Origin of the sequence: Thermoanaerobacter brockii subsp. finnii Ako-1, assembly GCF_000175295.2 — a bacterium.
Lineage (GTDB): Bacteria > Bacillota > Thermoanaerobacteria > Thermoanaerobacterales > Thermoanaerobacteraceae > Thermoanaerobacter > Thermoanaerobacter pseudethanolicus.
Window position 1 is genome coordinate 2,001,886 of sequence record NC_014964.1, and the last position, 115,343, is coordinate 2,117,228.

97 protein-coding genes, 10 pseudogenes, 2 riboswitches and 1 other annotated feature (2 of these 110 only partly in view) are annotated in these 115,343 nt (G+C 34.3%); of the genes and pseudogenes, 23 read left to right on the forward strand and 84 right to left on the reverse strand.

The window, feature by feature from the left end; genetic code table 11:
* The 3 genes from leuS to THEBR_RS09955 form a co-directional block, all read right to left on the reverse strand.
* Positions 1-2,269: the 5' portion of a leucine--tRNA ligase gene (leuS, locus tag THEBR_RS09940; RefSeq protein WP_012269682.1), read on the reverse strand. 182 nt of this gene lie to the left of the window's left edge; only the first 2,269 of its 2,451 coding nucleotides appear in the window; it begins with the start codon at positions 2,267-2,269; its stop codon lies off the left edge, out of view.
* Positions 2,270-2,328: 59 nt separating this feature from the next.
* Positions 2,329-2,534: a binding site (T-box leader), on the reverse strand.
* 66 nt (positions 2,535-2,600) lie between these two features.
* Positions 2,601-3,353: an ABC transporter permease gene (locus THEBR_RS09950; RefSeq protein ID WP_012269683.1), complete on the reverse strand. Its 753-nt coding sequence runs from the start codon at positions 3,351-3,353 to the stop codon at positions 2,601-2,603.
* Positions 3,350-4,075, reverse strand: coding sequence for an ABC transporter ATP-binding protein (locus THEBR_RS09955; RefSeq protein ID WP_012269684.1), 726 nt, complete (start codon positions 4,073-4,075; stop codon positions 3,350-3,352). The genes THEBR_RS09950 and THEBR_RS09955 overlap by 4 nt, the downstream gene beginning before the upstream one ends.
* A 234-nt stretch (positions 4,076-4,309) precedes the next feature.
* On the opposite strand from THEBR_RS09955, the gene THEBR_RS09960 reads away from it, so the two are divergent.
* Entirely contained in the window at positions 4,310-4,798 is a 489-nt protein-coding gene (locus tag THEBR_RS09960) for an ECF transporter S component (protein WP_012269685.1), read from the forward strand.
* Between the two features lie 41 nt (positions 4,799-4,839).
* Here THEBR_RS09960 and THEBR_RS09965 read toward each other — a convergent pair whose 3' ends face one another.
* From THEBR_RS09965 to THEBR_RS10040, 18 genes and pseudogenes are all read right to left on the reverse strand, one after another.
* Positions 4,840-5,802 carry an acyl-CoA dehydratase activase gene (locus THEBR_RS09965; RefSeq protein ID WP_012269686.1) on the reverse strand — a complete coding sequence of 321 codons (963 nt, stop codon included), beginning with the start codon at positions 5,800-5,802 and terminating at the stop codon, positions 4,840-4,842.
* Positions 5,803-5,808: 6 nt separating this feature from the next.
* Entirely contained in the window at positions 5,809-6,906 is a 1,098-nt protein-coding gene (locus tag THEBR_RS09970) for an acyl-CoA dehydratase activase-related protein (RefSeq protein WP_013570848.1), read from the reverse strand.
* Complete coding sequence (locus THEBR_RS09975) at positions 6,907-7,890, reverse strand: acyl-CoA dehydratase activase-related protein (RefSeq protein ID WP_012269687.1); 984 nt, start codon at positions 7,888-7,890, stop codon at positions 6,907-6,909.
* Between the two features lie 86 nt (positions 7,891-7,976).
* The gene (locus THEBR_RS09980; RefSeq protein ID WP_012269688.1) at positions 7,977-8,525 is read right to left on the reverse strand and encodes a TetR/AcrR family transcriptional regulator; all 549 of its coding nucleotides are present in this window, start codon (positions 8,523-8,525) and stop codon (positions 7,977-7,979) included.
* 56 nt (positions 8,526-8,581) lie between these two features.
* Positions 8,582-8,791 (reverse strand): cation transporter dimerization domain-containing protein, encoded by a 210-nt coding sequence (locus THEBR_RS12855; RefSeq protein ID WP_483027416.1) that lies wholly within the window; start codon positions 8,789-8,791, stop codon positions 8,582-8,584.
* Positions 8,792-9,093: 302 nt separating this feature from the next.
* Positions 9,094-9,465, reverse strand: coding sequence for a hypothetical protein (locus THEBR_RS09990; RefSeq protein ID WP_012269689.1), 372 nt, complete (start codon positions 9,463-9,465; stop codon positions 9,094-9,096).
* 5 nt (positions 9,466-9,470) lie between these two features.
* Positions 9,471-9,677 (reverse strand): 4Fe-4S dicluster domain-containing protein, encoded by a 207-nt coding sequence (locus tag THEBR_RS09995; protein WP_003869916.1) that lies wholly within the window; start codon positions 9,675-9,677, stop codon positions 9,471-9,473.
* Positions 9,678-9,858: 181 nt separating this feature from the next.
* Entirely contained in the window at positions 9,859-10,146 is a 288-nt protein-coding gene (locus tag THEBR_RS10000; RefSeq protein ID WP_012269691.1) for an ArsR/SmtB family transcription factor, read from the reverse strand.
* Positions 10,147-10,458: 312 nt separating this feature from the next.
* Positions 10,459-10,878 (reverse strand): annotated as a pseudogene (locus THEBR_RS12815) (HAD family hydrolase).
* Between the two features lie 3 nt (positions 10,879-10,881).
* On the reverse strand, positions 10,882-11,880 hold the full coding sequence (locus tag THEBR_RS10005; RefSeq protein ID WP_012269692.1) for a C-terminal binding protein: 999 nt from the start codon (positions 11,878-11,880) through the stop codon (positions 10,882-10,884).
* A gap of 37 nt (positions 11,881-11,917) precedes the next feature.
* A complete protein-coding gene (locus THEBR_RS10010; RefSeq protein ID WP_012269693.1) occupies positions 11,918-12,562 on the reverse strand; it encodes a bifunctional 4-hydroxy-2-oxoglutarate aldolase/2-dehydro-3-deoxy-phosphogluconate aldolase in 645 nt (214 codons plus the stop codon).
* On the reverse strand, positions 12,559-13,509 hold the full coding sequence (locus tag THEBR_RS10015; RefSeq protein ID WP_012269694.1) for a sugar kinase: 951 nt from the start codon (positions 13,507-13,509) through the stop codon (positions 12,559-12,561). The genes THEBR_RS10010 and THEBR_RS10015 overlap by 4 nt, the downstream gene beginning before the upstream one ends.
* Positions 13,510-13,514: 5 nt before the next feature.
* Positions 13,515-14,276, reverse strand: a complete 762-nt coding sequence (locus THEBR_RS10020; RefSeq protein ID WP_012269695.1) for a fumarylacetoacetate hydrolase family protein — start codon at positions 14,274-14,276, stop codon at positions 13,515-13,517.
* A complete protein-coding gene (locus THEBR_RS10025; RefSeq protein ID WP_012269696.1) occupies positions 14,276-14,920 on the reverse strand; it encodes a bifunctional 4-hydroxy-2-oxoglutarate aldolase/2-dehydro-3-deoxy-phosphogluconate aldolase in 645 nt (214 codons plus the stop codon). Before THEBR_RS10025 ends, THEBR_RS10020 begins: the two co-directional genes overlap by 1 nt.
* A 121-nt stretch (positions 14,921-15,041) precedes the next feature.
* Positions 15,042-15,815 (reverse strand): IclR family transcriptional regulator, encoded by a 774-nt coding sequence (locus THEBR_RS10030; RefSeq protein ID WP_012269697.1) that lies wholly within the window; start codon positions 15,813-15,815, stop codon positions 15,042-15,044.
* 24 nt (positions 15,816-15,839) lie between these two features.
* Complete coding sequence (locus THEBR_RS12305) at positions 15,840-16,139, reverse strand: TRAP transporter large permease subunit (RefSeq protein WP_483027420.1); 300 nt, start codon at positions 16,137-16,139, stop codon at positions 15,840-15,842.
* 2 nt (positions 16,140-16,141) lie between these two features.
* Complete coding sequence (locus THEBR_RS12820; RefSeq protein ID WP_208853770.1) at positions 16,142-16,459, reverse strand: TRAP transporter large permease subunit; 318 nt, start codon at positions 16,457-16,459, stop codon at positions 16,142-16,144.
* A 4-nt stretch (positions 16,460-16,463) separates the two neighbouring features.
* Entirely contained in the window at positions 16,464-17,747 is a 1,284-nt protein-coding gene (locus THEBR_RS10040) for a nickel pincer cofactor-dependent isomerase, group 22 (protein ID WP_012269698.1), read from the reverse strand.
* Positions 17,748-17,952: 205 nt separating this feature from the next.
* Here THEBR_RS10040 and THEBR_RS12170 point away from each other — a divergent pair.
* Positions 17,953-18,120: pseudogene (locus THEBR_RS12170) on the forward strand (transposase); the annotation flags it as partial.
* Positions 18,121-18,243: 123 nt separating this feature from the next.
* On the opposite strand, the gene THEBR_RS10045 reads toward THEBR_RS12170, so the two are convergent.
* From THEBR_RS10045 to lplA, 10 genes are all read right to left on the reverse strand, one after another.
* Positions 18,244-20,733, reverse strand: coding sequence for a transglycosylase domain-containing protein (locus THEBR_RS10045; protein WP_003867048.1), 2,490 nt, complete (start codon positions 20,731-20,733; stop codon positions 18,244-18,246).
* A 154-nt stretch (positions 20,734-20,887) separates the two neighbouring features.
* Positions 20,888-22,057: an iron-containing alcohol dehydrogenase gene (locus THEBR_RS10050; protein ID WP_009051896.1), complete on the reverse strand. Its 1,170-nt coding sequence runs from the start codon at positions 22,055-22,057 to the stop codon at positions 20,888-20,890.
* A gap of 243 nt (positions 22,058-22,300) precedes the next feature.
* A complete protein-coding gene (locus THEBR_RS10055; protein ID WP_012269700.1) occupies positions 22,301-23,044 on the reverse strand; it encodes an SIS domain-containing protein in 744 nt (247 codons plus the stop codon).
* A gap of 14 nt (positions 23,045-23,058) precedes the next feature.
* Positions 23,059-23,358: a PTS sugar transporter subunit IIB gene (locus THEBR_RS10060; RefSeq protein ID WP_012269701.1), complete on the reverse strand. Its 300-nt coding sequence runs from the start codon at positions 23,356-23,358 to the stop codon at positions 23,059-23,061.
* A gap of 17 nt (positions 23,359-23,375) precedes the next feature.
* A complete protein-coding gene (locus tag THEBR_RS10065) occupies positions 23,376-24,650 on the reverse strand; it encodes a PTS ascorbate transporter subunit IIC (protein ID WP_009051900.1) in 1,275 nt (424 codons plus the stop codon).
* A 92-nt stretch (positions 24,651-24,742) separates the two neighbouring features.
* Positions 24,743-26,860, reverse strand: a complete 2,118-nt coding sequence (locus THEBR_RS10070) for a BglG family transcription antiterminator (protein WP_012269702.1) — start codon at positions 26,858-26,860, stop codon at positions 24,743-24,745.
* Positions 26,861-26,992: 132 nt separating this feature from the next.
* Complete coding sequence (locus THEBR_RS10075; protein ID WP_012269703.1) at positions 26,993-28,159, reverse strand: pyridoxal phosphate-dependent aminotransferase; 1,167 nt, start codon at positions 28,157-28,159, stop codon at positions 26,993-26,995.
* Between the two features lie 109 nt (positions 28,160-28,268).
* The gene (locus tag THEBR_RS10080; RefSeq protein ID WP_003867059.1) at positions 28,269-28,712 is read right to left on the reverse strand and encodes an OsmC family protein; all 444 of its coding nucleotides are present in this window, start codon (positions 28,710-28,712) and stop codon (positions 28,269-28,271) included.
* An 89-nt stretch (positions 28,713-28,801) separates the two neighbouring features.
* Complete coding sequence (gene lpdA, locus THEBR_RS10085; protein ID WP_012269704.1) at positions 28,802-30,457, reverse strand: dihydrolipoyl dehydrogenase; 1,656 nt, start codon at positions 30,455-30,457, stop codon at positions 28,802-28,804.
* 184 nt (positions 30,458-30,641) lie between these two features.
* Complete coding sequence (lplA, locus tag THEBR_RS10090) at positions 30,642-31,622, reverse strand: lipoate--protein ligase (protein ID WP_003867061.1); 981 nt, start codon at positions 31,620-31,622, stop codon at positions 30,642-30,644.
* 94 nt (positions 31,623-31,716) lie between these two features.
* Positions 31,717-31,822: riboswitch (glycine riboswitch) on the forward strand.
* Between the two features lie 2 nt (positions 31,823-31,824).
* A riboswitch (glycine riboswitch) is annotated at positions 31,825-31,896 on the forward strand.
* A gap of 74 nt (positions 31,897-31,970) precedes the next feature.
* Here lplA and gcvT point away from each other — a divergent pair.
* From gcvT to gcvPB, 4 genes are read left to right on the forward strand one after another with little or no spacing between them, the layout of a single operon-like run.
* Positions 31,971-33,077 carry a glycine cleavage system aminomethyltransferase GcvT gene (gcvT, locus tag THEBR_RS10095; RefSeq protein WP_012269705.1) on the forward strand — a complete coding sequence of 369 codons (1,107 nt, stop codon included), beginning with the start codon at positions 31,971-31,973 and terminating at the stop codon, positions 33,075-33,077.
* Positions 33,078-33,089: 12 nt separating this feature from the next.
* Complete coding sequence (gene gcvH, locus THEBR_RS10100; protein WP_003867063.1) at positions 33,090-33,470, forward strand: glycine cleavage system protein GcvH; 381 nt, start codon at positions 33,090-33,092, stop codon at positions 33,468-33,470.
* Positions 33,471-33,474: 4 nt separating this feature from the next.
* Positions 33,475-34,818, forward strand: coding sequence for an aminomethyl-transferring glycine dehydrogenase subunit GcvPA (gene gcvPA / locus THEBR_RS10105; RefSeq protein WP_012269706.1), 1,344 nt, complete (start codon positions 33,475-33,477; stop codon positions 34,816-34,818).
* Positions 34,815-36,269: an aminomethyl-transferring glycine dehydrogenase subunit GcvPB gene (gcvPB, locus tag THEBR_RS10110; RefSeq protein WP_012269707.1), complete on the forward strand. Its 1,455-nt coding sequence runs from the start codon at positions 34,815-34,817 to the stop codon at positions 36,267-36,269. The genes gcvPA and gcvPB overlap by 4 nt, the downstream gene beginning before the upstream one ends.
* Before the next feature lie 61 nt (positions 36,270-36,330).
* Here the strand turns inward: gcvPB and fbp are convergent, their stop codons facing one another.
* The gene (gene fbp / locus THEBR_RS10115) at positions 36,331-37,419 is read right to left on the reverse strand and encodes a fructose-1,6-bisphosphate aldolase/phosphatase (RefSeq protein ID WP_003867067.1); all 1,089 of its coding nucleotides are present in this window, start codon (positions 37,417-37,419) and stop codon (positions 36,331-36,333) included.
* 356 nt (positions 37,420-37,775) lie between these two features.
* Here fbp and THEBR_RS10120 point away from each other — a divergent pair, with 356 nt between their 5' ends.
* Positions 37,776-38,204 (forward strand): PPC domain-containing DNA-binding protein, encoded by a 429-nt coding sequence (locus THEBR_RS10120; protein ID WP_012269708.1) that lies wholly within the window; start codon positions 37,776-37,778, stop codon positions 38,202-38,204.
* 12 nt (positions 38,205-38,216) lie between these two features.
* On the opposite strand, the gene THEBR_RS10125 is transcribed toward THEBR_RS10120, so the two are convergent.
* From THEBR_RS10125 to THEBR_RS10140, 4 genes are all read right to left on the reverse strand, one after another.
* Positions 38,217-39,284 (reverse strand): NAD(P)/FAD-dependent oxidoreductase, encoded by a 1,068-nt coding sequence (locus THEBR_RS10125; RefSeq protein WP_012269709.1) that lies wholly within the window; start codon positions 39,282-39,284, stop codon positions 38,217-38,219.
* Between the two features lie 2 nt (positions 39,285-39,286).
* Positions 39,287-40,387 (reverse strand): NAD(P)/FAD-dependent oxidoreductase, encoded by a 1,101-nt coding sequence (locus THEBR_RS10130; RefSeq protein ID WP_003870796.1) that lies wholly within the window; start codon positions 40,385-40,387, stop codon positions 39,287-39,289.
* 1 nt (position 40,388) lies between these two features.
* Entirely contained in the window at positions 40,389-40,847 is a 459-nt protein-coding gene (locus tag THEBR_RS10135) for a ferritin family protein (RefSeq protein WP_003867071.1), read from the reverse strand.
* 87 nt (positions 40,848-40,934) lie between these two features.
* Complete coding sequence (locus THEBR_RS10140) at positions 40,935-41,870, reverse strand: L-lactate dehydrogenase (protein ID WP_003867072.1); 936 nt, start codon at positions 41,868-41,870, stop codon at positions 40,935-40,937.
* A gap of 150 nt (positions 41,871-42,020) precedes the next feature.
* On the opposite strand from THEBR_RS10140, the gene THEBR_RS10145 reads away from it, so the two are divergent.
* Both THEBR_RS10145 and THEBR_RS10150 read left to right on the forward strand, forming a co-directional pair.
* Positions 42,021-42,545 (forward strand): hypothetical protein, encoded by a 525-nt coding sequence (locus THEBR_RS10145; RefSeq protein ID WP_003867073.1) that lies wholly within the window; start codon positions 42,021-42,023, stop codon positions 42,543-42,545.
* A 176-nt stretch (positions 42,546-42,721) separates the two neighbouring features.
* The gene (locus tag THEBR_RS10150; protein WP_009051914.1) at positions 42,722-43,468 is read left to right on the forward strand and encodes a DUF881 domain-containing protein; all 747 of its coding nucleotides are present in this window, start codon (positions 42,722-42,724) and stop codon (positions 43,466-43,468) included.
* Positions 43,469-43,577: 109 nt separating this feature from the next.
* Here THEBR_RS10150 and THEBR_RS10155 read toward each other — a convergent pair whose 3' ends face one another.
* The 4 genes from THEBR_RS10155 to galT form a co-directional block, all read right to left on the reverse strand.
* Positions 43,578-44,198 (reverse strand): DedA family protein, encoded by a 621-nt coding sequence (locus tag THEBR_RS10155; protein ID WP_003867076.1) that lies wholly within the window; start codon positions 44,196-44,198, stop codon positions 43,578-43,580.
* Between the two features lie 82 nt (positions 44,199-44,280).
* Entirely contained in the window at positions 44,281-45,447 is a 1,167-nt protein-coding gene (gene glgA / locus THEBR_RS10160; RefSeq protein ID WP_003867077.1) for a glycogen synthase, read from the reverse strand.
* Positions 45,440-47,017 (reverse strand): hypothetical protein, encoded by a 1,578-nt coding sequence (locus tag THEBR_RS10165; protein WP_003867078.1) that lies wholly within the window; start codon positions 47,015-47,017, stop codon positions 45,440-45,442. The genes glgA and THEBR_RS10165 overlap by 8 nt, the downstream gene beginning before the upstream one ends.
* Before the next feature lie 24 nt (positions 47,018-47,041).
* Positions 47,042-48,013, reverse strand: a complete 972-nt coding sequence (galT, locus tag THEBR_RS10170) for a galactose-1-phosphate uridylyltransferase (RefSeq protein WP_012269710.1) — start codon at positions 48,011-48,013, stop codon at positions 47,042-47,044.
* A 322-nt stretch (positions 48,014-48,335) separates the two neighbouring features.
* Between galT and THEBR_RS10175 the strand changes: the two genes are divergently transcribed.
* The 4 genes from THEBR_RS10175 to ltaE all read left to right on the forward strand — a co-directional run bounded on the left by THEBR_RS10175 (position 48,336) and on the right by ltaE (position 50,807).
* Positions 48,336-48,512 (forward strand): MarR family transcriptional regulator, encoded by a 177-nt coding sequence (locus THEBR_RS10175; RefSeq protein ID WP_003867080.1) that lies wholly within the window; start codon positions 48,336-48,338, stop codon positions 48,510-48,512.
* Between the two features lie 16 nt (positions 48,513-48,528).
* Positions 48,529-48,963: a Fur family transcriptional regulator gene (locus THEBR_RS10180; RefSeq protein WP_003867081.1), complete on the forward strand. Its 435-nt coding sequence runs from the start codon at positions 48,529-48,531 to the stop codon at positions 48,961-48,963.
* Between the two features lie 3 nt (positions 48,964-48,966).
* Positions 48,967-49,629: a peroxiredoxin gene (locus THEBR_RS10185; RefSeq protein ID WP_003867082.1), complete on the forward strand. Its 663-nt coding sequence runs from the start codon at positions 48,967-48,969 to the stop codon at positions 49,627-49,629.
* A 140-nt stretch (positions 49,630-49,769) separates the two neighbouring features.
* Entirely contained in the window at positions 49,770-50,807 is a 1,038-nt protein-coding gene (gene ltaE / locus THEBR_RS10190; RefSeq protein WP_012269711.1) for a low-specificity L-threonine aldolase, read from the forward strand.
* Positions 50,808-50,828: 21 nt separating this feature from the next.
* On the opposite strand, the gene THEBR_RS10195 is transcribed toward ltaE, so the two are convergent.
* From THEBR_RS10195 to trmL, 12 genes are all read right to left on the reverse strand, one after another.
* The gene (locus THEBR_RS10195; protein ID WP_013570851.1) at positions 50,829-54,362 is read right to left on the reverse strand and encodes an AAA family ATPase; all 3,534 of its coding nucleotides are present in this window, start codon (positions 54,360-54,362) and stop codon (positions 50,829-50,831) included.
* Positions 54,343-55,560 (reverse strand): exonuclease SbcCD subunit D, encoded by a 1,218-nt coding sequence (locus THEBR_RS10200; RefSeq protein ID WP_012269713.1) that lies wholly within the window; start codon positions 55,558-55,560, stop codon positions 54,343-54,345. The genes THEBR_RS10195 and THEBR_RS10200 overlap by 20 nt, the downstream gene beginning before the upstream one ends.
* A 152-nt stretch (positions 55,561-55,712) precedes the next feature.
* Positions 55,713-59,414 (reverse strand): helicase-exonuclease AddAB subunit AddA, encoded by a 3,702-nt coding sequence (addA, locus tag THEBR_RS10205; RefSeq protein ID WP_012269714.1) that lies wholly within the window; start codon positions 59,412-59,414, stop codon positions 55,713-55,715.
* Positions 59,395-62,844, reverse strand: coding sequence for a helicase-exonuclease AddAB subunit AddB (gene addB, locus THEBR_RS10210; RefSeq protein ID WP_009051917.1), 3,450 nt, complete (start codon positions 62,842-62,844; stop codon positions 59,395-59,397). The genes addA and addB overlap by 20 nt, the downstream gene beginning before the upstream one ends.
* A gap of 157 nt (positions 62,845-63,001) precedes the next feature.
* Entirely contained in the window at positions 63,002-63,187 is a 186-nt protein-coding gene (locus tag THEBR_RS10215) for a hypothetical protein (protein ID WP_003867092.1), read from the reverse strand.
* A gap of 6 nt (positions 63,188-63,193) precedes the next feature.
* Positions 63,194-63,922, reverse strand: coding sequence for a fumarylacetoacetate hydrolase family protein (locus THEBR_RS10220; RefSeq protein ID WP_003867093.1), 729 nt, complete (start codon positions 63,920-63,922; stop codon positions 63,194-63,196).
* 219 nt (positions 63,923-64,141) lie between these two features.
* The gene (locus THEBR_RS10225) at positions 64,142-65,317 is read right to left on the reverse strand and encodes an ABC transporter permease (RefSeq protein WP_003867094.1); all 1,176 of its coding nucleotides are present in this window, start codon (positions 65,315-65,317) and stop codon (positions 64,142-64,144) included.
* Positions 65,314-66,006 (reverse strand): ABC transporter ATP-binding protein, encoded by a 693-nt coding sequence (locus THEBR_RS10230; protein ID WP_003867095.1) that lies wholly within the window; start codon positions 66,004-66,006, stop codon positions 65,314-65,316. The genes THEBR_RS10225 and THEBR_RS10230 overlap by 4 nt, the downstream gene beginning before the upstream one ends.
* A 3-nt stretch (positions 66,007-66,009) precedes the next feature.
* Entirely contained in the window at positions 66,010-67,599 is a 1,590-nt protein-coding gene (locus tag THEBR_RS10235) for an RND family efflux transporter (RefSeq protein WP_012269715.1), read from the reverse strand.
* A 91-nt stretch (positions 67,600-67,690) separates the two neighbouring features.
* On the reverse strand, positions 67,691-69,061 hold the full coding sequence (locus THEBR_RS10240) for an MATE family efflux transporter (RefSeq protein WP_012269716.1): 1,371 nt from the start codon (positions 69,059-69,061) through the stop codon (positions 67,691-67,693).
* A 1-nt stretch (position 69,062) separates the two neighbouring features.
* Positions 69,063-70,232 (reverse strand): DNA polymerase IV, encoded by a 1,170-nt coding sequence (locus tag THEBR_RS10245; protein ID WP_003867099.1) that lies wholly within the window; start codon positions 70,230-70,232, stop codon positions 69,063-69,065.
* 18 nt (positions 70,233-70,250) lie between these two features.
* A complete protein-coding gene (gene trmL / locus THEBR_RS10250) occupies positions 70,251-70,721 on the reverse strand; it encodes a tRNA (uridine(34)/cytosine(34)/5-carboxymethylaminomethyluridine(34)-2'-O)-methyltransferase TrmL (RefSeq protein ID WP_003867100.1) in 471 nt (156 codons plus the stop codon).
* Positions 70,722-71,102: 381 nt separating this feature from the next.
* Here trmL and nikR point away from each other — a divergent pair, with 381 nt between their 5' ends.
* From nikR to THEBR_RS10275, 5 genes are read left to right on the forward strand one after another with little or no spacing between them, the layout of a single operon-like run.
* Positions 71,103-71,534, forward strand: a complete 432-nt coding sequence (gene nikR, locus THEBR_RS10255; protein WP_009051921.1) for a nickel-responsive transcriptional regulator NikR — start codon at positions 71,103-71,105, stop codon at positions 71,532-71,534.
* Positions 71,535-71,547: 13 nt separating this feature from the next.
* The gene (cbiM, locus tag THEBR_RS10260) at positions 71,548-72,240 is read left to right on the forward strand and encodes a cobalt transporter CbiM (RefSeq protein ID WP_012269717.1); all 693 of its coding nucleotides are present in this window, start codon (positions 71,548-71,550) and stop codon (positions 72,238-72,240) included.
* Positions 72,237-72,554: a PDGLE domain-containing protein gene (locus THEBR_RS10265; protein WP_003867103.1), complete on the forward strand. Its 318-nt coding sequence runs from the start codon at positions 72,237-72,239 to the stop codon at positions 72,552-72,554. Before cbiM ends, THEBR_RS10265 begins: the two co-directional genes overlap by 4 nt.
* Positions 72,547-73,362, forward strand: coding sequence for a cobalt ECF transporter T component CbiQ (gene cbiQ / locus THEBR_RS10270; protein ID WP_012269718.1), 816 nt, complete (start codon positions 72,547-72,549; stop codon positions 73,360-73,362). Before THEBR_RS10265 ends, cbiQ begins: the two co-directional genes overlap by 8 nt.
* An 11-nt stretch (positions 73,363-73,373) precedes the next feature.
* The gene (locus THEBR_RS10275; RefSeq protein ID WP_012269719.1) at positions 73,374-74,102 is read left to right on the forward strand and encodes an energy-coupling factor ABC transporter ATP-binding protein; all 729 of its coding nucleotides are present in this window, start codon (positions 73,374-73,376) and stop codon (positions 74,100-74,102) included.
* 94 nt (positions 74,103-74,196) lie between these two features.
* On the opposite strand, the gene feoB is transcribed toward THEBR_RS10275, so the two are convergent.
* Together feoB and THEBR_RS10285 are read right to left on the reverse strand one after the other, a co-directional pair.
* Positions 74,197-76,167 (reverse strand): ferrous iron transport protein B, encoded by a 1,971-nt coding sequence (gene feoB, locus THEBR_RS10280; protein WP_012269720.1) that lies wholly within the window; start codon positions 76,165-76,167, stop codon positions 74,197-74,199.
* On the reverse strand, positions 76,164-76,427 hold the full coding sequence (locus THEBR_RS10285; protein WP_012269721.1) for a FeoA family protein: 264 nt from the start codon (positions 76,425-76,427) through the stop codon (positions 76,164-76,166). The genes feoB and THEBR_RS10285 overlap by 4 nt, the downstream gene beginning before the upstream one ends.
* Positions 76,428-76,636: 209 nt before the next feature.
* Between THEBR_RS10285 and THEBR_RS10290 the strand changes: the two genes are divergently transcribed.
* Together THEBR_RS10290 and THEBR_RS10295 are read left to right on the forward strand one after the other, a co-directional pair.
* A complete protein-coding gene (locus tag THEBR_RS10290) occupies positions 76,637-77,125 on the forward strand; it encodes an Lrp/AsnC family transcriptional regulator (protein ID WP_003867108.1) in 489 nt (162 codons plus the stop codon).
* Entirely contained in the window at positions 77,122-78,288 is a 1,167-nt protein-coding gene (locus THEBR_RS10295) for an aminotransferase class I/II-fold pyridoxal phosphate-dependent enzyme (protein WP_012269722.1), read from the forward strand. The genes THEBR_RS10290 and THEBR_RS10295 overlap by 4 nt, the downstream gene beginning before the upstream one ends.
* Positions 78,289-78,705: 417 nt before the next feature.
* Here THEBR_RS10295 and nagA read toward each other — a convergent pair whose 3' ends face one another.
* The 3 genes and pseudogenes from nagA to THEBR_RS12710 all read right to left on the reverse strand — a co-directional run.
* On the reverse strand, positions 78,706-79,854 hold the full coding sequence (gene nagA / locus THEBR_RS10300; RefSeq protein ID WP_012269723.1) for an N-acetylglucosamine-6-phosphate deacetylase: 1,149 nt from the start codon (positions 79,852-79,854) through the stop codon (positions 78,706-78,708).
* Positions 79,855-79,892: 38 nt separating this feature from the next.
* Positions 79,893-80,057: pseudogene (locus THEBR_RS12705) on the reverse strand (GNAT family N-acetyltransferase); the annotation flags it as partial.
* A gap of 49 nt (positions 80,058-80,106) precedes the next feature.
* Positions 80,107-80,467 (reverse strand): annotated as a pseudogene (locus THEBR_RS12710) (glycoside hydrolase family 3 N-terminal domain-containing protein); the annotation flags it as partial.
* Between the two features lie 245 nt (positions 80,468-80,712).
* On the opposite strand from THEBR_RS12710, the gene THEBR_RS10310 reads away from it, so the two are divergent.
* Together THEBR_RS10310 and THEBR_RS10315 are read left to right on the forward strand one after the other, a co-directional pair.
* Entirely contained in the window at positions 80,713-81,288 is a 576-nt protein-coding gene (locus THEBR_RS10310; RefSeq protein ID WP_012269725.1) for a Uma2 family endonuclease, read from the forward strand.
* 135 nt (positions 81,289-81,423) lie between these two features.
* Positions 81,424-82,641 carry an IS256 family transposase gene (locus THEBR_RS10315; RefSeq protein ID WP_013570852.1) on the forward strand — a complete coding sequence of 406 codons (1,218 nt, stop codon included), beginning with the start codon at positions 81,424-81,426 and terminating at the stop codon, positions 82,639-82,641.
* Between the two features lie 314 nt (positions 82,642-82,955).
* Here the strand turns inward: THEBR_RS10315 and ltrA are convergent.
* From ltrA to THEBR_RS10350, 7 genes and pseudogenes are all read right to left on the reverse strand, one after another.
* A pseudogene (gene ltrA, locus THEBR_RS10320) lies at positions 82,956-84,370 on the reverse strand (group II intron reverse transcriptase/maturase).
* A gap of 502 nt (positions 84,371-84,872) precedes the next feature.
* A complete protein-coding gene (rbsB, locus tag THEBR_RS10325) occupies positions 84,873-85,796 on the reverse strand; it encodes a ribose ABC transporter substrate-binding protein RbsB (protein ID WP_009051944.1) in 924 nt (307 codons plus the stop codon).
* 82 nt (positions 85,797-85,878) lie between these two features.
* Positions 85,879-86,835, reverse strand: a complete 957-nt coding sequence (locus THEBR_RS10330; RefSeq protein ID WP_004399903.1) for an ABC transporter permease — start codon at positions 86,833-86,835, stop codon at positions 85,879-85,881.
* Position 86,836: 1 nt separating this feature from the next.
* Complete coding sequence (locus tag THEBR_RS10335; protein WP_012269728.1) at positions 86,837-88,327, reverse strand: sugar ABC transporter ATP-binding protein; 1,491 nt, start codon at positions 88,325-88,327, stop codon at positions 86,837-86,839.
* 23 nt (positions 88,328-88,350) lie between these two features.
* Complete coding sequence (gene rbsD, locus THEBR_RS10340; protein ID WP_009051946.1) at positions 88,351-88,743, reverse strand: D-ribose pyranase; 393 nt, start codon at positions 88,741-88,743, stop codon at positions 88,351-88,353.
* Positions 88,740-89,669 (reverse strand): ribokinase, encoded by a 930-nt coding sequence (gene rbsK / locus THEBR_RS10345; protein WP_009051947.1) that lies wholly within the window; start codon positions 89,667-89,669, stop codon positions 88,740-88,742. The genes rbsD and rbsK overlap by 4 nt, the downstream gene beginning before the upstream one ends.
* A 15-nt stretch (positions 89,670-89,684) precedes the next feature.
* Positions 89,685-90,689 carry a LacI family DNA-binding transcriptional regulator gene (locus THEBR_RS10350; RefSeq protein ID WP_012269729.1) on the reverse strand — a complete coding sequence of 335 codons (1,005 nt, stop codon included), beginning with the start codon at positions 90,687-90,689 and terminating at the stop codon, positions 89,685-89,687.
* 214 nt (positions 90,690-90,903) lie between these two features.
* Between THEBR_RS10350 and THEBR_RS10355 the strand changes: the two genes are divergently transcribed.
* The gene (locus THEBR_RS10355; protein WP_011025138.1) at positions 90,904-91,947 is read left to right on the forward strand and encodes an IS30 family transposase; all 1,044 of its coding nucleotides are present in this window, start codon (positions 90,904-90,906) and stop codon (positions 91,945-91,947) included.
* A gap of 832 nt (positions 91,948-92,779) precedes the next feature.
* On the opposite strand, the gene THEBR_RS10360 is transcribed toward THEBR_RS10355, so the two are convergent.
* The 20 genes and pseudogenes from THEBR_RS10360 to gndA all read right to left on the reverse strand — a co-directional run.
* Entirely contained in the window at positions 92,780-94,063 is a 1,284-nt protein-coding gene (locus THEBR_RS10360) for an IS110 family RNA-guided transposase (protein WP_012269267.1), read from the reverse strand.
* Between the two features lie 716 nt (positions 94,064-94,779).
* Positions 94,780-94,968, reverse strand: coding sequence for a hypothetical protein (locus THEBR_RS10365; RefSeq protein WP_041589965.1), 189 nt, complete (start codon positions 94,966-94,968; stop codon positions 94,780-94,782).
* 221 nt (positions 94,969-95,189) lie between these two features.
* Positions 95,190-95,988, reverse strand: a pseudogene (locus THEBR_RS10370) (ExeA family protein).
* 16 nt (positions 95,989-96,004) lie between these two features.
* A pseudogene (locus THEBR_RS12715) lies at positions 96,005-97,326 on the reverse strand (DDE-type integrase/transposase/recombinase).
* Between the two features lie 136 nt (positions 97,327-97,462).
* Positions 97,463-98,042 (reverse strand): annotated as a pseudogene (locus THEBR_RS12720) (DUF6431 domain-containing protein).
* Positions 98,043-98,175: 133 nt separating this feature from the next.
* Positions 98,176-98,907 (reverse strand): annotated as a pseudogene (locus THEBR_RS10385) (Gfo/Idh/MocA family protein); the annotation flags it as partial.
* Positions 98,908-98,981: 74 nt separating this feature from the next.
* The gene (locus THEBR_RS10390) at positions 98,982-100,178 is read right to left on the reverse strand and encodes an RNA-guided endonuclease InsQ/TnpB family protein (RefSeq protein WP_013570853.1); all 1,197 of its coding nucleotides are present in this window, start codon (positions 100,176-100,178) and stop codon (positions 98,982-98,984) included.
* A 47-nt stretch (positions 100,179-100,225) separates the two neighbouring features.
* Positions 100,226-100,768 (reverse strand): annotated as a pseudogene (locus THEBR_RS10395) (IS607 family transposase).
* Positions 100,769-100,889: 121 nt separating this feature from the next.
* On the reverse strand, positions 100,890-102,092 hold the full coding sequence (locus THEBR_RS10400) for an ROK family transcriptional regulator (RefSeq protein ID WP_012269733.1): 1,203 nt from the start codon (positions 102,090-102,092) through the stop codon (positions 100,890-100,892).
* A gap of 192 nt (positions 102,093-102,284) precedes the next feature.
* Positions 102,285-103,628: a GH1 family beta-glucosidase gene (locus THEBR_RS10405; protein WP_012269734.1), complete on the reverse strand. Its 1,344-nt coding sequence runs from the start codon at positions 103,626-103,628 to the stop codon at positions 102,285-102,287.
* 32 nt (positions 103,629-103,660) lie between these two features.
* Entirely contained in the window at positions 103,661-106,015 is a 2,355-nt protein-coding gene (locus THEBR_RS10410) for a glycoside hydrolase family 3 N-terminal domain-containing protein (protein WP_012269735.1), read from the reverse strand.
* 29 nt (positions 106,016-106,044) lie between these two features.
* A complete protein-coding gene (locus THEBR_RS10415; protein WP_003869017.1) occupies positions 106,045-106,887 on the reverse strand; it encodes a carbohydrate ABC transporter permease in 843 nt (280 codons plus the stop codon).
* A 32-nt stretch (positions 106,888-106,919) separates the two neighbouring features.
* Entirely contained in the window at positions 106,920-107,831 is a 912-nt protein-coding gene (locus THEBR_RS10420; protein ID WP_012269737.1) for a carbohydrate ABC transporter permease, read from the reverse strand.
* 85 nt (positions 107,832-107,916) lie between these two features.
* On the reverse strand, positions 107,917-109,350 hold the full coding sequence (locus THEBR_RS10425; protein WP_012269738.1) for an ABC transporter substrate-binding protein: 1,434 nt from the start codon (positions 109,348-109,350) through the stop codon (positions 107,917-107,919).
* 144 nt (positions 109,351-109,494) lie between these two features.
* Complete coding sequence (xylB, locus tag THEBR_RS10430) at positions 109,495-110,997, reverse strand: xylulokinase (RefSeq protein ID WP_012269739.1); 1,503 nt, start codon at positions 110,995-110,997, stop codon at positions 109,495-109,497.
* A 14-nt stretch (positions 110,998-111,011) separates the two neighbouring features.
* On the reverse strand, positions 111,012-112,328 hold the full coding sequence (gene xylA, locus THEBR_RS10435; RefSeq protein WP_013570854.1) for a xylose isomerase: 1,317 nt from the start codon (positions 112,326-112,328) through the stop codon (positions 111,012-111,014).
* A 28-nt stretch (positions 112,329-112,356) separates the two neighbouring features.
* Positions 112,357-112,503, reverse strand: a complete 147-nt coding sequence (locus THEBR_RS12260) for a hypothetical protein (protein WP_013149658.1) — start codon at positions 112,501-112,503, stop codon at positions 112,357-112,359.
* Positions 112,504-112,667: 164 nt separating this feature from the next.
* On the reverse strand, positions 112,668-113,321 hold the full coding sequence (locus THEBR_RS10440) for a potassium channel family protein (RefSeq protein WP_013149657.1): 654 nt from the start codon (positions 113,319-113,321) through the stop codon (positions 112,668-112,670).
* Between the two features lie 14 nt (positions 113,322-113,335).
* Positions 113,336-114,679 carry a TrkH family potassium uptake protein gene (locus THEBR_RS10445; protein ID WP_012269742.1) on the reverse strand — a complete coding sequence of 448 codons (1,344 nt, stop codon included), beginning with the start codon at positions 114,677-114,679 and terminating at the stop codon, positions 113,336-113,338.
* 154 nt (positions 114,680-114,833) lie between these two features.
* On the reverse strand, positions 114,834-115,343 hold the final stretch of the coding sequence (gene gndA, locus THEBR_RS10450) for an NADP-dependent phosphogluconate dehydrogenase (RefSeq protein WP_012269743.1). The gene runs 900 nt beyond the window's last position; 510 of the gene's 1,410 nt are visible here — the last part of the coding sequence; its start codon lies off the right edge, out of view — the gene reads right to left on this strand; the stop codon is at positions 114,834-114,836.

Sequence of the window (115,343 nt, forward strand, 5' to 3'; positions counted from 1 at the left end):
CTACAACATCTCTTTGTAGAGCTTTTTCATCCCACTCAGGCCATTTCTGATTGAAGACAGAATATTCATATCCAAGCTTTTCCCACATTTCTTCAGAAAAGTGAGGAGCAAATGGCGCCAAAAGTTTTATTAAATCTGCCACCACTTCTTCATAAAATTTGATATTTTTAACTTCCACATCTGCCTCGTATTTATAAAGGGCATTTACCAGTTCCATTATCCTCGCTATTGCAGTATTAAACTGAAATCTCTCTGCATCTTCTGTCACACCTTTTATAGCATAATGTCTCACATAGTTTAACTCTTTTTCATCTTTCCCCATATCATCTTTTATTTTTCCAGGATTGTTTCTTGTCTCTATGAATTTATCTATAAATCTCTCCACTCTGTTGACAAACCTTGCAATGGCTTTTATTCCATCATCATTCCATGGCCCACCTTCAGAATAAGCAAATCCAAACATCAGATAGAGTCTAAATACATCAGAACCGTATTCTTTAATGTATTCGTCAGGCGAAATTACATTCCCTTTAGATTTGCTCATTCTGCTGCCATCAGGTCCCAATATTGTGCCTTGATGCACCAAAGATTTAAACGGCTCATCAAAGTCAAGATATCCTAAGTCTCTCAAAGCCTTTGTAACAAACCTTGCGTACAAAAGATGCATTGTCGCGTGCTCTGCTCCACCTACGTACTTGTCAACAGGCAACATTTTATTTATCCATTCTTTATTGAAAGGCTCTTTGTCGTTTTTGTTATCGGGATATCTCAAAAAGTACCACGAAGAATCCACAAAAGTGTCCAACGTATCAGGGTCTCTTAAAGCCTTGCCACCACATTTGGGACAAGTAACGTTCATAAAGCCTTCATGCTTTTTAAGTGGAGATTCACCTGTTGGAGCAAATTCCACATCATAAGGGAGTAACACTGGTAAATCTTCTTCTGGGACAGGGACTATGCCACAGCGTTCACAGTGAATAACAGGTATTGGAGCGCCCCAGTATCTCTGCCTTGAAACAAGCCAATCCCTCAATCTGTAATTTACTTTAAACTCTGCTCTACCTTCTTGTTTTAATTTTTCTACAATTTTTATCCTCGCTTCTTCTGATTTCAAACCTGCAAATTCTCCACTGTCTACAAGCACTCCATACTCATCAAAGGGTAGACTGTCCTCCACATCTCCAATTCCTTTTATCACTCTTTTTATAGGAAGGTTGTATTTTGTTGCAAACTCATAATCTCTTTTATCATGGGCAGGAACAGCCATGACACATCCTGTTCCATATGTTGCAAGGACATAGTCTGCTATCCAAATAGGGAGTTTCTCTCCCGTCAGAGGATGAATTGCGTATGCTCCTGTAAATACCCCTGTCTTTTCTTTTTCAGTAGACAACCTTTCAATCTCACTCTGTTTTCTCGCGTATTCTTTATACTCTTCAACAGCTTGTTTATATTCTTCTGTAGTAATTAAATCTACAATTTCGTGTTCTGGCGCAATAACTACATACGTCGCTCCATACAACGTGTCAGCTCTTGTAGTAAATACCTTAAATGTCAGGTCTTTTCCGGCTACTTTAAATTCTATCTCTGCTCCATCCGACTTTCCAATCCAATTTCTCTGCATTATTTTTGTCTTCTCAGGCCAATCAAGTTCATCCAGTTTTTCAAGGAGTTCTTCTGCATAAGCAGTTATCTTAAAAAACCACTGAGTCAAATCTTTCTTTGTAACTTCAGTGCCGCACCTTTCACATTTCCCATCTATAACTTGTTCGTTTGCAAGAACAGTTTGACAACTGGGACACCAATTCACTGGCGCTTTTTTTCTATAGGCAAGGCCTGCCTCAAAAAGCTTCAAGAAAATCCACTGCGTCCATTTGTAGTATTCCGGTAAGCAAGTTATTACTTCATAGTCCCAATCAAAAGTCGCCCCCATTTCTTTAAGCTGCTTTTCCATCGTCCTTATATTTTCCATGGTGGAATCATAAGGATGTATTCCCGTCTTTATGGCATAGTTTTCTGCAGGAAGTCCAAAAGCGTCAAATCCCATTGGATGAAAAACTTCCCATCCTTGCATTCTTTTCATTCTCGCCCAAGAATCAGTAGGTCCATAATTGTACCAATGTCCTACGTGAAGCTTGGCACCTGAAGGATAAGAAAACATCTCAAGGCAATAAAGCTTTTTATCTACATTTTTAGGATTAAACTTATAAAGTTTTGTCTCTTCCCATCTTTTTTGCCATTTTCTATCAATTTCAACCGAATACGCCATACCCTCCACCTCTGCATTAAATTTTATTATTTTTCTCTATTAAAAAAAGTCTTTCATCTTAAAGAGACGAAAGACTTCACTTCCGCGGTACCACTCTTGTTGGCATACGCCCACTCGAACCTGTAACGGCGGTAACCGTGTATACCTACTAAACTTCGGTATACCTACTCCGTGGCGAGTTTCAGCAGGAGAAGCTACCGTTTTGCACCAACCAACGGCTCTCTGAAAGCTTATCATGCTTACTACTCCACTTCATCGCATTTACAAATAGATTTGTACATTATTTTATTACAAAAGAAAAATAAATGCAATATCCTTTTAAACAATATTATTATAAATCAGACACAAGTTGATGGTACTTAGTAAAAAAGTTTCTATAGGTGAGAAAAGTAACACTAAAGCAAGAAATCGAAACTGTTGATGCCAGCATAAAAGTAACCATTATCTGGTACTTAACTGCATTAATAGGGTCTACCCCTCCTAATATTAAACCAGTCATCATTCCTGGAAGTTGCACGATGCCAAGAGTTTTCATGCTGTCAACTGTAGGAATCATTCCCGTCTTTATCGCTGTCTTTATCACTTTTTGAGCTGCTTGCCTTGAAGTTGCACCAAGTGACAAATACGCCTCTATTTCCTCTGACTTATTTTTTATTTCGTCTTTTAGCCTTGAAACAGCAAGTCCTGAGGCTACCATTGAATTTCCTACTATCATTCCTGATACAGGTATAACTTCCTGGGGTCTAAAATGTATATTTCCAAACAAAATGAGCAGAGAAATTGTAATCGCGGCACTTAAGGCAATTGAAAAAGTGATAAAATAAAAAACATTCGGTATGCCCTTCCCTCTCTTTGAAGCATTATTTCCAGCAACTACTATCATTAAAGCCACCATTGCCAAGGTAAATAAAGCATTATTTGCAGCAAATATGTAGTGTAAAATGTATCCCACTATTGTAAGCTGCACAACTGCTCTTATAGTACCTATAACTATTTCCTTTTCAATCCCCAGCTTTTGGTAATAAGAAACAAAAATTGATATTAGCACAAGACTTGACGCCAATGTCAAAGACAATACACTCATTTAACTTCCTCCTTTAACTTACCTTGTATAAACAATTTTGTAATTTCATTTTGGGGATTTGTAAAAAAATCATAAGTTTTAGCATATTCTATTAATTGCCCTTTGTTAAGCAGTGCTGTGTAATCTCCAATGCGCTTAGCCTGTTCCATGTTGTGAGTTATCCAAATAATCGTCAAATTCATTTTTTCTTTTAGGTTAAATATCAATTTCTCTACTATTTCTGTAAAAGTAGGGTCAAGGGCTGAAGTAGGTTCATCAAGTAAAAGAGCTTCAGGATTATTTGCAAGAGTTCTCGCTATAGAAACTCTTTGCTGTTCCCCTCCTGATAAATTTTTCACATTCCTTGTAGCATACTCACTATTCAATCCTACAATGCTCAAATAATACTCCACATTGACATTTTTTTCGCCTTTAAGCATTGGACCATACTCAATATTCTCTTTTACTGTCCCTTCAAAAAGATGAGGCTGCTGAAAAACCATTCCAACTCTCCTTCTTAAGTCTATCACATCTATTGTTTTAATATCCACATCGTCTATTAAAATACTGCCATGGGTTGGATCTATCAATCGGTTTATCAGTTTAATCAGCGTCGATTTTCCAGCTCCAGAAGGGCCGACAATAGTATGTATTGCTCCACCTTCAAACTTTACAGAAATGTTTTTTAATATCTCTTTTCCAAAACTATTGTAGCTTACCTCTTTAAATTCTATTTTATTCACATAAATCACCTCTATTGTAACAACTGTTACATTTATATTTAAATTGTATCTCTATCTCTCATTAAAGTCAACAAAGCTAAAAATTTCTTTTCAACTTTGATATTTATTTGACATTCTTTTGTTAAAGTAATAAAATATAATTGACAATATGAGGTAATTATTTCCCTATGCTATCCTGAACCGAACATTGCGAGGCGAAGATTCCCAGACAATAAAGGAAAGGAGGCGATTTGAGTGAATGTAAAATTCTTAACAAGAACTGCTATTTTACTCGCCATCACTTTAATATTTCAGTTCTTAAAAATGCCCCAACTTATAACAGGTTCTATCGTTAATGCAATGCTTTTAATCGCAGCTGGAACTGTAGGAATGTGGTCAGGAATTATAATAGGACTTTTAACACCAGTAATTGCATTTTTAGTAGGCATAATGGGATTTCCTTTAATGATTCCTTTCATAATGGTGGGTAATGGGTTATATGTAATGCTTTTTTCAACGCAAAAAAACAAAGTAATAGGAATGATAGTAGGTGCTGTAGTTAAGTTTATATGGTTGGCTTTATCAGTAAAATATATAATACAACTATTCAATGTAAAAGTTCCCTTAAAAATTGTCCAGGCTTTTACCTTCCCACAGCTTATAACAGCACTCATGGGAGGTATTGTTGCACTCATAATAACAGCATTTCTCCAAAACTACTTTAAAACAGCAAAAGAAGGATAACAAAAAATAAGGGGAGAAAATGCTCCCCTTGTTTGCTTCAATTATATAACAGAGTTTGACCATCTGCCACATCTATCTCCTGTCATCGCTATTACTTTGCCGTTTGCTTTAATTTGTATTATTTCACATTCGTTAGGACAAGCTTTGCAAATAAAGCTCGTCGTTTCAAACTTCTCCTCTGAAACCTCAAACCCTTTAAATTTAGTAGAATTGCCTGTCCGTTTCATTTCATCTTTTGCCAACATCGCTATTCCTATTGCTCCCATGATGTCATAATACTTTGGCACAATTACCTCATGTCCTACTTCTTCTTCAAATGCCTTTTTTATCGCAATATTTGCCGCCACACCGCCTTGGAATACAAAAACTGGCTTCAATTTTCTTCCTCTTACAAGATTGTTCATATAATTTCTCACTAAGGCCTTAGAAAGACCTTTTAATATTTCAGCTTTACTAAAGCCGTATTGTTGTTTTGATATCATGTCAGATTCAGCAAAAACTGTACATCTACCTGCAATTCTCACATCACGCTTTGCAGTCAGTGCAATTTCACCAAATTCTTCAATCTTTATACCCAGTCTTTGTGCCTGATGGTCAAGAAATGACCCTGTACCAGCAGCACAAACCGTATTCATAGCAAAGTCAGCTATCGTACCATCATTTATAATAATAAGTTTTGAGTCCTGTCCGCCAATTTCAAAAATAGTACTAACATCTGGATGAAAGTGTAATGTAGCAGTAGCGTGGGCTGTAATCTCATTTTTTATTACATCTGCACCAAGAACGTATCCAAGAAGCTGTCTGCCACTTCCCGTTACTCCAACACCACCTATTTCTTTAGTTGCTAACTCATTGTGTAATTTGGCTAGTTCATCCTTTACAGTATCAATTGGTTGCCCAACATTTCTTACGTACGAATTGAATAATACCTCATTATTTTCATCAATTGCTACAACCTTTATACTTACTGACCCTACATCAACACCAATATATATTTTCTCCACTTTTGTCTACCTCGCTATCCTTTTTCTGTGTTTTTTTAGTTTTATTACATCTAAAAAAGCTTCTATTCTCGTTAATACATTGGCAATAGCCATTTGTTCATCTACAGAAAGTGACAAAATTGGATAGTCATATTCTCTCATTATTTTATCTATCACACTTTGAGAAACAAGTTCTGGTAAACATCCAAAAGGTTTCAAGTGAATGACTCCATCAAATCCTCTTTCCATAAAATCAATTATTGCACCTACAGACTGTTTTGCATGCCCACCAATTATTATCTCTATGTATTTCTCACCTTTTTTCAATATTTGATGTTCTTTCTCTTTGTAAGAAGGCAAAGGTATTAAATTAAAATCAATCCATTCGGAAATGTAATGAGACCTTTCCACTTCTGCGCCATAAGCATTTAAAACTTCTTCTATATTACCATTTATTGAAGGCTCCATCACAACATATATTTCTCCTACTATTCCAATCTTTATTTTTTCTTCTTCCGGTACTTCACAAATCTTTATACTATTTAACCTCTCGATCGCCTTTTTTTCTACCCTTTTTACATCTTCAGAAGATTCTATTTTCCTGTACTCTTCTGTAATCTCATGCCATGCCTTAGTAAACTCTCCCTTATTACACTCATAAGCTCTCTTGGTCTCTATGATTTTCTCTACTTTATCCATCGATTTTGCCATGTCATATACAGTTTTTACAGTTTTAATAACCCGTCGCCATGAATTATTTCCTTTTATCTTTTTTACATTGTCCATAAAAGTCTTTAAATCTCTCTTGGGCTCATCAAATATTATAAATTCGACATCATATCCCATATTTTTAAGTATTTTTTTCTGAGCCTCTCCATAATACCCAGCCCTGCAGGGGCCATTCCCACCAGAAGTCACTATAGTATCCGCTCCTAATTCTAAAGCCTCAAGATAAGTTCCTAAAATAACCTTTAAAGGAAAACAAGCAAATTCAGGACTATATTTTACCCCATAATCTACAGTTTTTTGTGAAGGCTTCGGGGGAGTTATCACTTCATGCCCTAATAATGTAAAAAGTTTTTCATACATATAAGGAGAACCCATATAAGGAAATGTTATCTTCACTTAAATCACGCCTTCCACAGATTTTTCAGCTTTATATTTTTTAATCCTTATGAGGTCCGTAAATGCCTCAACTCGTGTAATTACGTGACTTTCACCAGTTTGTTCGTCAATTCTTAAAGTCATAAAAGGTTTTTTATGTTTTTCAGAATCTATAGTTAAAAAAGGCTCAAGAATTGAATCAGGACCGCATCCAAAGGCAGTAATATGAATAATGCCGTCAATGTCATCTCTTTCCATAAACTCATAAGCCGTACCTAAGAGCATATTGCTAAACTCCCAAAACATATTTTTTTTAAATTTTTTCAATTGACGTTGTATTATCTTTTCTTCCATCATATCAAAAGTCACAACTTTTATGTTGAGCTTGCGAAAAACATTAAGCAAGTCCATATTGACAAATCTATCATAAACATTATATACATAACCAATTAGACCTATTGTAATATCGCCATCATATTTTTTTGGTTCATCACTCGTCAAAAGCTCATTTATATCATATCCTTGCCTATTCAAAGTTCTAAACTCAAGCCATTTGTCTCGTGCTTTCTTTAAAGCATTTTTTAAATCTTTTCTACTCACACCCAATTTATCGATAAAAACTGTGTAATTGTGAAACTCTGATATGTCAGTACTTTTTGACACTATGTTATGAGTCAAAATTTTATTCTCAATGCCATCAAAAAGACCTTTTATCATGTCAGGCAACCCCATAAATTTAGGGCACATAAATATACCTTTCCTTAAGCTTACAAACCTAGGAATATATATGTAATCAACACTCTTATCCAGCAAATTTAAAACATGTCCTGTATATACCTTCATAGGTACACATATTTCCGCAACTGCTTCTTTTACCCCTATGTCTAAAATACTTTTTGAAGTATCGTCAGAGGTGACCACTTCAAAACCAAGGCTTTCGAAAAGAGTTTTCCAGAATGGATAATAAAAATAATACATTAAAGCTTTTGGAATACCTATTTTCATTATTTGCTCTCCTCTCCTCCAAGTACATCATATATCATATTTTACACTACTTCAATCACTTTTTTCTATTGCTTTTACAAAAATTTCTATGCTTTTTTAACAAATTCTCTATCGCTAAAGCCAATTAGCTTGTTACCATAGGAGGCATTCATTAAAACAAAACCGAAATTCAATGATATAAAAGCAAAGGCTAAAAGTTCAAAATCATCAGTATTTAATAATCCCTTCTCATACATTTTTTCAAAATACTTTATCAAAACTTCTTTAAAGCCTTTTGGAATCCTGATCAGATATTCTTTTACCTCTTCAAAAATCTCTGGACTTCTCAATCCTATCATGATTTTCGCTTTTTCTTCTGTAAAATTTTTATGATATTCATGAGCCAACATGAATAGGTCTTCTTTTAAATCCCATGTACATTTGTCTAATATTCTTTCATTTACAGGCTTTAATAATTCCAGCTCTTTTAATGCATAAAGCACTATATCTTTTTTGCTTCCAAAACATCTAAAAATTGTAACTTCATTTACTCCTGCCTCTTCTGCAATATTTCTTGTAGTTGTAGACTTATATCCTTTTTCAGAAATTAGTTTTAAAGTAGACATAACTATCTTTTCCTTCACCGAATCGCCCATTAAAACACCTCACAATATGTATGCAAGTAATTGCTTGCATACATATTATAACATATTTAAAAGCAAAACAAAAATGAGATCAGTCCAACATTCTCACAACATTCATATTCCATCTGCAAGGTAACATGATGTATATTAAAAGTTCCCTCAAGGATAGTTCTAATCTGCTCCATTATTGTCTCTGCCTGGCTCAATTTGATATCATCTCTTGTGTTAACATGACATTCAAAATGTATATCTTTATCATTAGTCTGCCAGACATGCACATGGTGTATAATTTTTTACCCCTGGAAGTTTTTCAATTTCCTTTTTTATGGCATCAAGATTTATATCATTAGGAGTTTTTAGCATTAATATTCCTATTGTTTCATTTATTATTTCAAAGCTTTCTTTTAGTTTTAATTTGCTATAGCATTACAATATGCATGCAAGTATAATCATTTCGTGCAAAATAGCAATAATAAAATAATCTAATTATTCAGTAATACCATAAAAGTATAACTTCGATTACCGCTAAATATTTATTAGTTTTAGCAGTAATCGAAGTTTCACCTTTTGTTAAAGTAATTTATTTTTTAGATTCTTCTCTTTGAGAAACAGCCTTTTTGATTTCATTTATAACCTGCTCTGTATTCATGTTTCTTATTTCGATTCCAATATGCTTATCTCTTGGAAAACCTACATCGTCAAAAGCATCTCTGTACATTTTTCTTTGCATTGTAGGGTCACAAGCAGCAACATAAAGTTCGTCTATTTGTGCTCCCCTTAATAGTTCCCTTAAATACCTGTCCCCATCATCAGCACAAAGTTGAGGATGTAATCCTACCCACTCAAAAATGCCCTCTCTTCTTAAAGTATTTAAAACTTCAAATTTGCCCATTTGTTGAAATGATGGACACGTGCCTTGGCATACGCATAAAAGTAATCCTTTTTTACTCATAAAAATTACCTCCTATCTCCAAAATATGTTATAGCTTCATTATCACAAACTTTTGAGCATCCACGGCAAAATTCCACACAATTGTCTGGATTTACAACATCCGGATACCCATCGTCACCGATGGTATAAACGTCGTGTGGACAAAAGTTCACACATTGATAGCACTGAATGCATTTATCTTTATCTATTATAGGATACCAATTCTTTGCCACATATTTCACCTCCTCTCCAGCGTTTAAAGCTCTTTCAATATATCAGCTATCCTTCCATTTACAAATAAAAGCTCATTAATTTAAACCAAGATGATTCTTTGATGCAAAAGCAATTATCATTTATATTAATCTCCTATTATATTACTATATTCGAATATTCAAATATAGTAAGTAAAAAAATTTATTTTGTAACAAGAAAGATATTTTTCACTTCCTCAATAATGTTTATGATATTTTCATCTGTTAAAGAATAAAAAATTATAGTACCTTCTCTTCTCGTTTTTACCATTTCATTTGCTCTTAATACCATTAAATGCCTTGATACATGGGATTGGTCTAAATTTAGTGCTGCCATCATCTGACATACGCACATTTCTTTTTTGCTTAAAAGCTCTATTATTTTTATCCTCGTAGGATGTGATAATGCTTTAAAGTACTCGGCAGCTTTATTATATACGTCAGCTTCCACTTTTTTTTCACCCTTTCATATAAATTATATTCGATTTTTCAAATATAGTCAAGTTAATTTTTTGTCAAGATAGTATCAAGATACTGTAGGATAATTTTTAGCGACAACCCTCTTTTATCCATCTCGCTCCATCTCCTGCTATGTATATCCTCTTTTATTATCTTGTCTAATATTTTCTGATATTACTTCTAAGTCCTCTTTGTATATTCTTGAAAATTTTTCTTCTCCTAACGAGCTTTTAGAATGCATGCTTCCTTTAGTAAGCTAATTGAAGGTTTATCTAAACCGTAAATACGTGGCAATCCGAACTACCTAACACAAATATCCCATGGACTCCGCCTTTGATAAGAAAATCAACAAGAGTTCTAAGCCAAAGTAATTTAAAGCTTTGACAGTATTAGCCTTGTTTTTGGATGTAACAATGGCTAATCTATAACCCAAGCTTTTTAACTGAAACAAAACGTCTTTAACTCCCGGATATTCCTTAATTAGCTTATTGTGAAGACGATTATAAATGTCGTAATAAATTTGACAGGCTTCGTCTACTTGATCCGGAACTAATTTTTGTCAAATATCTTTTAAGGGCCGTCCCAATTCCCTCATTATTTCAGGAATTGAAACGGCTACTCCAAGTTTTTCAATAAAAGTATAGCGGTAGCATTCTTCAATTAGCGGAAGCGTATTGACTAAAGTTCCATCAAGATCAAATAGTATTAGTTTCCAACTTTTAATTTTCTACTCCTTGCGCTCTTTTAACTGTAATTTTTCTTTTACTTCTTTATTTACTAAATACTTTGGCCAGTAGCCCAGCAACACATCAGCAACACCCTGCGCAGCTTTAGTCCTTAATTCAGCCTCGGATTCTTCAGAATACCAGGCAACGTGGGGAGTAATAATCACATTATCCATTTTTAAAAGAGGATTATCACTTGGGGTCGGTTCTTGTTCAAGCACATCCAAACCTGCTCCGGCAATGCGTTTTTCTTGTAACGCCTTTATTAATGCTTTCTCATCAATCACTGGTCCTCTTGCTGTGTTGATTATAAAAGCACTCGGCTTCATCAAACCAATTTCCGTTTCTCCAATCAAATGATACGTCTTCTCGGTTAAAGGTGCATGCACAGAAACAAAATCGGACTTAGACATTAATTCTTCTAAACCCACTAAAGTTGCACCATATGGTTCTACATCTTCTTGGGTAATGTAAGGATCATACACTAAAATATCAAAACCAAATGGCCTTGCTTTTTCGGCTAAGGTTCTGGGAATACGTCCAAAACCTACTAGTCCTAAAACTTTGCCCCTCAGACGGTAAATAGGTTTGCTTATCTTAAAATCCCATGTACCCGCTTTCACTGCATTATTCATTAAAACTACTTTACGCGCACAGCCCAACAATAAGGCCAAGGCATGGTCAGAAACTTCATCCATACAATAATCCGGAACATTAACAACACAAATACCTCTCGCCGTAGCAGCTTTTATATCAATAGTATCAACTCCAATACCATAACGAGCAATTACTTTGCATTTATCTAAAGCCTCAATAACACGTCGGGTAATTTTTGCATATTGATTAATTAATCCATCCGCATCCTTACAAGCCAAAATTAATTCCTCTTCAGTTTTGCACTGGGCAGGCACTAAGGTAATGCCAGCCTTGCTTAAAACTTCCTCTTCATACTTGAGGTTTGCATATTCAAAATCGGTAACTACAACTTTTAATTGACTCATATTACATCACCTCTTTAAGATTTTTATGACTTCTATTTTAATTTGTTTTGCGTGCCCGCTTCACTTCTTCAACCAATTGACGAGCTTTTTCAGTTATTAATTCCCATTTACCCTCTTGAATCATCTGGCGGGAAACTAAAGAGCCTCCTACCCCAACTACGTCAACGCCAGCTTTAATAAAATCGGCAATATTATGCAAATCTATTCCTCCAGTAGTCATTAAAGGAATATGTCCTAATGGTCCGCGTATATCCTTGATATACCCGGGGCCCAAGATACTAGCTGGGAAAACCTTAATCATATCAGCGCCTAATTCATATCCTTTAACAATCTCTGTAGGAGTCATACCACCGGGAATAACAATTTTTCCATATCGTTTGCTAACGGTTATAACATCTGGATGTAGGCTTGGAGATACTATAAATTGTGCACCCGCTAAAATTGCCATACGGGCCGTTTCTCCATCCATTACTGTACCTGCACCCAGCAAAATCTCATCCCCGAATCTTGTCGCCAAGTCCTTTATTACATCAATTGCCCGGGGAGCATCAACAGTGATCTCAATAATGCTAATCCCACCTAACATTAAAGCTTCAACCAATCTATGGGCAGTCTCAAATTGAACTCCTCGAACAACTGCCACCAATCCCTGTTCCTTTAGTCTTACTAAATCATTCTTCATCGATCAATCCCCTCCCTCTCTCCCATGAATACTAAAACCTCATCCATTGTTGGTAAACCTTCAACATCGCCTATAACTGTAGTCACAATTGCACCTACTGCATTAGCAAGCCTTACAGCTTTTTCTAAACTGTAACCTTTGAGCAATCCTGTTACAAAACCAGCCGCAAAGCCATCTCCTGCACCAATGGGATCTACTACTTTCTCAATGGGAAACCCAGGAATAAATTTACTCTCAGACTTCGTTGCATAGTAAGCTCCTTGTTTCCCCATCTTCACTACAACAGTACCTACCCCTAATCCTAAAAATTTGGCAGCTATCTTCTCCGGTTCCCTCTCCCCTACTAATATCTCTCCTTCGCTCACTCCCGGTAATACAATATCCGCTTGAGCCGCTAACTCCATTATTACTTCTCTTGCTCGTTCCTTGCTCCATAGTTTTAAACGAATGTTTGGATCAAATGTAATTTTTACACTCCTACTCTTCGCTATTTTTATCGCTTCTTTTACCGTCTGGTAGCACGACTCACTTAATGCCGGAGTAATTCCAGTAAGATGTAAGTATTTTGCTGAACCAATATAATCAGGATCAAGGTCTTCCGGTCTGAGCCGGCTCGCAGCTGAACCACGCCTATAATAGTAAACTCTACTCTCGCCGTATTCTCTTCGCTCCTTAAAATATACAGCCGTCGGCGCATCTGGATCAAATTTTACCCTGGATGTATCCACCCCTTCTCCCCGTATAAATGACAAAATATATTTCCCAAACTCATCATTTCCTAGTTTGCTAATCCAACCTGCCCTATGCCCTAACCTCACTATACCAATGGCAAAATTAGATTCAGCACCACCAATCTGTTTAATAAACTTGTTAACATATCTAAGGGGGCCAGAAATTTCTGGAGTCATGAGAACCATTGTTTCTCCAAGAGTAACTACATCTAGCATCTTCTTCATCTCCCTTCAACTACATAATTTTGAAGGTTTCCTATACCTTCGATTTTTGCTTTAATGTGGTCCCCTGGTTTTAGAAATCCAGCCCCAGGAGGAGTACCTGTAATAATAACGTCACCAGGATTTAAGGTCATAATGCCCGAAATATAGGACACTAATGTTGGTACATCAAATATCATGTCAGATGTTTTCCCTCTTTGAGTTTTAGTGCCATTCAAATACATTTCAAGTTCCAAGTTGCTTGGGTCTAAATCGGTCACAATCCATGGACCAAGAGGTAAAAAAGTATCATACGATTTAGCTTTGGTCCAGGGACCTCCCGTCATTTTATCCTTAGCTGTCAGGTCATTGGCAATTGTATAACCAAAAACATGTCTTAATGCTTCATCTCTACTTACATTTTTTACAGTATCTTTTATTACCACAGCCAATTCTACTTCATAACCAAGTTCCTTTACATCAGGAGGATAAACAATATTTTCCTCCGGGCCAATCACTGCCGAGGGTGGTTTTAAAAATATTACCGGTTCTTGAGGAACTTGAGCATTGAGCGCTGCAACATTTGAGTAGTAATTTAATCCCACCCCGATAATCTTGCTTGGAACCACTGGAGACAATAACTTAACTTCCTCAAGAGGGTATTTTGTTTCGGTTGCTTTCCAATCATCAAAAATATTGCCTTCTATTACATGTACAATTTGATTATCTAGAACTCCGTAAAAAACCTCGTTGTTTGTTTTAAAACGAACAAAGGTAGTCATCATCCGTCACCTCCTTTCCGCACCTCGCGAATTATTTTTAAATACTGCTCTGTTTTTCTCTTTATCTCATTATATCTCCCATCTTGAACAATCTTGTTATTTACCAAATCACTCCCTATCCCTAAAGCTATTGCCCCAGCTCTTAAAAAATCAGCTGCATTTTTAAGGTTAATCCCGCCTACCGCCATCATCTGCAAATTAGAATACGGTCCTAATATATTTGAAAAATATTCTGCTCCAAGTGTACTTGCTGGAAAAACCTTTACCATCTTTACTCCCAATTGCAAGGCTTGCGTGATTTCAGTAGGGCTCATTACCCCTGGAATCACATCTTTTCCATAGAGATTTCCTATCTCCACAACTTCCTTAGAAAAGTGAGGCATGAGAATATATTGGGCTCCCGCTAATATTGCTAACCGGGCCGTTTCCCTATCTAGTACTGTGCCTGCACCTATCAACAATTCCTTACCAAAGCTGTCTCTTAACTTGCTGATCATTTCTATCGCACCGGGAGTATTGCAAGTTACCTCAACCGCTTTGCAGCCTCCCTCTGCTAAAGCCTCAACCACCGGAATTAAGTATTCTTCTTCTGTGCCTCTAATAATAGCAACAAGCCCAGTTTCAGCAATTAATGATAAACTCATTTCGTTCACCTCATTAATTATTTTAACAATACAAATAAATGTTTCACATTACAAAATATTGTTTTGCAATGGTCGCAAAAAAACAAGTCAAATTCTACCCAAATTAAACTTAAATTTTTAATTACCCTGAATAACCAAGGCGTTGCGATATTTTTTTGGTAATCTCTTTAACTTTAACCGCTAGCCCAGGAACTTTTTCCCAAGTTACACGATACTCTGGACCAGAAATACTCACAGAAGCTACAACCTGTCCAGTATAATCAAAAATAGGAGCAGCAACACAACGAATGCCTTCTTCATGTTCTACATTATCGATAGCATATCCTAATCTTCTAATTTCTTCTAAGTGCTTAAGCATTTCTTCTAAGCTGGTTATTGTATTCGGCGTTTTTCGAGGTAGGCCTTTAGTCTTTAAAATACTAATAGCTTCCTCTTGCGGCAAAAACGCTAATATTGCTTTTCCTACCGCAGTACAATGAACCGGAGCACGTTTGCCTATTTGCGAGTACATTTGAATAGTATTGTGAGACTCGACTTTGTCAATATAAACTATTTCCCCATCTCTTAATACACAAAGATGCACTACTTCATTTGCAAATTCCATTAATTCTTCTAAATACTGGCGAGCTACTTCTCTAAGCTCCAAATTATTTAAAATATTACTACTAAGCTCAATTATTTTTAAACCTAACTTGTATTTTTCATTTTCTTTTTCTTGCTCCACGTAACCCCATTTTGCAAGGGTACTTAAAAGGCGGTAAACAGTACTTTTAGGAAGATCAACCTCGCGAGCCAGTTCAGTAACTCCTAAACCGTTTGGGTTTTTCCCTAAAACCTCAAGAATTTTTAAGGCTCTCTCCAAAGATTGAACCGCTGTTATGTTGCTTTTTTCCATTTTTTCACCCCTTTAAAAGGTGGTTTAATCTACAAACCAGTTAAGAGGAACCATAACTAATTTAGGGAATAAAATCATTAACAGAAGCACAGCCATTTCTACTATTAAAAATGGAATAAGTTTTTTAACAAGGTCGGTCATTGAAATTTTACCTATGCCGCAACCTACATATAGAACAGTTTCAACCGGTGGAGTTATTAGACCTATAACAAGGTTCAATACCATAATGAGCCCAAAATAAATAGGGTCGATACCTGCACTTTTTACTAGTGGTAATAATATCGGTGCAAAAATTAATACTGCCGGCGTTAGATCCATTACCATTCCTAAGAACAGGAGAGAAAGATATTAATTACTATCAAAAGCATTAATTTTGAGCTAATAAGGCCCGAGAAAACATTAACAATAGCTTGAGGCAACTGTGCAGTAGATATTACCCACGCAACACTCATAGCAGTTGCTGCAACTAATAAAACCTGCCCAGTGGTTTTTGAGGCATTTATTAAAACCTTGGGGAAATCTTTTATTTTTAACTCTTTGTAAACAAAGAGGGAGATAATAAAAGCATATACTACTGCAATTGCACCCGCTTCTGTTGGCGTTACAATACCTAGTCGAATACCGCCAACTATAATAATCGATATTTAATTAAAACAGGTTACCATTTTCATCAAATTTTAATGGTTCTGGATTACTTAAAATTTCAATTTGCGGATTATTCATTGCTTCTGGTAAAAGAGCTTCCGAAATATAAATCTCATTTAGATACAAAGTATTTTTAATCCGCACAATACGAAGTTGTTCACTATTCAAACAATAAGAAGTTTTTATTGCACATTTTATCGCATATTCATCATTAGGCATAACCATTGGTATACGTACAGTTGGGGGAAAAGCAGCAGTTATAGCATTGATATACGTTTTTGCCATGTTAATATTCTCATAAACGCGCATTGTTGTAATATCAGCAGCGCCTATACCATTCCCATTCCCTTCAGTTTCCTTAGTTAGACCTAAAACAACAATTCTCTCTACTTCAACTTCACCATAGGCAAACTTTGTTGAAAAACGCCCCGTCACATTCGGGTCCATTCCATCACCACTGATGTCTTTTCCAATTTCATCAACAATTAAAATATCTAAAGGGTTAAACAAAATTTTGGGCATCAAACTTTTTGCAGTTTCTAACAACTTAGGTTCCCTTTCCAATATTTCAGAACCAGGAATTGCTTGAATCTGAGCAGTTTGATGATAAGCATTCTCTAAAATAGCCACTCCAAAAAGTATATTTGCCTTTTCAAATATAATCTTACTAAATTGAATAAGGCGTTGATCAAAGTTTTTCATACTTAACTGGTGACAAGCTTCAGCTCCCTTTTGTTTCCCTAATCCAATTACACTCATCTTAATTAGTCCACTTTCAATTATACCCCTAAAAGCAGTATGAGGCTTAATTCTATTTACAAGAACTACACCATCAGCCGCAAGTGCATATTTATCAATATAAACTGGTGTTCCTTCTACCACACCTATCTGTTCAACATCCATAGAAGATAATATTGGCACTCCCATTGTCTGCTCAGTTATGCCGAATTCTGCTAACACTTGTTTTTGTCCTTCGGCAGTGGCCCCTCCATGGCTACCCATAGCCGGTATAATAAATGGCTCAACCCCTTGACTCTTCAGAAAGTCAATCGTAGCCTTAACAATTTTAGCAAGATTAGTAATACCACGACTCCCTACCGCAACTGCTACTTTCATACCAGGTTTAAGTAATTGCTTAATTTTTTCGTTACTGAGCTCTCTAACAACAGTATCATTAATATTTTCTACAACTGGGGCACTAAAGACTTGTCTCACCTTTAAAAACTTTGGTATCTTTACTTCAGATAAGATTTTCTCAATTTCTTTGAAATCACCTAAAACAGACATTTTACATGTACCTCCTTAGGAGAACCATTTCAATGGTACCATAACTAAATCCGGGAATAAGATCAATAATAACAACGCAATCATTTCAACAATCAAGAAAGATGTTCTACATTACGAAACAATATTTCATTTCTCTCTGTTCGTAATTTTACTCTAAAGCAATGTTGTTGTCAATACCAAATATTTGTTTTTTTGGTTCTAGATTGAATATGTTTCCTACAAGCATCTCAAAGAATTTAGTAGAGATTTTAAACCTGTATACCAAGCCGCTAATGAAGAGATTGCAAGAGATGAATTTGAAAAACTTAAAAGCAAATGGCAGAATACTTATCCATATGCAATAAAAAGTTGGGAAAATAACTGGGATGCCGTTAAAACCATCATTAATAAAACAATCTTTTTCAATTTAACTCCTCCAACTATATCTTAATTTAATAATAGCACATTTTATAAAAAAAGCATACTTGAAAGCTATGCTTTCAAGTATGCTTTTTTCTCATGGTATTGGATTTGTTGTGGAAGGAGGGTTATTACTAGGCGGACTAGTTTGAGAATTACCATTGTTAGGAGGCGGATTGGTCGTTTCTCCTCCAGGAGGTTGCTCTGTACCACCGTTATTAGCGGGCGGTGGTTGAGTATTATCCCCTGGAGCATCACCATTATCAGAATTCTGTGGTGGCGGAACAGTATCATCGTATTCTTTTGGAACCACATATTTTCCATCTAGTGCAACTGCATTCTGCGCTGGTGTTCTACCTGGTGGATCTATAAACACAGCATCTTTTACCAAATCAGGAGGAGTTAAATCCGTTGCTAGTTTACCATTTTGAGAATTTATTTTTGCTGTAACATGAACAGTGCAATAAGTTGTGGGTTGAGTACCCTGTGCAAAAATTTCAGTATAGGTTCTGTCACCTCTAGGATCCAAATGACACAAATCTGTAGGAAGTTCTCCTGAATCGCGACATACTGTTACAGAAATAATTCCTGGTGGCCTTACAAAATCTTTATATGGTAAATTTTTGTGTATCTGCATCATCACTGTTTTCCAAAATATTGCTGGATAAGAACCTCCTGTAACTCCTTTACCACCATATATCATTGCTATATTCTCCCCGGTTCCCATCCACACTGAAGCCGAATAATAAGGGGTAAACCCTGCAAACCAGGCATCATAATAGTTTTCATTTGTACCAGTTTTCCCTGCAACAGGCATATTAGGAAGTCTTGCATTCGTACCCGTCCCTCCAGGTTTTACAACCTCCTGCATCATATTTGTTAATATATAAGCATTTTGCGGACTTAAAACTATATGCTGGGAAGGTTTATTTTCTAAAATTACATTCCCTTCTGAGTCAGTAACCTTTGTAAATGTAATAGGAGATGTGTAAACTCCTCCATTTGCAATCGCTCCATAAGCAGCGGCCATTTGAAGTGGGGTAACTTCTCCACCTGCTCCAAGGGAAAGGGCAGCTGGTGATTTTTCAATTCTTTCCGTTATGTCAAGCCCAAATTTTTTGCCATATTCTGCAGCAGTATTAAGCCCTATCATCTCGACAACTATCCTTACAGCAGGTATATTTTGGGATACTTTTAAAGCTTCTCTGAAGGTCATAAGACCTTTATAAGTATTTCTACTATAATTGTGAGGCTCCCAATTCCACTGTTTGTAATAAACAGGAACATCATCAACAACTGTAGCAGCTGTATAGCCTTTCTCCAATGCTGGTCCATAAACTGTAATAGGCTTTATTGAAGAACCAGGTGGTCTGCCACCTGTAGTTGCATAATTGAAAACTCTTACTTTGCCCTGAGTTTCGTCAGTTTCTCTTCTCCCAACTATACCCTTAACTTCTCCTGTTCTCCAATCCATTACTACCATGGCACCTTGAACTATTCGAATGTTGCCTTCTTTATCTTTTAAATCAGCCGGAAAAAGTTTTGAGTTTTTGAAAGCTTCCTCCATAATATTTTGGATATTTACATCCATTGTCGTGTAAATTCTAAGACCACCATTGAATATTTTGTTCATAGCCTCTTCATACGATATGTTTAATTTTTGTGAAAGAGCATTAGCCACATCCTCTTTTACTTGATCTATGAAATATTTATGTTTATCGCTGACAACAGAATAATGTATATCAAACTCCAACTTTTCATTAATAGCCTCATCGTATTGTTCTTGTGTAATGTACCCTTGTTTAAGCATTTCTTTTAAAACAAGACGCTGCCTCTCTATTGCAGCTTCTTTGTTAGCTGCAGGCGAATACAAGGAAGGGTTCTTAGTTATACCAGCAATTAAAGCACTTTCTGCTAAATCTAACTCATTAACATGTTTGTTGAAATAAGCTCTTGCAGCTGCTTCCACTCCATATGCATTTACATTAGGTCCTCCAAGGTATATTGTGTTGAGATAAGCCTCTAGTATTTGTTCTTTTGAATATTTCTGTTCCAGTCTCCAAGCAAGAATCGCTTCTTTAATTTTTCTTGAAAGGGTTTTTTCACTGGAAAGCATGGTATTTTTTACAAGCTGTTGAGTTATAGTACTTGCACCTTCAACAGGTTTACCTCCCGCTTTAATATTTGCAATAAGAGCTCCAATGATTCTTTTTGGATCAATTCCTAAGTTATTTTGATAAAATCTTTGGTCCTCAATAGCAACGAAAGCATTTTGTAAATCTTTAGGTATTTGGTCTAATGGAACCCATATCCTATTACTTGCCCCAAACAAAGTTGCTACTTCTTCTCCGTTATCTGCATAAACAATAGAAGATTGGGCTTGCTTTGTTAAAGCTTCCTCAGATATCTCGGGAGTATCTTTAATTATTGTCCATACTTTAGCTCCAATAACCCCAGCAGCTGCAAATATTAGAATTATAAAAGTATATATGACAAATTTTATTATGTTTTTTGCCACGCTTTTCTTTTTAGTTTTATCCTTCTGTTTTCTCCTTTCACTTCGCTTTAAATTTGCGTTATTATCCATATTAAATCCCCCATATTAAAGTACTCTTCTGAAAGCATATAATGATTAATATAAATTATATCATAAATTCAGGCCATTTTTATGTCCAATTTGTAACAAATCATTAAAAATCCCATCAAAAAAGTCAGCCACTAATGACTGACTTTTTAAAAGCTTATTTTGCTAATTTATATATATTGATGACATCTTCCTTTCCTAACTTTATAAAATTACCAATTTTTTTGTTGCCGTTGTCTGTGCACTTATTTGCCATCTCTTCAAATCTGTCATCAGAAATGCCTGCTTCTTTGAGCGTAACAGGAAGACCAATCGCTTTAAAAAATTCTGTCATTCGTCTTATACCTTCTAATGCTATGTCTTCGAGGTTTTCATAAGCTAAATTCACATCCCATACTCTTACAGCAAATTGTACAAAGCGATTTATATCATGCTTGTATACGTACTTCATCCAGGCTGGAAAGATAATTGCAAGTCCTGCTCCATGGGCAATATCGTAAATAGCACTTAATTCATGTTCAATTTTATGGGAAGCCCAATCTCCTATCCTTCCTGTGCTTAGTAAATCATTGTGTGCAATGGTACCTGCCCACATAATTTCTGCCCTTGCATTATAATTTGTTGGGTCTTTTAGCACAATACGCACATTATTTATAACAGTTTTTAAAGTAGCCTCACAAAACCTATCAGTCAAATCAACACCTTTGACATTTGTAAAATATCTTTCCATGACGTGTGCCATAATATCTGCAACACCACAGGCCGTTTGATAATTTGGCAATGTATATGTAAGCTCTGGATTCATAATCGCAAACTTAGGTCTTATCAAGTCATGATGAAAACCTATTTTAAACCATCCGTTTTCATTTGTAATAACTGTAGCATCACTCGCTTCACTTCCTGTTGCAGGAATAGTTAAAATTACACCTACAGGTAAGGCCCTCTCAAGCTTCGCTCTTCCTACAAAAAAGTCCCACACGTTGCCATCATAAGGCACACCCATTGCAATAGCCTTTGCAGTGTCAATAACACTTCCTCCACCAACAGCTAAGATAAAATCGATATTGTTTTCTCGACATAGTTTTATTCCTTCCTGCACAAGACTAAGCCTTGGATTAGGCTTTACCCCTGATAGCTCTATAAACTCAATCTCAGCCTCTTTTAAAGAATTTACAACTTTATCATATAAGCCAGATTTTTTTATGCTTCCTCCACCATAACAAAACAACACTTTACTGCTATAATTTTTTACTTCACTTCCAACCTGATGTTCTGTTCCCTTACCAAAAATAATTTTTGTAGGGCTTGAAAAAACAAAGTTTTCCATAAAATCACTCCTCAATGTTTTTATTATTCTAATTTAATTATAATCTATTGAAGATCAATTTCAAAAAATTTATATCTTTTATTATCCATATTGTATAAAAATTCCTTCCCTTATCATTTACAAATTTACAAAATTAAAAGTCCTTGAACGTAAAGAAAAACGTCCAAGAACTTCATCATCTGTGAAACCTTCTGTTTCTAAAAAATTAACCAACATGGCTTACTCATTTTAAAGCATTAAATCTCACAAATGTTTTACTCTTTTCTTATACTTTTCAATTAATTTTAAATTATGTTCCTCTGCTCCTTCTATATTACCGCTCAAAAATACGGGAGGAACTAAATTCTTTTTTATCATAATAAAAACTATTTCAGCCTCTATCATATTTAATATAACAGTATTAAGTACAGTAGAAAGAGGAGAAAATGAAATTTCCAGAGTATCTTTTTTAATTTTCAACGCTGCATCACCATACTGCCCACAATTATCTATAACAATATCTGCAATATCTTCGAGAAACTTACCAGAAGAATGTCTAGAAAATGTTTTTTGCTTATATTCTTTTGAGGTTATTGCCACAACTTTTAACCCTCTACGCTTAGCTTCAACTGCTGCTTCAATTGGTGCTCCATTTCTGCCAGAATGAGAAACAATAATAATACATTCTTCTTGTCGTAAATCATATCTATCAAAAATCAATTTTATTATGTCTTCATTCCTCTCATAATAAGAACTTTTTAGTGCTCCTTCATGAAGCATTAATTCTGAAGGCAAAATAGGATTTACACAAGCAAGACCTCCTGCACGATAAAACAATTCTTCTGCGGCCATATGAGAATGGCCGCAGCCAAATACATGAAAAACACTGTCTTCTTCTTTTAGAAGAGAATTAGCTATTAATGTTGCTGCCTCTTGTATATTTTTAATCTGAGTTGCTTTTATCTTTTCTACGCTTTTATAAACTTCGTCAATATACTCTAATAACAATTTTTATAGCCCCCTTAATTTTGTACTTCTTTCACTTTATCTAACCCTTCGATAAGTTTTTCTCTTAATTTTTCTTTATCAAAAAAATTATCAATAGTTATTACCACTTTTGCTATATTTTCCATCTTGTCTTTGTGAAACGTTTGAACTACAACTATATCAGCGTTAGTACTTTTTATACTTCCTATATCAGTATTTTCTACTTGCGCATTTATATCTAATTCTTTTAAAAGGTCTTCTATCATCATCTTAAGTATAAGACTGCTTCCCATACCTACACCGCATGCTGTTACAATTCTTATTCTGTCTTTCATCAACAAAACCTCCTAGGCTAAAATACCAACTTTATAAGTTTACCAATTCCTATTATTAGCCACATTATGATATACCAGTCAGGATCTGCAAGAACAGCAAGTTCAGGAGCAGTATTACTTAACATAGGCCAAGTCAGTGCTTGACCAAAAGCCAAAAATAAACCATTTATTGCTCCTCCAAATACAGCACCTTTCCATCCCCCAACTGCATTTCCAAATACTGCAGCACCAGCAGCAGGAAAGAAAAGCATTATCATTGAAGGAACTATTGTCGCAAATCCAGTTAACCCGAATATTATCATAAAGAGCAAAAATACTAGTGTTGAGCTAATAAAACCAATAAGAACTGCAGTAGGTGCATATGGAAATACTACTGGTACATCTAAAGCGGGTTTTGCACCAGGAATAAGTTTCTGCGATATTCCTCTAAAAGCAGGAACAATCTCGGCAAGAAAGAGTCTTACTCCATATAATAGAATAGTTATACCTGCGGCAAACTTAAATCCTTGAATTATTGCCCAAATAACAAAATTTAGATCTCCTGCTTGTTTTAATACAACTTCTCTTTCTGCAAAGAAACTAGCAACAAGCATTATTATCGTTATAATAAAAGCAGTTCCAACAGTAATATCTTTCATAAATTCAATTTTCTTTGGAATGTTCACTTTCTCAGTACTTTCTTCTGGTCTTCCAAATAAATGTCCAAAACATCCTGCTAAATAAGCAGCAATGGAAGAAGTATGGCCATAACCAATTTCATCACTATTTGTAACTTTCCTCATATATTTATGGAGATAAACAGGCTGAAAAGTCCAATAAAGTGCTATTAAAATCGCTCCTGTTAGTATTAAAGTACCTTGATTAATATTGGGAAATACTTCTAATAAACTTGCTGTAATAACAAGAGAAATCCACCACATTAAGTGTCCTGTTAAATATACAAATTTTGTATTAAATAGTTTTACAATAATGAGATGAATTAAAAAGCCAAGAGCCATTATTGAAACTGCAATACTTCCGAAGTTATTCGTAAAGTTTTGTAAAGTATTCTTAGCAACTGGGGCAGAAATATGAAATGCTGATGAAACTATCGTTTGAAAAGAAACAAGACCTGCTATAAAAACATCTGTCCCCGCTAGCATAATTAGTATACCTACCATTGCTTTTATAGTACCTGAAATTGTGTCTTGAAAAGATTTTTTCTGTAAAAGTAAACCAATCAATGTAACAAGACCTATTAAAACAGATACCTGATTAAACAAATTTTTAACCAAAAAATCAATTAATGCCATCAAATTCCCTCCTCTAAAAATAAACTATCTTTTATTTGTTTTCACATAGTAAATACCATTATCAAACACACAAACTCCATTTGACAAAATATCTACTTAATCAAATTTACCACTTCTTCAACGTCATTTGCCTCACATATTGTTTTTACCGTATTTTCATCTCCCAAAAGTTCTACCAGTTCAGACAATGCTTTAAGATGTGAAGAATGGTCGATTGCACAAAGGGAAACTACAATTTTTACTGGATCGTTTTCTTTATTGCCAAAGTTGACAGGATTTTTTAGTGTAATTAAGCTCATGCCTATTTTTTTAGCACCTGCTTCTGGCCTTGCGTGGGGCATCGCTATTCCTGGCGCAATAACAATGTAAGGGCCTATCTCTTTTACAGTGTTTATCATTGCATCAATATACCTCGGTTCAATTGCCCCGCTTTTCTCTAATAACTCACCTCCTATCCTCACTGCTTCCTCCCAATCTTTTGCCTCAACATTTAGTTTTATAGTATCCTTAGTCAAAAGGTCTTTTAACACTGGTTGTACAACTCCTCTCGTATTTTCATATGATGCTACATTTAAAAATTTTGATAAATCTTCTATTAACTTTTCACGATTGCCTATCACACAATGCTTTTCTATTATTTTTATTAAATCATTAATAACTGTCCCTTGCAGCTTAGGTTTAATAACAAGGTCTTTTAATAATTCTATGTCTTTCTCTGTAAGAAGCGGATTTACTTCAATGGTTTTAATACCTTCATAAGGAATTGGAACAGTAGATACTATTAGATCTATATCTTTTTCTTTCAATCTTTCTTTTACCTGATGGTATGCGACAGCATCTACTATATTCACATCAAAAACTGATTGTAATCTCGAAGAAAGAAGTTTCGCCGTACCTATTCCTGTACCACATACAACGAGGATATTAGGCTTAGGTGCTTTAGTAACTTTTAATCTTTCAATTGCAGCACCAAAATGTATTGTAAAATAACCTATTTCTTCGTCGTTTAATGCTTTGCCTGTATAATCTTCTAAAGGTTTTAAACTTTCTTTGACTATTTCAAACAATTCTTTATAATTTGCTTTAATCTCATCTAAAATGGGATTTTTTAATTTAAGTCCGTGTTTTAACCGGTATACTGTAGGCCTTAAATGGTCTAAAAGCCCTTCAAAAAGCTGTCTATCTCCTGATAAATCTTGGTGTATTTTGTTGGTGACATTTGTAATAATTTTTTCCGTCAATAACTGGTATTCAACCCAGTTTTCATTAGGATAAGGACGTGTTTTTGAGACATTACTTCCAAGAAGATGAACAGTAATATATCCGATTTCATCAAGAGGAATAGAAACTTTAAAATGGTCCTCCAACATTTTTGCAATATTTGATGCAACAGCAAATTCCTTTGTAATTTCCAAAGCTTTTAATTCTTCTTTTGGCATAATTATGTCTTTCCCTAGTTGAATCCTTTTAATCGCTATTGCTATGTGTATTACAAGGCCAGAAAATGCCGCATCCGAAAAAACAGTTTCCAGTTCTCTTTCTGCTATTTGTATGCATTCTTCGATATAAGGTATGTCTATATCTTCAAATAGCTTGGTAATTTGTTTATCAATTCCTACACTAGAACGAGTATAAATCGGAGATTTTACAATATCCAGCGCCTTATCAACGTCAATTGCCTCTGTTAGAAGTTCTATAGCAGCTCTTCGTAATCGTTTTTCATCCCCCACAACTTTGATTCCATATTTCGGTGCAGACTTTAACTGAAGTCCATGACGTGTAAGCCACTCTCTTACATCTTTTAAATCTTTTATAATGGTACTTCTTGACACCATCAATTTATCTGCAATGCTATTGATAGTGATGTAGTCTTTTTGCTGTATAAGTTCACTTAATATGATATTTACTCTTTCTTTTTGAGATAAGTTGTAATAATAAATATTGAGATTATCAAGAAGAGATAAAACTTTATTTCTGTATTCCAATAGTTCAGAAAATTCCACACCCACATTCGGTTTGCGTATCAATTGTGGCAAATTGTTGTACTTTAAAAACTCATCGATTGTATCAAGGTCGTATCTTATAGTTCTACTGCTTACATTGAATATTTTTGCAAGGTCAGAAATTTTAATAGGCGCATTAGAATTAATAAGTCTGATAAGGATTTGAGTACATCTTTCATTGAGTGTGATAATTATCACCTCTTTCATTTTAAATTATATTCTATTTATATTATTATGAAAAGCTTAACATTTTGCAATATAAATGTGGCAAAAATAAACTAAATAAATGGCATAAAATAAACTGCGGAAGGTAAGCTATTCACCTTCCGCAGTTTATTTTTAAAACTTTGACATAAATTCTTTCATTCTTTTTACTGCTTCTTCTAAGTTTTCCATAGAGGTTGCATAAGCCATGCGAACATATCCTTCACCATTTTCTCCAAAGGCATTTCCCGGCACAACTGCAACTTTTGCTTCGTAAAGGAGTCTCTTAGCAAATTCCATTGAGGTAAGGCCTGTCTTTTTTATTGAAGGGAATATGTAAAAAGCACCCTTTGGCTCAAAACAATCGAGTCCCATTTCTCTCACACTTTGAAGCAAATACTTTCTTCTTTTGTCGTACTCTTCTCTCATCATTAAAATATCTCCGTCCCCATTTTTTATAGCCTCTATACCCGCATACTGACACATCGTTGCTGCTGCTGTTACGCCGTATTGGTGTATTTTTGTCATATGTTTTATAAAATATTCTGGTGCCGCTATATATCCGAGACGCCAACCTGTCATCGCATAGGATTTAGAAAAACCGTTTATAGTAACCGTCCTTTCCCACATGTCTTTTAAAGAAGCAAAGCTTACGTGTTCAAAACCACTATATATTAGCTCAGCATAAATTTCATCAGTAACCACAATAAGGTCATATTTTTTAACCACTTCAGCTATCTTTTCCATCGCTTCTTTTGGCATTACCGCACCAGTTGGATTATTAGGATAGGGTAAAATTAAGACTTTTGATCTGTCCGTAATGTACTTCTCTAAAACATCTGCCCTTAATACAAAATCATCCTCTTCATATGTTGGGACAAAAACGGATTTAGCACCTGCAAGAATTGTACAAGGATGGTATGCCACAAATGAAGGTTCTGGAATTAATACTTCGTCTCCTTCTTCTACCAAAGTATTTAAAGCAACGTATATAGCTTCAGTAGCCCCAATTGTAACTAAAATTTCTGTTTCCGGATTGTAAGAAAGGTTATACCTTCTATTAAGATAATTCGAAATTTCTTGCCTCAATTCAATAAGCCCTGGATTTACAGTATATCCTGTTTTACCTTCATCGAGGGCTTTTTTCGCTGCTTCTCTTATATGCGCTGGCGTTACAAAATCCGGCTCTCCAATAGCAAGGGATATTGCTCCCGGCACCTCTCGCGCCATGTTAAAGAAATATCTTATGGTAGATATTTCTATAGATTTTGCTCTTTTTGCCACCTTGTCTTCAAAGTTCATCTCTAATCCTCCTAAAACAATAGTTTTATTATTATAGTTCTACAAAAATCTTAAAAATCCTCTATAATCAAAAGCACTCCACCGCAAAAAGGTGGAGTGCTTTTGACTATTATTCAACAATCACATCTGACAAAACTAATTTTACTGGATTTGCTAAAGAATCTCCTACTGGGCAGGTATTTTCTATAAACTTTGCAAATTCTTCTACTTTTTCTTTTGGGGCATCTGTCTTTATGTGCATTTTAAATCTTATTTCTTGAAAACCTGGTCTTACACCAGCTTTTCCCATAAATCCGTCTGTATCAAGGTCTCCTTCTAATTCTACCCAAAAACCTTGTAGATTTATGCCTTTCGCCTGTGCAAAAGCTGCCGCTACAATCGTCTGGCATGACCCTAAAGCGCAAAGTAAAGCCTCAACAGGATTCATCCCTTTATTCGTGCCGCCTAGCTCTTTAGGTTCATCTAAGATTATTTTAAAGCCTCTTACCTCGCTTTCAACTGCTAATCCCTCTGGCAATTTCCTTGAAACTGCTTTAAATGTTTCAATTGCCATTTTAAACTCCTCCTTTTATTTTTCAAAGTTTATGTATTTCGAAAGCCCTTTAAGAGCTTCGAAAGCACTATAGATAAATAACGTTAAAATTATACTTTGTGTACAGACTCCCCGAAAATATCCTTAACAGCTTCCATAATAGTTTCGCTTCGGGTAGGATGGGCATAAACCGCTTTCTTCAAAGCTTCTGCATCCACACCTTCTTGGCAGGCTGTTGAAAGTATGTGGATAAGTTCAGAAGCTCCACTACCTACCACCCACACACCGACTACTTCTCCTTTTTCGTTTGAAATTACTTTTGCAAAACCTTCCGTTTCTCCATATGTCTTTGCTCTCCCATTGTGTTCAAAATTAAATCTTCCCACTTTTATATCTTTAAATTTCTTTCTCGCCTCTTCTTCGGTATAGCCAAAATACCCAATCTCTGGTTCTGTAAATACTGCTGCAGGTATTTTCATATAGTCTAATGTATTTGATTCACCAAAAATGTTGTCAACTGCTACCTCCCCTTGTGCAGAAGCCACATGGGCTAACATCATTTTGCCTGTAACATCACCTACTGCATAAACCCCTTCTACATTTGTCCTCATGTACTCATCAACTTTAATAGCTTTCCCTTCAAAATCTAATAGTTCTACAATTGGACCAATATCTGTATTTAACTTCCTCCCTATAGACACAAACACTTTATCTGCGTATATGCGTTTTATATTTTCACCATTTTTAACTGTTACTATACTTCCGCCATTTTCTTCTTCATCTATTCTCTCAACTGTTGAAGAAGTATATATTTTAATCCCTCTTCTTTGAGCCACGGCCCTAATAAAAGAACTTACTTCTTTATCAAGGATGGGCAGAATGTCAGGCATCATCTCAACAACAGACACTTTCACTCCAAATTGGTTCATTATAAAGGCGAATTCCATGCCTATTACTCCGCCACCTATAATACATAAGCTTTGAGGCAAAGAGGTAATTTCAAGAATAACATCGCTATTCATGACATTTTTGGAGTTAATGCCTTCGATAGGAAGTTCAGCAGGTGATGACCCCGTTGCAATGATAATATTTTTCGCTTTAATTTTGTTTTCTCCAAAGAGCACATTCTTTTCCTTGTCAACTTTTGCTTCAGCGTAAAACAAATCCACTCCATTGGCTTTAAGTAAAGCATTTATACCTTCTGTCAGCTCTCCTACAATGTCATTTTTTCTTTTTACAATTTTAGCGTAATCAAAAGAATTTACTTTCACATCAAATCCAAATTCTCCTGACCGTTTTAAAATGTCATACACTTCAGCAATTCTCGCATAAGCTTTTGTTGGTATGCATCCTCTGTTTAAACAGGTGCCACCTAATTTATCCTTCTCAAACAAAGCCACTTTTGCACCTTTTTTAGCAGCTTTAATAGCAGCCACATATCCCCCTGGTCCAGCCCCTATGACAGCTAAATCATATTCTTTGTATTCATATTTAATTTCTTTTTGGGTGGCAGAAGGCTTTACTTCTTCAGACTGTGTAACAATTGCAATAACATCTCCCGGTTCAACTGTACTTCCAGCAGGACAAACAATTTTTGAAATAATGCCTTCATAGTCACTGTATACTTCAAAATTTACTTTATTTACTGCTATATCACATAGACAAGAGTCTTTTTCTACGTATTGTCCTTCTTCTACGTACCATTTTGTAATTCGCCCACTTTTCATCGTATCTGACAAAGCAGGTATTTTTATTTCTATTTCCATCTATATATACCTCCAATACTTTCTGTTTCATCAATCACTTACAAATCGTATCTCTTGTAATAGCTCCCCATTAGGGAGGGGATTAAATTTGATAAAATAAAAACGCCAATTATTTAACAATTTCCTTCATATATATCTTATCACTTTTTAGTTAAAAATTCAACAATTTAAAAATATTTTTTTATCAAAACATCACTTCGATTAAATTGTCAACAGTTATGTTGGCAAAATAATCATTCATGCCAATATTTGAAAGCACTTTTCTTATTTCCTCTTCCGAATGCTTTACGCCTTTTAAAAGGTTTTCTACCTCTGAAACATCGTATTTTCCAAAAAAGTCGCCGTAAATTTTTATATCTTTTATTATTCCCTTTTCTACATTTAAATTTACTTCTACAGTGCCACCGGCAAATTTTTTCTCATTTTTAAACTTGTAATCTGGCGATGTTCCAAAATTCCATTCCCATGTGCTATACTTTTCCCTGACCAATTTCTCTATCTTTTCTATATCTTCTTGAGTAAATTCATACATTTCACTTCCACGAGTTTGTTCTCTAATGTGATTCATAATGAGGTCTATAAATTGTTCTATCGTAATGGGTTCTTTTAAATGTTCACTTATGTTTGTAACTCTTTTAGACACAGATTTTACACCTTTATCTTCAAATTTTACAGGTCGCACTTTCAGTGCCGCTGACAAATCTGTAATGCTAGAAGAAAACAAAAGTGTTCCATGGTGTAATATTCTATTTTTGTAATAATATTGTGCATTTCCTGAAATTTTTTTACCGTCAATTGTTATGTCATTTCTCCCTGAAAACTCAGCATTGATAGAAAGTTTTCTAAGCACATCTATGATTGGCTGCGTAAATCTTCTAAAATCGCTGAAACTACTGACATCCTCATTTACTATAAAAGTAAAATTTAGATTGCCGAGGTCGTGAAAAACCGCTCCTCCTCCTGATAATCTTCTGACAACCGGAATTTTATGTTGTCTCACATAATCTAAATTTATTTCCGCTAATGTGTTTTGATTTTTTCCTACTATAATGCTAGGTTCATTCCTCCACAGCATGAAACATTCTTCTTGGAATTCTTTTAAAACGTATTCTTCAGCTGCTAAATTAAAATAGGGATTTGTGTTTTTATTGTAAATATATAACATAGCCACCTCTCCTCGTTTTGATTATTGACTATTACAGGGAATATAATATAATAAAAGTATAGCATATTTTAAAAAAATTTAATACTGTTTCTAGATGAAGATAGCGAGAGATATCTTTGTAAAAAGATAGCCGAAGGGGAAATATAAAGGCCCGCCAAGCCTTTATAGAAGCTCTCAGGCAAAAGTATCGCTATCGGATAGACCTCTGGAAAGCTCGGAAGAGCACCGAAGGAGCAATACTTTAAGTAGAAGCTCTCAGGTTAAAAAACAGAGGAGTTGTGATGGCATATTCTCTTGTTGTGCTCATCATAACTCCTCTGTTAAATTTTATGAAAGGGTGTGGTATGTTTGGATAACCTCAAAAAAACACCTCTTTTTGACCTTTACAAAAAATATAATGGAAAAATCATTGACTTTGCAGGATGGGCTCTCCCTGTTCAGTTTGAAAGTATAATCTCTGAACACGAAGCAGTGAGAAATGCTGCAGGACTCTTTGATGTTTCTCACATGGGAGAAATAACTGTAAAAGGAAGAGAAGCTTTTAACTTTTTACAAAATCTCATAACAAATGATTTGTCAAAACTAAAAGACAACCAAGTCTTTTATACTTTCATGTGCAATTACAATGGCGGCGTTGTAGATGACTTATTAGTCTACAAATATTCTGATGAACACTTCTTACTTGTTGTAAATGCGGCTAATATAGAAAAAGATTATAAATGGATGAAGGATAACAAAGGAGTATATGAGGTAGAGATAAATAACATTTCAGATGAAATTTCAGAGCTTGCAGTACAAGGTCCAAAAGCAGAAGAAATACTTCAAAAACTTACATATACTGATCTTTCAGAAATTAAATTTTTCTACTTTAAAGACAATGTAAAAATAGCTGGAATTGAATGCCTGGTATCAAGAACAGGATATACGGGTGAAGATGGCTTTGAAATTTACATGCCTAATAAATACGCAGTAGAATTGTGGGAAAAAATAATTGAAGTTGGAAAAGAATATGGACTTAAACCGGCAGGATTAGGTGCAAGAGATACTTTGAGATTTGAAGCAGGTTTACCTCTATACGGAAATGAACTTTCAGAAGAAATAACTCCTTTAGAAGCAGGTTTTGAGTTTTTCGTCAAATTTGACAAGGGCAATTTTATCGGAAAAGATGCTCTACTAAAACAAAAAGAAGAAGGGCTTAAACGTAAAATTGTAGGGTTTGAAATGATAGACAATGGAATTCCAAGACACGGTTATGAAGTTCGTGCTGATAATCAAAAAATTGGTTATGTAACAACAGGGTATTTCTCTCCTACACTAAAGAAAAATATAGGCCTTGCATTGATTGATTCAAAATATGCCCAATTAGGAAATCAAATTGAAATTGTGATAAGAAATAAGCCACTTAAGGCTTTAATCATAAGCAAAAACTTTTATAAGAAAAATTATAAAAAATAGGAGGTTTTTGGTATGGAAGTTATAGAAGGCTTGTATTATTCAAAAGACCATGAATGGGTCAAAGTAGAAGGAGATAAAGCATACATAGGAATAACTGACTATGCACAGCATTCTTTAGGAAATATAGTGTACATTGAGCTTCCAGAAGTAGGCGCAGAACTCTCTGCTGGCGATGTACTTGGAGTTGTAGAATCTGTAAAAGCTGCATCTGATGTTTACACACCTGTAGATGGAAAAGTACTTGAAGTAAACAATGCTATCGTTGACGACCCCTCTTTAGTAAACAATGACCCCTATGGCAGTTGGATGGCATTAGTAGAACTCAAAGACAAGTCACAGCTTGATAATTTGATGACAGCCGAAGAATATAAAAAATTTTTAGATGAGGAGTGAGAGCATGTTTCCTTACCTTCCTGCCTCCTCCAATGACGAAAAAGAAATGCTAAAAACAATAGGAAAAAATTCTATAGAAGAACTGTTTGAAAACATACCTCAAGAAGTTCGCTTAAAAAGGCCTTTAAATCTTGGAAGTCCAATGTCAGAAGTAGAACTTACAGCCCACATAAAGAAATACGCCAAAGAAAATAAAAGCCTTGAAGAGCTGACAAGTTTTTTAGGCGCTGGAGTATATGACCATTACATTCCTTCTGTTGTAAAGCATATAATATCCCGTTCTGAATTCTACACGGCCTATACCCCTTACCAGCCAGAAATAAGCCAAGGAACACTACAAGCTATCTTTGAGTACCAGACAATGATTACAAACCTTACAGGAATGGAAGTCACAAACGCTTCAATGTACGACGGAGCAACAGCCTGCGCAGAAGCTGCAATTATGGCTTGTGAAAATACAAAAAGAAAAACCATATTAGTTTCAAAAACTGTAAATCCAGAAACGCGAAAAGTTTTAAAGACTTATATGCATTTTAGAGATATCCAAGTAATTGAAATAGACGATAATGAAGGAGTAACAGATTTAGAAAAATTAAAAGCGGAAATTGGGACTAATACCGCGGCAGTAATTGTACAGTATCCTAATTTTTTTGGAATCATTGAAGATTTGCAAGAAATTGAGAAAATAACACATGAAAACAAAGCAATGTTAATAACTTACGTACATCCAATACCTCTCGGCGTACTTAAATCACCAGGAGAAATTGGCGCAGATATAACTGTAGGAGATGGTCAGTCTCTTGGCAATGGATTAAATTTTGGTGGTCCTTATCTTGGTTTTTTAGCTACAATGCAAAAGCTTGTGCGAAAAATGCCAGGAAGAATAGTAGGCCAGACAAAAGATGTAGACGGCAAAAGAGCCTTTGTGCTTACTTTGCAAGCAAGAGAGCAACACATAAGAAGAGAAAAGGCAACTTCAAATATTTGCTCCAACCACTCATTAAATGCCTTAACAGCTGCAGTGTATCTAGCAACTATGGGTAAAAAAGGTATAAAAGAAGTGGCTTATCAGTGCACTCAAAAGGCTCATTACGCTTTTTCTGTGCTTACCGCATCAGGAAAATATAAACCTGCTTTTAACAAGCCCTTCTTTATGGAATTTGCATTAAAGACTGATGTAAATGTAGACTTAATTAATAAAAAACTTTTAGAAAAGGGCATATTAGGCGGATACAACCTCCACAGAGATTACGACAAATACGAAAATACAATGTTACTGGCCTTTACAGAAAAAAGGACAAAAGAAGAAATTGATGAGTTAAAAGCTCTGTTGGAGGTGATAGTGTGAAAGAGTACAATAAATTGATATTTGAATTGTCAAATGAAGGAAGAAAAGCCTACACTCTCCCTAAGTTGGATGTAGAAGAAAAACCTTTAGAAGACATACTTCCGCAACAAATGATGAGAAAAGAAGAAATAGAGCTTCCCGAAGTAAGTGAAGTAGACATAGTAAGACATTACACCCTTTTATCAAATAAAAACTACGGCGTCGATACGGGTTTTTATCCATTAGGTTCTTGTACTATGAAGTACAATCCTAAAATAAATGAAGACATGGCATCCCTTGTCGATTTTACAGCTCTGCATCCTTACCAGCCTGTGGAATCTGTGCAAGGCGCTTTGAAACTCATGTATGAATTAGAAAATATGCTCTCTGAAATAACTGGAATGGACAAATTTTCATTACAGCCTGCTGCAGGTGCCCACGGAGAATTGACGGGACTCATGATAATTAAGGCCTATCACGAACACAGAAATGACAAAAAACGTAAAAAAATAATCGTGCCAGACTCTGCTCATGGTACTAACCCCGCTAGTGCAGCAGTTGCAGGTTTTGACGTAATTGAAATTAAATCCAACAAAGAAGGGGCTATAGATTTAGAAGCCTTAAAGGCTGTTTTAAATGATGAAGTAGCAGGACTTATGCTGACAAACCCAAGTACTTTGGGGCTTTTTGAAGAGAACATAGTAGAAATCGCAAGATTAATACACGAAGCAGGAGGTCTTCTATACTACGATGGTGCAAATCTAAATGCTATAATGGGAATTACGCGTCCTGGAGACATGGGATTTGACGTTGTACATCTAAATCTTCACAAGACCTTCTCTACACCTCATGGCGGTGGTGGCCCGGGTTCTGGACCTGTAGGTGTCAAAAAAGAGCTTGCCGACTTTTTGCCAGTGCCTGTAATAGAATTTAAAGACGGCATATATAGCTTAAACTATGATAGGCCGCTTTCTATTGGAAAAGTGAGAAGCTTTTATGGCAACTTCAATGTGCTTATAAAGGCTTATTCCTACATTTTAACTATGGGAGCTGAAGGACTTAAGAGAGCCAGCGAAATGGCAGTTTTAAATGCTAATTATCTTAAAGAAAAACTCAAAAATCACTACAAAGTCGCTATTGACAAAGTATGCATGCATGAATTTGTTTTAGCTGGTCTTTTAGAAAAAGTCAATGATATCACAACATTAGATGTAGCTAAAAGACTTATAGATTACGGTTTCCATCCACCCACAATATATTTCCCATTAATTGTTGACAGCGCCATAATGGTAGAGCCTACTGAAACAGAAAGTAAAGAAACATTAGACGCTTTCATTGAAGCAATGATTAAAATAGCAGAGGAAGCAAAAGAAAATCCGCAACTTTTAAAAGAAGCTCCACACAACACGCCTGTAAGAAGGGTTGATGAGGTACTGGCTGCAAGAAATCCTGTTTTAAAGTGGAGCAAATAAAGGAGGACCATTGAAAAAGCGGGGGATAAAAAAGACGGGTTTTACCCGTCTTTTTTATCCTTTATTCTTCCTTCCATCTCCCTTGAAGTTTTTTAACAACATGAGGTAGGGTAGTGTATTCCAATTCCTCTAAAGGCAACCTGTGAGGCTCAAAGGGTCCCATCTTTCTTATGTAATCGGCTATTTCTAACGCTTTTTCCCTTGCATTGTCAAAAGCAACATCTTTAAAGAAGTCCTGCGGGCCAATAAGCTTACCCTCTGCTAATTGAAAACCAAGTGCGCATACTCTTGGAGGCCCATCAAATCTGGTAGGCACAGCATCTTCCAATGAAACAGGTATCATAGGTCCATTATGAGACCCCCTCATCCAACCAGCAACAAGATAGGGATTAGCAAAAGGTTCCAACGCTTCACCTACTGCTGGAAGACCATTTTGGCATCTCACAATAAGTACAGGGTCATCCTTTCCTATATACTTCCCCGCCATAAAATTCATTCTTTGAGTAGAAGACACTGCTGCAATTTCATTGTTTTTTGTATACACTCTTCGTATGCAATATCGTCCTGTCGCTCCAATAAAGACCAGCATATCATAAATATCTTCTGGAGTTTCAAATATTATTTTTTTATGCCCAATCATATCATAAACTTCAAATTTAAATCCTTGGTGCATATTAGGGTCAATTGCAAGTCCTACTGTATTAAAAGGATCTGCAAACATCTTGTAAAGTGGTAAATTCCATGCTCCTGGCTCTGTTTTATCAGCCATAAAAATTATGACAGGCTCACTTTTTCTTTCTTCAATTTCCATCTCTGCAACTCCCGGTCCTAACCCCTTTATATTGCCTGAAAATGAATCTTTCAACAAATCTTGTCCTGCACCGTACAATTTAAGTTCTTTAGCTTTCTCACCACAAGACCAAAGTGCATCCCATGCAAGTTTATGAACTTCTTCGTTATCTATTCCTTCTCTATGAGTCATTATAAGTTCAATGTCATCTCCTACTCTAGTCACATGAAAGTCAATGAGCATTTTCCCTTTTTCTTTTAAATGTTTCTTAGCGATTTCAAGAAGTTCAGGATGTACGTCTGTATGCCCTACAAAGCCACCAACATCTGCTTTAATCACAGTTAAAGTTATTTTGGACATAGAATTTTCCTCCTTTTTACATTAGTATGTTATATTTTATTAATAATGTTATGCTATTTATACTTATATTATAAATTATTATATCTATTTTTCAACAATATGTCCTATTTATTTCGGATGCTCTTACGTTCATTTTTATCGTTTGAAATCAAAAACAACAATGAAACGTTTGATATTAGGTAAATCCATTGATTCTTGGTTTACCGTAGATATAGGAAAACCTGAAGTTTTCATATTAAACTCACTCCTTTCGCACATGAACCAAAAAGGTATATATCCTCTGTAAATTCCACACTCAAGCAAGTTTATGATATAATTAATAATGTAAAAAATAAAAGTTAAAAGGATGTGGTTTTATGGGGTATAAAAGTGTATTAATTGAGAGAAAGTTCATGGGTAGATTTCCATACGGGAAAGACTTACTTGAAGAAATCAATAAACTGATTACAGAAGAAAACATACTCTCAGGAGAAATACGCATAATAGGTGCTGTATCAAAAGCAGTATTTGGCTACTATGATGCACAAAGCAAAAACTACATCTACATATCAAAAGACGAACACATGGAAATACTAAATGCCATAGGAAATATCTCCGTAAAAGATGGCAAGCCCTTTGCTCATGTCCACATAACATTAGCAGATAAAAACGGAAACGCTTTTGGCGGCCATTTGATGGAAGGGACAATAATATTTGCTGCAGAATTCGTAATAACAGATTACGGTGACAATAATTTGGAAAGAGTTTACGATAAAACAACAGGCCTTCAATTGTGGAATATTTAAGGCCCAGTTTAATCACTGGGTCTTGTTTGTTATTTTTGCAAGAAAATGTAAATATTTTATCACATCTAAATTAGTTTTGTACATCACTCTTTTAACTATAGGATTTCCAATCATTTTTACTATTCTATCATAGTCTTCATTTTTTATACTATCCATCATCTTCCTAAAATCTACAAGTTTATCAACTTTATCTGTTATTTTCTTTACTTTTTTTTCATAATCTTCGCCATGTTTAATTGATTCAGCTGAATAAACCGCACTTTCTACAGCGTTTAAAAGTCCAAATCCTAAAAAAGGACCTAAAAAACCTCCTGCATTTCCTATTAGATATATATTGTCTATTTGGTGTCTATCTGTTATACTTATGTCTAATTCCGTCTCAAAAGTTTCTATCATCTCATAATTTAGTTTTTCTTGATACAAAAAGGTTTGCCACATATTTTCAATCTCTTCTTTTTGCGTATAAGTAGCCACAAGAATTATTGACGCTTTATTTTGACTAAGAGGTACAAGATATGCAAATCCTGACCTCGCGTACATTGTGTTAAGCCATAAGTACACAGTATGAGGCTCAAAATCTCCTAAAGCAATTCCTCCTTTGATCCTTGAAGAAACTATATTTTCAACTTCTGTAAGTTGTTTTGCTATCATACTATTTCCTGTAGCAACTACCACATAATCATAAGATTTTGCTAATTCCTTGTAATCCGCATTAATATTAAAATTTATCTTTGCATTTATTCTTTTTGCCAATTGGTTTTCTACACTTTCTTGCTCTTGACCTCTTTGCACAATATATCCAAGATTTTCTCCCTTAATAACTGTTATGTTTTTTGGAGATTTGATAATTATTTTTTTCACTTTGGTCAAAGGTATAATAGAAATTCTAAACTGACTCTCCATAAACTTAAGAGGATCTTTGTGAGGCCTATGAACAATTTGCAACAGCAATTCTCCAAAAGAATAGAGGCTTCCAATTGTATGCTTCCTTTCATAAATATCACACTGTACACCTAATTTTTCAAGAATGTAAGCGCAGCATAAGCCTGATACTCCTGCGCCGATTATTGCCACTTTCATTTTTATACCCTCTTTCTATGTTCATAAGGCTTATTGTGTAGCTTGTTTACTGTATATTCCATAAAAAGTGAACCGTATTTTATCGCATTGAAATTAGTATTGTAAACAAGTTTTTTCACAGGAGGAAAAGTAAGAATTTTTATAAACTTGTCCAATTTATCATTGTCCATAAGGTCTAAAGCTTTTCTAAACTCCAACATTTTTATATTAGCATTTGACAAAAAACTAATTTCTTTTTCAAAGTCAATTCCCTCTGCTATGCTTTTAGCAGCTATTGCCCCACTCATAATAGAGTTAAAAGTTCCAAATCCTAAAAAAGGCTCTATCGCCCCTCCTGCATTCCCAACAAAAAGCAAGTTTTCATATTGATGTGGAAAACAATTACCCGAAGTATGCTGCAAATCCACCATATTGACAATATCTACATTCATTTTCTCTACTTTTAGAAAGGTATCCCAATAATACTGCAGCTCTTCTTTTGAAATGTAAGGTATAACCATAGCTAAAACAGCTCTTTTTTCATTGTAAGGAATCAAATACACATAGCCGCTCTTAGTGTATAAAGTATTTATCAACATTATAAGAGTTTTTGTATCAAAATTTCCTAATACATTTGCAACTCTCACCCAGGTCGTCACCAGCTCTTGCCAACACCCCAATTCTTTTGGAATTTGCGAACTTCCCGTAGCAATAATGACATAATCGTAATTATTTTTTAACTTCTTATAATCAGCTTCTATATTGAAATTAACTGGTATTTCTAACTTATTATACAATTGATTTTCAAGAGAGTTTGCGTCCTGTCCTCTTAAAATCATATACCCAAGATTACTCCCAGTAACAGAAGCTGTTACAGTTGGCCCCTTCATTACTATTTTGTCAATGGTGTTAATTGGTTTAACTTCTATTCCATAAACATTTTTAAGATGATGAAGCGGATCCTTTATAGGCCTATTTATCACTTTTAATAACCCCGCAACATGGTTAAATAATTCACCTATTTTGCACTTTTTTTCAAAAATATCTGGTGTAATGCCATACCTTTGAAAAGTAATTGCCGCAGCCAGCCCTGAAACACCAGCACCAATAATAGCCACTTTCATATTAACTCATCTCCGGTGTATTTAAAACTGTGTTATTTGGAATAGAAGGTTTCGATTCCAGACTTTCAATCTCCATTTGAAGAATAGAAATAAATCTCATAACATCATCCCTCATTTGAGTAAACAACTGTCTAACGTAAGGATTAGTAATATTCACAACAGTTTCATTATAAAAGGCTTGAATATTAACTAAATTTTTTAATAAATCTTGAAGCATGTCTAAAGGCTCTTGAGACATATTTTTTTTGACAAGGGAATTAATATGCATAGTCTTTTGTGCCTTTTTTATGTCTTCTTTATGATTTTTTATCATTATTTCAATTTGCTTTAACAATGCTTTTATTTGATTATCTACTGATTCTTTCCCATATTCTCTTACTTTATCCAACAGTATCTTTTCTAAATTTTGTGCTTCAACAAAGGCACTTAAAATAATCTCCTGCTGAGTTATTTTCTGCACGACTATCACACCCTAAAAAATCATTATTTTAATTATTATATTTTCACGCTGTGACTTTTTATATACAAAAAAAGAGGGTTTCCCCTCTTATATATCAAGCTCTTGTATTACACTTTTGATAACTTCGGCTGATCTTCTAAAAGCAGCAATTTCTTCCTGTGAAAGTGGTAATTCAAGTATATTTACGATTCCATTTCGTCCAACAACGGAGGGAAGGCTCAAAGCCACATTTGTAACACCATATTGGCCGGTTAGCGGAGATGACACAGTCAAAATGGAATTTTCATCTCTGAAAATAGCTTCTACGATTCTTCTTACTGCGAGAGCAACCGCATAATATGTCGCACCCTTTTTTTCTATTATCGTATAGGCAGCTCTTACAACATTATTAAAAATCTCCTCTCTAAAATCTTTTTCACATGCTTTTCCACATAAATTGCAGTAATTATCAATTGGTATGCCTGCTATGTTCGTAATGCTCCAAGCTGCAAGCTCAGAATCGCCATGCTCCCCAATTATATATCCGTGTATATTCCTCGGATCTATGTTACAATGTTTGCTTAAAAGATATCTGAATCTCGCACTGTCGAGAACTGTGCCAGACCCCAATACTCTTCCGTATGGCAAGCCAGATATTTTATAGGTAACGTATGTAAGAATATCTACTGGATTTGTAACTATAAGGTATATTGCTGTGTCATTTACTTTAATAAGTTTTGCCACTATGTCTTTAAAAATCATCGTATTTCTCTTCACTAAGTCAAGTCTGGTTTCTCCCGGTTTTTGTGCTGCTCCCGCTGTAATGATTATTATGTCAGAACCTGAAACATCACTATAATCTCCCGCGTACAATTCAACTGGACTAATAAACGGTACGCCGTGGCTTATATCAAGAGCATCGCCTTCTGCTTTGTCTTTATTAATATCTATTAATACAATAGTTTTGGCAATCCCACTCAAAGCCAGTGTGTATGCAGTAGTAGCACCGACAAATCCAGAACCTATTATAGATATTTTGTTCATAATATCTTCTCCTTTTCAATATTAATTTTCTATTAATAATAGTCTATCAAATTTCAAAAAATAGTCAAGTCTATTTTTTCTCTAATAATTTAAAATATTCAACGTTTAAAATGATTCCTCTGTGGAATATTAAGAAAGAGGTGATATTTTATGGGAGATATACATGAAATAAAGTCTTTGATGGAAGAACTCATAAAAAGTGAAAAAGATAAAGAGATGGCAAATAAAAAAATGCAAGAAGTGCTTGTAAAATCCATTTCAGAAATAAAAAACATACTTTTGGCAATAAAAAAATACATAGGAGTCGAAAATATAAAACTTAGAAGTTATAGCGGAAAAACTTTTGAAATAGGAGAAGGTATAATAATTTACGATAAAAGCATAGATGAAAAAATAGTTTTAAAACCCGACAACATTTTTTATCACTATAAAATAGAAGGGGAGGAATTAATCGCAGTTCCAATCTCCGACCTTGAAATGCATAATTACATTACTTATGATACGCTTTTTGAAACTGTAAAAAACTCCCTTAAAAAATGTATACAAAAAAACGAAGAAGATATACGCCTATATAGAAGTACCATGTTGAAAATAGATAAATACAATAAAGAATTAGAAGAAATATTGTCACTAAAAAATTCTATAGAAAATAAAATAAAAAATGACAACCTCTGATATGAAAAATGTCAGAGGTTTTGTAACTTTTTTGTAATAAAAACTTAATAATTTCTTAATAAATTTTAACATTTTCCATGTTATAGTATTTATAGAGTATCATAGTTATTTATAAAAGTGCATATAAGCTGAAACCAAAAGCAAGACGAAGATGTCTTTTTATATAGAGAAAGGATGTGGAGAAATTGAAAGGAAAGGCATTGCAAACTTTATCTTTGATACTTGTATTTATTGCAATGGGTCTCATGATTTCTATGCAATTTAAAACTGTACAAGGCGGCGATAAACCTCCTACCTCTATTTCAGTTACAAACTCTGCAAGATTAGAAGAACTTACTCAACAGCTCAAAAAAGCTCAAGAAGAAAAGGCAAATTTAGAACAGCAATTAGAAGAACTCACTAAAAGATTTAAAGAGTACGAAGATGTTGCATCAAAAGATGATGCCGCTTTAAAAAATCTACAGCAGGATGTTGAAAAATACAAAATTTTAGCAGGACTTACAGATATGGTAGGCCCAGGAGTTATAGTAACGGTAAATGACAGCGACTTACAGCCTCGAGACGGGGAAGACCCTAATTTGTACTTAGTCCATGATGAAGATTTATTAAGTATTGTAAATGAATTGAAAGCGGGTGGAGCTGAAGCAATAGCTATAAACAACCAAAGAATAATTGCAACATCTGAAATACGATGCGTAGGTCCAACGATAATCATAAACTCTACCAGGTATGCTCCTCCTTACGTAATAAAAGCAATAGGAGACCCTGACACATTGCAAGCAGCTCTTAATTTAAAAGGCGGAATAGTAGATACTTTAAGATTTTATGGTATTAAAGTAGACATACAAACTTCTGATAAAATAGTGGTACCTAAATACAGTGACCCTATTAAATTCTTTTACGCTAAACCTGTGACTCCCTAAACTCTCTTACCTTTTTAATAAAGGATAAACTTCCGACACATTCTCTAAACTCATAGCATATATCCTCTATATCTAAAAGATCAGATACATTTGCTATCTTCTTAATAGTTTACGTTAGATACTTTTCTTTCATCCAAAGGAGTACCTTCCAAACTACATATAAAAATATCATAAAGCCTATTGTAGAAGCAAAATACACCCAAGGCGGTTGGCTCTTTCCGAAAAAGTTTATGTTAATCAATTGTTTTGCAGCAAGATAAGACACTACTGCCCAAAAAGTAGACCATATAAAATCAGCAATAGCAGAAAACACCACATACACAGTAAAATTCATACGCGTTATTCCCGAGGCCCAAATAGCCGGGGTCCGCGGAAGTCCTATTAGCCTACCTAATAAAACCGTAAATCCTCCATATTTAGCAAACCATTTATCCATAGCTTCAAGGTCTTTTACTGTTATTTTTAGATATTTACCGTACTTTTCAACAACAGGCCTACCTTTATAATAGCCTACCAAATAAGCTATCACATTTCCTGTCACATTTCCTAATGCAGCGATGACTATAACATAAAAAAGGTTCATTTCCCCCTTTGAAACCAAGTACGCTGCAGCGAAAAATAATATTTGCACTGGTCCCGGCATTCCAGTTCCTTCAATCATAAGCCCTATAAAAAGCGCTATGTAGCCATAAATTATTACCGAATTATAAAGAAAAGATTCTCCTTCCATGGCCACACCATCCATTATTTTTTAAGTTTATTATAACACAAAAAAACAAAGCAGGGAAATTGTCACCCCTGCCTTAGCGCATTTATTTTTTATATTTCTCTATTACATCCTTGTACATCTCATAAGTCTTTTTGGCGATGCTTTCCCAACTAAACATCTCTTCAACACGTTTTCTCCCATTTTCTCCAAACTTTACAGCTAAATCTTTGTTATTTAAAAGTATGTTTATATATTTTGCCAATTCTTCAGAATTGCCTGGTTCTACAAGGAATCCTGTCTCTTCATGAACTACAACCTCTTTAATTCCTCCTGTAGCACTTGCCACAACAGGAGTTTTACAAGCCATTGCTTCTAAGTTTATTATACCAAAAGGCTCATAAATAGAAGGACAAACAAAAACTTCAGCATTGCTGTACAACTCTATAATTTCTTCTTTTTCTACCATTTTATTTATCCAAATAATATTGTCGTAAAGTTTAACCTTTTGCTCTACTTCTTCTAAAACCTCTTGTGTATCTGGAGAACTAGCACATAGTACAACCTTTATATCCTTAGGTAGATACTTTACTGCATCTATTAAATAAGTAATGCCCTTTTGCCTTGATATTCTTCCTACAAAGAGAATGTATTTACCCTCAATTCCATATTTTTTGCGAGCAATATTTCTATCTGTTTTCTGGTATTGGTTCAAATCTATGCCGTTATATATAACTTCAGCTTTTTCTTCTGGAATATTGTAATACTTCAATATATCTTCTTTCGATCCTTGTGATACTGCTATAACCCTATCAGCGGCTTCAATTCCTGTTTTTTCCATCCAAGAACTTAGCTTATATCCATTTCCTAACTGTTCCTCTTTCCATGGCCTTAAAGGCTCAAGGCTGTGAATTGTAACTACAAGGGGTTTATCATACAATTTTTTAGCTAAAAAGCCCGCCATGAAAGTATACCAGGTATGGCAGTGTAAAATATCTGAGTCTATCTCATCTTTCACCATTGCCAAATCTATGGAAAAAGGCCCCAAAACTTTCTGATATCTTGGATCTGAATTTTCCTTTAACTTATCCCACTCTTTATATCCACGGACTTTTACATTATCAGCCGTATAATCTTGGTCACCAAAGCATCTCACATCTACTTTCATCAGTTTAGACAGTTCCCTGACAAGATAATCTACATGAACGCCAGCTCCACCGTAAATATTAGGTGGGTATTCATTTGTAAACATTGTAACTTTTAACTTATCCATAATTTACCTCCGATCTGTGCTTTTCTAATTTCAAATCCTCAATACACTCTAAAATACCTTTTAAAGGTATTCTAAACCAAGAAGGTCTATTATTTACCTCATAAATTCCTTCAAAAAGAGCTTTATCTAATTTAAAAATAGCTAAAGCCTTATCAAAGTTTTTACCTTCTGGTACAATGTCTGGTGCTTCCCTTGTCACCAATTCCAAATAGTTTTCCACAAAGGTCTCTGTGACAGCTTTTTCCCACCATAATAGCGCTTTTTCTATTTTTTCATCCCGAAACTTACCTTTTGCATTAAGATAATTAAAATAAGCAGCATAAGCAGCATAACTAAAAGAGCGTATCATGCCTGCCACATCTTTTAATGGAGATATTTTTTTTCTCCTCACCTCAATAGGTTTTGTCGGTTCCCCTTCAAAATCTATTATCACATATCCCTCTTCAGTCTTTAAAATTTGCTCTAAGTGTAGGTCTCCATGACATCTTATATATTTGCCAAAAACAGCAGTATCTTTAAATTCTTCTAATTTGCTCATTAAAAAATCTTGTTGCTTTACAATCTCTTCTATCATTGAAGTTATTTGTTCATCGAAAGTTGACAATTTTACAAAATTTAAAAGTTTAGTAAAATTATTTTTTATACTTTTTACTATTTCTTCAACATCTGATATTTCCACATTTCTTTTAGCAAAATCTTCTTTATCAATATAAGACAATTTAATATGCATATCGGCAATTATCCTTGCTATCCCTCTTACCTCTTCAAGGTAATTGCTCAAGTATCCTTCTACGTAACTTTCCTTAATTTCATCATAATCGGATAAAGTAGAAATTACAGAAGACAAATACTCTTCGGTATATTGCCACATGTCTCCCATGTTTTTAATGTGTTCCACTATTATAGCAACAGTGTACCTTTCTCTGTTCCTGTCTTTATATAAAAAATATCCTCTTATATCTTGAACATTTCCAAAACCTGCATTTTTAAGTTCAAAAGTCATTTCAAGGTCAGGATTAACTCCTTTTACAAATTTTCTATAAGTCTTTATTATTTCATCTTTTTGCAAAAATGTTAAACTATTACTAGACTTATTGCTCAGCCTTCTTGAACTGTATATATCGTCTTTTTTAAGATTATAAGGAATTAATTGGGCACCAGACTCAAATTTTATAACTGTTTCTTCACTTAACACTTTATTTAAAAACTTAACATAATTTATATCGTCAATTCCATCGTATATAAAAGCTTTTAAATTTGGATTCTCAATAATATCTATTAAATCATTATTCCTAAAATAAGGAGTTATAATTAAAGGCACATAATAAAGCAAAGTAATCTCTTTCTTACTCGTTGGAGCTTTCACCACAAAAGCTATAATAGCTGCAATTATAATCTCAGTTTCCTTTTTAGACAATATTGCATAATCAAATAAAAATATATCTAAAATATTATAAGCCTTCTCCTGAAACCACCTAAACTTTTTAAAATTGTCTTTATCTATATTTTTAATTATATCTTTCAGTTTTGTAGGTATATCTTCAAAGTTGAAGGTTTTATCAATATACATTTGACCACTTCTTTCAATAGAATTTCATTCTATTCTTAAAACTGATGCTGCCAATTCTGGTGGCACAGGATTTATATAAACTCCTGTCCCTAACTCGAAACCAGCTGCCACAGTAAGCCTTGGAATAATTTCAATATGCCAATGATAATTTCTTATATCAGAAATTGGTAATGTGTGAATCACAATATTATATGGAGGCAAGTTAAATTCTTTCTCGTACTTTTCTATAAGAGGCTTCAAAATTTCAGTCAGACTTGCAATATTTCCTTCTCTTAACTCTTCAAATCGCTCCTGATGCTCTTTGGGTATTACCCATGACTCATAAGGATATTGAGATGCATAAGGGGCTATAATAATGAAACTCTCATTTTCAGCTATTATCCTTTTACCTTCTTCTTTTTCATATTTGACAATTTCACAATAAGGACATTTGCCCTTCTTCTTAATATATTCTTGTGTACCTGTTACCTCTTTTTCTACTACATCTGGAATAAAAGAAATAGCTATAATCTGCCAGTGCCCGTGTTCTAAGGAAGCTCCTCCTCTTGCTCCAAAATTTTTGAACACCTGAATGTATTTTATTTTATCGTCTTGAGCAATTTTTTTATAACGCTCAATTATTGCCATAAAAACTTTTTGCATTTGCCCTAAAGATAAACTTCCAAAAGTTACATCGTGTTCTGGTGACTCTACTATCACTTCTGCTACACCATAACCATATTCTGCTTTATAAAGGGATGGTACCTCAAAGCTCTTTAAATCCCTATTCACGGCTGCAAATTTATTTTCAAATCCTCTCACTAACCAGTTCCCTTTTTTATCCTTAATTTCAACTAAAGTAGGAGGAGTCATCTCTTCATTCATGGGGCAAAAAGGGCAAGTATTATTATTTTTCTTTCCCTCATAGTTTACATTGAAATCATGAGGTCTTTTACCTCGCTCTGTAGCTATAATTACCCTTTTACCAGTTATAAGGTCATATCTTATTTCGGACATTTGTAAGACCTCTCCTATTCTTTTTAGTAAATGCAATCGAATGCATCCCACATTAAAAAAAGAATTTGATTAATTTTGAAAATTAATCAAATCGGGGAGAAATGTCAAGAACTTTTATGCAACCGAATGCATTCTACTATTATAATATACTTTTCCTTTAAAATTGTCAATGTTTTTTTGAAGATTACTGCTTCATTTTTTAATAATTTCTTCTCATGAAGGAAAAAATAAAACAAAAAACTGTTGACAAAACTAAAAATTAATATTATAATAAAATTGAAATCAATACAAAATTAAATTTAATACAAATGAGGTGAGATAAATGGAAGTAAAAGAGTTGGTACTAAAAACTTTAAAAGAATCCTCTGAACCTTTAAGACCAGGAGATATTGCTCAAAAAGCTAATTTAGACAAAAAAGAAGTAGACAAAGCTATAAAAGAGCTAAAAAAAGAGGACTTGATAATGTCTCCCAAAAGATGCTACTACGCAGCAAAATAATCGTGAGAAAGAAGTAATGAAAATGACTTATACAATAGAGCAATTAAAAGATTATTTAAAGAGACATGATATAAAGCCTTCTACCATAAGGATAAAAGTATTAGAATACCTTTTAAACAATAGAATACACCCAACAGCTGATGACATTTATCAATACTTGATAAGCGAAATACCAACCCTTTCAAAAACCAGTATTTACAACACATTGGAATTGTTTATGGAAAAAGGAGTTGTAAATGCTTTATCTTTGAAAGAAAAAGAATTGCGATATGATATAAACACTTACTTTCACGGACACTTTAAATGTGAAATATGTGGCAACGTATATGATTTTCCCGTATCAGAGGAAATTATAAATGTAGAAGAATTAAAAGGCTTTGTAATTAGAAATGTTGACATAAATGTTTATGGCATATGCAAAAAATGTAATGAGAAAAATAAGGAGGTTTAAAAAATGGAGGAAATTAGAATGAAATTGTTAGGAGAAAAATTCCCATCTATGGAGGTAGTAACAACTCAAGGAGTAAAGAGACTGCCTGAGGATTACGCGGGAAAGTGGTTTGTGCTTTTTAGCCACCCAGCAGACTTTACACCAGTTTGCACAACAGAATTTGTAGAATTTGCAAGGAAAGCTAATGACTTTAAAGAATTAAACACTGAATTAATAGGTCTATCAGTTGACCAAGTTTTCTCCCACATAAAATGGGTAGAGTGGATAAAGGACAACACAAACATAGCTATTCCTTTCCCAGTAATAGCTGATGACTTAGGAAAAGTCTCTAACCAATTAGGAATGATTCATCCAGGCAAAGGTACCAATACTGTAAGAGCAGTATTTATAGTAGACGACAAAGGAACAATAAGACTTATAATGTATTATCCACAAGAAGTTGGAAGAAATGTAGATGAAATATTAAGAGCATTAAAAGCATTGCAAACAGCAGACCAATACGGCGTGGCACTCCCTGAAAAATGGCCAAATAACTACTTAATTAAAGACCATGTAATAGTCCCACCATCCACTGATGAAGCTTCTGCAAATGAAAGAAAAGAAAAAATTAAATCAAAAGAAATTGAAGCTTTTGACTGGTGGTTTGTACACAAGCCTTTGAAATAAGGTCACTCATAAAATATCCCTTCTTTTCGACAGCGACGACCTCTTTAACAAAGTAGGTCGTCGCTTTAGTTTGCTGATAAATGAAATCTTTATGAGATGTGATATAATGGAAGTAAGCTTAAGTTGATAGGGGGATAAAAATGAAATATATAGATTTGAGAAGCGATACAGTAACTCTTCCAACACAAGAAATGCGAGAAGCTATGTATAAAGCTGAGGTAGGTGATGACGTCTACGGCGAAGAACCTACAGTGAGAAAACTTGAAGAAATGGCAGCAGAAATGTTGGGAAAAGAAGCAGCAATGCTAGTAACAAGCGGTACACAAGGTAACCAAGTCTCAATAATGACTCACACTCATCCAGGAGAAGAAATTATTGTAGAAGAAAACTGCCATATCATAACTTATGAAGTTGGAGGAGTGGGATACCTTGCAGGCGTACAGACAAAAGCTTTGAAAAGCAACAAAGGTGTCTTAAATCCTGCCGATGTAGAAAAGGCCATAAGGCCAAAGGACATACATTACCCCGTCACAAGTCTTATCTGCCTTGAAAATACTCATAACAGAGCTGGTGGCACTGTAACTCCAATTGAAATTATGAAGGAAATATACGAAATAGCTCAAAAACATAATATACCTGTTCATTTAGATGGTGCGAGAATATTCAATGCCGCTACTTATCTTAAAGTAGATGTAAGAGAAATAGCCAAATATGCAGATAGTGTAATGTTTTGCCTCTCCAAAGGCTTATGCGCCCCTATTGGGTCGGTAGTCGTCGGCACAAAAGATTTCATTGAAAAAGCAAGAAAATACCGCAAAATGTTAGGTGGTGGAATGAGACAAGCAGGTTTTATTGCAGCTGCTGGCATTGTAGCACTTGAAAAAATGACAAAAAGGCTACAGGAAGACCATGACAATGCAAGATTTTTAGCAGAAGGATTAAAAAATATACCGGGAATAAACCTCGACCTGGAAACAGTGCAGACTAATATTGTAATGACAGACATTTCAGGCACAGGAATGACAGGTAAGGAACTATCCTTAAGACTAAAAGAGCATGGAATTTTAATAAACGACGGGAATGATTTTGCAGTAAGATTTGTAACTCATTATTACATAAGTAAAAAAGAGATTGAAAAAACTCTCGATGCAATTGAGAAAATTGTAAGACAGTTTTAGAGAGAAGGTATCCCCTTCTCTCTATGTATATTCTATTCTCACCTTACTCCCTTCGCCAGAGACGGCAGGTGGTGTAACAATTAGTTTTACAGGTACTCTGCCTTTTAATTCATCTACATGGCTTATTATGCCCACTACCATTTTGTCTTTTTTAAGCCTTTCTAAAGAGGTCATCACTATATCCAAAAGTTCCGCATCAAGACTTCCAAAACCTTCATCTAAGAAAAAGAATTCTAAAGGTGCTCTTCCCTTTAATTGTATATGAGAAGAAAGAGCCAAAGCCAAAGAAAGGGATGTCAAAAAAGTTTCACCGCCAGATAAAGTATCTACAGACCTTCTTACTCCGCCATTGAAGTCATCTCTCATTACAAAATTGTTGTCTGAATCAATCTCAAGGGCATACCTTCCCCTGCTTATTTCCTTAAGCCTTTTTGATGCAAAAAAGGTTATATATTTAAGCTGTCTTGCGGCAATAAAATCTACAAATTTATTTCCCTGAAAAAGATTGTCCAATTCATTTAATATATCCACTACACGCTCTAATTCCTTTTTCTGCTTTGTAAATTCTTCTACTTTTTGCAAATTCTCTTGCATATCTGAAATAGCCTTTTCTGTAGCGCCTATTTCCTTCCTTTTTTCGTTTAAGACCTGTTCCAACCCTTTAATGCTTTCTTCTAATTGATTCCATTCTTCTTCATTAATTTTCTGCCCCTTTAATATCTCCATCAGTCTGTCTATACTTTTGTTTACAGATACATATTCATTTTCAAAATTCTTAATTTCTTCCTCAATTTTTTTAATATTTTCACTGTCTAATAAATACTCCAAAGCCTCTTTTTTATCCTTAAATCCCTTTTCTAATAGAGCATTTTCTAATTTTTCACTTTGTTCCCTAAACATATTATTTAAAAGGTCCCGACTCTTACAGGCAGATATCTTTTTACTCTCTATATTTTGTTTATCCTTTCTTGCCTTTTCTAAAGTTTCTTTTAAAACACTCTCCATTTTTGTAATTTTTTCTTTATTATACTGAATCTCTTTTAAATATTCTTCTATGTCTCTACCTTCTGATAAAGAATCAAACTCCTGCTGCCTCTCCCGAAGGTTTTTACTTTTTTCCTTACCTATTTCCTCTATCTGTCCTTTCCTTATTGAAAGAGCATTGAGATTGTTTGAAAGGGTTTCCTTTTTATTTGTCAATTCTTCAATCGTATTTTTAAAATTCTCTATTTCATTCCTCAGGCCTTCTATTTCCCTCTCTTTTTGATTTATTTCTTCCACTTTTTCTTTAAAATCTGAAATCCCCAATTCTTCCCTTGATATTCTTAACTGACCTTCTAATTCACTGTAAGTTATACTAATAGCCTCAAGAGAAGACTCAAACTCTTTCAAAAGGCTAATATCTTTATTTATACCTTCTTTTAATCTTGTATGTTCTAAATCTAAACTTGCTTTTTCCTCCTTTAATTTTTTAATTAAGGTCTCTAATCCTTCCTTACTCTTATTCCATTTTTCTAATTTTTCTTTCCACTGTATAAAATCAGACTCCATCTTATTTAATTCTTCTTCTAACTTTAAAAGGTTAATGTCTTTTAATATATCCCACAGTTTATCATATTCTTTTTTATACATCTCTTCTTTGACTTCTATTCCTGATAATTCACCTTTTAATTTAAAAAGCTTACTTTGATAGTCCATTATATCCTTTTCTAAGTTTGCCTTTATTTCCTGCTTTTCTTTTATTAAGTCTTCCTCTACCTTTTGTGCCAATCTTACATGATGAATCGAACCACAGACAGGACAGGGAACACCTTCTTTTAATCCCTCTGCCAGTTCACCTGCCATGTTGTTTTTTACAAGTTCCTCTATATCTTTTTTTACTTCTTCCAAACTATTATTTTTATTTTTTAATTTCTCTTCAATCTCTTTTATCTCATTATTTATTTCTTCTTTTATTTTTAAAATTTCTTTTAAATTATTTTCCGCCTCATTTTTTAACTTTTCTTTTTCTTTCAATTCTAAAATTTCTACTCTTTTTCTTTCTAAACTTTTTTGCAGGTCCAAAAGGTCTTCATTTGTGGGAGGCTTTTGCATTTCAAGTTTTTTTATATTATTGTCAACCTCTTGTATTTCTTTTTCTTTTCGTTTCAATAAATTATCTATTTTTTCAATATCTTTCTGCTGCTTACCTATTAGCTCTTTTAATTCTAAAATTCTTTTCTCCTTTTCTTTTTTCTCTTTGTCTGCCCTTTCAAACTCTTTCTGAATCTCAAAAGCAGCAAAAATTTTTTCCCTTTTATTCGAATCAACTTTAATTTCATTAATTCTTTTTTCCTTCTCACCCAACTGTCTTTTTGCTATATCTATAGAATCGGACAGGGCTTTTATTTCTCTTTCTATCCCATCTATCTGCTTTTTTAAATCTTTATACTCCTTTACAAGTTTCTCCCTTTCACTATTAATCTTTTTTATCTCATCTCTCAGTTTAAAAGCCCTTTTAAGCCTTTCTTCCTTTTCAATTATGAGAGGAATTTTTTCTTCCTTTTCTTTTAATGAAGCCTCATATTCTTTTTCTACCTTCTCAAGTAATTTTTCAGCCTCCTCCAACTCTTTAGAATACTTTTCCACATCCTTTTGATTTAAAATGAGTTTTTTCTCTGTCTCCACTAAAGAGTCTATATACGGTTTTACTGATAATGCCTTTTCCGCTTTTTTTAACTTTTCCTTTTTATCTTCTATTTCTTTTAATTGCTGGTCTAAGACTTCCTTCTTATGCAAAAATTGATTTAACTCCTGCTGTTTTTCCCATATCCCTTTAAGTTTTTCCCTTTCTTTATCTAATTTATCCTTTTGTTCTTTTAAAGTTTTCTCTTCTTCTTTTAAAATCTCAAACTTTTTCTTTAAATCTTCCAATGCTTCTTTAGTAACACCTTCGTGCTGACTTAACTTCGCATTTACCTCATTCAATAAATTACTTTTTTCTCTCTTTACATCTCTTATTCTAACAAGTAATTTGCTTCCATACTTTTCTAAGCCAAAAATCCTCTCTAACATGTCCCTTCTTTCTTTGCCTGTTAGCTTTAAAAATTCACTAAATTTCCCTTGTGGAAGCACTACAGAACGAGTAAAATCCTCTGCTGTAAGTCCAATTAAATCCACTATTTTTTGCTGAACTTCCCTATCTTTTTCTGCCAAAACTCTTTCTCCACTTTCCCCTATTTCCCGCAGTCTTGCTAATGTAGTTTTATAACCGCCGCTTTTTGCGTCCCTTTTTACATTTCTCTCAACTATATACCTTTTTCTTGCCCCATCAACACCTATTTCAAACTGGTATGTCAAAGACATAGATGTAGATTGAGTATTTATAAAATCCTTGCTATTTCTGGGAATTTTCCCGTACATTGAAAGAGTAATTGCATCTATAATAGTGGATTTTCCACTTCCTGTGGGACCAAATATGCCAAAAAGTCCTTTTTCTGTTAGGACTTCAAAATCAATAATTTGTTCTTCTACAAAACTATTAAGCCCAGCAATTTTAAGCTTCAGAGGTCTCATCTTCCTCATCCTCTTCCTTTATTATACTCATAAAAAGTTCTAAAACCTCCTCTGTTGGAGGAACTTTGTTTTCCTTTAAATAAAATTCTTCAAAAAGTTCCTTTACACTTTTATCATCTATCTCATAGTCTTCAATTTCCATCTCATCCTCTGGCAAAATTGGCTTTATTTCAACTATATCCGGTAATATGCTCTTCATTTCTTTTATCTTTGAAGAAGGCAGTGGAAACTCAGTTTTAATCTCGAAATATGCCCATATATCTTTATCCCTGTATTCATTGCAAATCTCTAAAGCTTCCTCTATACCATTACACCTAAACACTTCAATAGGCTTGTAATTTTTAAAATATATTTCCTTCACAAGTGCAGGTTCTCCTGCCTTTAAATCTACTAAATAAGCACATTTAGAATGGTTCATCTCACTTTTGCTGTACTGAAGAGGGGAACCAGAATAATAAGCAGGAAGAGTAGAAGAAATTCTCTGTGGTTTGTGAAGGTGTCCAAGAGCTATGTACTGTGCCTTTTGCGGCAGGTGCCTTATTTCTACTGTAAAACTTCCTCCCAATTGAATTGGCCTTTCTGAACCTGACTCCTCTCCTCCTGCAACAAAAATATGAGATACCGCAATGTTTATAGTATCTTCTCTGTATTTTTTCGAAAGGTCATTAAAAATTTCACCAACTCTTTCAGAGTAACTTTTCTGCCTTTTTTCTTCCTCCAATTCTGATGTAAAAATTTCATTTAGCCTTTTTTCACTGGGATAAGGAAGAGCTATAATTACAGCTTTTTCGCCTTTTATCTCAATTTCTAAAAAACCTTCTCCCGAATCTAAAATTTTAAACTTTCTAAAATCTCCTTTAGGAGCAATACTTTTAGGAGTACCTAAAAGTATCACTCCATGTTCATATGCAAGAGGGCTTGCAGCTGAAAGCCTCTCTGGATTATCATGATTTCCTGCTATGACCAAAATCACTCTTTCCCCGTTGGAAAGTTTTTTTAAAGTTGTGTAAAAAAGCATTTCCGCCCTTGCAGGAGGGTTTGAAGAATCGTATATATCCCCGGCAATTATGACCAGGTCTACATTATTTTCCTCCACCATCTGCACAAAATCCTCTAAAAATTTCTCCTGCTCTTCAATCCTTGAAAAATTTTCAAGGCTTTTTCCCAAATGCCAGTCTGAAGTATGTAAAATCCTCATTTTATCACCCTTAATATTTTATCTTTCACTTAGAAACGATAAACAATTGTTACAAGCTTATTATATCATAAAACTTATACCAAACAGAGGGGACGGTTCCTTTTGTTTGAGCCAAACAAAAAGAACCGTCCCCTCTGTTTGACGCATGTCTATCAATACTCCAAAATGTTCCCATTGAAAAATAGATAAATGTATTTTTCTTTTACCTTTTTGCCTGTAATATTCTCTAATGCCTTTGAATATAGTTCTATCTGAACTTTATATCTTTCTTTAATTTCTTCTACTTTGCCTTCCTGTACATAGTCTGTTTTATAATCTATTAAAACTAAACCATCCTCTTCTTCAAAGAAACAATCAATAATTCCCTGCACCTGTATAAACTCATTTTCGTATTCTTCAGGCAAATCTTTGTAAATCTCCCTGCTGCTCAATTTAATGTGAAATGGCACTTCTCTTTTTACATTTTTTGAACTTAGCATCCTTTCTCCAAGAGAGGTTTTGAAAAATCCTTCGATTTTATGTATATTCACTTCTTTTGCTTGCTCCTCTGTTAATATCTCTCTATCTACCATATCTTTTATCTGTTCTTTAATACCCTCCAAAGACAAATCCTTATCTAAATCAAGTTTTTGCATGACAAGGTGCATAGCTATACCTTTTTCAGCTGCAGTTAGTCCTTTTTTCTTTTCTAAAAATATGGGTGTTTTTAAAACTTCTCTTTCAAAAATAGATGTGGTATCTTCGTCAACTACTTCTGCATTTAAAATGCGCTTAACCTCCGTCACAGAAAGCTTGGCAGGTAGGTAACATGCTTTTTCGTAAGGATATACATAGTTTAACCTTCTTTCAACTTCTTTGTAAAACTCGCTGTAGTGGGCATCCAAGTCTAAACTTCTTAGTCTTTCCACCACATCTACTTTGTCATTTTTCTCTTTTTCTAAAAGCACATCCTTTTTATTCCATAGTTTTACTTCCCATTTTGAAGCGTCTTCTTCTTCAGAAAGAGAAACACCTGCAAACTCTCGTAAAGGTTCTAAGTCTTTGTGCCTTATAACAGCTGCTCCAATCCAATCCATGTAGCTTTTGCCATTTAAAATATCATATTCAGAAACCTTTTCCTGCAAAATTGCCGCATTTGCCCATTTCCTCACATTTTTCTTTATATCTCTTGCACTTCCTACAAGTATTAATTTTTCTTTTGCCCGTGTCAGTGCAACGTACAAAACCCTCATTTCTTCAGATAGGCCTTCTAACTTTATCTTATACTTTATAGCCTCTTTTACAATGCTGGGATAAGAAATCCTTCTTCTAAAATCTACAAATTCAGGACCTAATCCTAAAAAGTGATGGTACAGAATCTTTTGATATAGGTCTTTTGTGTTAAACTGCTTGCCCAACCCTGCAACTATCACCACAGGAAATTCTAAGCCTTTGCTTTTGTGTATGCTCATGATCCGTACAACATTCTCATTTTCTCCGACAATTTTAGCACTTCCCATGTCGCCACTGCTCACTTTAAGTCGGTTGATAAAATTTATAAAGTTAAAAAGGCCTTTAAAGCTGGTTTCCTCGTACTGTTTAGCTCTTTCAAATAAAATCCTCAAATTTGCCTGCCTCTGAACCCCTTGAGGCATAGCAGCAACATAAGAATAATAACCAGTATCTTTATATAAATACCAAAGAAATTCATCAACAGGCATATAAACAGCCTTTTCCTGCCACTTTTTCAGTGTATCTAAAAAATTCTTAGCCTTTTCACCTAATTCGTCTTCCCTTTGAGAAGCTTTTTTGATTGCTTCATATATGGTTTTCTCCATATCCTCTAATCTTAAGTCAATAAGCTCTTCTTCTGTAAAAGAAAAGATTGGAGAGCGAAGCACAGCTAACAATGGTATATCCTGCATTGGATTATCTATCACTTGTAAAAGAGATATTATAGTCTTTATTTCTGTTGTATCAAAATATCCTGTGCCCGTATCTGCAAAAGCTGGAATACCTGCCTGTGTCAGTTCCTCCAAAAATACCGGTGCCCACCTGTCAGTAGCCCTAAGTAATACTACAATATCCCTGTAATCAACTACTCTGTAACTTTTTATATTCTTATCGTAAACCATAAAATTTTGTGAAAAAAGCTGTTTTATCCTCTCTGCTACAACCCTTGCTTCTACCTGTATATCATCAATTAAGTCCTCCTCTTCCTCCTCAAAATCTTTTTCCTCATTTTTTTCCTCCTCTTTTTCTTCTACTTCCTCTTCAACCTTTTGTTTTTCTATAAGGTGAAGTTCTACGGCACCACCTGTAACAGAATCTTCGGGAGGAATTTCATACTCTGCCCCATAATTTAATTTTTCTTCTTCTGTATAGTTTACTTCCCCTATATTTTTTGACATTATCTTTTTAAAAATATAATTTATGGCTTCTATAACTTCTATTCTACTTCTGAAATTTTTATACAGCAGTATTTTTTGATTCTTTTCTCCTGTATCAAGAGAATAGCTATTGTATTTCTCAAAAAATATATAAGGGTTTGCCTGTCTAAATCTATATATACTCTGCTTTACATCTCCTACCATAAATCTATTGGGAGGATTTTCTCTTGCGATTATACTAAGTATCTCCTCCTGTATCAGGTTTGAGTCCTGATATTCGTCTACAAATATTTCTTCAAATTTTTCTCTATAATGCAAAGCTACTTCTGAAGGATTTACGGCTCCTTCCTCATCAATCTCAGTCAAAATTTGAAGTGCAAAATGTTCAATATCGTTAAAATCTATTATTCCTTTTTCTCTTTTCTTTTCCTTATACTTTTTATCAAAAAGTAGTATTAAATCCGCCAAAGCTTCCATAATAGGGTACAAAGCCTTTATTTCATCTTTTATTTCCTCTACGCTGTCAGAAAAAAACTTTTCCTTTATTTCTTTTATTTTATCTTTTACTTTTTTTCTTATATTTGAAACTTCTTCTTTAACATTCTTATTTGCATCCTTACCAGCATTGGGAAGCCTTTCAAACTCAATTGCCTGTATGTGATTTTTAAATTCATTCCAATTATCATATTGGAGGAGCTGCTCTATTTCATAAGCTTCCCTCTGAAAAGCATGAAAATATCCCTCAAGCCCCGCCTCGTTTTTGAGTTTGTCGACAGCCACAAGCATGGTATTTAAAATCCCAGATATTTCTACTTTTAAACTATCCAATATAACCTCAGCCCACTTTGAAGTTTCAAATTTGAAATTATCCTCTACTCTAAAAGTGTTAATCACATCCTTTAGCCATTTTTCAGGCCAAGGGAGAGACCTCACAAATCCATAAAGTCTTAATAGGATGTCCTGCAAATCTTGGTCATCTTTTGTGCCACCATAACTTTCCACCAATGTCAAAAAACCTTCCTTATCTTTATCCTCTTTAGCATACATCTCTTCAAAAAGTTCTTCTGACGCTTCCAATTGCAAAAGCAAGGTTTCTGTATCATCTCCAATTCTAAAGTTAGGGTCTAAATCCAGCAAAAAAAAGTTATTTCTGACTACTTCCAAACAAAAGGAATGGATTGTTGTAATAGTAGCCTTGTTAAGAAGTGTCAGCTGATTCGCCAGCCTTTTATCCTCCGGATTTTGGTCCAATATGGCAATTAAAGCCTCTGCAATTCTCTCCCTCATCTCAGATGCAGCAGCATTTGTAAAAGTAACAACTAACAACCTGTCAATGTCTACAGGATTTTCTTCATCTGTTATGAGATTTATAATCCTCTCTACCAAGACAGCCGTCTTACCCGAACCGGCTGCTGCCGCAACTAAAAGATTGCTTCCTCTTGTCGTAATAGCTTGTTTCTGCTCTTCAGTCCACTTTGTCCCCATCTTTATTCACTTCCTTTTGTAACATATTCCAAATCTCTTCCTCTTTTTGCTCTTTTATAAACATGTATTTATTCCCTTCAAAATTGGTTTCAAATTTGCATACAGAAGAGTAAGGACAATACTTGCAAGCAGTTTCTTTTCCTTTTCTATAAGGAGTAATAGAAATATTGCCATTGATCATTTGTTCCGCCAAATCTTTTATCATATTTTTTACATGTTTTCTTAAAAGTTCAAACTGTTCTTTTGTAGCTCCCTTTGTTTTCTTGCCTATTGTACCGTCTTTATTAATAGAAGCAGGAATTATATATGAAGTACCATTTATAGATTTGTCCATCTCCTTTATTATTTCGGCATCTTTAAGCACAAGGCCGTCCAATCTCAGCTTTTTTAAAATTTCTTTTTGCAGTTCTTCGTCAGTTATATCTTTATCAGCCTTCACAATCGGGTCATCTATTCTAAAATAAAATATGCCTGCCGGTTTGATATCTGTATTTTCTTTATCCGCACTTTCTAATATCGCATCCAAATATATTAAAAGCTGAAGCTCTAAACCATAAAATACATCCTCAAGTTTTAATTCTTTGTTGCCTGACTTATAATCTATTATTCTTATATAAGATTCCTCGCCTTTTTCAAACACATCTACCCTATCAATTCTACCTATAAGATTTATCTCTTCTCCATTGGACAGAATTATTTTTATAGGTGGATACATTTGGTTTTCCCCAAATGCAACCTCATGTCCTGAAGGAATAAAAGAACTTCTCTTTATGTGTTCAGAAATCACCCAAACTGCATTTGAAAGTACCCTTGTAAGTCTTTTGGAAAGATATTCATAACGGGGACTGCTCTTTAGAATGTGTTCAGATACACCTTTTAGCATATTATCCACTACAATGTTCACTACCTCATCACAATACTCTCTATCTAAATCCTCCCACGTCTTATCCTCTTTTTCCAATGCTTTAGAGACTTCGTTTAAAACATTGTGCATAAAGATTCCCAAGTCTGGCGGATCAAAACTGTAAATTTTTCTTTCTTTGGCTTTAAGTCCATATTGTACGAAATAGGCAAAAGGACAGGCAGCATATTTTTCAAGTCGTGAAACACTAAAGTTTATCTCATCTTTATACAGTCTCTTTATTTTAGCAGAAGGAATTACTCTAACTTGATTAGAATAATTAAATCCTTCAAGCACCTTCTCTATCCTTTTTCTCCACACTTCTTTATTTGAATACCAATTGTACACATCTAACCACAAGGAATTTATTTTATCTTTTATATCCCATTCTTTGAAAGATTTTATCATTTCATTAAAAGTGGGATCAGGAGAAGAAACACGGTGCAAGTTTTCCTCATCTGTATCCATCTCTATTACATTGCTAAACTGCGTAATTTGAGGGAAAATCCTCTTAAACCTTGAAATTATTATAGAAGGCCTCAAACTCCTACCCTCATGGTCTGCAATAGGATAGCTTATCCTCAAAAATTTACTTGTGGAGGTCAAAGCTGTATAAACCAAAAATTGTTCTTCAAACACCTTAGCCTTCGTATCCCTATCCAGTTCTACCTCATAAGAAGTTAGAATCTGCCTATCTTCATCTGTAAGTATACCTTCTTCAAAAGAGGAAGCAGGAAATATCCCATCATTTGCCCCTATTACAAAAAGGGCTTTTGCATTATGGCTTTTCATCCTGTCAACACTCGTTACTAAAACTTCATCTAAAGCTGGCGGTATACTGCCAATCTGGTATGCTTCAAACCCAATGTCTAAGATTTTAGAAAAAAGGTCTATGTTGATTTTTTCTTCTCCCATAACTTCTACCATCTGATCCAATACATCCACAACTATGTCCCAAATTTGAGAATATTGATTTGCTATCTCAAACTCTTTATTCTCTTTGAACTCTCTAATGAGATTTTCTATCCTCTGTGGAATATCCCTTTCTACTAAAAAATTGTATAAAATCTCACAGGCTTCCCTAACCGTATTTGCATTGGAAAAGTCTTTATAAAACTTATTAAGAGGTTCCGAAATGCCGTTTTTTATTGTATTTACTTTTTCTAAAGCTTCTTTTTCATCTTGATCATCGAATAACTTGTCAAGTCTATTTCTAAAACTATATTTCCATTCTTCTTTCCACTTGCCGCCCTTTATGCCGTTTGCTAAGACATAGTTTTCTAAAAAACTTATATCTTCTTTATTCAGATTTGTAAAACCAGTCTTTAGGTGCCTGAAAACCGATTCATAAGACCAATTTTTTAAGTATATTTCGAAAAGGGAAGTTATGTAGACAATAATAGGATTGTTTTTTATGTCTAATTTTAAATCTATAAAATGTGGAATTCCATAATGGGAAAATATAGTTTTTATAAGTTTGTGATATCTTTTTAAATCCCTTGCAGTAACTACAATATCTGAATAACGTAAATTTTCATCTCTTACAAGCCTTATTATCTCTCTTGCTGTTTCTTCTACTTCACTGTAAACATTCACTGCCTTAAAAAGGCTTATATTTTTTGTATCCTTACTATAAATCTTGTAAGGATATGAAAAAAGATGCTTTTCTAAAAAAGCCATTTCTTCATTTTTTTCAAATCTTTTTGGCACACCTTCGTTTAAATCTACAGGTTTTTCATAAGAAATATTATTTTCATAGCATATTTTAAGCAATTTATCTTCTGTCTTCTTGGTAGTGTAAAAAAGGTCTGTGTTATCTATTGAATCTTTCGATGTGTCCATTGTGAGAGTGACACTTACTCTGGCAGCTTTTTTGAGAAGCTTTTCTAAAACTTTGTACTGTTTTGGTGTAAACCCCGTAAAACCATCTATCCAGAATTCTGCACCTTTAAATTGCTCAGAATACTCCAATTTTTCCGCTAACAATGTAAGAGCATCCTCTTCATCTATGTATTTTTGATGAAGAAGTTCATCAAATTTGCCATATATCAAGCTTAACTCTCTTAACTTTTCCCTTAAACCTTCTTTTTGTATACTTTCAGCTGTATCCATAAGCTTTTCTGGTGTGACTTCAAACCTTTTAAACTCTGTTATTACCTCAGAAATCTTTTTTATAAACCCCTGCTGTCTTGAAGCTTTATAATAAACTTTAAGGTTTTCTTTTAAATCCTCCATTATCTTGTAAATCACCATTGACCTGCCACAAGAGTTGACGTGCTGACGTGTAAGCCCTCCAACCTCTGTAAAAACTCTGTTTGCCAAAGTTTTAAAGCTTAAAACCTGCGCCCTCATCTTTCTATCTTTTTCCACTGTCTCAAGAAGATATTTTTCTGCCTCAAAAGTAAACTGCTCTGGCACCAAAAGTATAAGAGGATGACTATTGCCGTCATTTATTTTTTCTTTTATTTCACGGAGGCAAAAATAAGTCTTGCCTGTACCTGCTCTTCCATATATAAACCTTATACCCATAAAATCAACTCCCAAAAACTTATCTATATAGATGTTACCACATTATTTACTATTGATAAAGATAAAAAAAATACAAGAGGACACTCCCTTTGTTAATAAGATAAACAAAACGTCCCCTTGTATATTACTCACCATAAACTTTGCAAATTTCTACTTTCTATTTTCCTTCAACCCAAATATTCGTTCCTTCCCCTGACACTGTTATTTTTAACGCATAATCAGTATTCCCATATTTAAATTTTAAGTCTGTTTCATTTTTATCTTTTTCACTTGCTTCAATATTTTCATTGCAGTACTTAACAACACAAAACTGGCAGCAGCTAAAATAAGCCCTGCATGACATTTGATTTTATTTTACTCTGTTTGTCAGTTTACCTATTCCCTCTATTTCAATAGTTACAACATCACCAGGTTTTAATGGACCAACACCAGAAGGTGTCCCCGTCAATATGACATCGCCAGGGTTTAAAGTCATTATGTGGGATATAAAACTTACAAGTTTTGGAACGTTAAATATGAGGTGTCTGGTGTTACTTTTTTGCTTTACTTCACCATTTACATATGTAGTTATGTCCAAAGAAGATGGGTCTAAGTCTGTCTCAATCCAAGGGCCTATGGGCAAAAAAGTGTCAAAAGACTTCGCTCTTGTCCATTGGCCATCTTTTGCCTGCAAATCCCGCGCAGTTACATCGTTAGCTATCGTATAGCCAAGGACATAATCTAACGCATCTTTTTCAGACACATTTTTCGCTCTTTTGCCTATGACAACAGCCAATTCCCCCTCATAGTCAACCCTCTCTGACATCTTAGGAATAACTATAAAATCATCAGGGCCAATAACTGCTGTTGAAGGTTTTATGAATAATGTCGGTTCCTCCGGCTCTTTGTCCCCCATTTCCTCTATATGATCCCTATAATTTAACCCTACACATATAGCTTTTGTAGGCAGGCAAGGGGGCAAAAGCTTTACTTCCTCCAAGTTGTAAGAATTGAAACCTTCACTTCCAAATGCAATAACTTTATCCCCTTCAATTATTCCATATTCATTCAACGCTTTATCTATTCTCACAAGCCTCACAATAAAACCCCCTCAAATTTTTAGATTTAAAAATATTTTACCACATAACTTATGATTAAAAAATAGCCTGCATTTACAGGCTATTTATATATTTACATTTGACTTTTTATGTACTCTCCTAATTTTTATCTACTTTGCTTTGTGATTTATAAGCCAATCCACCAACGTTTTATTGACAAGCATTATAATTGATAAATTTATGCCCTCTTTCTTTGTATTTTATTCATATCTTAGAGCTTCAATTGGATTTAAATTGGCAGCTTTATTTGCAGGATATACGCCAAAGAACAATCCTACAATTACTGAGAAGGAAAAGGATATTAATACTGTAGAGAGAGAAGGCTTAGCATTTATATTCATAGCTGAGCCTAGTACCATCGACAATACGTATCCTACTATAATTCCCACTATTCCTCCTAATCCGCTTAAAGTTAATGATTCAATTATAAACTGAAGTAATATATCTTTCTTTTTGGCTCCTAATGCTTTTCTTATCCCTATCTCTCTCGTCCTTTCAGTAACAGATACAAGCATTATGTTCATTATGCCTATTCCACCGACTAAAAGGGATATTCCTGCAATTCCTCCAAGGAGCAAGCTCAATGTAGCAGTAACACTATTTACTGTAGATAAAATTTGTGATTGATCAATTATTCTAAAGGCATTTGCATCGCCTTTAAATATAGTTAGCAGTTTGCTGTTTATTTCGTTTTTAGCGAGTTCAACGGTATCTGGACTTGTTGCTTCTATATATATTTGTCTTATATCTCTATTTTTCGCAAAGTAGAACATTGTTTTAAGGGGTATAAATATTGAATCATCATCAGAACCTGCAATTGAAGAACCTTTTTGGGACAAAATACCTACTACCGTGAAGTTTTGGCCATTTAATTTTATAGTTTTGCCAATAGGGTCAGTAAAGCCAAAAAGCTCTCTCGCTACATTGCTGCCAAGAACTGCCACCTTGTTCCTTCCTTCATCATCCATCGGCAAAATGAATCTGCCAGCTGCTACTTGTAGATCGCGTATTGATTGATAATCTCCATTAACTCCATTTACTGTTGTGTTGTCCACTGAATTATTTCCGTACATAGCCGTTACACTGGTAGATATGACCGGAGATATAGCAGCTATAAAGCTTGAGTCTTTTAAAGCAATGGCTTGGTCATAAGTTAAAGAGCTTTCTCCCCCTCTCCCCATTACGTTTACCATTATGAGGTTTGAACCCATACTCTGTATCTGAGAAGTAACACTTCTTGTAGAGCCTTGGCCTATACTTACTAAGGCTATAACAGCTGTGACACCTATTATAATCCCCAACATGGTGAGAAAAGACCTCATTTTATTGCTTAAAATACTGCGTATAGCTATTTTCAAAGCTTCTACATATCTCACGGTGTTACCACCTCGTTTTCTAAAATGCGCCCATCTTTTATTCTTACTATTCTTTTGGCTTGTGCAGCTATATTAGGATCATGCGTTATGAGTACTACTGTATTTCCTCTCTCGTTTAACTCTTTTATTATTTTCATTATCTCACTACCACTTTTTGAGTCTAAGTTTCCCGTTGGTTCATCTGCCAATATGAGATGGGGATTATTTGCTAGTGCCCTTGCTATTGCTACTCTTTGTTGCTGACCACCTGATAATTCATTAGGCCTATGGTGCATCCTTTCCTTAAGTCCTACCATCTCTAAAAGCATCTCTGCTCTTTGCCGCCTTTCTTTTGTAGGCACACCTTTGTATATCATAGGCAATTCCACATTTTCTAAAGCCGTCATTTTTTGAAGCAAATTGAAATTTTGAAAAACAAACCCTATTTCACTACATCTTAAATCTGCTAATTGATTGTCAGAAAGTTTGCTTGTATCTATGCCATTTAAAAAATATTCTCCAGAAGTTTTTACATCTAAACAGCCTATTATGTTCATTAAAGTGGTTTTGCCTGAACCTGATTGACCAACAATTGATACAAATTCTCCTTTTTCAATGTCAAGGTTTATACCATCTAACGCTCTTACTTCATTTTCCCCCATTTTGTAAATCTTTGTTAAATTCCTTATTTTTATCAAAACACTATCCATCATTTACCTCCCTTTGGAAGAGTTATTTTGCCATGTCCTGTTAAAGCTTCCGCCTGGGTAACTACCACCTTGGCTTGTGCTGTTCCCGTTGAAATTGCCTCCTGGCCTAAAGCCACCCATTCCACCAAAACCACCTAGATTACTGTTATTTGCGTTTGTTGAAGAATTAAAGGTTGGAATTAATACTTTGTCTCCCTCCTGTAAACCGCTCACGATTTCTATAAAGTTGTCGTTGTAAATGCCTGTCTCTACAAATCGCATGTTGTTCCTGAAAGAGTTCCTGTTATTAGTGCTATTGTTAGTGCTATTGTTAGTGCTATTGTTAGTGCTATTGATATTTTGATTTTTTAAATCGTCTGTGTAGAGTATTACGTATTTTCTATCACCGTTTGTCTGAACAGCTTGTATAGGAAGTATTAAAGCATCTTGTTTTTCTGCAACAGTTATTGAAACATTCATTGACATTCCTAAAAGTAAGTCTTCACTTGGCTCTACTTCAATAGTTACATTATAAGAAGCTACTCCGTTTTGTATTGTTGGAAGTTGTGATACTTGTGAAACAGTACCGGTAAAAGTCTTACCCGGTAAATTATCTGTCGTAAGCTGTGCTTGCTGCCCTACTTTTATATTTTTTATGTCTGTCTCGTCAACAGAAAGATTGACAACATAATTAGAATTGCCCACTATTACCGCAGTTTCTGGTTGACTCTCATAAGTAGATAATTGTGTTATATCTAAAACGGGCACAAAACCTGCTTGCTGCGATTGGCTATTTGTATTGCTTATGTTAGTGCTCGCTACAGAAGTACCTAGTATATCTCCTTCGTTTATATTTTGGCTAAGGATCTTCCCATCTATAGGAGAGTAAATTTTTAAGTTATCAATTTGTTGCAAAATCTGATTGTACTGGTTTTGTGCTTGCTTCAGTTTTAATTCGGCATTTTTTATTTGTGCATCACTTATATTATTCGAGGATAGTTTTATTAAAAGTTGGCCTTTTTTTACATTTTGTCCCTGGGACACATATACTTTTTCTACTGTACCTGCAATTTGTGCTGTAACATTAACTGAATTTTGAGTAGTTTGCCCATTATTTTCTGCAGTTTCATTCTCTTTTGAATTATCCCCAATTATTGCAACAGGCATACCTGGAGTAACATCCTGTCCTTCTTTTACTAATACCTGTACAACTCCATCAGAAGGTGCAGTTATACTCAACTTAGCAAGGCTATTATTATAATTTTGCTTTTCTTGATTTAATTGCTGCTGTGCTAAATCAAGATTTAATTTGGCTTCTTCAAGCTGATTATTTAAATCGTCATCTTCAATTTCGTATAATAGGTCTCCTTTCTTTACAGTATCTCCTACCTTAAAATACACTTTCTTTACTGTTCCACTGCCTTTTAACGTAATTGCTCTTACATCGCCACTTAAGTTTCCTGTTCCAGTGACTTCCATAGAAATATTACCACGAGTAACTGTAACATATGAAAGCTGCTGGGGTTGTGATGATTTTGCCCTGTTTACAAAGTAAAAAGTGGCAATTCCAATGATTAATACTGCAACAATCGCATATAAATATTTCCTCTTCATAAATCCACCTCTTCTAAAAAATTGATGTTATAATTAAAATATCAAAAAATTGTTATGTAAAAATTAAGAATATGTGATAAATTTGTGTAGTCTAAACTTTTATATATTTCCATCTACCCGCTTTAAACCTATAGCTATACATTACTGACCTTACAACAAAGTCGATACATATACCAATCCATATTCCATATACTCCCATACCAAATACTTTTCCCAGAGTGTAACCAATTGTCACTCTAAAAAGCCATAAACCAATAAAAGCCGAGAGAACAATATAAGGAATATCGCCTGCAGCCCTTAATACTCCTGCCATGACATTTAATATAGCAAGCAAAGGTTCCACAACAGCAAAAATCCTAATAATATCCGATGCCATTTTTATAACAATAGGATCAGTAGTATAAAGCGCTGCAAGCTGCCTTGAGAATATAAACATAAAAACACCTATAACAGAAATTACAACAACAGCAATGTTTCTTGAAACCTTTGCGTATATTTCCGCTAACATAAAATGTTTTGCACCAAGACTCCGTCCCACTAAACTGGTTGCCGCTATTGAAAATCCAAATATAGGCATAAAAGCAAGACTATTAGCATTCATACCTATTTGATATACAGCAATTGCAATAGTCCCCATTGTGGAAACGATAACTTGCATTACAAGGAAACCACCTTGCATTATTACCTGCTCTAAAGAAGCTGGTATTCCTACTCGTATAATCCTCGTCATCATGTTAAAGTCAAATCGAATCTTTTCTTTTATATCAAGATTAATCCTTCTTTTAGCAAAATATAAAACATATAACTGCAAAAAACCTCCTATTATTCTTGAAATTGTAGCAGAAAGTGCAGAACCTTTTACTCCTAAAGGAGGTATTAAATATCTACTCTGATAAGTTACTCCAAATACAAGCGTGCTATTTAACAAAAGATTTATCACATTTACTGTAGCAGTTATGTACATTGGGGTTTTGGTATCCCCTGCACCTCTTAAAGCCCCACCTATGATGATATCAATTATCACAAAAGGTAGACCAAAAAGCACTATTCTATAGTACATTAAAGCCAATTTAAAAACATCAGGGGATACACTTCCAAAGAAGGTTTTAACAATAGGTACTGCAAAAATATAGCCCAAAGTAGTGAGTCCTATAAAAATGGCAATACTCATAATAAGGGACTGCATAACTGCAAGGCGAGCCCCTTCTTTGTCTTCTTCACCAATAAGCCTCGCTACAATTACTGTGGAACCAGTGGCAAGCCCTGAAAAGATTGCCTGAAAGAAAAAAATAAGGGAATTAATCATCCCAACAGCCGCAATTGCACTGGCACTTATTCGACCTACAAATATAGTTGACACCATTCCAACTGTCATTATAAGCATTTGTTCTGTTATAGAAGGCCAAGCCAATTCTATAATTTCTTTAGCAACATTGCGCTTATGCCTCTCTTTTGCTTCCAATTTAATCCCTCCGTTGCTTCGTTTCCTCTTTTAAAAGTTCACTTGCCTTTTTCACTACTTCCTGCCCCATCTTTTTATTTATTTCTCTAACTACATTTTCTGCTTTAATAAATTTAATAACCCTTTTATCCAAAAAGGACAATTGCTCATATTTTACTGCACTCAAGTTAGAAACAGATAGACCAATAAGCCTTATATATTGGTCTAATTTTAGACTTTCAATAATTTCGTAGGCTACATCGTATATGTCCTCACCTAATCGTATATATTTATTTAAAGTTTTGCTTTTGGTGTGAACTGTAAAATCTGATGTTTTTATCTTAACAGTAACTGTTCTGGCATAAAGCCTTTCTCTAAACAATTCTTCGGATATTATGTCGGAAAATAATTTCGCATAGCGAAGCAAAAGTTTTTTATCTTTTGTATCTTTTTCCAATGTTTTTTCCTTTCCTATAGACTTAATCTCCCTCATAGTTTCAACAGGCCTCTCATCAATGCCACGGATTCTTAAATATATCTCCACACCTACTTTACCAAAAATTTCAACAAGATTCTCCTGTGACAGTTTTAAAAGGTCACCTATTGTATTTATTCCCATAGATTTAAGTCTTTCTTCGGATTTTTGCCCTATACCATAAACTTTGGAAACGGGAAGTGGTTTTAAAATGTCGGGAATCATGTCTTCTGTTATGACCATAAATCCGTCTGGCTTATTCCAATCTGAGGCAAGTTTTGCAAGAAATTTATTATAGGAAACTCCTGCAGAAATAGTAAGTCCTGTCGTTTCCTTCACTTTCTTTTTTATTTCCAGGGCAATAATCTCTGGATTTTTGTCAATATCTGTAACATCAAGATAGGCTTCATCTATAGAAACAGGTTCCACTAAAGGAGTTATACTGTACAGGATATCAAAAATTTGAGCTGAAACCTCTTCATATCTTTTTCTCCTTACAGAAAGAAAAATACCGTGTGGACATAGCTTCCTTGCCATGTACATCGGCATTGCAGAATGTATTCCGTACTTTCTTGCCTCATAGGAGCAAGTTGAAACTACCCCTCTTCCCGACAGACCTCCTACAATAACAGGTTTCCCTTTGTATTCCGGATTATCATGTTGTTCTACAGATGCAAAAAAAGCATCCATATCAACATGAATAATCTTTCGTTTCATAATCATCCCTCAATTTTTTTATTTCATATTAGGAAAACCCAGTTGTCTCAAGGCCTCATACAGTACTATAGCTACAGAGTTGGACAAATTTAAAGACCTTGTAGATATCACTTCATGCATTGGTATCCGTATACAATCCTCGTAGTATTTTTCAATCAACCACTTAGGAAGTCCTGCAGTTTCTTTCCCAAAAAGTATATAAGAATTGTCTTCATATTTCACATCATGATAATATTTTCTAGCCTTTGTGGTAGCAAGATAAAACTTTTTCCCTTTGTTTTGTTCAAGAAATTGTTCGAGATTATCGTAAACAGTAAGGTCTAAAAGAGGCCAGTAATCTAAGCCAGCTCTTTTTACGTATTTTTCGTCTATACTGAAACCTAAAGGTTTTACAAGATGAAGCCTGCTGCCCGTAAGTACACAAGTCCTTGCAATATTCCCCGTGTTCTGTGGTATCTCAGGTTCAACAAGTACTACATTAAGTGGCATACTCTACCTCCTGTATTGTAACTAACTTTATTTTATTATATCACAAGAGCTTTATAATTAAAAAAGAGTGAAAAATTTTTACACTCATCTCACTTATTAAATATTTTTACTAAAAATTTAATCATCACAAATAATATAACTACCACCAAAAATCTATCTCTCCAATAGCAACTTTAAACACAGTTCGTATTTTTTATTGCAAGATATACGATAGTGCCTCCAATGATAAAATTAAGCCTTCTGCTTTTATGCTCTTGTCTGCAGGCTCCCGTAGTTACTCCCGCAATGCATTCTACGCATAAAAGCGAAGACTTTAGTTAATTTTTAAATTGACTCTCCCATAAAATAGTGTTATTATTTTTAAGAAGATAACACTATTTTATGGGAGTGATAAGTCTGGAAGAAATAACACGTTTTGGAGTTTCAATGGAATCAAAACTTCTTTATCAATTTGACGAGCTTATAAAGAAAAAAAATTACAACAACAGGTCTGAAGCTATACGAGATTTGATAAGAGATTTTATCGTGGAAAATCAGTGGGAAGCAGAGGATGTAGAAACTATTGGAACAATTACTTATGTTTTTAATCATGAAGTGAGGGAAATAAGTGACAAACTGACAGATATGCAACACAAGCACTATCAAAACATAATCTCAACAATGCACGTACACTTGGATAAGCACAACTGCCTCGAAGTAATGGTAGTAAAAGGCACTTCAAAAGAAATTACAAAAATTGCAGATGAAATTATAAGCACAAAAGGAGTAAAGCATGGAAAACTGGTAATGACAACAACAGGTGAAAATTTGTAAGGGGGAATTTTTTATGCACATACCTGAAGGCTATATAAGTCCTCAAACCTGCGCTGTTATGGGTGCTGCTATGGTACCAGTCATTTCAGTTGCAGCAAAAAAAGTCAATGAAAGTTTTGACAAAAAAGACATACCTACTTTGGCTATAGGGTCTGCTTTTGCATTTACAATAATGATGTTTAACGTACCAATACCAGGTGGTACAACTTCCCATGCCATTGGTGCAACTCTCCTTGCAATAACTTTAGGGCCGTGGGCAGCAAGTATATCTCTTACTATAGCTTTATTTATACAAGCATTGCTTTTTGGTGACGGAGGAATTTTAGCTTTGGGTGCAAATAGTTTTAATATAGCTTTTATAGCTCCTTTTGTTGGATACGGAATTTATAAACTTATGTTGTCACTTAAGTTAAATAAAGTCATATCATCTGCTATAGGGGGATATGTAGGAATAAATACTGCAGCTCTTGCTACAGCAATAGAACTTGGACTTCAGCCATTGCTTTTTCATACAGCAAATGGAACACCTCTATATTTTCCCTATGGATTAAACGTAGCAATACCTGCAATGATGTTTGCTCATCTTACTGTAGCTGGTATTGTAGAAGCCATCATAACAGGCCTTGTAGTATATTATTTACAAAAAGCGGATGAGGAAAATATACTGTATAAATTTTCATACAAGCTTAGAGGTGATAATAGATGAAAAAATTCTACATTGCAGCTATAGTTATAATACTTCTCACTCCTCTCGGGCTTTTAGCTCCTGGTTCGGCATGGGGAGAATGGGGCTTAGATGAAATTAAGAACATGATAGGATATGTACCTGAGGGAATGAGTAGATTCTCAGAAGTTATAAAAGCAATATTACCCGATTACAGTATACCAGGATTTGATGTTAATTTCTTCCAACAAGCTTTAGGTTATATTTTTTCGGCAGTTATAGGAATTGCAGCTATTGTATTGATATTTGCAATATTAGGGAGGATTATGGGAAAACCCCAGAAGAAAAATGGATAACTTTTTAGAAAAGACAATCTTAAGTATACAAAATGCATTTGAAGATATGTTTTATTCTGACACAATTTTTGCTAAGAAAGGTATTATGCAGTCTCTTGATACGAGAATAAAACTCGTCTCCGTTTTTATATTAATCATTATAGTCAATTTTGGAAAGACAATATCTTTTATGACCATATTTCTTATTTATACACTTTTGTTGGCTTATTTTTCTAAAATACCTTTAAAAGCATATGTTATGAGGGTATCAGCAGTCTCAATATTTTTTACAGGTATTGTCCTGATACCTTCACTTTTTAATGTAGTAAAAGAAGGACATCCTTTAGTATATTTCACAAAAAATTTTTACATAACAAAAGAAGGTTTGTATAGTGCCATTATTTTTATGATGAGGTCATTTATATCTTTATCTTTTGTATATATACTAGCACTGTCAACAAAATGGGTAGAAATATTAAAAGGATTGAGGTCTTTTAAGCTTCCCCGCATTTTTACTGCTACACTTGAAATGGCCTTACGTTACATCTTTTTGCTTTTAGAAATTGCTACAAACATGTTTCTCGCAAGAAAAAGCAGAAATGTCAGGAAAAGTGATAGTAGTGAAGGAAGAAAATTTGTCGCTTCTGCTATGGCAAATGTTTTGATAAGGTCTCAACAACTGAGCGATGAAGTTTATAACGCTATGATTTCACGAGGTTATAATGGAGATTACAAAGCACTAACTACTTTTAAAATGGCTTTTTATGATTATATATGGATAGGTTTTAATATAACTTTTTTATTCATCTTGTGGTATATCCACCCATAAGGAGGTTTAAATTGAGCACAGTATTTGAATTAAAAAATGTCTATTACTCTTATAATAAATCAGTTCCTGCTTTAGTTGACATAACTTTTGAAGTAAAAAAAGGAGAAAAATTAATTCTTCTCGGTGCAAATGGCAGTGGAAAATCCACTCTTTTAAAATTGATGGACAATTTAATTTCTCCTGACAGCGGTGAAATATGGGCATTTGGCAAATTGCTTGGCGATAAAAAAACTTTTGATGAATATGAATTTAGAAAAAAAGTGGGTTTTGTGTTTCAAGATTCCGATGTGCAACTTTTCAGCACTACAGTCTTTGACGAAATATCATTTGCTCCTCTTCAAATGGGTTTAGAAAGAAATAAAGTTCAAAAAACCGTAGAAGAAACCCTTAACTCTTTTGGAATTGAAAAGTTAAAAGATAGGCCCCCTCACAGATTAAGCGGCGGAGAAAAGAAAAAAGTCGCATTAGCGTCAGTCATGGTGATAAATCCTGAAGTTTTGCTTCTTGACGAACCTACAAATGGCCTTGACCCACGGTCAAAAAAGTGGCTTTTAGTGAAACTACAAGAATTAAACAAAAAAGGTACTACAATAGTTATTGCAACTCACGACCTTGATATGGCAGCAACGCTTTCAGACAGGATAATAGTGCTAAACGAAGACCATAGAATAGAAACTATAGGTAAACCTGAGGAAATTCTTAATAATGAGGAGCTTTTGCTAAAAGCCAATCTGATTTGATAAAAAAATAGAGTAGGTCTAGTGTCCTACTCTATTTTCAATTTATTTTTTCTATAAATTCTATTGTTTTTCACCCATTAACATTATAGCACAATTATACAAAAGTAAGAATTCTATTTAATATTCCCCCTATTAGTATTGCAATAAAAATATTAACAAAAACTACCCACCATGTTTTTCTCCATCCAATTGTCCTTTTTAATGCCGCAATTGTAGCAATACAGGGAATATAAAGCATTGTAACAACACCAAAGACAATCATCTGCCGCGGCGTCAAAATCTGTGTTATATGACTTGTCCCAGACAGTGTTAAAAGCATTATAAGTGTCAGTTCTTTTCTCAAAATCCCAAAAATCAATACTATCCCTACTATTGATGGCAATCCCAACCATTTTACTACAATAGGGTCCGTTACATACGTCACGTATTTAAATATACCTGTGTATTTCAATATTTCAAGCACAAGACTTCCTACGACAATTATAGGAAGTGCCACATACAAAAAGTCTTTAATCCTAATCCATATTTGCTTTAATGTAGGTTTTAAGGCGGGCATTCTGTAACCAGGAAGCTCCATTATCAAATCATAGGGTTTTCCAGGCGCTATTTTATCTGCAAAATACGCCGCTATATAAATTACCAAAACGTCTAAGGCAAAAACAGCAAGTGCATATTGTGGCCCCATGAAGACCCCTATTGTGCCTAAAATTATCACGATCCTTGCAGAACAAGGCACAAGAGTGGACATAAAAGACGCAACAAATATTTCTCTATCAGTTTCTAAAATTTTTGTGCCTAATACTGCCGGGACATTGCACCCAAAGCCCATCAATATTGGAATGAGAGCTTTGCCGTGAAGTCCCACTTTGTGCATTATCTCATCCATTAAAAAGGCAATTCTTGCGAGGTAACCTGTGTTTTCAAGTATTGATAAAAATACATAAAATGGGAGTATATAAGGTAGTACGATGGTTATGGCAGAAATAAGTCCTTCAGCAAAACCATTCCATAAAATGTCTTTATACATATTTGGAATATGCAAATTATACACCAAAGGTCTTAATACATCAAAAAATCCCTCCAACACGCCAGAAAAATACTCTCCAAATTTAAATATGCCGTAAAATGATATGAAGACAATAGCAAACATTGATATATAGCCAAATATTTTATGAAGAGCAACATTGTCAATCAAATCAGTCCATGTAATTCTATTGTGAATTTCTGACACCGTTTGACTTGCTATAAAAGAGGCAATGTCATACCTGTCTGCTGTAACTAAAGTCACAAGAGGATTCTCTGTCTTCGCCTTTAAACCTTCTAATTCTTTTTGAATTTCTTCATAAGCTTTTTTCCCGTTAGGCTCTCCTTTTAACTTTTCTATTATATCTCTATCCTCTTCTATAAGTTTTAGAGAAATCCACAGAGGATGGAACAAATTTATAATATTTGCATTATATTTTAAAAGAATGTTATAAATTCTCATTACATATTCGCTTACTTCATTTCTGTATTTGAGAATTTTTTCTTGTTTTATGTCATACTCTTTTACAGCCGTTTCTTTATGTGAATCTACAACTTCTAAAGCTTTATCTATCAATTCTTCAAGGCCTTTCCCCTTTGTAGCGATAGTTTTTACAACAGGAATTCCTAAAAGTTCTTCAAGCCTTTTTACATTTATATCTATACCCTTTTTAAGGGCATAATCCACTTGGTTTAAAGCCATAACCATAGGCACATGAAGCTCTAAAAGCTGAACTGTAAAGAACAGATTTCTTTCAAGGTTAGAGGCATCCACCACATTTATTACAACATCTGGCTTTTCAAAAGCTATAAACTCACGAGAGACAATTTCCTCTTGAGAATAAGCAGAAAGTGAATAAATGCCGGGAAGGTCAACAATTTTTATAGTTCGTCCTTTAAATCTCAAAACCCCTTCTGCCCTTTCCACCGTTTTGCCCGGCCAATTACCAATTATCTGAGTTAAGCCTGTCAATTGATTAAATATGACGCTTTTTCCTACATTAGCATTTCCCGCTAAAGCTATAACTATTTCTTTTTTCACCGCATATCCCCCTTCCCATCAAGGGTTTTTACATATATCTTTGAAGCAAGACCATATCCAATCACAAGGTGAGAATTTCTAACTTCAAGCTCAACAGGCCCCCGCAAAGGGCCTTTTCTAACCAGCTTAACTTTTGTCCCTGGGACAAGTCCCATTTCATTCAATCTTTGCATAGCTGTCCTTCCAGCTTTTATTAGTATAATCTCTCCTTCATGATTTTCCCTTAATTGTATAAGATTTATAATAGTATTCTCTGCCATTTGTGATGCCTCCATAATTGAAAATAATTATCAATATCTATATAAAAATTGTAACATTCTTTATGCAAACATGTCAACCCAGAATTCACACATTCGTTAAATTTCAAACGTTTTTATTTAAATTTTTATACTTCAATTTATTAAATTATTGAATTACGCCTATCTTTGTATTATAATGTGCATAAAATATATTTTTAGGAGGTGCAAAAATGGATAAAAGCATGGAGATCCTTGACCTTCTGTGCGAAAACAGCCGTCTTACAGAAAAGCAAATGGCAGCAATCACAGGGCTTAGTGAAGAAGAAGTTAAAAACACAATAAAAAGTCTTGAGGACAAAAAAGTGTTGTTAAAATACACTGCTCTCGTGGATTGGGAAAAGGCTGGCCGGGAAGTCGTAACTGCCCTCATAGATGTAAAAGTAGCACCCCAGCAAGGACTTGGATTTAATGCAATAGCTGAAAGAATATGCCAGTACGAAGAAGTAAAATCAGTTTCCTTAATTTCCGGAACTTACGACCTTTCCGTTGAAGTAGAAGGTAAAACAATGAAAGAAATAGCCTTCTTTGTCGCTGAAAGACTTGCCCCCATTGATGGCGTATTAAGCACTACCACACATTTTATTTTAAAAAGATATAAAAAAGACGGAGTTTTTTATGAAGAAGGACAAGACGACAAAAGATTGGTGATAACACCATGAATACAGACAAATACATATCCAACGTAGTAAAAAGTATTCCACCGTCCGGAATCAGAAAATTTTTTGACCTTGTGACTAATTCAAAAGACATAATATCACTGGGAGTTGGCGAACCAGATTTTGTAACTCCGTGGGAAATAAGAAAAGAAGGCATTAACGCACTAGATAGAGGTAGCACAACATACACCTCAAACTTAGGCTTGCCCGAACTTAGAATGGCCATATCCTATTTCTTAAAAACTCATTATAATTTAACCTATGACCCTGAAAAAGAAATAATGGTAACTATTGGTGCTAGTGAAGCCATTGACCTTGCTCTGCGAGCTCTTTTAAATGACGGTGACGAAGTCTTAGTTCCTGAACCTAGCTATGTTTCATATGCCCCCTGTGTAACTTTGACAAGAGGCATCCCTGTATTTGTTCCTACTGATGAAAAAAACAATTTTATACTAACCCCTGATGACCTAAAATCAAAAATAACCTCGAAAACAAAAGCATTAATTCTTCCTTACCCCAATAACCCTACAGGTGCTATCATGAAAAAAGAAGAATTAGAAGAAATTGTAAACATAATAATCGAGCATGATTTAATAGTAATTTCTGATGAAATATATAGTGAATTGACTTATGAAGGAAGACACGTAAGCATAGCCTCACTTCCGGGCATGAAAGAAAGGACAATACTTATAAACGGTTTTTCTAAAGCTTTTGCCATGACAGGTTGGAGACTTGGATATATTGCAGCAGAACACGGATTCATTGAAGCGATGAATAAAATCCATCAGTACACAACTATATGCGCTCCAATAACAGCACAATATGCAGCTATAAAGGGTATATATCAATGTGAAGAAGACATAGTAAAAATGAGAGAAACATATGATAAGAGAAGGAAATTTATTGTAAACGGATTTCGCGAAATAGGTTTTGACTGCTTTGAGCCAAAAGGAGCTTTCTATATTTTCCCGTCAATAAAAAAGACGGGTATGACTTCACAGGAATTTTGTGAAAAACTCTTAAAAGAAGAAAAAGTAGCTGTAGTACCAGGAGACGCATTTGGCCCAAGCGGTGAAGGATTTATTCGTGTATCATACGCATATTCTCTAGATAAAATAGCAAGAGCGCTTGAAAGAATAGAAAATTTTGTAAAGAGAATATTGTAAAGGAATAACATCTGACATATCGCAAAATGTTTTTAATGTAAAAAGGAATCCTTATATCAAAAGGATTCCTCAGTTTGTTGACAAAGCAAAAATTTTTTAAAATAGGATATTTTGCATCGTCACTCCGATGTTCCAAAGCGACAAAACTAAGCTCGACCTTCGGGTTCCGGCAGGGTCCCGGGCACATTCGACCTCCTGTCTCAGGTGCCCGCCTCCGCCATCCTTGGCTTCGGCCCTGCCTCCGCCCTCGGTCTCGCTAAGTTTTGTTAACGCTTTGTCACAAGTCGTTCCTTATGCAAAATATCCTATTTCCGAAAGTTTGTATACAGTCTAAGGAATCCTTATATCAAAAGGATTCCTTAAACTTTGTATGGCAATTAAGCTTCTTGGCATTTATTTCTCAATATGTATACATTTTTATTCCATAAAAACCTTTCCCTCTATTATTGTCATATAAACAGTCAAATCATTGTTTAGCACAACTATATCTGCATCTTTCTCAACTTCTATGCTCCCTTTTCTATCATCTACTCCAATTGCTTTTGCAGGATTTAAAGAGGCCATCTTGCAGGCTTCAAAAAGTGGTACTCCAAGAGAAGTAATATTCTTTACAGCTTTATCTAACGTTAAAGTACTTCCTGCTAATGAACCACTTTCTAATCTTGCTTCTCCATTTTTTACAAATACCTTTTGCCCTCCAAGTTTATATTCTCCGTCTCCCAATCCGCAAGCAGACATTGCATCTGATATAAGTATCACTTTGTCTGTTCCTTTTATTTTAATCAAAAGCTTTACTGAAGCAGGGTGTGTGTGTATAAAATCTACAATTACTTCACTGTATATTCTGTCGTCTAAAAATACTTCCCCTAATGCACCAGGTTCCCTATGATGTAGCCCTTTCATGCCATTATAAGTGTGAACCGCAATTGTAGCACCATGCTCTACTCCATTTTTCATCTCCTCATAAGTGGCATTTGTATGTCCCAAGGATACTTTTACACCCTTTTTAGTGACATGTTCTACAAAGCTTCCATCCGGGTCTTTTTCAGGTGCTAATGCAATTACTTTTATGTTACCTCCCGCTATTTCCAAGAACTCGTCAAATAAGTTTTTATCAGGTGGTATTATATATTTTTCATCCTGTGCTCCTTTGTGTTCTTTGCTTATAAAAGGTCCCTCAACATATGCCCCTAAAATTTGTGCTCCAGCCGTCTTCTTTTTCATCGTCTCATTTATGTTTTTAAGAGCATTTAGGATATAGGGTATATCCATTGTCATAGTAGTAGGACAAAAAGAAGTCACTCCATGTTTTGCAAGATGAATTGAAATAGCATTTAATGCTTCATAAGTAGCATCCATTGTATCATGTCCAACACCGCCGTGAATATGTATGTCTATAAAGCCAGGCACTATTTTTTTGCCTTTTAAATCAATTACTTCTGCATCATTAGTACTTAAATTTTTACCTATACTTGAAATTTTCCCATTAGAAATTAATAAATCTCCATTATATATTATCTCATTCTGTGTATATATTTCACCATGTTTTAATAAAAGGTTTTTCATGCAAATCACTTCCTTCCAATAACAACTTGTCTTTTATTTCAATTCTTTTTATACACTGTGTATTTTTTCCAAATTTTGCACCCCAGTCTTGAATAAAAATCCACAAATTCAGTCCAATCTATCACCACATTTCTAATTCCTCTATTATACAAAAAGTACATGCCAGCCTGAACAATTGCCAACCCCAATCCAACACCTTTTTGAATTTTTAAACATTCCATATCTTCTTTTCATGTTTTCGATACTATAAAAAAGCTCTTTACCTGCTATCTCCCCTATTTTATATGCATTTTCAGGATTGTTTGTAGCTCCTATAGCCATATTACCTGGCAAGTAAGTGGCATCTTTATAAATTCTCGTAACCATTCCACCTTCTTGGTCAATAGCAATTAAAGCTGGAATACCGGTATGCTTTATCATATTCATTTGGATATTATTACATAAACTTTGGAAGTTGTACTTTATCTTTTACATTTCGAGAAAATAAAATCACATTACCGATTTTATACTCACTAATCAGCTCCTCAATATGGTCATCATAAATCGGCAATGGAAAGCCAATCATTAGTATCTGACCTATTTTTTCTTCCAGTGTCATGTCTTTAATCCCCATAATCTTCAATCCTTTCAGATGATATTTTTAAAAGGACTTTCATTTTCTTTACGCACCAATTCTATTTTATGTTTTCTATAATTAATTCTACATTTTTTTTATAAATCCTTTTTTATTTTTCTCACGATGTTGGTTAGTTGTATAATTAAATGCAACAAATAAAAAGGGAGATATTTTTGCTCTGGATATTAAGAATATAAAATGTTAAACTTAGTATAAGAAGAGTTTTAAAGGGGTGTTTAATTATGCCTTTACCAAAAAGAGAGGATATTTATACTTATGAGGATTATTTAAACTGGCCAAATAATCAAAGAATAGAATTAATAAACGGGCAGATTTATTTAATGACTCCTCCATCGACAGTTCATCAAAGAATATCAAGAGAAATATTTACAAGCTTCGCTGTATATCTTAGAGGTAAGCAATGTGAAGTATTTAGTGCACCTTTTGGAGTAAGGTTTCCTTCTGGAAATGAGAAAAGTGATAAAGAAATAAAAACTGTTGTAGAACCCGACATCGTGGTAGTATGCGATAAGTCAAAGCTGGATGACGAAGGATGTAAAGGAGCTCCTGATTTAATTGTTGAAATTACATCACCTTCAACTGCAAGTAGAGATAAAATAGAAAAGTTTAATTTATACGAAAAGCATGGAGTAAAGGAATATTGGATAGTAGAACCAGATGACAAAGTTGTAAGTGTGTTTATTTTGCAGGAAAATTCCAGATATGGAAGACCTGATGTATATACTGTAGGAAATAAAATTAAAGTCTCTATCTTTGAAGATCTAGAAATAGATTTGAAAGATGTATTTGCTTACTAAAACACCCGTGCATTTATTATATAGAAGCATTATTATCGAGTAGGGAGACTGTAAAAAATTTTGTGTAAACTGATTAAAAACCTCTTTCTTGGTAAGAATTAGAATATATACAAAACCAAGAAGGAGGTTTTAAAAATGTCACTATTGACAAAAGAACAATTAAGAAATTTCATTAGTGAAAACAATATTCAATCTATTCCAGACCTTTATACATCATTAAAAAACCTTTTTAAAGATACTATTCAAGAAATGCTTGAAGCAGAACTTTCAACAGAACTTGGCTACGAAAGATATGACAAAAAAGACAAAGATACTCAAAATTCAAGAAATGGCTATACTCAAAAGACGGTAAAAACTCAATTTGGTGAGATGGAAATTGATATTCCAAGAGACAGACAAGGAGAATTTGAACCTAAAATAGTTCCAAAATACAAAAGAGACATATCAGGAATTGAAAAAAAAGTAATAGCTCTATATGCAAGAGGAATGTCAACAAGAGATATTCATGACCAGATAAAAGACCTGTATGGAATAGAACTATCTGCAGAAATGGTAAGCAAAATAACCGAAAGAATAGTACCAGAAATAAAAGAATGGCAATCAAGGCCATTAGAAAAGATATACACTTTCATATTTATGGATGCCATCCATTACAAAGTAAGAACAGACGGTCATATTATCAATAGAGCAGCTTATGTAGTATTAGGGGTAACGATAGAAGGCATAAAAGATGTATTAGGGATTTGGATTGGAGAAAATGAGAGTTCAAGATTCTGGCTTGGAGTATTAAATGAGCTAAAGAACAGAGGAGTAGAAGATGTTATAGTATTTTCTGTAGATGGATTAACAGGGATAAAAGAAGCAATACAAGCAGCATTTCCAAAATCAGAGATACAAAGATGTATAATACATCAATTAAGGAACTGCTTCAAATATGTGTCATATAAACACCTTAAAGAATTCAGTAAAGATTTTAAAGCAGTATATCAATCAGCTAATGAAGAAATAGCAAGGGATGAATTTGAGAAATTAAAAAACAAATGGCAGAATCTATATCCTTATGCCATAAAGAGTTGGGAGAATAACTGGGATGTATTAAGTCCATTTTACAAATTCCCTGAAGAAGTAAGGAAAATAATGTATACAACAAACATAATTGAAGGATTCCACAGGCAGTTAAGGAAAGTTACAAAATCAAAAACAATATTTCCATCTGATGAAGCATTAGAAAAAATGCTATACTTAGTAACAATGAATGTATTAAAGAAATGGACAGTGAGGTATAAAAACTGGGATATAGTATTAAATCAATTAATCATAATGTATCCTGGAAGACTTGAAAAATACTTATAGGGGGCGAAGCCCGAAAAAATTTTTTCTCTAGAACCTTTGAATCCCTGGGTCTTCAAAGGTTCTAGAGAAAAGCTTACAGTATCCCTAATTAAATATTTTAACCAAAATTATTCACTTTCATGCATAAGATGTAGAAAAAAGGTTATACTAAAGATTGATCAAATAAAAAATGTTAACTGATTCTTGCTGAGAAAGAGGATAAAATTAATCTAAATACACAAAATATTTTTCACTCCCCGAGTAGGAGCTGAATAATTATTTTATTCAGCGTCCTCTCACACCACCGTACGTACCGTTCGGTATACGGCGGTTCATTAGGAATTGTGTACAATTAGATATCTTTGGGATAAACTCTTATAACCTATGCTTTCAAAGTATTTATTTGTAAGAGTCTTATTTAGGATTGGGCTATTGGATATTCTCCAGTAGCCTTTCCTTGTATTGGCGTATTCCCAGGCTTTTTGTTCTTCTACTCCTAGTTTTACTAAGTTATCATGCTTCGTTTTTATCTTACTTCCATTAGTTTCCATATACATGCCCTTAGTCTTCGCCTTATCCATTCGTCAAGGGTTTTCATTATGCTTTTCGCGTCTGCTAATCCAAAATAGTTGACCCATCCTGTCGTTATTTGATTTAGTCTTTTTATTCTGTTTTCCATGCTTATTCCCTTGTTCCGATTGGTTATTTCTCTTACTTTTTCCTTAAACCTTTTGATGGATTTTTCATGGATTCTTATTCTTACTTCGTTTTCTTTTGTGTAGAATGAAAATCCAAGAAATTTTCTTCTCCATGGTCTATCTACAGCACTTTTTGCTTCGTTGACTTTTAGTTTTAATTTGCTTTCTATGAATTTCTTTATGCTCTTCATTACTCTGTTTCCTGCAGACCTGCTTTTTACATATATGTTGCAGTCATCTGCATATCGGCAGAATTTATGCCCTCGTTTCTCAAGTTCTTTGTCTAGTTCGTCCAACATTATGTTTGCTAATAGGGGACTTAATGGCCCTCCTTGGGGTGTCCCTTCTTCTGTTGATACTTTGATTCCGTTTATCATTACTCCTGATTCTAGGTATCTTCGTATTAACTTTAGTACCCTTTTGTCTCCTATCCGCTTTTCTAGTTTGGACATTATTATGTCGTGGTTTACTCTGTCAAAGAACTTTTCTAAGTCCATATCTACAACCCATGTGTATCCTTCATTTATGTATGCTTCTGCGGCTTTTATTGCGTCTTTTGCACTGCGTCCTGGTCTGAATCCATAACTGCTATCAGAAAATGTATGGTTGTAGACTTTATTTAGTATTTGGGCTATTGCTTGTTGTATTAGTCTGTCTAGTACTGTAGGTATTCCTAGTAGTCTTTTCCCTCCATCAGGTTTTGGTATTTCTACTCTTCGCACTGGTTGTGGTTTGTATTTCCCCTCCAGCAGTTGTTGTTTTATGGTTGCCCAGTTTTCTTTGAGATACGGTAGAAGTTCATCTACTCCCATCCCATCGACTCCATGGCTTCCTTTATTTGCAACAACGCGCTTGTATGCTGCTTCCATGTTCCCTCGTTCTACTACCATTTCAAGCATCTTGCTGGTATATCTTTGTACCTCGTTTCTTCCATCTCTTGACGCCGATGATATACTATGCACTTCCGTTGTCTTTTGAAATTCCATTTCTCTATCCAACGGATAGCCTCTTTGTTGAGTTGTCTGCAGTCTTTGCATATCTTTCGAGTTCATAAGATTTCCAAAACCTCCTAATGTTCGGTCCTTCCTTATCTATTATTGTCTAGATAAGTACTATGACCTCTGCTGACTTCTCAAAGTTCAGCCATACATCTCTGTATGGGTTGTCATTTCAGATTTTACTTCCATGACTTATCCTTGAGACCTCCCCGGGTAAGAACGATAGCTTTCATCTCATATATCTGCCAGATTTACTGTATGGGATTCGGGTAGTGTTGGACTTCGTTTTGTTACGCAAACTCATCCATCCCAATTCAGCCTCTTATCTGGTTCTTGTTCATCAGACCGAGATTTTGCCTTAAGCTTCCTTCAGATTCCACCTCACGATGGACACCCTTGCTCTTGGCTAGTGGTTCCCACTACCAAGCCCACAGCGGACTTTCACCGCCTAGCTATCGCCCATGCCGGGCGCACGTAAAAAAGCCCGCCCAAAACACGGCAGGCTTTTTAGATTCGCATTCGTTTTTCTATTTTCCTTATCTGTATTGATATCATATCACTTCGTTATAAGTTTAAGCTCAGCTGGTATAAATTTTTCTACCTTTTCACCTTTTAGATATTTGTCAGCCATTTCTACTCCAAGAGAACCTATTAAAGCTGGTTGCTGAGCAATCGTTGCAGCCATTTTGCCATCTTTTATAGCTTTCAACGCATCATCTGTCCCATCGAATCCAACTACTAAAATTCCTTGCCTATTTGCACTCTCTATTGCCTTTATTGCACCTAATGCCATTTCATCATTTTGCGCAAATACTGCATCAATTTTAGGTTGGGCTTGAAGGATATTTTCCATTACTGATAAACCTTTTGAACGATCAAAATCAGCAGCTTGTTTTGCTATAATTTTTATATCTGGATATTTAGCGATAGCTTCATCAAATCCTTTGCCTCTATCTCTTGCTGCGGAAGTACCTGGTATGCCTTCAAGTTCTACTACGTTTCCTTTCCCATTTAGCGTTTTGGCAATAAACTCTGCTGCCATTTCTCCACCTTTTACGTTATCTGAAGCTATGTGACAAATAACATCTCCACCATTTGCAGACCTGTCCAAAGTAATAACTGGTATATTTTTGCTATTTGCTTCTTTTATCGCATTAACTACAGCATCGCTATCTACAGGATTTATAAGCAAAACGTCTACTTTTTGTTGAATTAAATCTTCTACATTAGAAAGTTCTTTTGAAGAGTCATTCTGTGAATCTGCTACTATTAATTTATAGCCTAATTCTTTTGCCTTAGCTTCTGCTCCATCTTTCAATGTTACAAAAAATGGATTATTAAGTGTCGATATTACCAAGCCTATAGTCTTTTCTTCTTTAGCATTTGAAGTATTATTGGTATTACCTGTACTGCATCCAGCAATTAACGCAACAGGTAAAATAAATGTTAATAAAAGGAACAAAATTTTTGATTTTCTCATAATTCAACTCTCCCCTTTTAATTAAATTTTTAATTTTTAAAACTTTTTGTTTTTCAATTAAAACCTTCCTAAAACACCCCCTTTATCTACTTTCTTTTTTGTCTAATGCTATAGCAAGTAATATTACTGCACCTTTAGCTATAAGCTGATAAAAAGGCGAAACGTTAAGTAAATTTAAGCCATTATTTAAAATGCCTATTATCAAAGCACCTATCAGAGTACCTATTACTCCCCCTTCGCCACCTGATAAACTTGTACCTCCAAGTACAACCGCAGCTATGGCATCAAGTTCAGCACCCTGTCCCGCTGTTGGAGCTGCGGAATTTAACCTTGAAGTAATTATTAAACCACTTATTGCTGCTAAAAAGCCACTTAAAGAATACACAAATAGAATTATATTGTTAGTATTAATACCAGCCAATTTAGCAGCCTGTATATTGCCCCCTGTAGCATAGACATATCTTCCAAGTCTATTATTCTTTAAAATGTAATAACCTATCGCAAAGATAAGAACCGTAAGAATTATTGGTACAGGTATCGGCCCAATATAACCGTTGCCAATATAACCAAAAGCCGCACCTAAACCCGTTATTGGTTGTCCATTAGTATATACAAGTGTTAGACCTCTTGCTACTGTCATCATGGCAAATGTCGCAATAAAGGGTGGTATATTCCATCTAATTATGACAAAACCATTAAAAAATCCTAAACCGGTACCTATTATTAAACCTGCTAATACCGCTATAATTAATGGAGAACCGTCTTTTAACATGCCAGCTGTAATTGCACTTGAAAAGGCTAATATAGAACCTACAGATAAGTCTATTCCACCTGTTAATATTACAAACGTCATACCCACAGCCATTATTGCATTTAGGGAAGTCTGTCTTAAAACATTTGTAAGATTATAATAATCTAAAAATCTTGGTGATAATATTGAAAATACAACGATTAACCCTACTAAGCCTATCAAAGATTTTGCTTTGAGTAAAAATTCACTAATATTTATTTTTGTTACTTTTTCTTCCGGTAAATTCAACTCATTCCCCTCCTACAGCTTTTAACATTACCTTTTCTTCTGTCGCTTCTTCATGAAGTATTTCGCCTGTTATCCTTCCTTCATGCATTACAATAATTCTATCGCTAATATTCAAAACCTCTGGCAATTCTGAAGATATTAAAATTATACCAATACCTTGCTTTTTTAAATTATTAATCAATTTATATATTTCATTTTTTGCTCCAACATCAATGCCTCGAGTTGGTTCATCAAGAATAATTAATTTAGGATTTGTCAATAAACATTTGGCAATAGCAATTTTTTGTTGGTTTCCTCCACTCAGTTTAGATATTTTTTGATTTATTGAAGAGGTCTTAATGTTTAATTTTTCAATCATTTGGTTTACTAAATATTTTTCTTTAGAATGGTAAATAGTGCCTATATAATCAGAAATACTTTTTAATGCCGAAAGTGTCATATTTTCTTTTAAAGTATGCTTTAATATCAAACCGTCATTTTTTCTATCTTCAGATAAATATATTATTCCATTATCAATAGCATCTTTTGGATTATTTATCTTTAGCTCCTCATTTTCAAGATAAATTTTACCTGAGGTTTTCTTATAAAAGCCAAATATTGTTTTGGCCACTTCAGTTCTTCCTGCACCTATCAAACCAGCAACCCCTACTACTTCACCTTTTCTGACTGTGAAATTAATATTTTCAAATAAACCCTTCACACTAAGATTTTCTACTCGCAATATTTCCTCTCCCAGCGGAACAGATTCACGAGGATATTGTTCTTTTAGTTCTCTTCCAACCATCATTGTAACTAACTCATCACGTGTAACTTCGTTAATTTTACCTTGAGAAATAAAGCGTCCATCTCTTAAAACAATATAGTCATCACAAATTTCAAAAATTTCATTCATTCTGTGAGATATATAAATAATAGATCTGCCTTCTGATTTAAGCGATCTTATGACCTCAAATAATTTCTTTGTCTCTGCCTCTGTTAAAGCAGCAGTTGGTTCATCCATTACTAATATCTCAGCATCCATCAATAAACTTCTAGCTATTTCAACCATTTGTTGTTCTCCAACACTCAAGTACTTTACCAGTCTATTAACGTTTATATTCATACCCAATTCGCTAAGCTTTTTAGCAGCTTCTTGCTTTATTTTTTTCCAATCTATAACGTTAAATGATTTTAGATATTCCCTCCCTAAAAAAATATTTTCAGCAACACTAAGTGATGGTATAAGATTGAGCTCTTGATGAATCATAGCAATGCCATATTTTTCAGCATCTTTGACATTTCTTATATTTACTTCTTCCCCTTTTATATAAATACTTCCTTCATCTTTCTCATAAATGCCGCAGAGAATTTTCATCAAAGTTGACTTTCCTGCCCCATTTTCACCTAATAAAGCTAAGACATGACCTTTATAGAGCGTTAAGCTCACATTATCCAGAACTTTAACATTGCCAAACTTTTTCGTTATATTCCTCATCTCTAAAACGGGTTCCAAAAATTATTCCCCCCTTTGGATTGTTAAAATTCCACACCTGACTCTAAAATAATATTTGCATATGGCTTATATTCACCAGTCCTAATAATAGCTCTAGCGTTTTTTGACATTGCCTTTAAATCTTCATGGCTAATAATTATTAGCTTTTCTCCAAATAGCTCGAGAAGGTATAGGTATAAATCGTTATTTTTATCTATCATTTCTTTCGCAATATATGCTTTTTCTACTCCCAACTCAGTAAGTACCGTATTTAATGTATCTTTAAAACTCGGTATCCCTTTTGTTAAAGCAATATCAATTCTTTTAACACCATCTGGTATAGGTAATCCACTATCAGCAATCACCAACAAATCTGTATGCCCTAATCTTGCAACAACTTCTGAAATTTCACTATTCAGCAAATATGTCTTTTTCATTTGTTATAACCCCTTTCTTTAATAAATTTTTCTACCTCATCTCTATAAGGCAAGGATGACTGAGCGCCTTCTTTAGTAACCGTTAATGCTGCTACGTATGTAGCAAATTCTATTGCACTTTCAATGTTCTTCCCTTCACTTAATGCCACTGCTAATGCTCCTGTAAATGAATCACCTGCTGCTGTTGTATCAACAGCAGTAACTTTGATCGCATCAAATAGTTTTTCTGTATCCTTATTGATAAAAAAGCTTCCTTTTTCTCCAATAGTTGTTATAACGTTTTGAACTCCTTTGTCCAGCAAATATTTTGAGGCCTTTTTTATATCTGCAATTGTTTCTGTTTTACTTCTAGATAAAAGAGCTAATTCTGTTTCATTTGGAGTTAAAATATAAACCTTTTCTAAGAGCGTATCAGGCAATTCACATGCTGGTGCAGGATTTAATATGACTTTTATACCCTTTCGGTAACATAAATCCACTACAAATTCTACTGTCTCAACTGGTATTTCTAACTGAATTACACACATTTTTGCTTCATCAAAAATATCTTCGTGTTTTTCTATTTGCTCTATATTAAGCCTTTTATTTGCTCCCTGATAAACAACTATGTTATTTTCTCCTCTTTCACTCACATTAATATAAGCTGTACCCGTCGGTATTTCGTAATCAAATTCTATTCCTTTAATGTCAACGCTATCATTTTTTAAATCCTCATATAATTTCTTACCATATTCATCATTTCCCACTCTGCCGATCATAAAGACCGTTCCACCCAACCTTGCAATTGATACCGCTTGATTTGCGCCTTTACCACCGCCGTAATTTTTTAAATCATAAGCAATAACTGTCTCACCAACTACAGGAATATGCGGAACTCGTATCACAACGTCCATATTAATACTTCCAACAACAACTATCTTCTCCATCTTTTTTTACCACCTTTAGCCAATATTTTTTGTGCTTTGGCGTATTATCAACTGTGGTCTAAAATTAATAATTTTTTTCTTTAACTTTTTCCCTTCTACAAGTTTTATTAGCATTCGAGCAGCAGCCAGTCCCATATCATATGCAGGTTGCCTTATAGTTGTAAGCTGTGGTTCTAGTATTTGTGAAAGCTGTATATCATCAAATCCTACAACTGAGATATCGTCAGGAATCTTATAACCATATGAGCGTATGGCTTTATACGCTCCATATGCCATTAAATCATTAGAGGCAAAAATAGCTGTTACTTCATGCTCTAACAATTTTTCCGCCCCAATTATGCCGCTATTTATCTTATAATCTCCTTCAAATATGAGCCTATTATCGACTTCTATTTCATTATCTACCAAAGCTCTTTTATACCCCTCCAATCTTTCAATAGCATTACTAATATACAGTGGTCCTGTTATACAACCAATCCTTTTATGCCCTAAATCTATAAGGTACTTTGTTGCAATGTAACCACCTTCGTAGTTATCAAGAAACACACCATAAATATCTTCAGAATCAATGCGCCTATCCATTATGACAACTGGAATACCACTTTTTATAAGGTCTGTAATATGTTCATGTTTAGGAATAGAACTGCTGGTAAATATTATACCATCGACATATTTTTCTTTTAGTGCATTTATATACTCGCTTTCTTTCTCCAAATTGTCATCTGTATTGCACAAGAAGACGTTGTAACCGTAAATGTGAGCACTATCCTCTACACCACGGGCAATATCAGGAAAGAATGGGTTGGAAATATCAGGAATTATAAGACCGACAGTTTTAGTTTTTTTAGTAACTAATCCTCGTGCTATTGCATTAGGTTGATACCCTAATTCTTTTACTAATTGAAGAATCCTATTTCTAGTTTCTTCACTGACCCCTTCAGTTTTATTGTTTATAACTCTCGATACTGTTGTAATTGATACATTCGCTAGTTTTGCAATATCTTTTATTGTTACAGCCATAAATTCATCACCTATTAAATTTTAGTTTAACGTTTTAGTAAAACGCTTAACTATATAATAAAATAAAAATCACATTTTGTCAATAATAAAAATAAAAATTTTTTATAACGGTTAGTTGTATAATTAAATGCAACAGATAAAAGAATAGAAACCATAGTGAAAATCGTGTATGATATAGGTGTCAACTAAACATCATACAAGGAGGATTTTCACTATGGTTCATAATAATGATACCACAAAAAAGCGTTCTTTTAAACACTTAAGTAGCTATGAACGAGGAGAAATCTATGCATTACTCAAAGAAGGAAGAAGTATTCGGTATATTGCTAAAAAACTTAATCGATCTCCAAGCACTATAAGCCGTGAAATTAAACGTGGAACTACTACACAACTTAGAAGTGATTTATCTTCTTATACAAGCTATTTTCCTGAAACCGGTCAAGCTATCTACGAAAAAAATCGCTCAAATTGCGGAGCTAAATTTAAAGTAGCTAAAGCAGAAGATTTTTTGAAATATGCTGAAAATAAAATATTAAATGAAAAATGGTCACCAGATGCAGTTGTAGGCTATTGTAAAAAAGACCCAAGCTGGAATAATAAAACTATTGTTTGTACTAAAACACTGTACAACTATATAGATAGAGGATTATTAAAAGTTAAAAACATTGATTTACCTTTAAAACTACGTTTAAAACCAAGAAAGAAACAAAATCGTAAAAATAAACGTATTATGGGTAAAAGTATTGATTTTAGGCCTAAAGAAGTTGAAAGCCGTGAAGTTTTTGGGCATTGGGAAATAGATACGTTAATTGGCAAGAAATCTAATGACAAGGTCCTTTTAACATTAATAGAGCGTAAGACTCGCCATGAAATAATATTCTTATTAGATGCAAAAGACAATAAATCTGTTAAAGATGCATTATCAAAATTAAAAGATATGTTTGGTGACAATTTAAGCAAGGTCTTTAAAACAATAACATCTGATAATGGTACAGAGTTTAGTGATTTAGAAAGTGCTCTTTTAGAATATGGCGTAGAAGTATATTATACACATCCATATTCATCTTGGGAAAGAGCTACAAATGAACGACATAACGGTCTTATACGACGTTTCATCCCTAAAGGTAAAAGTATTAAAGATTTATCTATAGATACGATAAAGAGAGTAGAAAACTGGCTTAATAACCTTCCACGAAAATTGTTAAATTACAAAACGCCTAAGGAATACTTTTATGAAGAGCTGGCAAAAATCTGTTAAGCCCATCCATTATAAAGTTTAGAGCTCGTTCGTGATTTGTCAAGGGGCAGGCTTCGCCTGACTTTAACCCTTGACAAATCACGACCTTCGCTCAACTTGTTAACTAAGATGGGCTTAAGGTTATATATGATTTGTTCCAAATCCTATATCTACATGATTTTCATTAGGTGTTGCATTTAATATTGCAATTTATTAAAAAATTTTTTATAACTCTTCACGTGATTTAATCGAGTAGGAGGCGGTGACTAACCGCCGTCCTCTCACACCACCGTACGTACCGTTCGGTATACGGCGGTTCGGTAAATAAATAAGTGAGATTACCTCCCTCTATTATCTTTTATTTTCTCTTAATATCTTAGTTTTTCTTTAATTTTCTCATCACAACAAGAGCATCTCATGGCTTATATTATCATTTCTTACTTATCTAACCATTAAATAGGTAAGTTTAATAAACCTCATATCCTATTTCCATATTATGGCGGGATAGCTCCACTTATCTCATGGGGTTTACCCTCCCATGTCTCACTGGATCTCCGTCCTTAATTCCTTCGTTCTACCTGCCATGAGGTGGATGTCATTTCTGCTCCATTGCAGGGTCTTTGCCCGTATGGTGATTATTTTTTATGACAATTCCCGCTCTTGTTGTCAATATACCATCTTGACTAGTTGTTTTTGCTTTATTTCTTCCTTTACCTTTTATGTCACGTCGTTCACACTTTCGTTTTCCCTAAAAATTAATTCTTCTTAAGGATCAGCTTTTTAGATGTGAGTAAGTTAAAGCTGAAGAGAAGATAATTAACCCTTAATTGATTTTATAGTATGTTGGCACTTTTTATGCAGCTTCCTGTAAGGCTGGCCTCTTTATATCCTTCATCATCTTGATTGGGTCATATTTTACTCCTTTCTTTAATATGACATAAAATATCCTTATCAGTTTGTTGCACAATACTATTAGTGATTGCTTCTTTTTTAACGGGTTTTGCGCTCTGGTAGTGTAATATTTGTGAAGTTCACGAAACTCTTCGTTTTTTGCAACCAAGGCCATTACTGCAGTAAATAGTACTCTCCTCAATCGTTTCCTCCCTCTTTTACTTATTGTTGTTTCTCCTTTATACTTACCAGAGCTATTCTCTACTAGGTTTAATCCTCCTAGTTTTTGTATCTGTTTTGGATGTTCATATTTCTCAATGTCTCCTACTTCTGCAATAAACCCTGCTACTGTATTCATCCCTATCCCTTTGATTTCTAGTAGTTCTTTAACCCCTGGTATCTCAACTATTAATTCTTCCATCTTCTTCTCTATTTCTTCAATTTGTTTTTTGAGAAATTCGTATTGTTCAATGAGAGTCTTTATCTCGTATTCCGCCATCTTTATGCCCTGCTTCTTCCCTATGCTCTCCTTAGCAGTTTCTATCAGCTTTATAGCCCTTTTTTCTCCTACCCCTCTTTGTACTTCTTTCTTCCATATCGATATTATTTCTTCAGCACTCTTTTTTGCTATCTTCTCAGGCGTTGGAAATTCTCTTAATGTGATAAGTGCTGCTTTCCCTTCCCAGTCTGAAAATACGGTGTTAAACTCCGGAAAGTATATGTCCATCCATCTTGTTATTTGATTTTTTGTCATCCCTATTTGTTTGTTCAACCTGTCTTTTATGTCCATCGCTACCCTTAATTCTGCATATACTCCTTCAGGTATTGTCGGTTCTACATATCTCCCGTCTTTTACTAGCATTGCTATTGTTTTTGGGTCTTTTTTATCGCTTTTTGTGGGAGAATTGTCATCTAATTCTTTGCTCCTCTTTACATGGAATGGATTAACCAATACTACCTTTATGTTATTGTCTTTAAGGTATTGGGCAAAACATAGCCAATATTGCCCTGTCGGTTCTATCCCTACTATTAGTTTGTTTTTCTTATGTCTCTCCATCAAGTCTTTTGCCCATCTAAGAAATTTTGTTATACCTTCTCTATTGTTCTCAAATCTTAGGTATTTTCCATATTCTACTCCTCTGTAGTCAAATGCTCTGGCATAATGGCTTTCTTTTGCTATGTCTACTCCCGCAATTAATGTGTCTTCTGTTACTTGCAAAATCTTTTCATTTTGTGTATACTTCATTTTAGGTACCTCCTGTTTATTTTGATAATTCGAGGTAAGTTCTAGAACTTACACTCTGTATTTTATCAGGAGGTACTTATTTTTTCAAAGTTCATTCTCCCTTATTTTTTATTCATTACAGGAATGCTCCATATATTAGGCGTAGATTTCACTAAGCACTCCTAACCTTTATCTTCGAGTTCCACTCTATTTTCTGTTAGGCAGTCCCTATCAGGGTTGACAGCTTTCAAACATGAATAGTCTATCCTAATATCTACTTAAATACTACCGTCAAGTCCTTCCCTTACCTATCCTTTCGGTAGGTTCAAACAGTACTATGACTTGAGCTGACTTCTGAATGTTCAGCTATATCTCACGATATAGGTTACTCATGGAGAAAATTTATTCTCGACTTGAGCATATCATTCAGACCTCCCCGGGTAAGAACGATAACCTTCATCTCATATATCTGCCAGATTTACTGTATGGGGTTCGGGTAGTGTTGGACTTCGTTTTGTAATGCAAACTCATCCGCCCCAATTCAGCCTCCTATCTGGTTCTTGTTCATCAGACCGAGATTTTGCCTGCCGCTTCCTTCAGATTCCACCTCACGATGGACACCCTTGCGGTTCGGCTAGTGGTTCCCACTACCAAGCCCACAGCGGACTTTCACCGCCAAGTTATCGCCCATGCCGGGCGCACATTATTATAAAATCAGGGCTTTTTGTGCCCTGATTTTATACTGTCTTTTTTAATATTTCCTCTATAATCTCTTGAGATTTTAACGTGCATTTTAATTCGTCATTTGCATAATTCCCTTCTAATACGTCCTTTAAAAAGCTTTTTACAGCAGTCTCAAAACCTCTTCTATAAGATATAGTATCCCAGCTTTCAAAATTATGCACATATATTTTGCCATTTTCCATTATTCTTATATGTCAATTCTCAAATTAAATCTCCAAAGATTTTCAAATTATAATGGCATTTTTTAAGTGCATAAAAGTATTTTTTCTCAAATTATCACAGCCTGATTAAAAATTTTTTCACTTTTTAAGAGCATAACCGCCAAAATATGTTAATATCTGTTATTGGCAATTTGGGTTAATTGAAGTATAATAAAAAATGAGAGTAGCGAAAGCTACTACTCTCATAAACTGATTTCATTTTGTGCCTGGTATATTACTTCTTCATCTATTTCTCTTAGCCTTTTAGAATACGCATAGAGAAGAGAAGCCGTTACCAGGTTATTTATTATCCTTGGCAGCCCTTTTGTTAGAGAATATATTGCTTCATATGCCGATGGTGTAAATATATCATCCATCACTCCAGCTATTTTCATTCTTGTTTTTATATAATCTTGAATTTCTTCTTTTTTAGCCCTTGCATTACATACTTTATAGAAATTCTTTGCCTTAGTGCACTGTTTACATTCAAGGCTAGTTTGTTTCTTATGTGTGGTTGTCCTGAAAGTATCAGTATATACGGGTTTTGAGAATCCATATTAAAGTTAAATATTATTCTCAAATCTTCAAGAACATCATTAGAAACCAGTTGTATTTCATCTAATATTATGACAGGAGTTATCTTCTGGCTATAGTAAAGTTCTGTTATCGCTCTTTGTATCTGGTGAAAGAGCGTTACTTTTTGTATGAGGGGGTTTCGCCTAAAATCATAGCCAATGCTTGATAGAATTCTCTCACTGTGAGTGTAGATAGAGCAAAGTAACATGGTTTAAATGTAGAACGGTTGAGGCTTTCAGCATATCTTCTTAATGCGGTAGATTTGCCTGAACCCGCCTCCCCAACGATAAGTCCTATACCCCTTGTTTCTTGTAAATATTTTAGCCTGGCATTTAATTCAGCAATGTCTTCACTTATATAAAGGTCATTTACACTTATCTCTTTAGAAAATGGATTAAATTTCATTCCAAAATATTGGGTAAACATTGTAAACACCTCTTTTTTAATCAATGATATCATTAAAGGATATTACTGGGGGATTAGGTTTTGCAGCAAAATCCACAGTATCTTCATTTTCGCTTACAACCTTTCTGTCTTCGATATATTCTACAGGAATTTTAGCATTCTCATGAAAATTTACCTTATACGCTTCCCCCACTTTTTTGCCTTCATGAAAAAGTAGAAGGGGTGTATTATCCTTAAGCCACTGCGGGTCATATCTGACTTCTAAGCGCATACCTTTAAACTTTTCTTCTGTTTCGTAAAGTATATTTTCCACTTTAAGTGTGGCATCTTTGTTTACTTTACGATTTACTCTTATGAGAAAACATTCATTCAACATATCTATGTCACCACACATATTTACCCTTGATATTTGAGACATGAAAAATCTAAAGGACTCATGCCAATACTGCTATGTTCTTTTCGGTTGTAATCATCCTCCAGCCATTTAAAAAACATCATATTGAGCTCATCTATACTCTTTATGGATGTAGGATCTATTGTGCTTAAAAATCTCATTCTCACCGTATGAAAGAATCTTTCTATTTTCCCTTTTGAATGAGGTGAAAAGGGCTCAGCATGAATAAGAGATGTACCTAATGATGCACATATATATTCAAATTGAGTGCTTCTATATATCTTTCCATTGTCAGTGTAGAGCATTTTGGGTATTCCCCTTCTTAGCACTGCTTCTTTAAATGAGTCTCTTAAAGCTAAAAAATTCTGGGTATAGTAAAAGCGAGCATAGGTACACAGCCTGGAAGCATCATCTATATATGCAATAAGGTACGTTTGTCTCTTTGTTTTACCTTCTTTAATATATGGCCCATACATGACATCAGTCTGCCACAGTTCATTGATGAATTCATGGGAAAATCTCTTTGTTTTACCCTCTTTTTCTTTATCTAAAGATTTTACAGGAATGTTTTCAAAACCTATAGAATGTCGAAAGGGATACTTTATCCGGTGAGATTATTCCTTCTCCTATCAATGTCTCATAAAGAAGTTTGTTTGGCATTTCAGGATGTTCAAGCTTTTTTGCTTTATTTTCTCTGAAAGTTCAAAGTTTATCTTTCTGTATTTGCCTCTGTCGCTTCGATAACCCGGCTTTAACGCTTCTATACCGCCTCTTAAATACTGATATAGCCACCCTCTAAGTGTCTTGGGAGTATATCTTCTCATTCCAAGATAAGGTATCTCAATAGGTTTATCGGAAAGAGCATCAAAATATTCTTTCTGATTTTTTACCTGTCCGTTTAGCACCGGACTTATCAGTGAAAATCTCTTTAATGCTATAGCTTCTCTCGCTTTTTCATCAAGCATTTATATGTTCCCCCTTCACTTTTTTGATTTCTTAATCGTAATTTTAGCTCATACCTGGGGGACATTAAAGGAAAAAGTTATGTTGCTAAGAAAAAATCAAAATTTTTATTTAAATCTTTCGGATTTAATGCTAAAATTATGTGAGAGAGGCCAGAAATGATTTTTGGCAATGAGCATAAAACCGTTGGGAGAAGAGTGGTACAATGCTTATTATGTCCAAAATCTCTCTGGCCCTCTCTCTTTGTGAGTCAGTCTCAGATAACTTTATGTAAGGGTCTATTTGCCTTAATCCGTATATGATAAAACTTAAATTATTCATTATCCTTTTGGTGTAAAATATATATGCTGTCTTGAAAATAGTATGGTGGGAAAGTTTCTTTTTAAGTCACTTATGAAAGAACTGAGAGTTTTTCTCTTGTAAGTGTCTCTTTTAAAGACTTTACAATCATATTGAAAGAATACTGAAAATGGGGAAGACAGAAATCAGGAAGGTAGGAAAGAGTTCTTTTACACACAGGACATATATATCTTCTTATGGCTATTTTTATACAGTTGGATCCGTCTAAATAGTAACGGTAATAAAACCCGTGCTTTTTTAGTTTTACTCTACACTTGCAATCGGGATAAGGACATCTATCTGGCGGGGCAGGGAAATTGTAATCTTTGCCCTTTCGTAAATACTCTTCAATGTTATCAACATGGAAAACTATTTGCATAAGTAACCTCTCCAATTAAAATTAATGCTAAAGGAATCTGAAAAAAATTTATCAAATTCCTTTAGCATTAATTTTATCACAAGATTATTTAATCTGAAAAATTTTTTCGATTTTAGGCTAAATTAATTTGAGAAATGACACTTATACTTTCCATGTCTTCCACAACTGCACTTTTGCCATGCCCGTGTATCTCTAACCTTTCATAATCTTTTCCACCATTTCTATGCATGACTCCTATCGCTGTAGAACTATTAGATTTTAATACTACTTCTATGGATTTTAATGAATCTCCTTCTTTTAAAATATTTACATCTATGTCATCAACATCTTTAACTATATAGCATAAAGTGTCTATTACATGAATAAAATCGTCATAAAGTGTAAACTTAACACTATTTTTGATGTCATTATTCCTATTTTTCACCATAATGCACAATTCAGGTTTTAAGCCTTCAAACAAAGCTAAGGCTTTTTGATACATAGGCGCATATCTTCTGTTAAAACCTACCTTCAAAATAAGAGATTTGTCCATAGCCAAATCTATAAGTTCTTTTGTCTTATCTATCTCTTCAGTTATAGGCTTATCAACATATACGTGAATACCGCTTTTTAGTAGTTCTTTTACTATTTCATAATGGCTATCTGTGGTTGCATGTACAAAAGCACAATCTGGCTTTTGTTTTATCACAACGTCTATTTCTGTGTAAACATCATAACCATATCTTTCTTTATATTTTTGGAGCTTTTCTTTGTTTCTTCCAACAATACCTAATATATTTAGTTCATCTAAATTAAATATGAAAGGCAAATAGGCTTTATTAAAAATATTCCCTGGCCCTATAATAATTGCTTTTAATTTTCCCATGTCAACACCTCAGGTTATAAATAGTGTTTAAAATATTAAAAACCATTCAAAAATTTATTAAACACTATTCTTTGCTAGGCTGTATTCAGCCTAACTGGGTGTAACCCCACACCCTCTATCCCCTCCGCAAATGCTTCGGGGAATACTTTTCTTATAATGTTATACCCACTGTTTACATCTGCATTTATTAAAATCCCTTTGTTGCTTCTAAATAATCCTCTTTTTATCCTGCGGTTTGAATTATAGTTTTCTTTGCTGATTTCTTCGTTATCCAAAAAACTGCAGCCGCTGGTATAACTCTCCTCTACAAGTATAAAGGTTATTCCTTCTTCTTCGCATTTATATTTGAGCATGTTTATAAAAGTATTAAAAGGAATGCTCACAAAATTTTGATTGTTTATTTTCCCTAATTCTATTTCCTGCTTCCATCCAGCATTGTATCCAACTATAAGAGTATCTATATCATATTGTTTACACCAATTAGCCACGAATCTGCTTATTTTGTGCATAAGGTCTTTTATCTTGTTGTCCCTTTTTATTGATAATTTTTTAATTCTGTTGCTCGTGCCTCTATTACCTACATAACTCATTGGCTCTGCCTTTTTCTTGTTGTAGTATTGATTTATTGACTTAATAACTTTGCCATTAATAACAATAGGCTTTACGCCTATGTTATTTACCAAAGTTACAAAGTTATTAAGTCCCAAATCTATTCCAGCTATTCTCTTTGAGGATTTCTTTGTTTCAACTACTTCTTTTTCAAAGACTATTTCAATAACATAAACACTTCCTTTTGGAACTATCCTGACTTCTTTTAATTTGCCTTCCACTCTCGTTTTAAGCTTTAGATCTGTCTTTGGAAAAGTTAAATATCCGTCTTTAATCTTACACTGTTGATTGGTGAATATAGCAATGCTTCTCCCATTTTTCTTTTTGTATTTTGGTAATTTAGGTTTCCCATTAAACTTGCTTTTATCTTTTCTCCATTCTTTCATTGCTTTAAAAAATGATTTCCAGTTTCTGTCGAGAAGTCTTAAGGTTTGTTGTGCTGTTTGCGCCGGTAAGTTTTTGTATGTTTCGTGTTCTTTTAACGTCTTATTGAGTTTCTTGTACCTTATCCATTTGTTGTTGTTTATAAATTCCTGCCTTATAATGTAGTTAGCATAATTGTATAAGTTTTTCGCTGTGAAACATATTTTATCACAATAAGCCCATAATTCATGATTTTTATTTATCTGTATTTGTTCCACTCTCTTGACTATTATCTTCAAACACCTCGCTTTCTAAAAATTTTTATTTTTTGAATTTTTCTTTTGCTCTAAAATTTCATACTGTAACAGTGCAGCAAACTTATAATTTCTTCAATTATTTCCTGAGAATCAAGCTTTTCATTGCCGACTTCCGATACAACAACTATTTCAGTATTAAATTTCCTAAATAAATGTTTAAACAATTCAAATCCCACTCTGCTTAACCTGTCTTTGTAAGCTATTACAACTCTTTCTACTTTGCCTGCAAGAACATCATCAAGCATTTTAAAAAATTCATTTCTTTTTTCAAAACTAATTCCACTTGCTATATCAGAAAACACTCCGTGTATTTTGTAGCCATTATTAAAACAAAATTGTTTCAGCAACTCAATTTGATTTTCTAAATCCCTATTTTGCTTTGGAGTTGAAACTCTTCCATAGATATATGTTTTTCTTTCAACTCCATTCATAAAAATTTTATATACGTCTTCTTCATTATAATCGTAGACACCATTTGGCATAACTGTTACTCTTATTTTCCCTTATTTTACATATTTAGTTAGTGTTGGTCTTGATATTTTTAATAATTCCAGAACTTCTTTTGCTTTCATATTTCCATCACATGTAAGTATTATAGCGTATCATACAAAACAAAACAAATATATTTTATTAAAAACTTTAATATATTTAAAACCCTTTATTATTTTTTGTTACTATATAATTAAAGTATAATTAAAGTCCAGGATATGCAAACAATTCAGAAATAACAAGAGATACTGCTCCAATTGCCCCCGCATGGAATTGAAGTTTGGAAGTTTTTATTTTTACTTTATAATATCTATAAACAAGACTTTTTTCCTCTACTTCTTTTAAAACTTCATTTAAAATTAAGTCATCAGCTAAAGACAAAGTATTTCCAATAATTATAAGTTCAGGATTAAAAGTATTTATAATATTGACTACACCTACTCCTAATTTTCTTCCTATTTCTTTTAAAGCTTCTACCGCTATTTTGCTCCCTTTTCGCGCATAATCGATAATATCAATAGCACTCAGTGTATAAAAGTTATTTTTGTTTATATACTCATCAGACTTTCCCATCAGCAATTGTGTATTTATGTATTCAAGCAATGCTTTTTCTGAAGCATAATTTTCCCAACATCCTGTATTGCCACACCTACACTGATGGTCATGAATATCAATTGTCATATGTCCCATTTCTCCAGCAAGACCTACTGTGCCTCTGTATAACTCTCCATTAATTATTATTCCTGTACCAATACCAATTCCAGCACTCACATAAACAAGATTGTTATATTTAATCCCTGCTCCAAACCACTTTTCTCCTATAGCTCCTACATTTGCTTCATTATCTATGTGTACCTTAATTTTGAATTTATCTTCTATAATTTGTTTAAGAGGTACATTTTCCCATTTTAAATTTGGCGCTAATAATATACTGCCTTTCTTGTAATCCACAATGCCAGGAACACCAATCCCAATTCCTAAAATTCCTCTTATTGTTTCAGGAGCATTTGAGATTGCTTCATCAATCAATTCTATCAAACGTTCAATAATCGTTTGCTGGTTCTCGCCAATTTTTATATCTATTTTCTTTTCCCAAATAACATTTGCCATCAAATCAGTCAAGACAATTAGTATATAATTTACATCTAAGTCAATGCCTATTATGCATCCAGCTTTGTTATTTATGCTTAATATGATTGGCTTCCTGCCACCTTTTGATTCTCCTGGCCCCTCTTCTTTCACAAACCCTTCGTTTATAAGTTCATCAACAAGGAAAGATACAGTTGACTTGTTTAAACCTGTTATACCTGCAATTTCTGCCCTAGAAATATTGCCTTTTTTGCGAATAGTATTTAGTACTATTGATTTATTTATTTGCTTAACTAATAATTGATCCGCTGTTATCATTTCTTCACCCTTCTATTTATATTGTTGTTTCTAGTGTGAATTATAACACATTAAATCTTAAAAGAAAATTAAAATAATTTTTTATTTTGTAGTTACCTTTTAATTATACAGCTAAGTTAGATTATAAAGAGAAAACATTTCAACATTACTATGAAAAATGCTTTATTCCATCCCTTATCAGAGGGATTGGGTTCAATCTTCGATACCATCATCCAATATTACCTCTTTATACCATAATGCACTGTCTTTTAATATTCTCTTTTGTGTAGTATAATCCACATAAACTATCCCAAATCTTTTTGAATATCCATGGGCCCATTCAAAATTGTCCATCAGCGACCATACGAAATATCCTTTTAAGTTACCTCCTTCTCCTATAAATTTTGCTGCTGCTTTTAAGTGCTCTTTAATGTATTCTATTCTTTCATCGTCGTGTACTCGTCCATCCTCTGTCACTTCATCTTTAAATGCTGCTCCATTCTCTGTGATATACATAGGCAGTTTTGTATATTCTCTATCTAGCCTTTTTAAAAGGTCATACAAAGACTCTGGGCTTATCTCCCATCCCATCTCCGTCCTCTTACCTGGCCCCGGCACATTCTCTGCCTTTAGCATGGAATCTTCATCATATTTTACAATACTTCTTGTATAATAATTGACTCCAAGAAAATCTATCGGAACACTTATAGTCTCTAAATCTCCTTCTTTTATAAAGTCAAATTCTCCAATTATTTTACTATATAATTCCATCATATCCTCTGGATAATTGCCTTTGAATATTGGATCTAAAAACCATCTGTTAGCAAATCCGTCAGCATATTGGGCTGCTAATTTGTCTTCTTCTTTTTCGCTGGCTGGATATGCAGGGGTTAAGTTTAGTGTTATACCAATCTTACTCCCTTTTATATTCATTTCTCTAAAGGCTTTTACTGCTTCTCCATGGGAAAGTAGTATATGATGAGCTGCTATTAGTGCCTCTCTGTAGTTTTTGTGCCCTGGCGCATGTTCTCCTATTCCATAGCTTAATATTGAGGAACACCATGGCTCATTATGAGTTATCCATAGGGGTATCGCATCGCCTAATTCTTCAAATAGTTTCGTGGCGTATTCTACATACCATTTTATACTTTCCCTATTTAGCCAGCCTCCTCCTTTGTCATAAGCCCATTGGGGTAAATCCCAGTGATAAATTGTTGCAGCTGGTACTATATCTCTTTTCTGTAATTCATCTATTAACTTCTTGTAAAAGTCCATCCCTTTTGGATTGTATTTCCCTTCCTCAGGGAAAATTCTTGGCCATGCAATTGAAAATCTGTAAGCTTTTACTCCTATTTCTTTTAATATCTCTACATCTTCTTTATAGCGGTGGTAATGGTCACAGGCTACATCTCCTGTATGGCCTTTATAGGTCTTCCCTTCTGTTTTTGAAAATGTGTCCCATATGGAAGGGGTCCTTCCGTCTTCATTTACCGCTCCTTCTATTTGGTATGATGATGTGGCTGTCCCCCAAACGAAATCTCTTGGAAATTTTGCCAATTTTATCACTCCTATCTCTATTATTTGGCTTTCTATTTATTCTCTACCCTTACTTCCGTAATAAATTTTTTAGCTACTTTCTCTTTTTCTCCTACAATTTCAAAATAATCCCTTAGCCTTATATCTTCAGAAGAGCTCCCTATCATTACATCTACACGTCCTGGTTCTACCACATACTCCATATTCTCATCATAAAAACCCAGTTGTTCAATAGAAAGTTTGAAAATAACTGTCTTTTCTTCACCAGCATCTAAAGTAATGCGTTTAAACCCTTTAAGCTCTTTAACAGGCCTTGTAACACTTAAAGCTTCTTGATGTATATAAAGTTGAACAACTTCATCTCCCTTTAATGTACCTGTATTTTTTATATCAACAGAGATTTCAACCATTCTGTCCCTTAAAGAAACCTTTCTATTAGAAATATTAAGATTAGTGTATGAAAACTCTGTATAGCTAAGACCATAACCAAAGGGATATAAAGGCTTTGTGCTTAATTCTACATAGTCCCCCTTCCAGTGACTGCGGCCTCCAGAAGGTTTATGGTAATAATATACTGGTAACTGCCCTACTGATTGAGGAATAGAAATTGGTAGTTTACCTCCAGGATTATAGTCACCAAAAATCACATCTGCAACAGCTCTTCCACCCTCTTCACCAGGTAACCAAGCTTCAATAATTGCTGGAATTTTTTCAGCTATCCAAGAAATAGACATTGGTCTTCCATTTATAAGTACCACTATTACTGGTGTACCAGTTTCATAAATTGCTTTTATCAGCTCTTCTTGTACACCCGGCAAATTAAGGTCTGCCCGATCTCTTGATTCACCAGAAGTACAGCCATCTGTTAGCCCTGATTTATCTCCTACTACTACAACAGCAACATCAGCCTGTTTTGCAATCTCAACCGCTTCTTTAAAACCATCCTTACTATTGTTAAGAACATCGCAGCCTTTTGCATATAAAACTTCTGTATTAGAAGAAACTTTTGCCTTAATTCCCTGTAGCACAGTTACAATAGGTACATAAATATCTTTTGCTTCTAAGCTTTCTGGCAAAGGTGTATTAAAAACATTGTCGGTCTCTCTCATTTCAAGTAATGATTCAATATGACAAGGATATGCATAATCACCAATCATATTGCGAATACTATCAGCATTGGGGCCAATAACTGCAATAGATTTCAAATCTTTCTTTAAAGGCAGCAAATTATTTTCATTTTTCAACAATACTATAGACTCCTGCGCTATTTTATAAGCTAGTTCTCGTTGTTCATTTGTATCAAAAATCTCAACAGCCTTTTCTTCATTTATATAAGGATTCTCAAATAACCCTAATTCAAATTTTATTTTTAAAACTCTCTTTACAGCTTCATTTACAAAATCTATATCAATCTCACCACTTTCAATTAACTCTCTAAGCGGCAAGCCATAATAGTCGGTGCTTGGTAATTCCACATCAACACCAGCCTCTAAAGCCAATTTTGCAGCTCCCTTTTTATCTGATGTCACATGATGGTACTCGTAAAGCTGGCTTATAGCAAAGTAATCAGATACTACAATTCCCTCGAAACCCCAATCTTTACGTAAAATATCGTTTAACAATTTTTTTGATTTGTGACACGGTACCCCATCAAGTTCGTGGTATCCCGGCATAATCGAACTTAATTTCGCCTCTTTTACCGCCGCCTCAAAAGGATAAAGAAAAACTTCTCTAAGCTCCCTTTCAGGAATATGAGCAGGAGCCCAATTCATGCCTCCCTCTGAATTTCCATATCCCACAAAATGTTTTCCTGTAGCTACAATGCCTTCCTTTAAACTTTCAGTTTGAAGCCCACGAATATATGAAACACCCATACGCATTACTAAATAAGGGTCTTCTCCAAAAGTTTCTTCTGTTCTTCCCCAACGTGGATCTCTTGTAATATCCAATAAAGGCGCAAGAGCTTGCCTTGCTCCAACAGCTTTCATCTGTTCCCTTATTACAGAAGCCATTTTTTCAACAATTTCATTATTCCACGTACTCGCAACTCCTATAGTTTGTGGAAAAATAGTTGCCCCTTTTGCCATATATCCACTACAAGACTCCTCATGAATCAAAGCAGGTATGCCAAGCCTTGTATTTTCAATCAAAAATTTTTGAATCTGATTTGCTATTCTCACTGTTTCCCGTGGTGATAAATTACTTGCTCCACCAAGGCGGGTGATTTGACCTATTCCATATGACATCAATCTTTTAGCTTTATCAAAAGAAAATTTCATATCATCTAATATTTCGTATACCCAAATACTGTTTAGTTGTGCTACTTTTTCTTCTATAGTCATTTGCTGTAATAAATCTTCTACTCTTTTTTCCACTGATTGAGTGGAATCTAAATATAATGGCGTCATTTAAAAATCCCCCTTTTGCTATTAGTTTTTTACTCTTTTATAGCTCCCATTGCAATCCCACTTACAATATATTTTGAAAATATAGCATAAACTATTATAATAGGAATCATCGTGATTGCAAGACCAAGGTATATTGCTCCATATTCTGTTCTATACATATCCCCACGTAATAATTTAACAATCATTGGAAGCGTATATTTTTCTATTTTTGAAATTAACATAAATGGAGTAAAAAAGTTATTCCAAGAAGCAACAAAAGATAAAATTCCCATTGTAAATGCACCAGGTTTTGCTATAGGTAAAATAATTTTATGAAAAATTCCAAGTTCTCCACTTCCTTCGATACGGGCAGCTTCTATTAAATCCTTTACTATCGTAGATTCCAAATATTGTAGTGCAAAAAATACCATTGGAGGCGAAGCAATAGCTGGAACAATTAGCGGAATATAACTATTTAATAATTTTAGAGATGCCATATATTTATAAAATCCTATTATTGGTACTAATTGAGTTGGAACAATTGTCAAAAGTACCACAGTATTATATAGCATTTTTTTCCATTTAAAATCATATACATGAATTGCATAAGCCGTCATCATTGAAAAATAAACAGTTAAAAAAGTAACTGGAACAGATATAATAAGGCTGTTTAAAAAGCCTCTCCATATGTTTACTCCCATACCTGTAAGATGATTCCAATTTACCCACAGATTACTGCTTGGCAACAAACTAACTCCTTGCTGTATTTCAGGTGTGGAACGTGTAGCATTAACAAGCAAAAGCCATATAGGTAAAATAGCAAGTAAGAAAAGTATAATTAAAAAGATATATACTCCTATCTTCATAAATTTTATACGAAGTTTATAATTCATAATCCCATCCTTTCTTAGCCTAATTTTTGTCTTTATTCCCTCTCTTTTAGCAGGTTTATTATAATAAATGCTGCAATAGCAGTTATAAGAAAAATCATAACACCAACAGAAGCAGCAGCACCAATATAACCATCGCCGCTTGAAAATTTCATATACATTAAAACGCTCATTGTTCTTATAGCTCCGTCAGGAGATCCTGTCCCATCAGTTAATAAATAGGGTATATCAAACATCTGCATTCCGCCTGATAACGAAGTCACAAGTACATATATTAGAACCGGTTTTAAAAGAGGAAGAGTAATTTTAGTAAACATTTGCCATGAATTAGCACCATCCACTAAAGCTGATTCATAATATGAAGGTGAAATTGAAGATAGCCCTGCCATTAAAAAGATTATTGTTACTCCATACCACATCCACCATTGAATAAACGCCACAATAAGTTGTGTCCAAGTAGTACTCCTAAAAAAGTCAAAAGCTTCTTTTAAAATTCCTGTACGAACTGCTATTTGATTTACAGGACCATATAGGGAGAAAAAATTATAAAAAAGTGCAGCTACTGCAACTGGCATAAGTATATTTGGTAAATAATAAATCGTTCTCCATAACCCAATAAATTTAATTTTCAATCTGTTATTGACAAACCAAATAGCTAAAAGCATAGCAATAGTTAATTGGGGAATAAAATTAATAAGCCAAATTTTCCAAGTATTTATTACTGATTTTAAAAAATAGTTATCAGAAAATAATTGTTTGAAATTCGCAAGTCCAACAAAATGATAAGACGAATTCATCAGAGTCATATCTGTTAAACTTAAGTAAAATGTATAAATAAGTGGATATAGATTAAAAACTAAAAATATAACTATAAATGGCAAAGTAAAGATATAACCATAATAGTTCTTATTAATCTTGCTTTTCGACTTTAAATTAAAAGCTTCCATATTTGTATTCCCTCACTTTTATAAAATTACTAAGAAGCCTAGAGAAAATGCCAACAAAACGTTAACATTTTCTCTAGCTAATATATTAATTAACTTGAACATTGGGAAGAGCATTTTTAACATTGTCTTTAAATTGCTTTACCGCTTCCTCTTTACTTACTTTACCAGAAGCGTAAGCATCCAATGGATCCCATAATGCACGTTGAATCACATCATCCGTGCCCTGAATATTTTTGAGAGTATTAGCAAGATCAATGCGTTTTGCTGCTTCTGCAAATACTTCATAAGGATTTTGTCCTCCAACAAATTTACTTGCAGGAGTATCTTTCATCTGTGGTATTAGTTCTTCTACTACTTTTTTGCTCGATACAAAGTCTCCAGCTGGTTGTTTTAAATCGTTCCCAACACTGGGATCTATCTTTTTTAGATATTCATTCGTATAAACACCTAGTGCCCAATTTTTTAATGTTTCCTCATTTAAAGTAGCAAATTTTATAAATTCTTTTGCTAATTCTATATTCTTACTATCTTTTGGCACTCCGAACCATGTACCACCCCATTGATATGGTAATGGACCTGGAATAAGAGCCCAATCGCCTGATGTATCATGACCTACCGTTTTACCTTCTTTGTTTTGTTTTGCTACAGCATTAGGTTGCAATACGTACGACAATCCCCATGTTGGCAGGAAATATGAAAAAACTTGTTTTGGATTACCTTTTGCATCCACTAACGAATCGTTCATGCCAGCAAACCAGCTTTCTGACCATTGTTGTGTTTGTGCTTCATATCCGTTTTGCCTAAATAATTTTGCAATATCAAATAATTTATCAATTTGTGGATCTATAACCAATTTATTGTTCACTATCCACGGTTGTGACCTATTTGCAAAAAACAAATTTCCAAAATCAGCTGTAGAAGCTACCATATAGGTATTGCCGTTAGATTTTTCCTTTATTATTTTTGCTGCTTCTGCAAATTTGTCAATGTCGGACATTAACTCTTGGATTTTTGCCGGATCATCAGTTCCAAAATATAGTTTTGCAAGACTTCTACGATAATACATAACGCCAGGAGTAGCCTGATAAGAATAAGCTTTTATCACACCATTTTGATCTGTTCCCATATCTATAGTAAATTGATAAGTCTCTAATTCTTTTGCTGCAGGAAGTAAATCAGATATGTCAGCTAAATAATTACTTTCCACAAAACTTCTAACAAAACTTGCTTCTAAAGCAACAACATCCGGAACATCTCCTGACTGTAATGCTGATTTAAGTTTTAATTGATATTCTCCTTCTGTCATTGGAATCATAGTATACTCTATTTTTACATCTGGATGTTTCTCTTTAAAAGCTGTTGCGAAAACCTTTGCTTCATTTGTAAAAGACCAAATCTTTAATACTTTTTCTTTTGGCTGAGTTGACTCAGATTGCCCTGTTTGACTATTTTGTCCGCATCCTGATAACAACCCAACCACCATAATCACAATTGTAATCAAAGCAATAATTCTCCTCATTCTTTTCACCCTCCTAATTTGTGCTGTGAAAATTTTACTAGTAAAATTAAATTTTTAATTTAACAATTTTGTGATTTTATCTCACCCCCTTTAACATTCCCCTTTAATATTGTGTTTTTACTTTTACAAGTATATTTTTCGAAATTAATTTATACTGGCTATTTCCCCAAACCTATCTTTAAGGGCCTTATACAAACCTCTATAAATCTGATATATTTCATTATATTTACTTACATTTTCTCCTATTGGGTAAACACTATCAGTCACTTTGATGAGTGTACTACATGCCTCCTCAACATCTTTAAATATTCCATATCCTACGGCTGACATTATTGCTGCGCCAAAAGCTGGTCCTTCAGTTGCATTTACCATGTCTACTCTGACACCGAAAATATCTGCAAGTACTTGCCTCCACAATACGCTTTTTGCACCACCACCGCTTACTCTGACTTCATTTACCGGTATATTGAGTTCTTTTATTATCTCAAGTGAGTCTCTAAGCCCAAATGCTACACCTTCAAGTATTGCTCTTGTCATGTGTTCTCTCTTGTGAGTCATGTTTAATCCTATAAAACTTCCTCTTGCATAAGGGTCACTATGTGGAGTCCTCTCACCCATGAGATAAGGCAGAAATATTAATCCACCACTGCCTGGTGTTACTTTTTCTGCTTCTTCTAAAAGCTTTTCATATGTTATAGAAGAACCATTAAAGTTGATTATGTTATCTATCCACCATTTTAAACAAGCGGCTGCTGAGAGCATTACTCCCATTACATGCCATTTGCCATTAGCATGACAGAAAGAGTGTAATCTGTTTTCTTCATCTACTACATATTTGTCTTGACTTGCAAATACAACTCCTGAAGTGCCAAGTGCAACTGATACTATGCCACTTTTTACTGTTCCTGTCCCTACTGCTCCACTTGCTTGATCTCCTCCTCCGCCTACAACTATTGTCCCTTCTTTTAATCCTGTCAAATCTGCTGCCTCTTTTGTGACATATCCAGTTACCTCCGTAGATTCATAACATTTTGGCATCCAATTATAGGGTATCTCTAACGCATCTAGCATCTCTTTTGACCATTTTCTATTTTCTACATCAAACAACAATGTACCTGATGCATCTGATACATCTGTTGCATATTCCCCTGTAAGTTTGAATCTGATGTAATCTTTAGGTAAAAGTATACGATGAATCTTTTTATATATATCAGTGCGATGTTTTTTTACCCATAATATCTTTGGCGCTGTAAATCCTGTTAATGCTTTGTTCCCTGTATATTTTGTCAATCTTTCTTTGCCTAATGTTTGGGTAATATAATCACATTCCTCTTGCGTCCTTTGGTCATTCCAAAGTATAGCAGGCATCAGTACATTGTTGTTCTCATCTAAAAGTACAAGCCCATGCATTTGGCCACTTAAACCTATGCCTTTTATATCACCATTTTTTACACCAGTTTTAATTATTAACTCACGTATGCCATCTTTTGTGGCATTCCACCAGTCTTCAGGATTTTGTTCTGACCAACCTGGCTGAGGGTAATATACTGGATATTCTTTTGATGTGCTTCCTATTACATTTCCCTTTTCCTCTATTAAAATTATCTTTACAGCTGATGTACCCAAATCTATCCCAATAAAATACATATTTTAGCCCTCCGTCATTCACTAAATAAATACTGATTTAATATTGACTCCAGTAGTTCCTGCTTGCCTGATTTGTTCTCAATTTTTGGATTGTTTAATGCGTATTCTTCAAGAGTTTTAAAATTCGCTTTCCCACTTACTATCTCTGCTCCTATGCCTTCTCGATAACTTTTGTATCTTTCTTCTATAAATCTATCAAATACACCATCTTTAACAAGCTTATAGGCTACTTTGAATCCTTTTGCAAATGCATCCATACCCGCTATATGCCCTAAAAATAAATCTTCTGGCTCAAAGGAGGCACGCCTTACTTTCGCATCGAAGTTAAGTCCACCTTTGTTAAAACCTCCCATCTTTATGACTTCGTACATCGCAAGGGTTGTCATTCGTATGTCTGTTGGATATTGGTCTGTATCCCATCCTAAAAGCATATCTCCCATATTTGCATCTATAGAGCCTAACATATTGTTAATCCTTGCATATCTTAATTCATGTTGAAAGTCATGTCCTGCAAGTGTCGCATGGTTCGCTTCTATGTTTAATTTGAAGTATTTATCAAGGTCGTACTTCTTTAAAAATGCATGTACACTTGCTGCATCAAAATCATATTGGTGTTTTGTCGGTTCTTTAGGTTTTGGCTCAATTAAAAACTGCCCTTCAAATCCTATCTCTTGTGCATATTCTACTGCCATGTGCAAAAATCTTGCTAAGTTATCAAGTTCCAATTCCATATCTGTGTTAAGTAATGTTTCATATCCTTCTCTTCCACCCCAAAATACATAGTTCTGTCCTCCAAGTTCTTTTGTTATCTCAAGTGCTTTTTTTACTTGCGCTGCTGCATATGCAAATACATCTGCATTACAGGAAGTAGCTGCTCCATGTACAAATCTCGGATTTGAAAAAAGGTTCGCTGTGCCCCATAATACTTTTGTTTTGCTCGTCTTTAAGTAGTCTTTTATCATTGCAACTATTGTATCTAAATTTTTGTTCGTCTCCCTTAATGTCTCTCCTTCCGGAGCTATATCTCTGTCATGGAAACAGAAAAATGGTACGTCGAGTTTTTCAAATAGTTCAAAGGCTGCTTCTACTCTCGCTTTGGCAATATCCATAGGGTCAGTAAAATGGTCCCATGGCCTTTGCATTGTGGGTGCTCCAAATGGATCTGTCCCATTGGCTGTAAATGTGTGCCAGTACGCTACTGAAAAACGCAAGTGTTCTTTTAAAGGTTTTCCGTCTATTATTTCATCTGGATTGTAAAATTTAAATGCATATGGATTGTTTGATTTTGGTCCTTCATATTTTATTTGTGGTACATTTTTGAAGTATTCCATGTCATTTTCCTCCTTTTTGAAAATATAATTATTTAAAACTTTGCTCCAAGTGCCATGCAATATATGCTTCCATTGTCTCATTTGAAAGCTCCGTGTGGTATCCTGCAGGATCGAATCTTGTAGCAGCAGGGCCAAATGCCCATATTCCGACACTGTTTTTTAATTTTCTTTTCATTTATATAACCACCCCAATAGTTTATTGATTCAACAAACTTATATTATATATATTCGACGTATATTAAAAAAATCCTCCTTTTTTGAGTAAAAAAATAAAAAAAATAAAGCCACGGAGTGACATATACTCCAATGGCTTTATTTTTCTACAATTCTTCCTATATCCTATGTTTTTATCTCAAATCTTTTAATATCTGTATTTTTCCCGCAAACAGCTAATACATCACCTTCATTAATCTCATAGTCCGGCCCTGGTGATACAATGATTTCATCATTAAATTTTTTTACCGCTACGACATTTAATCCATATTTTTCTCTCACGTTTATTTCCTTTAACGTTTTGCCAAACCATTCTTCAATTGGAAGAATTTCTGCTATGCTGTATTCCTTAGAAAACTCAATAAGGTCTATTAAATTGCTAGAAAAAACATTTCTGGCAACCCTTATGCCCATATCTTTTTCAGGCATAACAACCCTGTCTGCTCCAACCTTATAAAGAACCCTCGCGTGTAATTCATTGTGAGCTTTTGCTATTACGTATTTTACTCCCAATTCTTTCACAAGCATTGTTACCATAATGCTTGATTCCATGTTCTTTCCTATAGCAACTATAGCCACATCAAAATTTTTCACACCTAGGGACTTAAGTACATTTTCATCAGTAGCATCAGCCCTCACTGCATGTGTAACCAAGCCATTCATAGCTTGCACCAATTCTTCATCTTCATCTATAACCAGTACGTCATTGCCCATTTCATATAAAGTCTTAGCCAAACTTATGCCAAAGCTTCCTAACCCAATAACAACGAATTGTTTCATCGTCCCACCTCTATTTAACCCACCATAATTTTTTCTTCAGCATATTTTATTATAGGTTTAGGCCTTCTCTGCCTTTTTGCCAATGCCAGCGCCAATGTTAAAGGACCAACTCTGCCAGTATACATTGTAAATATTATAATAATTCTGCCAACTGTACTCAATTCGGGGGTAAGCCCAAGTGATAGTCCTACAGTTCCAAAAGCTGAAGTCGTCTCGTATAATACAGTCAAAAAGTTGGATGTTTCAGTAATAGATAAAACCATAGTCACGGAGAAAATAATAAAAACACTTATAAAAGATATAGCTACAGCTTTATAGACTATGTTTCTGCTAATAGTGCGCTTATAAAGTACTGTCTCTTCTTCACCTTGTATAACTGATAACACAGTATATAGTATAACCGCGAAAGTAGTTGTCTTGATGCCTCCACCTGTTCCAGCTGGAGAAGCTCCAATAAACATAAGTATTATTGTCAAAAATTTAGACGCTATAGTCATGTCAGAAAGCGATAACGTATTAAAGCCAGCTGTCCTTGGTGTCACAGCTTGAAATAATGCTGCAAGTATTTTTGTAGGAAAATCCAGTGGTCCTAATGTTTTTGGATTATTGTATTCAAATAAAAATATAAGCAGTGTACCGATGGCAATTAAAAGCAACGTGATAGTTATAACAATTTTTGAATGCAGTGTAAATTTGTTAAAATGTCTATGTTCGTATATATCAAGCAAAACGTAAAATCCTAATCCACCAAATATTATCAAACCCATTACGACCAGGTTTACCACCCAGTCAGAAACATAACCCGTTAGACTCTTAAAATTCCCCATAAGATCAAAGCCAGCATTATTAAATGCAGAAATAGAATGGAACAAGCCATAATACACTGCTTTTTTTAATCCCATCTGCGGTAAAAATCTCAAAGTCAACATAATTGCGCCAATGCTTTCAAATAAAAAAGAAACCATTAGTATATACTTGGCAAATTTCACAATGCCTCCGAGGCTATTTGTATTGAAAGCTTCTTGCATCACCAATCTCTCTTTAAAGGTTATCTTCCTACCAAGGATCAACGCGAAAAGCGTTGACATGGTCATAATACCTAAACCGCCAACTTGTATCAGCAACATTATCACTATTTGCCCAAAAACAGACCAATATGTTTTTGTGTCAACAACTACAAGGCCAGTAACACATGTAGCTGATGTAGCCGTAAAAAGCGCAGTTAAAAAATCTGTTCTCTCTCCACTTTTAGTTGCCACAGGTAGCATTAGTAATAAAGTTCCAATTAATATAATAGTCGCAAATCCTAAAGCAAGTACTTGAGTAGGTGTTAGTTTTATTTTTATTATAAAAATCACCTTCCCATGAAAAAAGCAAGAAGCCTATGGAACCACTTCTTCTTTAAAATATCTAAGTCAAATTTTCAACGCTTAAATTATAGCAGATTACTGTCATCGAGTCAATCATGCTATTTCTTTTAGTTATAAAGCCATGGAGCAACTTCTCCATGGCTTATTTTTCCCACTCTGTGTGGAATATTCCTTCTTTATCGACTCTTTCATAAGTATGAGCTCCAAAAAAGTCACGTTGGGCTTGAATAAGATTTGCAGGAAGATTTTCCTCTGTTAAAGCAAAATAATAATCAACTGCAGAATTTATTATCATGAGAGGTATTCTATAATTTCTTCCAATTTCTAGAACTTGATAGACAGAATTTAATTTATCCTTAATAAATTCTATAGACTTATCACTATGCAAAAGATTTGCATATTCTTCATTTTCTCTGATAATATCCCTCAAAAAGTCTAAAATTTTTGCTCTTATAATACAGCCTCCTTTCCAAATTCTTAATATTTCGCTAAGGTCTACTCCATAATTATATTGTTTTGAAGCTTCATAAATGAGCCATAATCCTTGTGAAAATGACATGAATACTCCAAAAAGCAGTGTCTTTTTTAAATGCTCTATCATTTCTTCTTTATTCACAGAGATTGTATTCTTTTCTTTCGAATATAATTTTGA

Excerpts from the sequence above, each read along its gene's own strand:
- THEBR_RS09950 (WP_012269683.1), bottom strand. The coding sequence starts at position 3,353 with ATGAGTGTATTGTCTTTGACATTGGCGTCAAGTCTTGTGCTAATATCA.
- THEBR_RS09975 (WP_012269687.1), bottom strand. The coding sequence starts at position 7,890 with ATGAAAATAGGTATTCCAAAAGCTTTAATGTATTATTTTTATTATCCA.
- THEBR_RS09980 (WP_012269688.1), bottom strand. The coding sequence starts at position 8,525 with ATGGGCGATTCGGTGAAGGAAAAGATAGTTATGTCTACTTTAAAACTA.
- THEBR_RS09990 (WP_012269689.1), bottom strand. The coding sequence starts at position 9,465 with ATGAGTAAAAAAGGATTACTTTTATGCGTATGCCAAGGCACGTGTCCA.
- THEBR_RS10005 (WP_012269692.1), bottom strand. The coding sequence starts at position 11,880 with ATGAGTCAATTAAAAGTTGTAGTTACCGATTTTGAATATGCAAACCTC.
- THEBR_RS10010 (WP_012269693.1), bottom strand. The coding sequence starts at position 12,562 with ATGAAGAATGATTTAGTAAGACTAAAGGAACAGGGATTGGTGGCAGTT.
- THEBR_RS10015 (WP_012269694.1), bottom strand. The coding sequence starts at position 13,509 with ATGCTAGATGTAGTTACTCTTGGAGAAACAATGGTTCTCATGACTCCA.
- THEBR_RS10020 (WP_012269695.1), bottom strand. The coding sequence starts at position 14,276 with ATGACTACCTTTGTTCGTTTTAAAACAAACAACGAGGTTTTTTACGGA.
- THEBR_RS10025 (WP_012269696.1), bottom strand. The coding sequence starts at position 14,920 with ATGAGTTTATCATTAATTGCTGAAACTGGGCTTGTTGCTATTATTAGA.
- THEBR_RS10030 (WP_012269697.1), bottom strand. The coding sequence starts at position 15,815 with ATGGAAAAAAGCAACATAACAGCGGTTCAATCTTTGGAGAGAGCCTTA.
- THEBR_RS12305 (WP_483027420.1), bottom strand. The coding sequence starts at position 16,139 with ATGGTAATGGATCTAACGCCGGCAGTATTAATTTTTGCACCGATATTA.
- THEBR_RS10040 (WP_012269698.1), bottom strand. The coding sequence starts at position 17,747 with ATGTCTGTTTTAGGTGATTTCAAAGAAATTGAGAAAATCTTATCTGAA.
- THEBR_RS10045 (WP_003867048.1), bottom strand. The coding sequence starts at position 20,733 with ATGGATAATAACGCAAATTTAAAGCGAAGTGAAAGGAGAAAACAGAAG.
- THEBR_RS10050 (WP_009051896.1), bottom strand. The coding sequence starts at position 22,057 with ATGGAAAACTTTGTTTTTTCAAGCCCTACAAAAATTATTTTTGGTAAG.
- THEBR_RS10060 (WP_012269701.1), bottom strand. The coding sequence starts at position 23,358 with ATGAAAGACAGAATAAGAATTGTAACAGCATGCGGTGTAGGTATGGGA.
- THEBR_RS10065 (WP_009051900.1), bottom strand. The coding sequence starts at position 24,650 with ATGGCATTAATTGATTTTTTGGTTAAAAATTTGTTTAATCAGGTATCT.
- THEBR_RS10070 (WP_012269702.1), bottom strand. The coding sequence starts at position 26,860 with ATGAAAGAGGTGATAATTATCACACTCAATGAAAGATGTACTCAAATC.
- THEBR_RS10075 (WP_012269703.1), bottom strand. The coding sequence starts at position 28,159 with ATGAACTTTGAAGACAAGGTGGCAAAAAGAGCAAAATCTATAGAAATA.
- THEBR_RS10080 (WP_003867059.1), bottom strand. The coding sequence starts at position 28,712 with ATGGCAATTGAAACATTTAAAGCAGTTTCAAGGAAATTGCCAGAGGGA.
- lpdA (WP_012269704.1), bottom strand. The coding sequence starts at position 30,457 with ATGGAAATAGAAATAAAAATACCTGCTTTGTCAGATACGATGAAAAGT.
- lplA (WP_003867061.1), bottom strand. The coding sequence starts at position 31,622 with ATGTTATATATTTACAATAAAAACACAAATCCCTATTTTAATTTAGCA.
- gcvH (WP_003867063.1), top strand. The coding sequence starts at position 33,090 with ATGGAAGTTATAGAAGGCTTGTATTATTCAAAAGACCATGAATGGGTC.
- gcvPA (WP_012269706.1), top strand. The coding sequence starts at position 33,475 with ATGTTTCCTTACCTTCCTGCCTCCTCCAATGACGAAAAAGAAATGCTA.
- fbp (WP_003867067.1), bottom strand. The coding sequence starts at position 37,419 with ATGTCCAAAATAACTTTAACTGTGATTAAAGCAGATGTTGGTGGCTTT.
- THEBR_RS10120 (WP_012269708.1), top strand. The coding sequence starts at position 37,776 with ATGGGGTATAAAAGTGTATTAATTGAGAGAAAGTTCATGGGTAGATTT.
- THEBR_RS10125 (WP_012269709.1), bottom strand. The coding sequence starts at position 39,284 with ATGAAAGTGGCAATAATCGGCGCAGGAGTATCAGGCTTATGCTGCGCT.
- THEBR_RS10130 (WP_003870796.1), bottom strand. The coding sequence starts at position 40,387 with ATGAAAGTGGCTATTATTGGTGCTGGTGTTTCAGGGCTGGCTGCGGCA.
- THEBR_RS10140 (WP_003867072.1), bottom strand. The coding sequence starts at position 41,870 with ATGAACAAAATATCTATAATAGGTTCTGGATTTGTCGGTGCTACTACT.
- THEBR_RS10145 (WP_003867073.1), top strand. The coding sequence starts at position 42,021 with ATGGGAGATATACATGAAATAAAGTCTTTGATGGAAGAACTCATAAAA.
- THEBR_RS10155 (WP_003867076.1), bottom strand. The coding sequence starts at position 44,198 with ATGGAAGGAGAATCTTTTCTTTATAATTCGGTAATAATTTATGGCTAC.
- glgA (WP_003867077.1), bottom strand. The coding sequence starts at position 45,447 with ATGGATAAGTTAAAAGTTACAATGTTTACAAATGAATACCCACCTAAT.
- THEBR_RS10165 (WP_003867078.1), bottom strand. The coding sequence starts at position 47,017 with ATGTATATTGATAAAACCTTCAACTTTGAAGATATACCTACAAAACTG.
- galT (WP_012269710.1), bottom strand. The coding sequence starts at position 48,013 with ATGTCCGAAATAAGATATGACCTTATAACTGGTAAAAGGGTAATTATA.
- THEBR_RS10175 (WP_003867080.1), top strand. The coding sequence starts at position 48,336 with ATGGAAGTAAAAGAGTTGGTACTAAAAACTTTAAAAGAATCCTCTGAA.
- THEBR_RS10180 (WP_003867081.1), top strand. The coding sequence starts at position 48,529 with ATGAAAATGACTTATACAATAGAGCAATTAAAAGATTATTTAAAGAGA.
- THEBR_RS10185 (WP_003867082.1), top strand. The coding sequence starts at position 48,967 with ATGGAGGAAATTAGAATGAAATTGTTAGGAGAAAAATTCCCATCTATG.
- ltaE (WP_012269711.1), top strand. The coding sequence starts at position 49,770 with ATGAAATATATAGATTTGAGAAGCGATACAGTAACTCTTCCAACACAA.
- THEBR_RS10195 (WP_013570851.1), bottom strand. The coding sequence starts at position 54,362 with ATGAGACCTCTGAAGCTTAAAATTGCTGGGCTTAATAGTTTTGTAGAA.
- THEBR_RS10200 (WP_012269713.1), bottom strand. The coding sequence starts at position 55,560 with ATGAGGATTTTACATACTTCAGACTGGCATTTGGGAAAAAGCCTTGAA.
- addA (WP_012269714.1), bottom strand. The coding sequence starts at position 59,414 with ATGGGGACAAAGTGGACTGAAGAGCAGAAACAAGCTATTACGACAAGA.
- addB (WP_009051917.1), bottom strand. The coding sequence starts at position 62,844 with ATGGGTATAAGGTTTATATATGGAAGAGCAGGTACAGGCAAGACTTAT.
- THEBR_RS10215 (WP_003867092.1), bottom strand. The coding sequence starts at position 63,187 with ATGTCATGCAGGGCTTATTTTAGCTGCTGCCAGTTTTGTGTTGTTAAG.
- THEBR_RS10230 (WP_003867095.1), bottom strand. The coding sequence starts at position 66,006 with ATGGATAGTGTTTTGATAAAAATAAGGAATTTAACAAAGATTTACAAA.
- THEBR_RS10235 (WP_012269715.1), bottom strand. The coding sequence starts at position 67,599 with ATGAAGAGGAAATATTTATATGCGATTGTTGCAGTATTAATCATTGGA.
- THEBR_RS10245 (WP_003867099.1), bottom strand. The coding sequence starts at position 70,232 with ATGAAACGAAAGATTATTCATGTTGATATGGATGCTTTTTTTGCATCT.
- trmL (WP_003867100.1), bottom strand. The coding sequence starts at position 70,721 with ATGCCACTTAATGTAGTACTTGTTGAACCTGAGATACCACAGAACACG.
- nikR (WP_009051921.1), top strand. The coding sequence starts at position 71,103 with ATGGGAGTGATAAGTCTGGAAGAAATAACACGTTTTGGAGTTTCAATG.
- cbiM (WP_012269717.1), top strand. The coding sequence starts at position 71,548 with ATGCACATACCTGAAGGCTATATAAGTCCTCAAACCTGCGCTGTTATG.
- THEBR_RS10265 (WP_003867103.1), top strand. The coding sequence starts at position 72,237 with ATGAAAAAATTCTACATTGCAGCTATAGTTATAATACTTCTCACTCCT.
- cbiQ (WP_012269718.1), top strand. The coding sequence starts at position 72,547 with ATGGATAACTTTTTAGAAAAGACAATCTTAAGTATACAAAATGCATTT.
- THEBR_RS10285 (WP_012269721.1), bottom strand. The coding sequence starts at position 76,427 with ATGGCAGAGAATACTATTATAAATCTTATACAATTAAGGGAAAATCAT.
- THEBR_RS10290 (WP_003867108.1), top strand. The coding sequence starts at position 76,637 with ATGGATAAAAGCATGGAGATCCTTGACCTTCTGTGCGAAAACAGCCGT.
- THEBR_RS10295 (WP_012269722.1), top strand. The coding sequence starts at position 77,122 with ATGAATACAGACAAATACATATCCAACGTAGTAAAAAGTATTCCACCG.
- nagA (WP_012269723.1), bottom strand. The coding sequence starts at position 79,854 with ATGAAAAACCTTTTATTAAAACATGGTGAAATATATACACAGAATGAG.
- THEBR_RS10310 (WP_012269725.1), top strand. The coding sequence starts at position 80,713 with ATGCCTTTACCAAAAAGAGAGGATATTTATACTTATGAGGATTATTTA.
- THEBR_RS10315 (WP_013570852.1), top strand. The coding sequence starts at position 81,424 with ATGTCACTATTGACAAAAGAACAATTAAGAAATTTCATTAGTGAAAAC.
- rbsB (WP_009051944.1), bottom strand. The coding sequence starts at position 85,796 with ATGAGAAAATCAAAAATTTTGTTCCTTTTATTAACATTTATTTTACCT.
- rbsD (WP_009051946.1), bottom strand. The coding sequence starts at position 88,743 with ATGAAAAAGACATATTTGCTGAATAGTGAAATTTCAGAAGTTGTTGCA.
- rbsK (WP_009051947.1), bottom strand. The coding sequence starts at position 89,669 with ATGGAGAAGATAGTTGTTGTTGGAAGTATTAATATGGACGTTGTGATA.
- THEBR_RS10350 (WP_012269729.1), bottom strand. The coding sequence starts at position 90,689 with ATGGCTGTAACAATAAAAGATATTGCAAAACTAGCGAATGTATCAATT.
- THEBR_RS10355 (WP_011025138.1), top strand. The coding sequence starts at position 90,904 with ATGGTTCATAATAATGATACCACAAAAAAGCGTTCTTTTAAACACTTA.
- THEBR_RS10360 (WP_012269267.1), bottom strand. The coding sequence starts at position 94,063 with ATGAAGTATACACAAAATGAAAAGATTTTGCAAGTAACAGAAGACACA.
- THEBR_RS10365 (WP_041589965.1), bottom strand. The coding sequence starts at position 94,968 with ATGGAAAATGGCAAAATATATGTGCATAATTTTGAAAGCTGGGATACT.
- THEBR_RS10400 (WP_012269733.1), bottom strand. The coding sequence starts at position 102,092 with ATGATAACAGCGGATCAATTATTAGTTAAGCAAATAAATAAATCAATA.
- THEBR_RS10410 (WP_012269735.1), bottom strand. The coding sequence starts at position 106,015 with ATGACGCCATTATATTTAGATTCCACTCAATCAGTGGAAAAAAGAGTA.
- THEBR_RS10415 (WP_003869017.1), bottom strand. The coding sequence starts at position 106,887 with ATGAATTATAAACTTCGTATAAAATTTATGAAGATAGGAGTATATATC.
- THEBR_RS10420 (WP_012269737.1), bottom strand. The coding sequence starts at position 107,831 with ATGGAAGCTTTTAATTTAAAGTCGAAAAGCAAGATTAATAAGAACTAT.
- THEBR_RS10425 (WP_012269738.1), bottom strand. The coding sequence starts at position 109,350 with ATGAGGAGAATTATTGCTTTGATTACAATTGTGATTATGGTGGTTGGG.
- xylB (WP_012269739.1), bottom strand. The coding sequence starts at position 110,997 with ATGTATTTTATTGGGATAGATTTGGGTACATCAGCTGTAAAGATAATT.
- xylA (WP_013570854.1), bottom strand. The coding sequence starts at position 112,328 with ATGGAATACTTCAAAAATGTACCACAAATAAAATATGAAGGACCAAAA.
- THEBR_RS12260 (WP_013149658.1), bottom strand. The coding sequence starts at position 112,503 with ATGAAAAGAAAATTAAAAAACAGTGTCGGAATATGGGCATTTGGCCCT.
- THEBR_RS10440 (WP_013149657.1), bottom strand. The coding sequence starts at position 113,321 with ATGAAACAATTCGTTGTTATTGGGTTAGGAAGCTTTGGCATAAGTTTG.